Annotated in this window: 99 protein-coding genes, 1 pseudogene and 1 riboswitch (1 of these 101 running past the window's edge); of the genes and pseudogenes, 51 read left to right on the top strand and 49 right to left on the bottom strand. The window is 62.5% G+C overall.

Going from position 1 to position 114,743, the window contains the following annotated elements; all coding sequences use genetic code 11:
• From hutU to H621_RS0122605, 12 genes are all read left to right on the top strand, one after another.
• A partial coding sequence (gene hutU / locus H621_RS0122550; RefSeq protein ID WP_028945541.1) for a urocanate hydratase occupies nt 1–1,653 on the top strand: 1,653 nt, incomplete at its 5' end.
• Between the two features lie 67 nt (nt 1,654–1,720).
• Entirely contained in the window at nt 1,721–3,253 is a 1,533-nt protein-coding gene (gene hutH / locus H621_RS0122555; protein ID WP_028945542.1) for a histidine ammonia-lyase, read from the top strand.
• A 90-nt stretch (nt 3,254–3,343) separates the two neighbouring features.
• A complete protein-coding gene (locus H621_RS0122560; protein ID WP_028945543.1) occupies nt 3,344–4,756 on the top strand; it encodes an amino acid permease in 1,413 nt (470 codons plus the stop codon).
• A 15-nt stretch (nt 4,757–4,771) separates the two neighbouring features.
• On the top strand, nt 4,772–5,977 hold the full coding sequence (gene hutI, locus H621_RS0122565; RefSeq protein WP_028945544.1) for an imidazolonepropionase: 1,206 nt from the start codon (nt 4,772–4,774) through the stop codon (nt 5,975–5,977).
• A 14-nt stretch (nt 5,978–5,991) separates the two neighbouring features.
• Nucleotides 5,992–6,786, top strand: coding sequence for an N-formylglutamate deformylase (gene hutG, locus H621_RS0122570; RefSeq protein ID WP_028945545.1), 795 nt, complete (start codon nt 5,992–5,994; stop codon nt 6,784–6,786).
• Nucleotides 6,787–6,873: 87 nt separating this feature from the next.
• The gene (gene pip / locus H621_RS0122575) at nt 6,874–7,845 is read left to right on the top strand and encodes a prolyl aminopeptidase (RefSeq protein ID WP_028945546.1); all 972 of its coding nucleotides are present in this window, start codon (nt 6,874–6,876) and stop codon (nt 7,843–7,845) included.
• Nucleotides 7,842–8,279 carry a D-aminoacyl-tRNA deacylase gene (gene dtd, locus H621_RS0122580; RefSeq protein WP_028945547.1) on the top strand — a complete coding sequence of 146 codons (438 nt, stop codon included), beginning with the start codon at nt 7,842–7,844 and terminating at the stop codon, nt 8,277–8,279. Before pip ends, dtd begins: the two co-directional genes overlap by 4 nt.
• 261 nt (nt 8,280–8,540) lie before the next feature.
• Nucleotides 8,541–10,256: a glucan biosynthesis protein G gene (locus H621_RS0122585; RefSeq protein ID WP_084168032.1), complete on the top strand. Its 1,716-nt coding sequence runs from the start codon at nt 8,541–8,543 to the stop codon at nt 10,254–10,256.
• Complete coding sequence (gene mdoH, locus H621_RS0122590; RefSeq protein ID WP_028945549.1) at nt 10,249–12,822, top strand: glucans biosynthesis glucosyltransferase MdoH; 2,574 nt, start codon at nt 10,249–10,251, stop codon at nt 12,820–12,822. Before H621_RS0122585 ends, mdoH begins: the two co-directional genes overlap by 8 nt.
• Nucleotides 12,823–13,014: 192 nt before the next feature.
• Nucleotides 13,015–13,815, top strand: coding sequence for a transporter substrate-binding domain-containing protein (locus H621_RS0122595; protein ID WP_028945550.1), 801 nt, complete (start codon nt 13,015–13,017; stop codon nt 13,813–13,815).
• Nucleotides 13,816–13,893: 78 nt separating this feature from the next.
• Nucleotides 13,894–14,856 (top strand): amino acid ABC transporter permease, encoded by a 963-nt coding sequence (locus H621_RS0122600; RefSeq protein ID WP_028945551.1) that lies wholly within the window; start codon nt 13,894–13,896, stop codon nt 14,854–14,856.
• On the top strand, nt 14,849–15,583 hold the full coding sequence (locus H621_RS0122605; RefSeq protein ID WP_028945552.1) for an amino acid ABC transporter ATP-binding protein: 735 nt from the start codon (nt 14,849–14,851) through the stop codon (nt 15,581–15,583). The genes H621_RS0122600 and H621_RS0122605 overlap by 8 nt, the downstream gene beginning before the upstream one ends.
• A gap of 59 nt (nt 15,584–15,642) precedes the next feature.
• On the opposite strand, the gene H621_RS29320 is transcribed toward H621_RS0122605, so the two are convergent.
• From H621_RS29320 to ubiE, 11 genes and pseudogenes are all read right to left on the bottom strand, one after another.
• Nucleotides 15,643–16,515, bottom strand: coding sequence for a methyl-accepting chemotaxis protein (locus H621_RS29320; RefSeq protein WP_425337439.1), 873 nt, complete (start codon nt 16,513–16,515; stop codon nt 15,643–15,645).
• Nucleotides 16,498–17,610: pseudogene (locus H621_RS29325) on the bottom strand (methyl-accepting chemotaxis protein); the annotation flags it as partial. The gene H621_RS29320 and the pseudogene H621_RS29325, both read right to left, overlap by 18 nt.
• Before the next feature lie 28 nt (nt 17,611–17,638).
• Entirely contained in the window at nt 17,639–18,346 is a 708-nt protein-coding gene (locus tag H621_RS0122615) for a 16S rRNA (uracil(1498)-N(3))-methyltransferase (protein ID WP_028945554.1), read from the bottom strand.
• On the bottom strand, nt 18,343–19,134 hold the full coding sequence (gene tatC, locus H621_RS0122620; RefSeq protein WP_028945555.1) for a twin-arginine translocase subunit TatC: 792 nt from the start codon (nt 19,132–19,134) through the stop codon (nt 18,343–18,345). Before tatC ends, H621_RS0122615 begins: the two co-directional genes overlap by 4 nt.
• Nucleotides 19,131–19,511: a Sec-independent protein translocase protein TatB gene (gene tatB / locus H621_RS0122625; protein ID WP_028945556.1), complete on the bottom strand. Its 381-nt coding sequence runs from the start codon at nt 19,509–19,511 to the stop codon at nt 19,131–19,133. Before tatB ends, tatC begins: the two co-directional genes overlap by 4 nt.
• A 3-nt stretch (nt 19,512–19,514) precedes the next feature.
• On the bottom strand, nt 19,515–19,790 hold the full coding sequence (locus H621_RS0122630) for a twin-arginine translocase TatA/TatE family subunit (protein ID WP_028945557.1): 276 nt from the start codon (nt 19,788–19,790) through the stop codon (nt 19,515–19,517).
• Nucleotides 19,791–19,815: 25 nt separating this feature from the next.
• Complete coding sequence (locus tag H621_RS0122635; RefSeq protein ID WP_028945558.1) at nt 19,816–20,151, bottom strand: phosphoribosyl-ATP diphosphatase; 336 nt, start codon at nt 20,149–20,151, stop codon at nt 19,816–19,818.
• Between the two features lies 1 nt (nt 20,152).
• Nucleotides 20,153–20,545 (bottom strand): phosphoribosyl-AMP cyclohydrolase, encoded by a 393-nt coding sequence (gene hisI, locus H621_RS0122640; RefSeq protein ID WP_028945559.1) that lies wholly within the window; start codon nt 20,543–20,545, stop codon nt 20,153–20,155.
• 72 nt (nt 20,546–20,617) lie between these two features.
• Nucleotides 20,618–22,225: a ubiquinone biosynthesis regulatory protein kinase UbiB gene (gene ubiB / locus H621_RS0122645; RefSeq protein WP_028945560.1), complete on the bottom strand. Its 1,608-nt coding sequence runs from the start codon at nt 22,223–22,225 to the stop codon at nt 20,618–20,620.
• On the bottom strand, nt 22,222–22,845 hold the full coding sequence (locus H621_RS0122650; protein ID WP_028945561.1) for a ubiquinone biosynthesis accessory factor UbiJ: 624 nt from the start codon (nt 22,843–22,845) through the stop codon (nt 22,222–22,224). Before H621_RS0122650 ends, ubiB begins: the two co-directional genes overlap by 4 nt.
• The gene (gene ubiE, locus H621_RS0122655) at nt 22,845–23,615 is read right to left on the bottom strand and encodes a bifunctional demethylmenaquinone methyltransferase/2-methoxy-6-polyprenyl-1,4-benzoquinol methylase UbiE (RefSeq protein WP_028945562.1); all 771 of its coding nucleotides are present in this window, start codon (nt 23,613–23,615) and stop codon (nt 22,845–22,847) included. Before ubiE ends, H621_RS0122650 begins: the two co-directional genes overlap by 1 nt.
• A gap of 125 nt (nt 23,616–23,740) precedes the next feature.
• Here ubiE and H621_RS0122660 point away from each other — a divergent pair, with 125 nt between their 5' ends.
• From H621_RS0122660 to H621_RS0122670, 3 genes are all read left to right on the top strand, one after another.
• Complete coding sequence (locus H621_RS0122660; protein ID WP_028945563.1) at nt 23,741–24,016, top strand: polyhydroxyalkanoic acid system family protein; 276 nt, start codon at nt 23,741–23,743, stop codon at nt 24,014–24,016.
• 214 nt (nt 24,017–24,230) lie between these two features.
• Complete coding sequence (locus tag H621_RS0122665; RefSeq protein ID WP_028945564.1) at nt 24,231–24,650, top strand: phasin family protein; 420 nt, start codon at nt 24,231–24,233, stop codon at nt 24,648–24,650.
• A 10-nt stretch (nt 24,651–24,660) separates the two neighbouring features.
• Nucleotides 24,661–25,392: a phasin family protein gene (locus tag H621_RS0122670; protein WP_028945565.1), complete on the top strand. Its 732-nt coding sequence runs from the start codon at nt 24,661–24,663 to the stop codon at nt 25,390–25,392.
• A 73-nt stretch (nt 25,393–25,465) separates the two neighbouring features.
• On the opposite strand, the gene H621_RS0122675 is transcribed toward H621_RS0122670, so the two are convergent.
• From H621_RS0122675 to gshB, 14 genes are all read right to left on the bottom strand, one after another.
• Nucleotides 25,466–26,080 (bottom strand): TetR/AcrR family transcriptional regulator, encoded by a 615-nt coding sequence (locus H621_RS0122675; protein ID WP_028945566.1) that lies wholly within the window; start codon nt 26,078–26,080, stop codon nt 25,466–25,468.
• A 13-nt stretch (nt 26,081–26,093) separates the two neighbouring features.
• Nucleotides 26,094–27,776: a class II poly(R)-hydroxyalkanoic acid synthase gene (gene phaC, locus H621_RS0122680; protein WP_028945567.1), complete on the bottom strand. Its 1,683-nt coding sequence runs from the start codon at nt 27,774–27,776 to the stop codon at nt 26,094–26,096.
• 116 nt (nt 27,777–27,892) lie between these two features.
• Complete coding sequence (gene phaZ / locus H621_RS0122685; protein ID WP_028945568.1) at nt 27,893–28,741, bottom strand: poly(3-hydroxyalkanoate) depolymerase; 849 nt, start codon at nt 28,739–28,741, stop codon at nt 27,893–27,895.
• A gap of 62 nt (nt 28,742–28,803) precedes the next feature.
• The gene (gene phaC, locus H621_RS0122690) at nt 28,804–30,483 is read right to left on the bottom strand and encodes a class II poly(R)-hydroxyalkanoic acid synthase (protein ID WP_028945569.1); all 1,680 of its coding nucleotides are present in this window, start codon (nt 30,481–30,483) and stop codon (nt 28,804–28,806) included.
• A gap of 349 nt (nt 30,484–30,832) precedes the next feature.
• Nucleotides 30,833–31,210 (bottom strand): gamma-butyrobetaine hydroxylase family protein, encoded by a 378-nt coding sequence (locus tag H621_RS0122695; RefSeq protein WP_028945570.1) that lies wholly within the window; start codon nt 31,208–31,210, stop codon nt 30,833–30,835.
• A 114-nt stretch (nt 31,211–31,324) separates the two neighbouring features.
• Complete coding sequence (hslU, locus tag H621_RS0122700) at nt 31,325–32,662, bottom strand: ATP-dependent protease ATPase subunit HslU (RefSeq protein WP_028945571.1); 1,338 nt, start codon at nt 32,660–32,662, stop codon at nt 31,325–31,327.
• 77 nt (nt 32,663–32,739) lie between these two features.
• Complete coding sequence (hslV, locus tag H621_RS0122705) at nt 32,740–33,270, bottom strand: ATP-dependent protease subunit HslV (protein ID WP_028945572.1); 531 nt, start codon at nt 33,268–33,270, stop codon at nt 32,740–32,742.
• Between the two features lie 212 nt (nt 33,271–33,482).
• Nucleotides 33,483–34,754: a dihydroorotase gene (locus H621_RS0122710; RefSeq protein WP_028945573.1), complete on the bottom strand. Its 1,272-nt coding sequence runs from the start codon at nt 34,752–34,754 to the stop codon at nt 33,483–33,485.
• Entirely contained in the window at nt 34,751–35,755 is a 1,005-nt protein-coding gene (locus H621_RS0122715) for an aspartate carbamoyltransferase catalytic subunit (RefSeq protein ID WP_028945574.1), read from the bottom strand. Before H621_RS0122715 ends, H621_RS0122710 begins: the two co-directional genes overlap by 4 nt.
• A 12-nt stretch (nt 35,756–35,767) precedes the next feature.
• The gene (gene pyrR, locus H621_RS0122720) at nt 35,768–36,286 is read right to left on the bottom strand and encodes a bifunctional pyr operon transcriptional regulator/uracil phosphoribosyltransferase PyrR (protein ID WP_028945575.1); all 519 of its coding nucleotides are present in this window, start codon (nt 36,284–36,286) and stop codon (nt 35,768–35,770) included.
• Between the two features lie 60 nt (nt 36,287–36,346).
• Nucleotides 36,347–36,781 (bottom strand): Holliday junction resolvase RuvX, encoded by a 435-nt coding sequence (gene ruvX / locus H621_RS0122725; RefSeq protein ID WP_028945576.1) that lies wholly within the window; start codon nt 36,779–36,781, stop codon nt 36,347–36,349.
• The gene (locus H621_RS0122730) at nt 36,781–37,350 is read right to left on the bottom strand and encodes a YqgE/AlgH family protein (protein ID WP_028945577.1); all 570 of its coding nucleotides are present in this window, start codon (nt 37,348–37,350) and stop codon (nt 36,781–36,783) included. Before H621_RS0122730 ends, ruvX begins: the two co-directional genes overlap by 1 nt.
• A 53-nt stretch (nt 37,351–37,403) precedes the next feature.
• Entirely contained in the window at nt 37,404–38,309 is a 906-nt protein-coding gene (locus tag H621_RS0122735; protein WP_028945578.1) for an energy transducer TonB, read from the bottom strand.
• A gap of 109 nt (nt 38,310–38,418) precedes the next feature.
• A complete protein-coding gene (gshB, locus tag H621_RS0122740) occupies nt 38,419–39,372 on the bottom strand; it encodes a glutathione synthase (RefSeq protein WP_028945579.1) in 954 nt (317 codons plus the stop codon).
• 294 nt (nt 39,373–39,666) lie between these two features.
• Here gshB and pilG point away from each other — a divergent pair, with 294 nt between their 5' ends.
• From pilG to trhA, 7 genes are read left to right on the top strand one after another with little or no spacing between them, the layout of a single operon-like run.
• Nucleotides 39,667–40,077 (top strand): twitching motility response regulator PilG, encoded by a 411-nt coding sequence (gene pilG, locus H621_RS0122745; RefSeq protein ID WP_028945580.1) that lies wholly within the window; start codon nt 39,667–39,669, stop codon nt 40,075–40,077.
• 45 nt (nt 40,078–40,122) lie between these two features.
• Complete coding sequence (pilH, locus tag H621_RS0122750) at nt 40,123–40,488, top strand: twitching motility response regulator PilH (RefSeq protein ID WP_028945581.1); 366 nt, start codon at nt 40,123–40,125, stop codon at nt 40,486–40,488.
• Nucleotides 40,485–41,039 (top strand): chemotaxis protein CheW, encoded by a 555-nt coding sequence (locus H621_RS0122755; RefSeq protein WP_028945582.1) that lies wholly within the window; start codon nt 40,485–40,487, stop codon nt 41,037–41,039. Before pilH ends, H621_RS0122755 begins: the two co-directional genes overlap by 4 nt.
• Before the next feature lie 15 nt (nt 41,040–41,054).
• Complete coding sequence (locus H621_RS0122760; protein WP_028945583.1) at nt 41,055–43,100, top strand: methyl-accepting chemotaxis protein; 2,046 nt, start codon at nt 41,055–41,057, stop codon at nt 43,098–43,100.
• 34 nt (nt 43,101–43,134) lie between these two features.
• On the top strand, nt 43,135–48,441 hold the full coding sequence (locus H621_RS0122765) for an Hpt domain-containing protein (RefSeq protein WP_028945584.1): 5,307 nt from the start codon (nt 43,135–43,137) through the stop codon (nt 48,439–48,441).
• Entirely contained in the window at nt 48,434–48,901 is a 468-nt protein-coding gene (locus tag H621_RS0122770; RefSeq protein WP_028945585.1) for a chemotaxis protein CheW, read from the top strand. The genes H621_RS0122765 and H621_RS0122770 overlap by 8 nt, the downstream gene beginning before the upstream one ends.
• Before the next feature lie 55 nt (nt 48,902–48,956).
• The gene (gene trhA / locus H621_RS0122775; protein WP_028945586.1) at nt 48,957–49,574 is read left to right on the top strand and encodes a PAQR family membrane homeostasis protein TrhA; all 618 of its coding nucleotides are present in this window, start codon (nt 48,957–48,959) and stop codon (nt 49,572–49,574) included.
• Here the strand turns inward: trhA and H621_RS0122780 are convergent.
• Together H621_RS0122780 and H621_RS0122785 are read right to left on the bottom strand one after the other, a co-directional pair.
• Entirely contained in the window at nt 49,571–50,290 is a 720-nt protein-coding gene (locus tag H621_RS0122780; protein WP_028945587.1) for a 16S rRNA (uracil(1498)-N(3))-methyltransferase, read from the bottom strand. The genes trhA and H621_RS0122780 overlap by 4 nt on opposite strands.
• A gap of 63 nt (nt 50,291–50,353) precedes the next feature.
• Nucleotides 50,354–51,760, bottom strand: coding sequence for an adenosylmethionine--8-amino-7-oxononanoate transaminase (locus tag H621_RS0122785; protein WP_028945588.1), 1,407 nt, complete (start codon nt 51,758–51,760; stop codon nt 50,354–50,356).
• 191 nt (nt 51,761–51,951) lie between these two features.
• Between H621_RS0122785 and H621_RS0122790 the strand changes: the two genes are divergently transcribed.
• The 3 genes from H621_RS0122790 (at nt 51,952) to H621_RS0122800 (ending at nt 55,135) form a co-directional block, all read left to right on the top strand.
• Nucleotides 51,952–53,745 (top strand): FAD-dependent oxidoreductase, encoded by a 1,794-nt coding sequence (locus tag H621_RS0122790; protein ID WP_028945589.1) that lies wholly within the window; start codon nt 51,952–51,954, stop codon nt 53,743–53,745.
• A gap of 229 nt (nt 53,746–53,974) precedes the next feature.
• Nucleotides 53,975–54,526, top strand: coding sequence for a cytochrome b (locus tag H621_RS0122795; protein ID WP_028945590.1), 552 nt, complete (start codon nt 53,975–53,977; stop codon nt 54,524–54,526).
• Nucleotides 54,527–54,559: 33 nt separating this feature from the next.
• Nucleotides 54,560–55,135: a YceI family protein gene (locus H621_RS0122800; protein WP_028945591.1), complete on the top strand. Its 576-nt coding sequence runs from the start codon at nt 54,560–54,562 to the stop codon at nt 55,133–55,135.
• Nucleotides 55,136–55,202: 67 nt separating this feature from the next.
• Here the strand turns inward: H621_RS0122800 and rhlE2 are convergent, their stop codons facing one another.
• The 5 genes from rhlE2 to ahcY all read right to left on the bottom strand — a co-directional run bounded on the left by rhlE2 (nt 55,203) and on the right by ahcY (nt 61,701).
• Nucleotides 55,203–57,095 (bottom strand): RNA helicase RhlE2, encoded by a 1,893-nt coding sequence (gene rhlE2, locus H621_RS0122805; RefSeq protein WP_028945592.1) that lies wholly within the window; start codon nt 57,093–57,095, stop codon nt 55,203–55,205.
• 224 nt (nt 57,096–57,319) lie between these two features.
• Entirely contained in the window at nt 57,320–58,105 is a 786-nt protein-coding gene (locus tag H621_RS0122810; protein WP_028945593.1) for a substrate-binding periplasmic protein, read from the bottom strand.
• 65 nt (nt 58,106–58,170) lie between these two features.
• Nucleotides 58,171–59,247 carry a hypothetical protein gene (locus H621_RS0122815; protein ID WP_028945594.1) on the bottom strand — a complete coding sequence of 359 codons (1,077 nt, stop codon included), beginning with the start codon at nt 59,245–59,247 and terminating at the stop codon, nt 58,171–58,173.
• A 104-nt stretch (nt 59,248–59,351) separates the two neighbouring features.
• On the bottom strand, nt 59,352–60,197 hold the full coding sequence (gene metF, locus H621_RS0122820; RefSeq protein WP_028945595.1) for a methylenetetrahydrofolate reductase [NAD(P)H]: 846 nt from the start codon (nt 60,195–60,197) through the stop codon (nt 59,352–59,354).
• Between the two features lie 94 nt (nt 60,198–60,291).
• Nucleotides 60,292–61,701 carry an adenosylhomocysteinase gene (gene ahcY / locus H621_RS0122825; RefSeq protein ID WP_028945596.1) on the bottom strand — a complete coding sequence of 470 codons (1,410 nt, stop codon included), beginning with the start codon at nt 61,699–61,701 and terminating at the stop codon, nt 60,292–60,294.
• A 21-nt stretch (nt 61,702–61,722) separates the two neighbouring features.
• Nucleotides 61,723–61,828: riboswitch (S-adenosyl-L-homocysteine riboswitch) on the bottom strand.
• A 183-nt stretch (nt 61,829–62,011) separates the two neighbouring features.
• Between ahcY and H621_RS0122835 the strand changes: the two genes are divergently transcribed.
• On the top strand, nt 62,012–62,410 hold the full coding sequence (locus H621_RS0122835) for an acyl-CoA thioesterase (protein ID WP_028945598.1): 399 nt from the start codon (nt 62,012–62,014) through the stop codon (nt 62,408–62,410).
• 46 nt (nt 62,411–62,456) lie between these two features.
• Here the strand turns inward: H621_RS0122835 and H621_RS0122840 are convergent, their stop codons facing one another.
• Nucleotides 62,457–63,692: a cation:proton antiporter gene (locus H621_RS0122840; RefSeq protein WP_028945599.1), complete on the bottom strand. Its 1,236-nt coding sequence runs from the start codon at nt 63,690–63,692 to the stop codon at nt 62,457–62,459.
• 222 nt (nt 63,693–63,914) lie between these two features.
• Between H621_RS0122840 and H621_RS0122845 the strand changes: the two genes are divergently transcribed.
• Complete coding sequence (locus H621_RS0122845; protein ID WP_028945600.1) at nt 63,915–64,748, top strand: EamA family transporter; 834 nt, start codon at nt 63,915–63,917, stop codon at nt 64,746–64,748.
• A 25-nt stretch (nt 64,749–64,773) separates the two neighbouring features.
• Nucleotides 64,774–65,160, top strand: a complete 387-nt coding sequence (locus H621_RS0122850) for an MAPEG family protein (protein ID WP_028945601.1) — start codon at nt 64,774–64,776, stop codon at nt 65,158–65,160.
• 57 nt (nt 65,161–65,217) lie between these two features.
• On the opposite strand, the gene mltA is transcribed toward H621_RS0122850, so the two are convergent.
• The gene (mltA, locus tag H621_RS0122855) at nt 65,218–66,369 is read right to left on the bottom strand and encodes a murein transglycosylase A (RefSeq protein WP_028945602.1); all 1,152 of its coding nucleotides are present in this window, start codon (nt 66,367–66,369) and stop codon (nt 65,218–65,220) included.
• 127 nt (nt 66,370–66,496) lie between these two features.
• On the opposite strand from mltA, the gene H621_RS0122860 reads away from it, so the two are divergent.
• Nucleotides 66,497–66,946 (top strand): c-type cytochrome, encoded by a 450-nt coding sequence (locus H621_RS0122860; protein ID WP_028945603.1) that lies wholly within the window; start codon nt 66,497–66,499, stop codon nt 66,944–66,946.
• A gap of 67 nt (nt 66,947–67,013) precedes the next feature.
• Here H621_RS0122860 and H621_RS0122865 read toward each other — a convergent pair whose 3' ends face one another.
• The 4 genes from H621_RS0122865 to H621_RS0122880 form a co-directional block, all read right to left on the bottom strand.
• On the bottom strand, nt 67,014–67,409 hold the full coding sequence (locus H621_RS0122865; protein ID WP_028945604.1) for a DUF1090 domain-containing protein: 396 nt from the start codon (nt 67,407–67,409) through the stop codon (nt 67,014–67,016).
• A 58-nt stretch (nt 67,410–67,467) separates the two neighbouring features.
• Nucleotides 67,468–69,147, bottom strand: coding sequence for an NAD-dependent DNA ligase LigB (gene ligB, locus H621_RS0122870; RefSeq protein ID WP_028945605.1), 1,680 nt, complete (start codon nt 69,145–69,147; stop codon nt 67,468–67,470).
• Nucleotides 69,148–69,320: 173 nt separating this feature from the next.
• Complete coding sequence (gene metK, locus H621_RS0122875) at nt 69,321–70,511, bottom strand: methionine adenosyltransferase (RefSeq protein ID WP_028945606.1); 1,191 nt, start codon at nt 70,509–70,511, stop codon at nt 69,321–69,323.
• A gap of 19 nt (nt 70,512–70,530) precedes the next feature.
• On the bottom strand, nt 70,531–71,526 hold the full coding sequence (locus H621_RS0122880) for an ArsR/SmtB family transcription factor (RefSeq protein ID WP_028945607.1): 996 nt from the start codon (nt 71,524–71,526) through the stop codon (nt 70,531–70,533).
• A 257-nt stretch (nt 71,527–71,783) separates the two neighbouring features.
• Here H621_RS0122880 and tkt point away from each other — a divergent pair, with 257 nt between their 5' ends.
• From tkt to H621_RS0122925, 9 genes are all read left to right on the top strand, one after another.
• On the top strand, nt 71,784–73,781 hold the full coding sequence (tkt, locus tag H621_RS0122885; protein WP_028945608.1) for a transketolase: 1,998 nt from the start codon (nt 71,784–71,786) through the stop codon (nt 73,779–73,781).
• A gap of 103 nt (nt 73,782–73,884) precedes the next feature.
• The gene (epd, locus tag H621_RS0122890) at nt 73,885–74,952 is read left to right on the top strand and encodes an erythrose-4-phosphate dehydrogenase (RefSeq protein ID WP_028945609.1); all 1,068 of its coding nucleotides are present in this window, start codon (nt 73,885–73,887) and stop codon (nt 74,950–74,952) included.
• A gap of 12 nt (nt 74,953–74,964) precedes the next feature.
• Complete coding sequence (locus H621_RS0122895; RefSeq protein ID WP_028945610.1) at nt 74,965–76,128, top strand: phosphoglycerate kinase; 1,164 nt, start codon at nt 74,965–74,967, stop codon at nt 76,126–76,128.
• Nucleotides 76,128–76,379, top strand: coding sequence for a hypothetical protein (locus H621_RS0122900; RefSeq protein WP_028945611.1), 252 nt, complete (start codon nt 76,128–76,130; stop codon nt 76,377–76,379). Before H621_RS0122895 ends, H621_RS0122900 begins: the two co-directional genes overlap by 1 nt.
• Before the next feature lie 51 nt (nt 76,380–76,430).
• Entirely contained in the window at nt 76,431–76,757 is a 327-nt protein-coding gene (locus H621_RS0122905; RefSeq protein ID WP_028945612.1) for an MliC family protein, read from the top strand.
• Between the two features lie 100 nt (nt 76,758–76,857).
• Nucleotides 76,858–77,922, top strand: a complete 1,065-nt coding sequence (fba, locus tag H621_RS0122910) for a class II fructose-bisphosphate aldolase (RefSeq protein ID WP_028945613.1) — start codon at nt 76,858–76,860, stop codon at nt 77,920–77,922.
• A gap of 214 nt (nt 77,923–78,136) precedes the next feature.
• Nucleotides 78,137–80,248 carry a putative bifunctional diguanylate cyclase/phosphodiesterase gene (locus H621_RS0122915; RefSeq protein WP_028945614.1) on the top strand — a complete coding sequence of 704 codons (2,112 nt, stop codon included), beginning with the start codon at nt 78,137–78,139 and terminating at the stop codon, nt 80,246–80,248.
• Nucleotides 80,249–80,293: 45 nt separating this feature from the next.
• Entirely contained in the window at nt 80,294–80,794 is a 501-nt protein-coding gene (locus H621_RS0122920; protein ID WP_028945615.1) for a M48 metallopeptidase family protein, read from the top strand.
• Nucleotides 80,795–80,811: 17 nt separating this feature from the next.
• Nucleotides 80,812–81,108, top strand: coding sequence for a winged helix-turn-helix domain-containing protein (locus H621_RS0122925; protein WP_028945616.1), 297 nt, complete (start codon nt 80,812–80,814; stop codon nt 81,106–81,108).
• Nucleotides 81,109–81,167: 59 nt separating this feature from the next.
• On the opposite strand, the gene H621_RS0122930 is transcribed toward H621_RS0122925, so the two are convergent.
• Nucleotides 81,168–81,620: a GNAT family N-acetyltransferase gene (locus tag H621_RS0122930; protein WP_028945617.1), complete on the bottom strand. Its 453-nt coding sequence runs from the start codon at nt 81,618–81,620 to the stop codon at nt 81,168–81,170.
• A 240-nt stretch (nt 81,621–81,860) separates the two neighbouring features.
• Here H621_RS0122930 and H621_RS0122935 point away from each other — a divergent pair, with 240 nt between their 5' ends.
• The gene (locus tag H621_RS0122935) at nt 81,861–82,598 is read left to right on the top strand and encodes a substrate-binding periplasmic protein (protein ID WP_028945618.1); all 738 of its coding nucleotides are present in this window, start codon (nt 81,861–81,863) and stop codon (nt 82,596–82,598) included.
• Here the strand turns inward: H621_RS0122935 and yccS are convergent, their stop codons facing one another.
• The 8 genes from yccS to putA all read right to left on the bottom strand — a co-directional run bounded on the left by yccS (nt 82,599) and on the right by putA (nt 97,834).
• Complete coding sequence (yccS, locus tag H621_RS0122940) at nt 82,599–84,779, bottom strand: YccS family putative transporter (protein ID WP_028945619.1); 2,181 nt, start codon at nt 84,777–84,779, stop codon at nt 82,599–82,601.
• A gap of 118 nt (nt 84,780–84,897) precedes the next feature.
• Complete coding sequence (locus tag H621_RS0122945) at nt 84,898–86,079, bottom strand: BaiN/RdsA family NAD(P)/FAD-dependent oxidoreductase (RefSeq protein ID WP_028945620.1); 1,182 nt, start codon at nt 86,077–86,079, stop codon at nt 84,898–84,900.
• A gap of 79 nt (nt 86,080–86,158) precedes the next feature.
• On the bottom strand, nt 86,159–87,496 hold the full coding sequence (gene dbpA, locus H621_RS0122950; protein WP_245219125.1) for an ATP-dependent RNA helicase DbpA: 1,338 nt from the start codon (nt 87,494–87,496) through the stop codon (nt 86,159–86,161).
• A 105-nt stretch (nt 87,497–87,601) separates the two neighbouring features.
• On the bottom strand, nt 87,602–89,029 hold the full coding sequence (gene mdtD / locus H621_RS0122955) for a multidrug transporter subunit MdtD (RefSeq protein ID WP_028945622.1): 1,428 nt from the start codon (nt 89,027–89,029) through the stop codon (nt 87,602–87,604).
• A 72-nt stretch (nt 89,030–89,101) separates the two neighbouring features.
• Nucleotides 89,102–90,433: a TldD/PmbA family protein gene (locus H621_RS0122960; protein ID WP_028945623.1), complete on the bottom strand. Its 1,332-nt coding sequence runs from the start codon at nt 90,431–90,433 to the stop codon at nt 89,102–89,104.
• A complete protein-coding gene (locus tag H621_RS0122965; RefSeq protein ID WP_028945624.1) occupies nt 90,433–91,875 on the bottom strand; it encodes a TldD/PmbA family protein in 1,443 nt (480 codons plus the stop codon). The genes H621_RS0122960 and H621_RS0122965 overlap by 1 nt, the downstream gene beginning before the upstream one ends.
• A 31-nt stretch (nt 91,876–91,906) precedes the next feature.
• The gene (locus tag H621_RS0122970; protein ID WP_028945625.1) at nt 91,907–93,709 is read right to left on the bottom strand and encodes an acyl-CoA dehydrogenase; all 1,803 of its coding nucleotides are present in this window, start codon (nt 93,707–93,709) and stop codon (nt 91,907–91,909) included.
• Nucleotides 93,710–93,880: 171 nt separating this feature from the next.
• A complete protein-coding gene (gene putA / locus H621_RS0122975) occupies nt 93,881–97,834 on the bottom strand; it encodes a trifunctional transcriptional regulator/proline dehydrogenase/L-glutamate gamma-semialdehyde dehydrogenase (RefSeq protein ID WP_028945626.1) in 3,954 nt (1,317 codons plus the stop codon).
• A gap of 353 nt (nt 97,835–98,187) precedes the next feature.
• Here putA and putP point away from each other — a divergent pair, with 353 nt between their 5' ends.
• From putP to H621_RS0123020, 9 genes are all read left to right on the top strand, one after another.
• Nucleotides 98,188–99,672 carry a sodium/proline symporter PutP gene (putP, locus tag H621_RS0122980; RefSeq protein WP_028945627.1) on the top strand — a complete coding sequence of 495 codons (1,485 nt, stop codon included), beginning with the start codon at nt 98,188–98,190 and terminating at the stop codon, nt 99,670–99,672.
• 125 nt (nt 99,673–99,797) lie between these two features.
• Nucleotides 99,798–100,634, top strand: a complete 837-nt coding sequence (locus H621_RS0122985; protein WP_028945628.1) for a 23S rRNA (adenine(2030)-N(6))-methyltransferase RlmJ — start codon at nt 99,798–99,800, stop codon at nt 100,632–100,634.
• 159 nt (nt 100,635–100,793) lie between these two features.
• Nucleotides 100,794–102,551, top strand: coding sequence for a carbamoyltransferase family protein (locus H621_RS0122990; protein WP_028945629.1), 1,758 nt, complete (start codon nt 100,794–100,796; stop codon nt 102,549–102,551).
• Nucleotides 102,535–103,665, top strand: coding sequence for a glycosyltransferase (locus tag H621_RS0122995; protein WP_028945630.1), 1,131 nt, complete (start codon nt 102,535–102,537; stop codon nt 103,663–103,665). Before H621_RS0122990 ends, H621_RS0122995 begins: the two co-directional genes overlap by 17 nt.
• Nucleotides 103,665–104,561 (top strand): antimicrobial resistance protein Mig-14, encoded by an 897-nt coding sequence (locus tag H621_RS0123000; RefSeq protein ID WP_028945631.1) that lies wholly within the window; start codon nt 103,665–103,667, stop codon nt 104,559–104,561. The genes H621_RS0122995 and H621_RS0123000 overlap by 1 nt, the downstream gene beginning before the upstream one ends.
• Nucleotides 104,558–105,958 (top strand): PIG-L deacetylase family protein, encoded by a 1,401-nt coding sequence (locus tag H621_RS0123005; protein WP_028945632.1) that lies wholly within the window; start codon nt 104,558–104,560, stop codon nt 105,956–105,958. The genes H621_RS0123000 and H621_RS0123005 overlap by 4 nt, the downstream gene beginning before the upstream one ends.
• A 48-nt stretch (nt 105,959–106,006) precedes the next feature.
• Nucleotides 106,007–106,963 carry a glycosyltransferase family protein gene (locus tag H621_RS0123010; protein WP_028945633.1) on the top strand — a complete coding sequence of 319 codons (957 nt, stop codon included), beginning with the start codon at nt 106,007–106,009 and terminating at the stop codon, nt 106,961–106,963.
• 60 nt (nt 106,964–107,023) lie between these two features.
• Nucleotides 107,024–107,797, top strand: a complete 774-nt coding sequence (locus H621_RS0123015) for a glycosyltransferase family 2 protein (RefSeq protein WP_028945634.1) — start codon at nt 107,024–107,026, stop codon at nt 107,795–107,797.
• 48 nt (nt 107,798–107,845) lie between these two features.
• A complete protein-coding gene (locus H621_RS0123020) occupies nt 107,846–108,940 on the top strand; it encodes a glycosyltransferase family 4 protein (RefSeq protein ID WP_028945635.1) in 1,095 nt (364 codons plus the stop codon).
• Between the two features lie 3 nt (nt 108,941–108,943).
• Here the strand turns inward: H621_RS0123020 and H621_RS0123025 are convergent, their stop codons facing one another.
• The gene (locus H621_RS0123025) at nt 108,944–109,546 is read right to left on the bottom strand and encodes a BUD32 family EKC/KEOPS complex subunit (RefSeq protein ID WP_028945636.1); all 603 of its coding nucleotides are present in this window, start codon (nt 109,544–109,546) and stop codon (nt 108,944–108,946) included.
• Between the two features lie 96 nt (nt 109,547–109,642).
• Here H621_RS0123025 and H621_RS0123030 point away from each other — a divergent pair, with 96 nt between their 5' ends.
• From H621_RS0123030 to hldE, 3 genes are all read left to right on the top strand, one after another.
• Nucleotides 109,643–110,818 (top strand): O-antigen ligase family protein, encoded by a 1,176-nt coding sequence (locus H621_RS0123030; protein ID WP_028945637.1) that lies wholly within the window; start codon nt 109,643–109,645, stop codon nt 110,816–110,818.
• A gap of 15 nt (nt 110,819–110,833) precedes the next feature.
• Complete coding sequence (gene msbA, locus H621_RS0123035; RefSeq protein ID WP_028945638.1) at nt 110,834–112,648, top strand: lipid A export permease/ATP-binding protein MsbA; 1,815 nt, start codon at nt 110,834–110,836, stop codon at nt 112,646–112,648.
• Nucleotides 112,649–112,779: 131 nt separating this feature from the next.
• Nucleotides 112,780–114,201, top strand: coding sequence for a bifunctional D-glycero-beta-D-manno-heptose-7-phosphate kinase/D-glycero-beta-D-manno-heptose 1-phosphate adenylyltransferase HldE (gene hldE / locus H621_RS0123040; RefSeq protein ID WP_028945639.1), 1,422 nt, complete (start codon nt 112,780–112,782; stop codon nt 114,199–114,201).
• A 62-nt stretch (nt 114,202–114,263) separates the two neighbouring features.
• On the opposite strand, the gene H621_RS0123045 is transcribed toward hldE, so the two are convergent.
• Nucleotides 114,264–114,743: the 3' portion of a hypothetical protein gene (locus H621_RS0123045; protein ID WP_028945640.1), read on the bottom strand. It continues 483 nt past the right edge of the window; only the last 480 of its 963 coding nucleotides appear in the window; its start codon lies off the right edge, out of view — the gene reads right to left on this strand; the stop codon is at nt 114,264–114,266.

Here is a 114,743-nt window from a genome sequence, read left to right on the forward strand (position 1 = left end):
CGTGACGTCGAAATCCGCGCAGCCCGCGGCAACAAGCTCACCGCCAAAAGCTGGCTGACTGAAGCCCCGCTGCGCATGCTGATGAACAACCTCGACCCGGAAGTGGCAGAGAACCCCAAGGAGCTGGTGGTTTATGGCGGCATCGGCCGCGCTGCACGCAACTGGGAGTGCTACGACAAGATCGTCGAGAGCCTCACCAACCTGAACGACGACGAAACCCTGCTGGTGCAGTCGGGCAAGCCGGTCGGCGTGTTCAAGACCCACAGCAACGCCCCGCGCGTGCTGATCGCCAACTCCAACCTGGTGCCGCACTGGGCCAACTGGGAACACTTCAACGAACTGGATGCCAAGGGCCTGGCCATGTACGGCCAGATGACCGCCGGCAGCTGGATCTACATCGGCAGCCAGGGCATCGTCCAGGGCACCTACGAAACCTTCGTCGAAGCCGGTCGCCAGCACTACAACGGCAGCCTCAAGGGCAAGTGGGTACTGACCGCAGGCCTGGGCGGCATGGGCGGTGCCCAGCCACTGGCCGCGACCCTGGCCGGTGCCTGCTCGCTGAACATCGAATGCCAGCAGAGCCGCATCGACTTCCGCCTGAGCAGCCGCTATGTCGACGAGCAAGCCAAGGACCTGGACGACGCCCTGGCCCGTATCGCCAAGTACACCGCCGAAGGCAAGGCCATCTCCATCGCCCTGCTGGGCAACGCCGCCGAAATCCTGCCGGAACTGGTCAAGCGTGGCGTGCGTCCCGACATGGTCACCGACCAGACCAGCGCCCACGACCCACTGAACGGCTACCTGCCAGCCGGCTGGACCTGGGAACAGTACCGCGACCGCGCCCAGACCGACCCGGCTGCCGTGGTCAAGGCTGCCAAGCAATCGATGGCCGTACACGTCCAGGCCATGCTCGATTTCCAGAAGCAGGGCATCCCGACCTTCGACTATGGCAACAACATTCGCCAGATGGCCAAGGAAGAAGGCGTCAGCAATGCCTTTGACTTCCCGGGTTTCGTACCGGCCTACATCCGTCCGCTGTTCTGCCGCGGTATCGGTCCGTTCCGCTGGGCGGCACTGTCGGGCAACGCTGAAGACATCTACAAGACCGACGCCAAGGTCAAGGAACTGATCGCCGACGACGCCCACCTGCACAACTGGCTGGACATGGCGCGCGAGCGCATCAGCTTCCAGGGACTGCCGGCACGTATCTGCTGGGTTGGCCTGGGCCTGCGCGCCAAACTGGGCCTGGCCTTCAACGAAATGGTCCGCAGCGGCGAGCTGTCGGCGCCGATCGTCATCGGCCGCGACCACCTGGACTCGGGCTCGGTGTCCAGCCCCAACCGCGAGACCGAGTCGATGCAGGATGGCTCCGACGCCGTCTCCGACTGGCCACTGCTCAACGCCCTGCTCAATACCGCCAGCGGCGCGACCTGGGTTTCGCTGCACCACGGTGGCGGCGTCGGCATGGGCTTCTCCCAGCACTCGGGCATGGTGATCGTCTGCGACGGTACCGATGAAGCGGCCGAGCGTATCGCTCGCGTACTGCACAACGACCCGGCCACCGGCGTCATGCGTCACGCCGATGCCGGCTACCAGATCGCCATCGACTGCGCCAAGGAACAAGGCTTGAACCTGCCGATGATCACAGGCTGATCTTCGCCAATTGGTTGATACTGATATCTATGCAGGCGAATACGCCTCACGAGTACGGAGCATTAACGTGACTGAATTGACCCTGAAGCCCGGCACCCTGACCCTGGCTCAGCTGCGTGCGATCTACAAGCAGCCGGTAAAACTCAAGCTGGATGCCAGCGCCGATCAGCAGATCGATGCCAGCGTCGCTTGTGTCGAGCAGATCCTGGCGGAAAACCGCACCGCCTACGGCATCAACACCGGGTTCGGCCTGCTGGCCTCGACCCGCATCGCCAGCCACGACCTGGAAAACCTGCAGCGCTCGCTGGTGCTGTCCCACGCCGCTGGTGTAGGCGCGCCAATCGATGACGCCCTGGTGCGCCTGATCATGGTGCTCAAGGTCAACAGCCTGAGCCGTGGTTTCTCCGGCATCCGTCGCAAGGTCATCGATGCGCTGATCGCCCTGATCAACGCCGAGGTGTACCCGCACATCCCATTGAAAGGTTCGGTAGGCGCATCCGGCGACCTGGCGCCACTGGCGCACATGTCGCTGGTGCTGCTCGGCGAAGGCAAGGCCCGCCACAACGGCCAGTGGCTGCCGGCCACCGAAGCCCTTGCGGTTGCCGGCCTTGAGCCGCTGACCCTGGCGGCCAAGGAAGGTCTGGCCCTGCTCAACGGCACCCAGGCGTCCACCGCCTTTGCCCTGCGCGGCCTGTTCGAAGGTGAAGACCTGTTCGCCGCCGCCATGTCGGTCGGTGCCCTGACGGTTGAAGCAGTATTGGGTTCGCGCTCGCCGTTCGATGCCCGTATCCATGAGGCCCGTGGCCAGCGCGGCCAGATCGACGCCGCCGCCTGCTACCGCGACCTGCTCGGTGACGGCAGCGAAGTCTCGGCTTCGCACCAGAACTGCGGCAAGGTGCAGGACCCGTACTCCCTGCGCTGCCAACCACAAGTCATGGGTGCCTGCCTGACCCAGTTCCGTCAGGCAGCCGAAGTGCTGGTGGTCGAGGCCAACGCCGTATCCGACAACCCGCTGGTATTTGCCAAAGAAGGTGATGTGATCTCCGGCGGCAACTTCCACGCCGAGCCTGTGGCCATGGCGGCTGACAACATGGCCTTGGCCATTGCCGAGATCGGTTCGCTCAGCGAGCGCCGCATCTCGCTGATGATGGACAAGCACATGTCCCAGTTGCCGCCGTTCCTGGTGGCCAATGGTGGCGTCAACTCGGGCTTCATGATCGCCCAGGTGACCGCTGCTGCACTGGCCAGCGAGAACAAGGCCCTGGCCCACCCGCACAGCGTCGACAGCCTGCCGACCTCGGCCAACCAGGAAGACCACGTGTCGATGGCCCCGGCTGCCGGCAAGCGCCTGTGGGAAATGAGCGACAACGTGCGCGGCATTCTGGCCGTGGAGTGGCTGGCTGCCTGCCAGGGCCTGGACCTGCGCGAAGGCCTGAAAACCTCGCAAAAGCTCGAACAAGCCCGCCAGACCCTGCGCAGCAAGGTCGCCTACTACGAGAAAGACCGCTTCTTCGCCCCGGACATCGAGGCGGCAATCGCCCTGTTGGCCGAAGGTCACCTGACCGGCCTGCTGCCGGCCAAGGTCCTGCCTAGCCTGTGAACCTCGGGCTGGCCATCGTGCCAGCCACCTGCCGCACGGACCTTCATCGGTCCGTGCCGCTTTTCGCCTACAACAAAAACAGGACGCGAAATGCACACTCAAGCACAAGGACTCACGCGCGGATTGAACGCGCGTCATATTCGCTTCATGGCATTGGGATCGGCGATCGGAACCGGTCTGTTCTACGGTTCTGCCTCGGCCATCCAGATGGCCGGCCCGGCCGTATTGCTGGCCTATCTGATTGGGGGCGCCGCGGTCTTCATGGTCATGCGCGCGCTGGGTGAAATGGCCGTACACAACCCGGTGTCCGGCTCTTTCGGCCAGTACGCCAACACCTACCTGGGGCCGATGTCCGGGTTCATCCTGGGGTGGACCTACGCCTTTGAAATGATCATCGTCTGCCTGGCCGACGTCACGGCGTTCGGCATCTATATGGGCTTCTGGTTTCCGGAGGTGGCCCGCTGGATCTGGGTGCTGGGCATTGTCTTCCTGATCGGCGGCCTGAACCTGTGCAACGTCAAGGTGTTTGGCGAGATGGAATTCTGGCTGTCCTTGCTCAAGGTCGGTGCCATCGTTGCAATGATCCTGGCCGGTTTCGGCATCATGGCGTTCGGGCTGAGCAATGCCGATGCCGGAAACGTGGTGGGCGTCAGTAACCTGTTCGAGCATGGCGGTTTCATGCCCAATGGCATCGGCGGCCTGATCGCCTCGTTTGCCGTGGTGATGTTCGCCTTCGGCGGCATCGAAATCATCGGCATCACCGCCGGCGAGGCCAAGGATCCGCAGCGCGTCATCCCCAAGGCGATCAACGCCGTGCCGCTGCGCATCCTGCTGTTCTACATCCTCACCTTGTTCGTGCTGATGTGCCTGTACCCATGGCCACAGATCGGCAGCCAGGGCAGCCCGTTCGTGCAGATCTTCAGCAACCTGGGCATCGGCTCGGCGGCGACTGTGCTGAACATCGTGGTGATTTCGGCAGCGGTATCGGCCATCAACAGTGACATCTTCGGTGCCGGTCGGATGATGTACGGCCTGGCACAGCAAGGCCATGCACCCAAAGGCTTCGCCAAGATTTCCCGTCACGGCGTACCGTGGATGACCGTGATGGTCATGGGCGCCGCCCTGCTCGGGGGTGTGGTGCTCAACTACTTGATCCCGGAAAACGTGTTCCTGCTGATTGCCTCGATCGCCACCTTTGCTACTGTCTGGGTCTGGCTGATGATTCTGGTGACCCAGGTTGCCATGCGCCGCAGCATGAGCCGTGAAGAGGTGGCCCAGCTCAAGTTCCCGGTGCCGTTCTGGCCATACGGGCCGGCAGCGGCAATTGCCTTCATGCTGTTCGTGTTCGGCGTGCTCGGTTACTTCCCTGATACTCAGGCAGCGTTGCTGGTGGGCGTGGTCTGGGTGCTGTTCCTGGTCGCTTCCTACCTGCTGTGGTGCAAGCCGCGGGCAGCCAAGGGCGAATTGCCGCTGGCCCAGGATCCTTCTCAATCTCACCGCTAACAACGGAGACACTCCATGAAAACCCTCTGGCAGCACTGCCATGTGGCGAGCATGGCCCAAGGCAGCTATTCGATCATCGAGGATGCGGCGATAGTCACCAGCGCCGGCCACATCGAGTGGATCGGCCCGCGCCAGGCGCTACCGGCCATTACCGCTGACAGAACCGTGGACCTGGGCGGTGCCTGGGTCACGCCGGGGCTGATCGACTGCCACACCCACGCGGTGTTCGGTGGCAATCGCAGCGGCGAGTTCGAGCAGCGCCTCCAAGGCGTGAGCTACGCTGAGATCGCCGCCCAGGGCGGCGGCATTGCCAGCACCGTGCGGGCTACCCGCGCAGCCAGCGAAGATGAGCTGTTCGCCAGTGCCCGCCAGCGGGTGCAGGCGCTGATGCGCGATGGCGTGACCACCCTTGAGGTGAAGTCTGGCTACGGCCTGGACCTGGCCAACGAGCGCAAGATGCTCAAGGTGGCCCGTCGCCTGGGCGAGGAGCTGCCGGTTACCGTGCGCAGCACCTGCCTGGCCGCCCATGCCTTGCCGGCTGAGTACAAGGATCGCGCCGACGACTACATCACCCACATCTGCGACGAAATGCTCCCCGCCCTGGCTGCCGAAGGGCTGGTCGATGCCGTGGATGCGTTCTGCGAGTACCTGGCCTTTTCCCCGGCCCAGGTCGAGCGGGTGTTCATCACGGCCCATGCGCTGAAACTGCCGGTCAAGCTGCACGCCGAGCAACTGTCGTCGCTGGCGGGCTCGAGCCTGGCCGCGCGATACCAGGCGTTGTCGGCCGATCACCTGGAGTTCATGACCGAAGACGATGCCATCGCCATGGCTGCGTCGGGGACCGTGGCGGTGTTGCTGCCCGGCGCCTTCTACTTCTTGCGTGAAACCCAGCTGCCGCCCATGGATGCCTTGCGCACGCACGGGGTGAAAATCGCCATCGCCAGCGACCTCAACCCGGGTACCTCACCAGGGCTGTCGTTGCGACTGATGCTCAACATGGCCTGCACGCTGTTCCGTATGACCCCGGAAGAAGCCCTGGCCGGTGTTACTCTGCATGCCGCCACGGCCCTGGGCCTGGGCCATAGCCATGGCTCGCTGGAAGTCGGCAAGGTGGCTGACTTTGTCGCCTGGCAGATCGAGCGCCCGGCAGACCTGTCGTACTGGCTGGGCGGCGACCTGCCCAAGCGGGTGGTGCGCCGGGGCCATGAAATTTTCAACTGATTGAAGGAGGGCCTATGGACAAGGTACTGAGTTTTCACCAGGGCAGCCTGCCGCTGCTGATCAGCATGCCCCATGCCGGTTTGCGCCTGACCCCCGTGGTTAAAGCCGGGCTGGTGGCGCAGGCGCAAAGCCTGCCGGACACCGACTGGTACATTCCGCAGTTGTACGACTTTGCCCGTGAACTGGGCGCCAGCGTGGTGGCGGCCGAGTACTCGCGCTTTGTCATCGACCTGAACCGCCCGGACGATGACAAACCCTTGTACGCCGGCGCCACCACCGGGCTGTACCCGGCCACCCTGTTCGAAGGCGAGCCGCTGTTCGAGGCGGGCAAGGAGCCGTCGGCCGAAGAGCGGGCCGAGTACCTGGAAGGCATCTGGCGTCCTTATCACAACACCATCCGCAGTGAACTGGATCGCCTGAAAAAGCAGTTCGGTTACGCACTGCTGTGGGATGCCCACTCGATCCGTTCGCATATCCCGCATCTGTTCGACGGCAAGTTGCCGGACTTCAACCTGGGCACCTTCAACGGCGCCAGTTGTGCTCCGCAGCTGGCCGAGCGCCTGCAAGCGGTTTGCGCCAGGGCCGACCAGTACAGCCACGTGCTCAATGGTCGTTTCAAGGGTGGGCATATCACCCGTCACTATGGCGACCCGGCCAACAACATCCATGCGGTGCAGCTGGAACTGGCGCAGAGCACCTACATGGAAGAGGTCGAACCGTTCAAGTACCGCGAAGACCTGGCCCAGCCGACCCAGGTGGTATTGAAGCAGTTGCTGGAGACTATGCTGGCCTGGGGCAAGGCCCACTAGCGCTGTAGGCGCAGTGGTGATGATGCTCAAAGCGCAATTCGGGTTTATGATGCCCAACGGCAGAATAATTCCCACACGGAGTGCGTAATGCAGACCTTGTACCCGCAGATCAAACCCTACGCCCGGCACGATCTGGCCGTGGAAGCACCGCATGTGCTGTATGTCGACGAGAGCGGTTCGCCGGAAGGTCTGCCGGTGTTGTTCATCCACGGTGGCCCGGGTGCAGGCTGCGATGCCCAGAGCCGCTGCTACTTCGACCCCAACCTGTACCGGATCATCACCTTCGATCAGCGTGGCTGTGGTCGCTCGACCCCCCATGCCAGTCTGGAAAACAACACCACCTGGCACCTGGTCGAAGACATCGAGCGCATCCGCAAGCACCTGGGCATCGACAAGTGGGTGCTGTTCGGCGGCTCCTGGGGTTCGACCCTGGCCCTGGCCTACGCCCAGACCCACCCCGAGCGCGTTCACGGGCTGATTCTGCGCGGCATCTTCCTGTGCCGCCCGCAAGAGATCGAGTGGTTCTACCAGGCAGGCGCCAGCCGCCTGTTCCCGGACTATTGGCAGGACTACATTGCCCCGATCCCGGCCGAAGAGCGTGATGACCTGGTCAAGGCCTTCCACAAGCGCCTGACCGGCAACGACCAGATCGCCCAGATGCACGCCGCCAAGGCGTGGTCCACCTGGGAAGGGCGCACCGCTACCCTGCGGCCCAACCCGCTGGTGGTCGATCGCTTCTCCGAGCCCCAGCGCGCGCTGTCGATCGCTCGCATCGAGTGTCATTACTTCACCAACAATGCCTTTCTCGAACCCGACCAGCTGATCCGCGACATGCCGAAGATCGCCCACCTGCCGGCGGTGATCGTGCATGGCCGCTACGACGTGATCTGCCCGCTGGACAACGCCTGGGAGCTGCATCAGGCCTGGCCCAACAGCGAACTCAAGGTGATTCGCGACGCCGGCCACGCTGCGTCCGAGCCGGGCATCACCGATGCCCTGGTACGTGCTGCCGACCAGATGGCCCGGCGTCTGCTCGATCTGCCATTGGAAGAAGCATGAAGGGTTTGCTGCAACGCGTGCGTGGCGCGCGGGTCGATGTAGAAGGGCAAACCGTCGGGGCAATCGACCAGGGCCTGCTGGTGCTGGTGGCGGTCGAACCCGGCGACACCCCGGCCCACGCCGACAAGCTGTTGCACAAGCTGCTCAACTACCGGGTATTCAGCGACCCGCAAGGCAAGATGAACCTGTCGCTCAAGGACATCGGCGGCGGTCTGCTGCTGGTGTCGCAGTTCACCCTGGCCGCCGACACCCAGAGCGGGCTGCGGCCCAGCTTCTCGACCGCCGCGCCACCGGCACTGGGGGCCGAGTTGTTCGACTACCTGCTGGCCCAGGCCAGGCTCAAACATGAAACGGTTGCCAGTGGCCAATTTGGTGCAGACATGCAAGTGCATCTGGTCAATGATGGCCCCGTAACATTTATGTTACAAATCTGATGGCAAAAAACCCCTGTTTGTAGGAAAACAAGGGGTTTTGTGGCAGAAATAGTTTGTTTGGCCTGATGCGTTGTAACGCAGCCTGCTGGATAATCGCGCGCTATTGGGCCTGCGTTCGTGGGTTCGTTTCACTCTGACTTGAGACTGTCTGGAACCGTTTGGGGAATCATTGCGCCCTTTCGGAGTCCGAACAGTGCTCGCCAACCTGGCATTTGTCGCTGGCCGTTGGTTCTTTAGATCTGTTTTCGGCGAGGGTTGCTCGTGATTGTAAGTCCCTGTAATGCACCAAGAACTCCTGGCAATCGGCTGCGCAAGGCCCTGCTGGCGGGCGCTACGCTGGTAGGCCTGTTCAGCGCCGGCCAGCTCTGGGCGTTCAACCTTGACGATGTCGCGGCCAAGGCGAAGGATCTTGCCGGACAGAAATATGAGGCTCCAAAAAGCAATCTGCCGGCCGTGTTCCGTGACATGAAATACGGCGACTACCAGCAGATCCGCTTCCTGAATGAGAAAGCCGAATGGGCGAATGAGAAAACCCCGTTCAAGCTGTCGTTCTATCACCAGGGCATGCACTTCGACACGCCGGTGAAAATCAACGAAGTCACGGCTACCACGGTCAACGAGATCAAGTACGACCCGAGCCGCTTCGATTTCGGTACTGTGCAGTTCGATCCAAAGGCCACCGAGAACCTGGGCTATGCCGGTTTCCGTGTCCTGTATCCGATCAACAAGGCCGACAAGCAGGATGAGATCATGACCCTGCTTGGCGCCAGCTACTTCCGCGTGGTCGGCAAGGGCCATGTGTATGGTCTGTCTGCCCGTGGCCTGGCCATCGACACCGCGCTGCCGTCCGGCGAAGAATTCCCGCGCTTTACCGAGTTCTGGGTCGAGCGCCCGAAGCCTGCCGACAAGCACCTGGTGATCTACGCGCTGCTCGACTCGCCGCGTTCCACCGGCGCCTACCGCCTGACCCTGCGTCCGGGCAGCGACACCATCGTCGACGTCAAGTCCAAGGTGTTCCTGCGTGACCACGTCAGCCGTCTGGGCATTGCCCCGCTGACCAGCATGTTCCTGTTCGGCGGCAACCAGCCATCCAAGGTGCTGAACTACCGTCCGGCCCTGCATGACTCCGAAGGCCTGTCGATCCACGCCGGTAACGGCGAGTGGTTGTGGCGCCCGCTGAACAACCCGAAACACCTGGCCGTGAGCAATTTCAGCGTCGAGAACCCGCGTGGTTTCGGCCTGCTGCAGCGCCAGCGTGAATTCAGCCAGTTCGAAGACCTGGACGACAACTATCAGAAGCGCCCAAGCGCCTGGATCGAGCCGGTGGGCGACTGGGGCAAGGGTACCGTCGATCTGGTCGAGATCCCGACCGCCGACGAAACCAACGACAACATCGTTGCGTTCTGGAGCCCGGAAAAACTGCCGGAGCCAGGCACCCCGTTCGAATACGCCTACCGCCTGCACTGGACCATCGACGAGTCCGCGTTCCACTCGCCGAACCTGAGCTGGGTCAAGCAGACCCTGCGTTCCACCGGTGACGTCAAGCAATCCAACCTGATTCGCCAGCCAGACGGCAGCGTTGCCTTCCTGGTCGACTTCGAAGGCCCGGTATTGGCTAAACTGCCGGAAGACACCGCTGTGCGCAGTCAAGTCAGTGTTGGCGACAACGCCGAGCTGGTCGAGAACAACCTGCGCTACAACCCGGAAATCAAAGGCTGGCGCCTGACCCTGCGGTTGAAGGTCAAGGATCCGAGCAAGTCGGTTGAAATGCGCGCGGCGCTGCTGCGTGACGTTCCGGTCGAGCCGGCCAAGCCCGCTAAAACCGCCAAGCAGGAAAAAGCTGCGGCCAAGCATGCCAAGGCCGAGAAGCCTGCCGAGCAACCTGCCGCCGACGCGGCGCCTACCACCGGGACACCGGCCACCACCGAACAGGTGTTGACCGAGACCTGGAGCTACCAGTTGCCTGCCGATGAGTAACTCTCAAGCACGGCCAGAATCGCTTGGCGAATACCTGGCCCATCTACCACTGAGCGACGAGCAGCGGGCAGAACTTGCCAGCTGCAACTCGTTCAGCGAGCTGCACCAGCGTTTGTCTTCGCAGCCAGCTGTCCGTGATGCCGACGCCGTGCAGGCGTCGGTGGGCAGCCGCCTGACCCTGACCAGCGCCGCTGAAATGGAAGAGGCCGAGATGCTCGGCCTCGACGCCAGCGGTCGCGTGTGCCTGAAGGCCACGCCGCCGATCAAGCGTACCCGGGTGATTCCCGAGCCATGGCGGACCAACATCCTGATCCGCGCCTGGCGTCGCCTGACCGGGCGTACCAACGCCCCGGCGCCGGCCAAGCGCGAGCTGCCCAAGGCACGCTGGCGCTGGGTCGGTTCCATGCGCCGCTACATCCTGCTGACGCTGATGCTCGGCCAGACCATTGTCGCCGGCTGGTACATGAAGGGCATCCTGCCGTACCAGGGCTGGTCGTTCGTCGATCTTGACGAAGTCATGCACCAGCCGCTGCTGCAAACGGCGACCCAGGTCTGGCCGTATGCGCTGCAGACCAGCATCCTGATCTTGTTCGGTATCCTGTTCTGCTGGGTCTCGGCCGGTTTCTGGACCGCGTTGATGGGCTTCCTCGAGTTGCTGACCGGCCGCGACAAGTACCGCATTTCCGGCAGCAGTGCCGGTAACGAGCCGATCGAGGCGGGTGCGCGTACCGCCATCGTCATGCCGATCTGCAACGAAGATGTACCACGGGTATTCGCTGGCCTGCGTGCGACCTTCGAATCGGTGGCGGCCACGGGCGACCTGGACCGCTTCGACTTCTTCGTCCTCAGCGATACCAACGACACCGACATTGCCGTGGCCGAGCAACAGGCCTGGCTTGAAGTCTGCCGCGAGTCCAAGGGCTTCGGGCGGATCTTTTACCGTCGCCGCCGTCGCCGGGTCAAACGCAAGAGCGGTAACCTCGACGACTTCTGCCGTCGCTGGGGCAGCGACTACCGCTACATGGTGGTGCTCGACGCCGACAGCGTCATGAGCGGCGAATGCCTGACCAGCCTGGTGCGGTTGATGGAAGCCAACCCGGACGCCGGTATCATCCAGACCGCGCCGAAGGCTTCGGGCATGGACACCCTGTATGCGCGCATGCAGCAGTTCGCCACCCGCGTCTATGGCCCGCTGTTCACCGCCGGCCTGCACTTCTGGCAGCTCGGTGAGTCGCACTACTGGGGCCACAACGCGATCATCCGCATGAAGCCCTTCATCGAGCACTGCGCCCTGGCGCCGTTGCCGGGTAAAGGTGCATTCGCCGGCGCCATCCTGTCCCATGACTTCGTTGAAGCTGCGCTGATGCGCCGTGCCGGCTGGGGCGTGTGGATTGCCTACGACCTGCCGGGCAGCTATGAAGAGTTGCCGCCGAACCTGCTCGACGAGCTCAAGCGTGACCGGCGCTGGTGCCACGGCAACCTGATGAACTTCCGCCTGTTCCTGGTCAAGGGCATGCATCCGGTACACCGCGCGGTGTTCCTCACTGGGGTGATGTCGTACCTGTCGGCGCCGCTGTGGTTCTTCTTCCTGGTGCTGTCGACGGCCTTGCTGGCGACCAATACCCTGATGGAGCCGCAGTACTTCCTCGAGCCACGGCAGCTCTATCCGCTGTGGCCGCAATGGCACCCTGAGAAGGCCATCGCGCTGTTCTCCACTACCATCGTGCTGCTGTTCCTGCCCAAGCTGCTCAGCGTCATCCTGATCTGGGCCAAGGGTGCGAAAGAGTTTGGCGGGCGCTTCAAGGTCACCCTGTCGATGCTGCTGGAGATGCTCTTCTCCATGTTGCTGGCACCGGTGCGGATGATCTTCCACACCCGTTTCGTGCTCGCCGCGTTCCTGGGGTGGGCTGCGACCTGGAACTCGCCGCAGCGTGACGACGACTCAACGCCGTGGAGCGAAGCGGTACGCCGTCATGGCCCGCAAACCCTGCTGGGTGTGGCTTGGGCGCTGCTGGTGGCGTGGCTGAACCCGAGCTTCCTGTGGTGGCTGGTGCCGATCGTAGGTTCGCTGATGCTGTCGATCCCGGTCTCGGTGATCTCCAGCCGCGTACACCTGGGCCTGCGTGCCAAGGACGAAAGCCTGTTCCTGATCCCCGAGGAATACGCCACGCCCCACGAGCTGCTGGCCACCGACCAGTACACCCACGAGAACCGCTGGCACGCCATGCACGACGGTTTCGTCCGTGCCGTGGTCGACCCGCAGCAGAACGCCCTGGCCTGCGCCCTGGCGACTGCGCGTCATGGTGTCGCAGCGCCGATCGAATCGCTGCGCGCCGAGCGCATCGAAAAAGCGCTGGACCTGGGGCCGACCGGCCTGGACGGCAACACCCGCCTGGCCCTGCTCAGCGACCCGGTCGCCCTGGCTCGCCTGCACAATCGCGTGTGGGATGAGAAGCACGAGCCGTGGTTGAGCGTGTGGCGTCAGTCGATCGCCAACGATCCGCACTCGCCGTTGCTGCCGCTGCATCCAGAGCCGGTGGCACAGCCTTCGATGGCCAGCGCCTGATTCATCGCGGTGCAAGCCCGCTCCCACAGCCACTGTGGGAGCGGGCTTGCACCGCGATGATCTCCCCCCTTTTTCCGATACCCACAACGCTGTCCATGCGTTAGCATCCCCTCCGAATATCTCGCACCGTCCTGTAGGACGATTCGCGCTAAAAATAAAATTCGAGCTTTCTTGCTGGGGGATCTGGTGATGTTGAAAAAGTATCTGTCGATGCTGCTGGTCGGCGTCACGGCGCTGGTTGCGGTCAATGCCGCCCAGGCAGCCGGGGCTATTGATGATGCAGTCAAGCGTGGCACCCTGCGTGCAGGCATGGACCCTACCTACATGCCGTTCCAGATGACCAACAAGCGCGGCGAGATCGTCGGCTTCGAAGTCGATATCCTCAAAGCCATGGCCAAGTCCATGGGCGTCAAGCTGGAGATGGTCTCCACGTCCTACGACGGTATTATCCCGGCCCTGATGACCGACAAGTTCGACATCATCAGCAGCGGCATGACCCTGACCCAGGAACGCAACCTGAAGCTGAACTTCAGTGAACCCTTCATCGTGGTCGGCCAGACCCTGCTGATCCGCAAGGAACTGGCGGGCGAGATCAAATCCTACAAGGATTTGAACAACGAGAAATACCGCCTGACCTCCAAGCTCGGCACCACTGGTGAAATGGTCGCCAAGAAGCTGATCGGCAAGGCCAAGTACCACGGCTACGACAACGAGCAGGAAGCGGTGATGGATGTGGTCAACGGCAAGGCCGATGCCTTCGTCTACGACGCACCGTATAACGTGGTTGCCGTGAACAAGGCCGGTGCCGGCAAGCTGCTATTCCTGGACAAGCCGTTCACCTTCGAACCCCTGGCCTTCGGCCTGAAGAAGGGCGACTACGACAGCCTGAACTTCATCAACAACTTCCTGCACCAGATCAAGCACGACGGTACCTACGATCGAATCCACGACAAGTGGTTCAAGGACACCGCCTGGCTCAAGGACATGGAATAAGGCCACGGCGCAGCGCCTGGCTTGAAACCCGACGCGCAGGCTGGCCCTGCGCGTTCGCTTTTACGGAAGTACCCTTACGTGATCAAACACAAAAAATCCCAGTGGCCCTGGCACGGGCTCACCGCGCTGGTCCTGGTTGGCCTGGCGCTGAGCCTGTACTACGCGACCTCGATGATCTCCTACGAGTGGAGCTGGAACCGGGTGCCGCAATACTTCGCCTACGAGGCCGAAGTTGCCCAGCGGGCCCCCGAAAACGGCACCATCGAGTCGATTACCCCTCAAGGCACAATGGCCACCGTCACCGTGCGTGACGAGAGCGGTGCCGAGCAGGTATTCGAGGTCGAACAGGCCAGTGTGCAGCTGTCGCGTGGCGATGATGTCAGCGAAGGCGACCTGATCGGCGTCACCCATCACTGGGCCGCCGGACCCTTGGCCTGGGGCCTGTGGACCACCATCTGGATCTCGGTAGCCTCTGGCGTACTGGGCCTGGTGATCGGCCTGTTCGCCGGCCTGTGCCGGTTGTCGAGCAACCCGACCCTGCGTGACCTGTCCACGGTCTACGTCGAGCTGGTGCGCGGCACACCCCTGCTGGTGCAGATCTTCATTTTCTACTTCTTCATCGGTACGGTGCTGAACCTGTCCCGGGAGTTTGCCGGGGTGGCGGCGCTGGCGCTGTTCACCGGAGCCTATGTGGCCGAGATTGTCCGTGCCGGCGTGCAGTCGATTGCCAAGGGGCAGGGCGAAGCAGCCCGTTCCCTGGGCTTGAGCGCAAGCCAGTCGATGCGCCATGTGGTATTGCCACAAGCCTTCAAGCGCGTGCTGCCGCCGCTGGCCGGGCAGTTCATCAGCCTGGTCAAGGACACCTCGCTGGTGTCGGTGATTGCCATTACCGAACTGACCAAGAGCGGGCGCGAAGCGATCACCACCTCGTTCTCGACCTTCGAGATCTGGTTCTGCGTGGCCGGGTTGTACCTGTTGATCAACCTGCCGCTGTCGCACATGGCCAGCCGGCTCGAGCGGAGGCTTGCGCAAAGTGATTGAAGTCCGTGATCTGGTAAAAGTCTTCGATACCCGTGGCCAGGTGGTGCGCGCGGTCGATCATGTCAGTACCGATGTAGCCAAGGGCGAAGTGCTGGTGGTGCTGGGGCCGTCGGGGTCGGGCAAGTCGACGTTCTTGCGCTGCCTGAACGGTCTGGAGTCCTTCGACGAGGGCACCGTGGCCATCGACGGCCTGCAACTGGCCGACCCCAGGACTGACGTCAACGCCTACCGCCGCGAAGTCGGCATGGTGTTCCAGCACTTCAACCTGTTCCCGCACATGACCGTGCTGGAGAACCTGTGCCTGGCGCAGAAGGTGGTGCGCAAGCGTGGCAAGGCCGAGCGCGAGGCCAAGGCCCGGGCACTGCTGGAGAAGGTCGGGATCGCCCAGAAGGCCAACGAGTACCCATCGCGGTTGTCCGGCGGGCAGCAGCAGCGGGTGGCGATTGCCCGCGCCCTGGCGATGGACCCGAAGGTCATGCTGTTCGATGAACCGACTTCGGCGCTGGACCCGGAAATGGTCGGCGAAGTGCTGGATGTGATGAAGACCCTGGCCCTGGAAGGCATGACCATGGTCTGCGTGACCCACGAAATGGGCTTTGCCCGGGAAGTGGCGGATCGGGTGTTGTTCTTCGACCACGGCAAGCTGCTGGAGGACTCGCCACCCGAGCAGTTCTTTACTTCGCCCAAAGACCTGCGGGCGCAGGCCTTCTTGCGTCAGGTCCTTTAGAACCTTCGCGGGGCAAGCACGCTCCTGGCTGTAGGCGCGGGCTTGCCCCGCGAAACGGTTTACAGCTGGAAGCGCCCGACCAGCATCTGCAAGTGATTCCCCAGCCGCGCCAGTTCCACACTGGAGGCCGCCGTTTCTTCACTGGCCGCTGACGTCTGATCCGACACATCCCGCACGTTCATCACGCTACGGTTGATCTCCTCAGCCACGGCGCTCTGCTGCTCGGCCGCCGCCGCAATCTGCTGGTTCATCGCCTGGATCGCCGACACCGTGCGGGTGATGGTCTCCAGTGACGTGCCGGCGCGGCGGGTCAGTTCGACGCTGCTGTCGGTCAGGCTGCGGCTGGCGTCCATTACCGTGGCCACTTGCTGGGTACCGTTCTGCAAGCCGGCGATCAGTTGCTCGATTTCTTCAGTGGACTGCTGGGTGCGCTGGGCCAGGCTGCGTACTTCGTCGGCGACCACGGCAAAGCCGCGTCCGGCTTCACCGGCGCGCGCTGCTTCGATAGCGGCGTTGAGGGCCAGCAGGTTGGTTTGCTGGGCCACCGACTTGATCACATCGAGCACGCTGCCGATCTTGTCGCTTTCGGCCTTGAGCTGGCCCATGGCTTCGCTGGAGTGGTTCACTTCCCGGGCCAGGTGTTCGATCTGGGCGATGGCTTCGCCCACCACCCGATCCCCTTCGCGTGCCTGCTGGTCGGCCACCACGGCTGCCTCGGAGGCTTCCTCGGCGTTACGTGCGACCTCATGCACGGTGGCGGCCATTTCGTTCATGGCGGTGGCCACTTGGTCGGTCTCGACCTTTTGATTGTTGACCCCGGCGCTGGTCTGCTCGGTCACTGCCGAGAGCTCTTCGGCAGCGCTGGCGATCTGGGTGACGCCGTCACCGATGCCGCCAATCAGCTCGCGCAGGCTGACAGTCATGCGCTGCATGCTGCGTTGCAGCTGGCCCAGTTCGTCGCGACGCTCGACGTTGAGGTCCTGGCGCAGGTCGCCGCTGGCGATGCGGTCGGCGGCATTCAAGGTCTGGCGCAGGGGAATGACGATCTGGCGGGTGATGGCCCAGGCGGCCAGCAGGCTGAACAGCAGGGCCAGCACGGTGGCCAGGGTCAGCATGGACTTGGCGTGCTGCGATTCTTCATCGCGTACCTGGGTCAGGGCAATGGTCAGTTGCTTGCTCTGGTCGATCAGGGTCTGGCCCAGGCCGGCCATGTGTTGCGTCGCTTGCTCGTTGGCGCCCTGGGCAACGCCGAACTGGACGACGGCTGCGCGGTAGCTGTCCAGGGAGCGTGCGGCTTGCTGGAAGCTGCTGGTGAAGTTGGCGGGCAGTACTTCGGCCAGGGTTCGCAGTTGGGCAGTGGCCTGGTCGATGGACTCGAGTGCTGCCTGCTGGAATTCTGCCTTGGCGCTGTAGGTGTAGCCACGCACCTGGAAGCGCGCCTGCAGCAGCAGCTTGCTCGCATCGACAACGCTGTTGAACAGGTTCAGGTCGCTGCCACCGAGCAGTTGTTGTTCGACTTCGGTAATGAGCTTCACGGCCTGGTCGGCGCTGCTGCTCATCACCTGGCGGCTGGCTTCGCGCTGCCTTGCCGCCTCTTGAGCCTGTTGCAGGGCCTGGCGATACGCTCGCACCGCCTGGTTCTGCTGCTCGATGTGCTGTTTGTCCCGGGGGCGGGTGATGCGCTGGTCAATTTGCTGCAACTGGCGTTCAAGGCTGGTGAGCGTGTTGTCGAGGGTTTGGGCCGAGGCCTCGTCGCCCCGCAATTGGTAGCCCTGACGTGCGATGCGCAGGTCCAGGGTAGCTTCCAGCACCTGGGAGATGCCACCCAGGGTGTCGCCCCGTTGGGTCACGCCACTGATGCCCTGCCAGCCGGTCAGGGTAATGCTCAGGGTGAGCAGCAGCACCAGGCCGAAGCCGATGCCGAGTTTACGATTGACGCTCACGTTACCCAGGTTTTGGGCTAACCAACGGTACATGGTGGGACTCCATTGCGATCGGCAGAGGCGATTTATTGTTCTGGTGCCCATGCATCGGCGCCGGATCGCAAAACTGAAGTCAGAACAGACGAGCGAGCAGGGCGGTAACCGCCGTCTCCACGCGCAGGATGCGCTCGCCCAGTTGCACCGGGGCAAGGCCTGCCTTGCCCAGGAGGTCGATCTCGTAGGGGATCCAGCCGCCTTCCGGGCCGATGGCCAGGGTCACCGGCTCGTCAAGGCCACGCGGGCAGGGGGGGTAGGGACCAGGATGGCCGACCAGGCCGAGGGTGCCCGCGGCGATGGCCGGCAGGCGGTCTTCGACGAACGGCTTGAAACGTTTCTCGACGATGATCTCGGGGAGAATGGTGTCGCGGGTCTGTTCCAGGCCCAGGATCAATTGCTCGCGAATCGCTTCGGGCTCCAGAAACGGTGTTTGCCAAAAACTTTTTTCGACCCGGTAGCTGTTGACCAGGATCACCGTGGGCACACCCATGGTGGCGACGGTCTGGAACACCCGGCGCAGCATCTTCGGGCGCGGCAGGGCCAGTACCAGGGTCAGCGGCAGCTTGGCCGGCGGTTCGCGGTCGAAGCTGACCGAGAGCTCCGCTTCGTGACCTTCCAGGCGCAACACCCGGGCTTCACCCATCAATCCGCCGATGCGTCCAACGCGCAGGCTGTCGCCCACCGCCACGCGGTGGATTTCCTGCATGTGGGTAAAGCGCCGGTCGGCCAGGACGACGCGGTCAGCCGCGATGAAGTCGGCCTCCTCGAGGAGCAACAGGTTCACGGCTGGGTCGCTGGCGGCTGGTCGTTGTGGTCGTCGGCTGCGTCATCCTGTGGCGCGCTGCGCTTGCGGATCAACGAGCCAAACAGAATGCCGATCTCGAACAGCAACCACATGGGCACCGCGAGCAGGGTCTGGGAGAAGATGTCCGGCGGGGTCAGGACCATGCCGACCACGAAGCAGCCGATGATCACATAGGGGCGGATCTTCTTCAGGTACTTCACGTCGACCACGCCGATCCACACCAGCAGCACCACGGCCACGGGGATCTCGAAGGCGACGCCGAAGGCGAAGAACAGGGTCATGACGAAGTCCAGGTAACTGGCAATGTCCGTCATCATCGACACCCCTTCAGGGGTGGCACTGGCAAAGAACCCGAAGATCAGCGGGAACACCAGGAAGTAGGCGAAGGCCATCCCGGCGTAGAACAGGAAAATGCTCGAGACCAGCAGCGGAATGGCGATGCGCTTTTCGTGGCGGTACAGGCCCGGGGCGATGAAGCCCCAGATCTGCTGCAGGATCAGCGGGATGGCGAGGAACAGCGAGACGATCATGGTCAGTTTGAACGGCGTCAGGAACGGCGAGGCCACGTCGGTGGCGATCATCGTTGCATTGGCCGGCAAGTGCGCGCGCAAGGGCGCTGAGACCAGGGTGTAGATCTGCTGCGCGAAGGAGAACAGCCCGGCGAAGATCAGGAAGATGGCCGCGACGCAGCGCAGCAGGCGTGTACGCAGCTCGGTGAGGTGCGAAACCAGCGGCATCGGCTGGTCGTTGTCCGGAATATCGCTCATGGGGCTCGCGGGGGCTGTGTCGGTTCGGTGGTCACGCTGGCGGCTGGCGTGGTGTCGCTGCTGGCCGGGGTCGGCGCGGCGGCGGTCTCGCTGCTGGCTGCCGGGGCTACCGGCGGCTGTGGGCTCACGCTCTGCGGGTTGAGGATCTTGCGCGCTTCTTGCTCCATGGAAAGGATGTGCTCGTTGTGCAGCTGGCGACGGATGTCATCGGCGCCGATTTCACGCTCCACCTCCTGCTTGATCGCATTGAAGCTGCGCTTGAGGCGGCCGATCCACAAACCGGCGGTACGCGCGGCACCCGGCAGGCGCTCGGGGCCGAGTACCAGCAGGGCCACCAGGCCCACGAGCAGAAGTTCGCCGAAGCTGATCCCGAACATTGATCAATCTTTCCTGATGGGCTCTTCGACTTTGTGCGCCTGGCCGTCGATGGTCTGCGGCTGGTTCAGCGGCGAGGCCTGGGGCTGGACGGGCTGTGCCGGTTGCACCGGCGGCGGGGTCGATTCGGCAGGCTTGGACTCTTCTTCGTTCATGGCCTTGCGAAAGCCCTTGATCGATTCGCCCAGGTCACTGCCCAGGTTCTTCAGCTTCTTGGTGCCGAACACCAGTACCACCACGACCAGCAGGACAACCCAGTGTTTCCAGTCAAAAATACCCATGGTGCAATCCCTCGAGATAATTCAGTTAGGCCGAAGGCTGGCGCGCGGCCTTTTCGGCGTGCCCGGACAGGCCGAAGCGGCGGTCCAGCTCGTCCAGCACCGCCTGCGGGTGCTGGCCCAGTGCGGCGAGCATGACCAGGCTATGGAACCACAGATCGGCGGTCTCGTAGATGACATCGCTGTAATCTCCGCTGTGGGCGGCATCCTTGGCAGCGATGATGGTCTCGACCGACTCTTCGCCGAGCTTTTCCAGAATCTTGTTCAGGCCCTTGTGATACAGGCTGGCGACGTAGGAGCTGTCGGGTTCGGCGCCTTTGCGCGACTCCAGTACTTCAGCCAGGCGGGTCAGGGTGTCGCTCATGTCAGTGTCCTGCGCTGTAGATGGCATGGGGATCCTTGAGGACCGGGTCGACAGTTTTCCACTCACCATTTTCGTACACACGGTAGAAGCAGCTCTCGCGACCGGTATGGCAGGCGATATGCCCCAGTTGCTCGACCATCAGGATGATCACGTCGGCGTCGCAGTCCAGGCGCATTTCGTGCAGCTTTTGCACATGGCCGGACTCTTCGCCCTTGCGCCACAGTTTGCCACGGGAACGCGACCAGTAGATGGCGCGCTGCTCGGTGGCGGTCAGGCTCAATGCTTCGCGGTTCATCCAGGCCATCATCAGCACGCGCCCGGTCTTGTGGTCCTGGGCAATGGCCGGTACCAGGCCATCGCTGTTCCAGTTGATCTCGTCCAGCCAGTCTTTCATGTTCGACTCCAAATCAGGGCCTGATCCTTTGCCAGGCCCTGGCGCTAGTGTGCCAGCCGCAGGCGCGGCTGGCTATCGACGCACTATCAGGTAGAGGCCTGCAGCGAGCATCAGCCAGGCCGGCCAGGCTGCCGGGGCGCTGAGGCTCACGGCGCCGGCGGCCAGGGTTGCGCCGCCGGCGAGCAGGCCGGCACCGAGCAGGCGCAAGGCCCAGCCATCGCCCTTCTGCTGCCAGGGGCTGGGTGGGTCGGCCAGGTGCGGCTGCGACATGCGTTCGAGCAAGTCGCGGGTCATGCCGGCCAGGTGCGGAATCTGTTCGACCTGGCCGTGCAGGTTCTGCAGCAGGGTCTTGGGACTGACGCGCTCGCGCATCCAGCGTTCCAGGAATGGCTGGGCAGTGCTCCACAGGTCCAGGTCGGGGTACAGCTGGCGCCCCAGGCCTTCGATATTGAGCAGGGTTTTTTGCAGCAGCACCAGTTGCGGCTGGACTTCCATGTTGAAGCGCCGCGCGGTCTGGAACAGGCGCATCAGCACTTGGCCGAAGGAGATGTCCTTGAGCGGCTTCTCGAAGATCGGCTCGCACACGGTGCGGATCGCCGCCTCGAATTCGTTGAGCTTGGTATGGGCCGGCACCCAGCCCGAGTCGATGTGCAACTGGGCCACGCGACGGTAGTCGCGCTTGAAGAAGGCGAACAGGTTGCGGGCGAGGTAGTCCTGGTCTTCGGGGGTCAGGCTGCCGACGATGCCGCAGTCGATGGCAATGTACTGCGGGCTCCACGGCTTCACGGTGCTGACAAAGATGTTGCCCGGGTGCATGTCGGCATGGAAGAAGCTGTCGCGGAACACCTGGGTGAAGAAGATTTCGACACCCCGTTCGGCAAGCATCTTCATGTCGGTGCGCTGGTCGGCCAGGGTGGCCAGGTCGGTGACCTGGATGCCGTAGATGCGCTCCATCACCAGCACCTTGGGGCGGCACCAGTCCCAGTAGACCTGGGGCACGTACATCATCTCCGAGCCTTCGAAGTTGCGTTTTAGCTGGCTGGCGTTAGCTGCCTCGCGCAGCAGGTCGAGCTCGTCGTAGATGGTTTTCTCGTAGTCGTTGACCACCTCTACCGGGTGCAGCAAGCGGGCGTCGGCCGAGACGCGCTCGGCACCGCGGGCGATCAGGAACAGCCAGGCCAGGTCTTGGGCGATGACCGGTTTGAGGCCCGGGCGCACCACTTTGACCACCACCTCTTCGCCGCTCTTGAGCTTGGCCGCGTGTACCTGGGCTACCGAGGCCGAGGCCAGTGGCTCGACGTCGAAACGGCTGAACACTTCGCTGATCTTCGCGCCGAGCTGCTCTTCGATCAGGGCCACGGCCTTTTGTGGGTCGAAGGGCGGCACCCGGTCCTGCAGCAGCATCAGCTCATCGGCGATGTCTTCGGGCAGCAGGTCGCGGCGGGTCGAAAGCAATTGGCCGAACTTGATGAAGATCGGCCCCAGGTCCTGCAGTGCCAGGCGCAGGCGAGCACCGCGGCTGAGCTCCAGGGTCTTGCGGGGAAACCAGCGCCAGGGCATCAGGTGCCGCAGGGCCATCAGCCACCAGGGCAACGGCAGTTCGAACAGCAAGTCATCGAGACGGTAGCGGATGACCACGCTCTGGATGCGCAACAGACGGCGGACGGCAAGCAGCTTCATGCGTTATCGCTGGTATCAAGGGATCGGGCAAGGCGCTCGATGCGCGCCTCGAGGCGTTCAATATCGACTTTGAGCGTGTCGAGTTCGCTGAAGCGGGCTTCGGCTTCACGCTGGCCCACCAGGGTTCGGGCTTCTTCGGCCAGGTACTCCGAGAGGTTCTGGTTCAAGTTGGCCAGGCCCTGGCGCGTCCAGCTGGCGCGGCTGCGCAGGTGGCCACTGAGCAATTGCGTGGCGACCGGGCCGAGCCAGCGCGAGACTTCGTATTCCCAGTCCAGGTCCAGGTCCTGCAGCACCGCGACCAGATCCAGTAGCACTGCGCTGTCGCCTTCAAGTTCTACCTGCGGGCTGTGCAGCACTGCCGGTTTGTCCTGGCTGAGGGCCAGGCGAGCCAGGCTGCTGGCCGGGGCACGCAGGGTGCAGTCGGCTTCAATCTCCCAGTGGGCGGCAAGCATCAGGCCGTCTTCACCGGGCAGGATGAACAGTTGCAGCGCTGGCTGGCGACAGTCGATGGCAATCACTTTGCCATTGAGCGCCGCCAGGCGCGGCAACGCCGTGCTGTCCAGACGCAGGACACGGTTGAGGCCGTGTTCGACGCTGGCGAGAAGACCGGCCAGGAGCATCAGGGCTTGATGCCCCGGTGCAGGGCAACGATGCCGCTGGTCATGTTGTGGTAGGTGACGCGGTCGAAACCGGCCTCGACCATCATGGCCTTGAGGGTTTCCTGATCGGGGTGCATGCGGATCGATTCGGCCAGGTAGCGGTAGCTTTCCGAGTCGTTGGTGATCAGCTTGCCGGCCAGGGGCATGAAGGCGAACGAGTAGGCGTCGTAGACCTTGGACATCAGCTTGTTGGTCGGCTTGGAGAACTCCAGCACCAACAGGCGGCCACCGGGCTTGAGCACGCGCAGCATCGAACGGATGGCGTCTTCCTTGTGGGTGACATTACGCAGGCCGAAAGCGATGGTGACGCAGTCGAAATGGTTGTCGGGGAACGGCAGCTTTTCAGCGTCGGCCTGGACGAACTCGATATTGCCGGCCACGCCGCGGTCGAGCAGGCGGTCACGACCGACCTTGAGCATCGACTCGTTGATGTCGGCCAGCACCACCTGGCCGGTGGGGCCGACCAGTTGCGAAAACTTGGCGGCCAGGTCACCCGTGCCACCGGCGATGTCCAGTACCCGGTTGCCGCTGCGCACACCGGACAGCTCGATGGTGAAGCGCTTCCACAGGCGGTGCATACCACCGGAAAGCACATCGTTCATCAGGTCGTACTTGGCTGCTACAGAATGGAAAACCTCAGCGACCTTCTCCGCTTTCTGGCTTTCCGGCACGTTCTGATAGCCGAAATGGGTGACGGGTTCGGCGTTGTCGCCTTTGCGCTGATCGTTCATATCGCTTCACCGGAAAAAATTACTGGCCATTCTAGGGCGTACGGTCGGATTTGTCTTGGCGGGGTGTGTCGCAGGTGGGGGGCGGGCATAATAGACAGTATGCCTCTGAACCCAGGATTGAATGAATGACCCAGATCAGCGTTGAACGCAAACACAGCCTGGGCCGCCAAGCGGCTCGCGAAAAGGCCCAGGCCCTGGTCGACAAACTGGCCCGCGAATACGACCTCACCGCCCGCTGGGACGGCGACCGGGTCGAGGTCAAGCGCAGCGGCGCCAACGGCAGCGTGCAGATCGGCGAAGACAGCATCAAGGTCGAGCTCAAGCTGGGCATGATGCTGTCGATGATGAGCGGGGCCATCAAGAGCGAGATCGAGCGGGCCCTGGACAAGGCGCTCGCCTAGTGGCTCAAGAGGGGAGCTTCACGCTGCAAGTGGTGCAGTGAAGGGAGGGGGCGAAGGTATCCACGATCACCGCTGCCCTTTCTTGTCGTGTGAAGCTTATGGCTTGCAGCTGCCCTTATTAGTGTGTGGTTTCTAATTTTTCTCCCTACCTTATGCTCAAGCCCAACTTCCATGGGCAGTTCCTCCATATCTATTCGAGCGTGAGGTGCAGAGCATGGCCAAAGTGATCCTGAAGAAAAAAGACGACGCCCAGCGTACGCTGGGTGAGGTGCGCGGCTACGCGCGCAAGATTTGGCTGGCAGGCCTGGGCGCTTATGTCCGGGTGGGTCAGGAAGGTGCCGACTACCTGAAAGAATTGGTCAAGGCCGGCGAAACCGTCGAGAAACGCAGCAAGAAACGTATCGACCACGAGCTCGATGCAGCCAATAGCCAGATCGATTCGGTCAAGGGCGAGATCTCCAGTGTGAAGGGCAAGGTCGAGGTCCAGCTCGATAAAATCGAAAAGGCTTTCGACACACGGGTTGCCAGCGCCTTGAATCGCATCGGCATACCGTCTAAACATGACGTGGAGGCACTTTCTGCCAAGCTCGATGAGCTGACGGCATTGCTCGAACGTGTCGCGCGCAAACAATAAGGAGATCGGGATGGCTGGCAAGAAGAATAGCGATAAAGAAAGCAGCTCCTGGGTCGGGGGGATCGAGAAGTATTCCCGCAAGATCTGGCTGGCTGGTTTGGGTATCTACTCCAAGATCGACCAGGACGGCAACAAGCTGTTCGAGTCCCTGGTCAAGGACGGTGAGAAAGCTGAAAAACAGGCCAAGGGCTCCGTTGACTCGGCCAAGGCTTCGGCCAAGTCGGCCACCTCTCGGGTGGGTGATGTGAAAGACCGCGCGCTGGGCAAGTGGAGCGAGCTCGAAGAGGCTTTCGACAAGCGCCTGAACAGTGCCATTTCGCGACTGGGTGTGCCGAGCCGCAATGAGGTCAAGGCGCTGCACCAGCAGGTCGACACGCTGACCAAGCAGATCGAGAAACTGACCGGTGCCTCGGTCAAGTCGGCTTCCAGCAAGCCTGCGGCCACCAAGACTGCGGCCAAGCCACTGGCCAAGGCTGCGCCGAAAGCGGCAGCCAAGCCTGCAGCGGCCAAGCCGGCTGCCAAACCTGCAGCCAAGCCGGCAGCAGCCAAAGCGGCAGCCAAACCGGCCGCGGCGAAAAAGCCAGCGGTGAAGAAAGCACCGGCCAAGCCAGCAGTGGCCAAGCCGGCAGCGCCGGCGGCCAGTGCGGCGCCTGCACCGAGTGCTGTACCTGCTGCTTCGGCACCGGCAGCGCCGTCGGCACCTGCGCCATCGGCTTCGGTGAGTCCGATCAACCCGTCCTGATCACGGGTGTTTCAATCGCGGGGCAAGCCCGCTCCCACAGCGGTTTGTGGGAGCGGCTTGCCCCGCGATGCTTTCAGCCGTCCAGATAGCGCAAGGCAATCTGCTCCGCTGCATGCCTGGAGCCGGTTTCAAGGTGCGGCGCCACCAGCATCATCACCTGGTACACCACCACCCCCACTTCACCCTCACGGGCCAGCACTCGCTGGTAGTCGAGGGAGAACAGCAACGTCAGGGTGATCTGCTCCACCAGTTGCCCCAGGGCCCGAGTATCACTGGTCACTTGCCCCTGGGCCTTGAGGCTGGCGAGCAGGGCAGCCAGGGTGCGCTTGAGGGCGTTGAGCAGGTTGCGCATGCCACGAGCCAGCTTGGGCAGGCGGCCGGTCAGGTTCGACAGGTCCTGGAACAGGAAGCGGTACTGGGCCATGCGCTCGACGATCAGGTGCAGAAACAGCCAGTAGTCCTCGGCATCCAGACGCACTTCAAGCGGCGGGTCGAGCAGCGGTGTCAGCTCGTCTTCAAAACGTTCGAACAAGCCCAGTACCAACGGCTCCTTGCCGTGGAAGTGGTAGTACAGGTTGCCCGGGCTGATGCCCATTTCGTTGGCAATCTCGAGTGTCGAGACATTCGGTTCGCCCTGCTGGTTGAACAGCTGCAGGGCACATTCCAGAATACGGTCGCGGGTTTTCATCCGTTCTACTTGTTCAGCGCGCCTGCACGTAAGTGCCAGGGGCGGGGTCCATGGGAGGGTAGTTCTGGTTGCCCAGGGTGAGCAGGGTTTCGCGCTGGGCACCTGAACGGGCCTGAATCCACTCCAGCCACTGTGGCCACCAACTGCCGTCGATCTGCTTGGCGTCGTAGAACCAGGCCCTTGGGTCGCTGCTCAGGCGTGGGTTGTCGACGTAATGCGCCTTGGGATTGCCCGGTGGGTTGAGGATGCTCTGCACATGGCCGCTGTTGGCCAGGATGAAGCGCTTGTCGCCCCCCAGCAGCAGGGTCGAGCGATAGACCGCATCCCACGGGGTAATGTGGTCGTTGCTGCCGGCCACACTGAAGCTGTCGACATTGACCTTCTGCAGGTCGATGGGAGTGCCGCAGACCTCGAGGCCTGCCGCGTGGGTCAGGGGGTTGTGCTTGAAAAAATCCAGCAGGTCGCCGTGCAAGGCCGCCGGCAGGCGGGTGTTGTCGTTGTTCCAGTAGAGGATGTCGAAGGCTGGAGGCGCCTTGCCCAGCAGGTAGTTGTTGACGAAGTAATTCCAGATCAGGTCATTGGGGCGCATCCAGGCGAAAACCTTGGCGATCTCCCGACCATCGAGCACGCCTTGCTGGTAGGAGCGGCGCTTGGCGGCCTCCAGCGTCTGCTCGTCGGCGAACAGGCTGGCCGGGCTGTCGATCTGGCTGTCGAGCAGGCTGACCAGGTAAGTGGCGCTGCTGATCCGACGCAACTGGCGCTTGGCCTGCAAGTGACCCTGCAGCGCTGCCATGGTCAGGCCACCGGCACAGGCACCCATCAGGTTGACCTCGCGGCTTCCGGTAATCGCCCGGCATACATTCATGGCTTCCTCCAGCGCCTCGACATAACTCGACAGGCCCCACTCGCGATGACGCGGGTCGGGGTTGCGCCAGCTGACCATGAAGGTCTGCAGGCCGTTCTTGAGCATGTACTGGACGAAGCTGTTGGCCGGGCTCAGGTCGAAGATGTAGAACTTGTTGATCTGTGGCGGTACCACCAGCACGGGGCGGGCGTACTGGGTTTCGCTCATCGGCTTGTACTGGATAAGCTCCAGCAGCTCGTTGCGAAACACCACTGCCCCGGGGGTGGTGGCCAGGTTTCTGCCGACTTCAAAGGCATCGGGGTTGACCTGGCGCGGCAAGCCGTCGTTATGGCGAAGGTCGTCGATGAGGTGGTGAACTCCGCGTACCAGGCTCAGGCCGCCGGAATTGAGCAGCTCCTTGACCGCCGCCGGATTGAGCAGGGAGTTGCTTGGCGCCATCGCATCGTTGAGCAAGGCGAAGAGAAAGTGCGCCCGGGCGCGGTCATCGGCGTCCAGCTGGCTTTCGTCGATCCACTGGCGGGTCTGCTTCTGCCAGGCAAGGTAGGCCTGCAGGCCACGGCTGTAAAAGGGATTGAGGCTCCAGGCAGGGTCCTTGAAGCGGTTGTCACGCGGGTTGGGCTGGTGAGGGGTATCACCGAGCAGTACCCGGCCCAGCTGGCTGCCCAGGGCGAGCACATGCTTGGCCGTGTGCAGGGGGTGCCGCAGGCTGTGACGGCTGACATTGCGCAGTGTTGAAATCAGGTCGCGGCCACGCAGGCCGCTGATCGCACTCTGCACGTTCATGTAAGTGGCGGGGACCGGTACCGACCCCTTCGCGGGCTTGTCTTTCATCAGGCAACACTCCGTCGTCAGGCCATCAACAAATAGATCAATGCAAAAGCGGCACCAACCTCATGCCGCGCAGCGGGCCACCTGGCATCCTGCCGCGGGCTCGGGTTCGTTGCGTCTCAGCTGGGGGCGGGCCGAGGGTGCATGACGGCGCGTTGGCGCTCTTGCTGGAGGAACTTCATGATGATCGGGGCCACGGCTTCGGCCCGGGTGATCAGGAACAAATGACCATCGTCGATTATGTGTAGCTGGGCATTGGGAATACGCCAGGCCAACAGGCGCATATTGATCAGTGGAATCAGCGGATCGTCGTCGCCGGCCAGTACCAGGGTGGGCTGCTGGATCTTGTGCAGCCAGTGGATGCTGGTCCAGCCGAGCCCGGCAAACAGCTGCCAGTAGTAGCCGAGCTTGCCCGAGGAACGCACCTTGGCAGCATGGGCTGTGGCCAGGTCAGGGTCGCGGCGGAAGGCGCCGCCATAGATCTGCGGTGCGATGCGGATGACATGCGAAGGCTGGATGTAGCGCCGCGGGCTTGCCATCAACCACAGCACCTTGGGCTTGCCCGGCACCATTACCGCGCCGGCGGCGGTAGCGGCGAGCACCAGCTTCTTGCAGCGCTCGGGATAGTCGTGGGCGAACTGCTGGGCCAGGGCCCCGCCCCAGGACACACCGATGGCGTTGACCTGGCCGTAGTTCAGGTAATCGAGCATGCGGGCGGTGAGCCGGGCCAGTCCGGGAAAACGGTAAGGATGCCGGGGTGTGGACGAGCCGCCCACCCCGGGGACGTCGAAAGCAATGACCTCCAGGTCCGGGTCCAGGGCCTGGATAAACGGGAACACCAGTTCCAGGTTGGCGCCGATGCCATTGAAGATCAGCAAGGGCGTCAAATGCGGCTTGCCGGGGCGAACCGCGGTGCGGATGGTCTGGCCATCCAGGTCGACGGTTCTGAATATATACGGTTGCGGCATGCGCGAAGCCCTGTGGTGGGTGAGGCGCCGTGGCCTGGCGGTGGCCACGGCGGTCGGAGGTATCAGCGCTCGTGCACGTAGGTACCCGGTGCTGCTTCGGCGGATGGATGGGCCCGGTTGCCCAGGCGCGTCGGTGCCTTCTTCAGCTCGCCGGAACGCTCGGTCAGCCAGTTCTGCCAGTGCAGCCACCAGGAGTCGGTGTGCTTGTGGGCATTCTCCTGCCATTCAACGACACACGCCGGCCGGTCACTGCTGGTCATGTAGCGTGCCTTGGGGTTGCCAGGCGGGTTGAGGATGCTCTGGATATGCCCGCTGTTGGACAGCACGAATTCAACGTTGCCACCAAACAGCTGGGCTGACCGGTAGCAGGCCTGCCAGGGGGTGATGTGGTCGGTGGTGCCGGCCAGGCTGTAGATGTCAGAGGTGACTTTCTTCAGGTCGATCGGCGTTCCGCACACTTCCAGTGCATCGGCACGGGTCAGTGGATTACTTTTGAACATTTCGATCAGGTCGCCATGGAAGGCGGCGGGCAGGCGGGTGGTGTCGTTGTTCCAGAACAGGATGTCGAACACGGGAGGCTCGTTGCCGAGCAGGTAGTTGTTGACCCAATAGTTCCAGATCAGGTCGTTGGGTCGCATCCAGGCGAACACCTTGGCCATGTCGCGGCCTTCAAGCACGCCGGCCTGGTAGGACTGGCGCTTGGCGGACTCGAGCGTCTGCTCGTCGACGAACAGGGCCACCTGGTTGTCGAGGGTGGTGTCGAGCACGCTGACCAACAGGGTCAGCGCATTGACCTTGGTTTCGCCCAGTGCCGCATAGTGGCCCAGCAGCGCTGTGCAGGTGATGCCGCCGGAGCAGGCACCGAGCATGTTCAGGTCTTTGCTGCCGGTGATCGCCAGGATCACGTCGACCGCTTCCTTGAGGGCATCGATATAGGTCGACAGACCCCATTCGCGCTGGGCCTTGGTCGGGTTGCGCCAGCTGACGATGAAGGTCTGCACGTTGGAGCGCAGGCAGAAGCGTGCCAGGCTCTTCTCGGGGCTGAGGTCGAAGACGTAGAACTTGTTGATCTGTGGCGGGACCACCAGCAGCGGCCGGGCCAGGACCTGCTCGGTGATGGGACGGTACTGGATCAGTTCCAGCACGTCGTTGCGAAACACCACCGCACCTTCGCTGGTGCCCAGGTTCTTGCCAACCTCGAAGGCGTCCATGTTCACCTGGCTGGGCATGCCGCCATTGTTGACCATGTCCTTGGCCAGGTTCGACAGGCCGTCGAGCAGGCTCTTGCCACCGGTTTCGAAGAAGCGTTTGACCGCTGCGGGGTTGGCTGCCGTGTTGGTCGGCGCCATGGCTTCGGTCATCAGGTTGATGACGAAATGGCCGCGGCTGATGTCCTGGTCGGACAGGTTGCTGGTGTCGATCCAGTCGTGCAGCTCCTTGCGCCAGGCCAGGTACGTTTGCAGGTAGCGGCGATACAGCGGGTTCTGGCTCCAGGCCGGATCGTTGAAGCGACGGTCGTCGTTCTCCGGTTGCAGGCCCGACTTGCCGAAGATCACATCCTTGAGTTCCATGCCGAAATGCGCGACATGCTTGGCACTGTGCAGCGGTTGACGAATGGCCTGACGCAGCACCATTCGAGCAGAAGTCAGCAAATCCTTGCGGCGCAAGCCGATTACCGGGTTCAGACCCAGGGTATTTTCCGAGGCTTGGCGCTGCAGGTCATCGTTGTTCTTGTTACTCATCTACGACGCTCCGTTGTCCTGAGACGAGTACCGGCCTGCTGTGCGCGTTACACAGACGAGTGCCCGGTACTGCTGCTCGGGTGACCAGTGATAACGAACTGCGGTCCTGCGGCCGGATGCAAACGACGATGAGCCCTGCGGGTTTTTTCTGCGTGAGAAGACTGCCTGCTTTCGCTCGCGACCTCTGCATTCCAGCCCGACCCTGCTTCACATTCAATGCAGGGAACTTGCCAGATCCATTGGTTACCCGACTTTTGGGTGATGCGCAAGACGGCCATTCATTGGCCGTTGAGCAGGCATTCAAGCAGATAGAATTAGAAAATGCGCTCTAAACCCTGGAGGGCCCGGACTAGAGCATCAGCTTGACGATCGACTCGGACGGGTCGCGGGATTTTCCGGCTTTTGCCAGGTCGTCGAGGTACTCGGCCCAGAGCTGTTCCTGACGCAGGCACAGCTGTTCCAGGTACTCCCAGGTGAACAGGCCGCTGTCGTGGCCGTCATCGAAGGTCAGTTTCAGTGCGTACTGGCCAGCCGGTTCGATTTGCGAAAGACCAACGTTGATCTTGCCGAATTGCAGGATGGGATTGCCGTGGCCCTGGACCTCGGCGGAGGGAGAGTGAACCCGCAGGAACTCGGCGGGCAGGTGATACACCTCATCAGGCCCGTAGGTCAGCGACAGGGTCTTGGAGGCTTTGTGCAGGTTGATACCGGTAGGAAGTCTGGGCATGAGGGGAAACACTCTTGGGCTATGAGCTGCACGCTACAAGCTGCGAGAGAGAGCGTCCAGCGCTCTGCAACTTGCAACTTGCAGCTTGCAGCTTGCAGCTTACCGCTTGCAGCTTTAGAGAATATAGCGCGAGAGGTCTTCGTTCTGCGCCAGTTCGCCCAGGTGGCTGTTGACGTACTCGGCGTCGATGCGGATCGGCGCTTCGTTGTGAGCGCTGGCCAGGTCGCCGGCGCTGAACGACACCTCTTCAAGCAGGCGCTCGAGCAGAGTGTGCAGGCGACGGGCTCCGATGTTCTCGGTCTTCTCGTTGACCTGCCAGGCGATCTCGGCCAGGCGCTTGATACCTTCGGCAGCGAACTCGATGTTCAGGCCTTCGGTCTTGAGCAACTCACGGTATTGCTCGGTGAGTGAGGCGTGCGGCTCGCTGAGAATGCGCTCGAAATCTTCCGGGGTCAGGGCCTTGAGTTCGACACGGATCGGCAGACGGCCTTGCAGCTCGGGTACCAGGTCGCTTGGCTTGCTCAGGTGGAACGCACCGGAGGCGATGAACAGGATGTGGTCGGTCTTGACCATGCCCAACTTGGTGTTCACGGTGCAGCCTTCGATCAGTGGCAGCAGGTCGCGTTGTACACCTTCGCGGGAGACGTCAGCGCCGCCGACGTTGCCGCGCTTGGCCACCTTGTCGATCTCGTCGATGAACACGATGCCGTGCTGCTCGACCGCTTCCAGGGCCTTGGCCTTGAGCTCTTCTTCATTGACCAGGCGGCTGGCTTCTTCGTCGCGTACCAGCTTGAGCGCTTCCTTGACCTTGAGCTTGCGGCTCTTGCGCTTGCCCTTGCCCATGTTGGCGAACAGGTTCTGCAGCTGGTTGGTCATCTCTTCCATGCCCGGTGGCGCGGAAATATCGACGCCCATGGACTCGGCCACTTCGATCTCGATTTCCTTGTCGTCCAGTTGGCCTTCGCGCAGGCGCTTGCGGAACAGCTGGCGAGTGTTGGAGTCCTGGGTGTTGACCTGGTCTTCGTTGAAACCGGTGCGCGCCGGTGGCAGCAGGGCATCGAGGATGCGGTCTTCGGCGGCGTCTTCGGCGCGGTGGCCCACGCGGATGATTTCCTGCTCGCGCAGCATCTTGATGGCGGCATCGGCCAGATCACGAATGATCGACTCGACATCACGGCCAACGTAACCGACTTCGGTGAACTTTGTCGCTTCGACCTTGATGAACGGGGCGTTTGCCAGCTTGGCCAGGCGACGGGCGATTTCGGTCTTGCCGACACCGGTCGGGCCGATCATCAGGATGTTCTTGGGCGTGACCTCGACGCGCAGCTCGGCAGGGAGCTGCATGCGGCGCCAGCGGTTGCGCAGGGCAATGGCAACGGCGCGCTTGGCGTCGTCCTGGCCGATGATGTGGCGGTTGAGTTCGTGGACGATCTCGCGGGGGGTCATGGACATGGTTGTGATGGTCCTTGGGCTCGATGAATCAGCGTGGAAAAGCCCGGCCACCGGGGCCGGGCGCCATAACAGCTGAGTTACTCGGCCAGGTCCTGCTCCTCGATGGTCAGGTTGTGGTTGGTGAACACACAGATGTCACCGGCGATGTTCAGTGCGGTTTCAGCGATTTCACGGGCCGAGAGGTCGGTCTTCTGCAGCAGGGCGCGGGCAGCGGCCTGGGCGTAGGCACCGCCGGAGCCCATGGCGATCAGGCCGTCTTCGGGCTCGACCACGTCACCGTTGCCGGTGATGATCAGCGAAGCGTCCTTGTTGGCGACCGCGAGCATGGCTTCCAGGCGGCTCAGGGAACGGTCGGTACGCCATTCCTTGGCCAGCTCTACAGCGGCACGGATCAGGTGGCCCTGGTGTTTTTCCAGCTGGCCTTCAAAACGCTCGAACAGGGTGAATGCGTCGGCGGTGGCACCGGCGAAACCGGCGATGACCTGGCCGTGATACAGGCGACGGACTTTCTTGGCGTTGCCTTTCATCACGGTGTTGCCGAGAGAAACCTGGCCGTCGCCGCCCATGACGACTTTGCCGTGGCGGCGAACTGAAACGATGGTGGTCAAGGGAGAGTCTCCACGCAGCGGGGCGAAAATGCCTGATGCAGACTCATATGGGGGTGCAGGGAAGAATTTCAACCTTGCGGGATGAGTGGTTGTGCAAACTGCAGGTGAAGGACGGCAGGAGCGGATTCATCCGCGAAGGACTGCGCAGCAGTCCCCAGAAGCAGGGCCGCGCTGCGACCCTTTGCGGATGAATCCGCTCCCACACTTCAGGCTCAGGCCTCGTGGCTGATATGCCCGTCAACCAGGGTGTAGCGCACCGCCCCGGGTAGGCAGTGTCCGATGAATGGGCAGTTGTCGCCCTTGGAACGCCATTGTTCGCCGGCAACGGTGGAGGCTTTCGGGTCGAACAGCACCAGGTCTGCCGCACCGCCAGCCTTGAGCTGGCCTGCAGGCAGGCGCAACGCCTCGGCGGGGCCGCTGGACAGGCGCGCCAGCAGTGTCGGCAAGTCGAGCAGGCCGTCTTCGACCAGGGTCATGGCCAGCGGCAGCAGCAATTCGACGCTGCTGATGCCTGGCTCGGTAGCGCCGAAGGGGGCCAGCTTGGCATCGCGCTCATGAGGCTGGTGGTGACTGGAGATCGCCTGGATCACCCCGGACTTGACCGCTTCGCGCAGGCCGTCACGGTCGGCATGAGTGCGCAGCGGCGGTTGCACGTGGTAGAGGCTGGAAAAGTCACGCAGCGCTTCGTCGGTGAGAATCAACTGGTACAGGGCCACGTCGGCGGTGACCGGCAGCCCCAGTTCCTGGGCCTGGGCGATCAGCCGGGCGCCACGGGCGCTGGTCAGCTGGCTGAAGTGCGCACGCACGCCGGTTTGTTCCACCAGCAGCAGGTTGCGCGCCAGGGCCACGGTCTCGGCGGTTTCCGGGATGCCCGGCAGGCCGAGGAAGCTGGCCATGGCACCTTCGTGGGCCAGGCCGCCCTGGGCCAGGTCGCGGTCCTGGGAGTGGAAGATCACCGTCAGGTCGAAGGTGGCGGCATATTCCAGGGCGCGGGCCAGGGTACGGTTGTTGGCAAACGCATTCAGGCCATTGCCGAAGGCTACGCAGCCGGCATCGCGCAGGGCGATCAGCTCGGCCAGTTGCTCGCCTTCCAGGCCTTTGCTCAGGGCGCCGATCGGGAAGACCTTGCTGTGACCGGCCTCACGGGCGCGGTCGAGGATCAGTTCGGCCACGGCCGAGGTGTCGAGGACCGGCTTGGTCTGTGGCGGGCAGCACAGGCTGGTGACGCCACCGGCAGCTGCGGCGCGGGTCTCGCTGGCAATGCTGCCTTTGCGGCTGTAGCCCGGCTCGCGCAGGGCGACATTGAGGTCGACCAGCCCGGGCGCGGCGATCAGGCCCGTGGCGTCGATGCTGCGAGCCGGGGTGAAGCCGGCCGGCGCTGCACCCAGGGCAACAATTTTGCCGGCATCGATGTGCAGGTCGGTGACCTGGTCCAGGCCGCTGGTGGGATCAATGACCCGGGCGCCGAGAATACTGAGGGTCACTGGGCGTTCTCCTGCTCGAATTGACGTTGGGCAGTCTGCCCGCTCATGGCCATGGACAGCACCGCCATGCGCACCGCAATGCCGTAGGTGACCTGATTGAGGATCACCGAATGGGCGCCGTCGGCCACTGCCGATTCGATTTCCACGCCACGGTTGATCGGCCCCGGGTGCATGACGATGGCATCGGGCTTGGCACCCGCCAGGCGCGCGGTGGTCAGGCCGAACAGGCGGTAGAACTCACCTTCGCTGGGCAGCAGGCCACCGGCCATGCGCTCACGCTGCAGGCGCAGCATGATCACCACGTCGACGTCCTTGAGGCCCTGCTCGAGGTCGGTGTAGACCTTCACGCCGTACTGTTCGATACCGATTGGCAGCAGGGTTTTCGGACCGATCACACGGATGTCCGGGCAACCGAGGGTCTTCAGGGCGAGCATGTTCGAGCGTGCAACGCGCGAGTGCAGGATGTCGCCGACGATGGCCACCGAGAGGTTCTCGAAGCTGCCCTTGTGCCGACGAATGGTCAGCATGTCGAGCATGCCCTGGGTCGGATGGGCGTGGCGGCCGTCGCCGCCGTTGATGATCGCCACCTCCGGGCAGACGTGCTCGGCGATGAAGTGCGCGGCACCGGAATCGCCATGGCGCACGACGAACATGTCGGCGGCCATGGCTTCAAGGTTGCGCAGGGTGTCGAACAGGGTTTCGCCCTTGCTGGTCGAGGAGGTCGACACATTCAGGGTGATCACGTCGGCCGACAGCCGCTGGGCCGCCAGTTCGAAGGTGGTGCGGGTGCGAGTGGAGTTCTCGAAGAACACGTTGCATACGGTCTTGCCGCGCAGCAACGGGACTTTCTTGACGGCCCGGGCGCCGACTTCAAGGAACGAGTCGGCGGTGTCGAGGATTTCGGTCAGCAGTTCGCGGGGCAAACCGTCGAGCGAGAGAAAGTGGCGCAGCTGGCCCTGATCATTGAGCTGCAGCGGGCGCTTGGCGTCGATTGGCGTCATCGCGAGGGACTCTTAAAGTGCGGAAGCGGAGGCGAGGTCCTGGCGCTCGAGGGCGAGCGGTGCGGGTCCGGTCAATTTTACCCGTTCATGGGCGGCCAGCGACAGGGTGGCACCGACCACATTTGGCCGGATCGGCAATTCGCCGGCATCCAGGTCGAGCAGGCAGACCAGGGTGACGCTGGCCGGGCGGCCGTAGTCGAACAGTTCGTTGAGGGCGGCGCGTATGGTCCGACCGCTCATCAGCACGTCGTCCACCAGGACCAGGTGCTGGCCTTCGATCTCGAACGGCAGGTCCGAGGGACGCACCTGGGGGTGCAGGCCATTCTGGCTGAAGTCGTCGCGGTAGAAGGACACGTCCAGGGTGCCGAGGGCGGCATCGTTGCCCAGTTCTTCGAGCAGCGCCTGGGCAACCCAGATGCCCCCGGTACGGATGCCGATGAAGCGTGGCTCGGTAATGTTGCGACGGGCCAGATGGGCACGAAGATCGACGGCCATCTGCCGGATCAGTTCGGCGGGATTGGGTAGGCTCATGCTTGCTCCTCAAGAGGCCGGGAGCATAGCGCTGGCCCGGCTTGAATCCGATGATCTGGGTCAGGACTGCCCGGTATTGGCCTCCAGCCAGCCTTGCAACAGCAGGGCGGCGGCAATGGCGTCCACTGGGTTGTCGCGGTAACTGCCGCGCTGGCCACCACGGGCCATGCGCTCGCCCTTGGCTTCAAAGGTGGTCAGGCGTTCGTCGTGGGTATGCACGGGCAGGTTGAAGCGGCCGTTCAGGCGTCGGGCGAACTTCTCGGCGCGTTCGCTCATTTCGCTGGGAGTGCCGTCCATGTTCAGGGGCAGGCCGACCACCAGGGCGTCGGGTTTCCACTCCTTGATCAGCTTTTCCACCTGGGTCCAGTCGGGCGTGCCGTTCTGGGCCTTGAGGGTACACAGTTCGCGGGCCTGGCCGGTGATCACCTGGCCGACGGCGACACCGATCTGGCGGCTGCCGTAGTCGAAGCCCAGCAGTAGGCGTACTTCGCTCATCAGGCGTGCCCCGCCTGGCTGGTGAGCAGGCTCAGGTTGATCCCAAGGCTTGCGGCGGCGGCAGCCAGGCGCTGCTCGCAGGCCATGCCGAAGATGATCTCGGGATCGAACGGGCAGTTCAGCCAGGCGTTGTTGGCCAGCTCCGCTTCCAGTTGCCCGGCTTCCCAGCCGGCATAGCCGAGGGTGATCAGGCTTTGCTGGGGGCCGAAGCCGTCGGCAATGGCAAACAGGATGTCCTGGGAGGTGGACAGCGACATGCCATCCAGCTCAATGGTGGCCTGAAACGCTTTGTCCGAGGTGTGCAGCACGAAGCCGCGGTCGGTTTGCACCGGGCCGCCGATGTAGATCGGTATCTGCATGCAGTCGGCTGGCGGCTCGACATCGGGACGCAGTTGCTCAAGGATATCGGCCAGGTTCAGGTCTTGCGGCCGATTGACCACCAGCCCCATGGCGCCATTGGCGTTGTGCTCGACGATGTAGGTCAAGGTGTGCGCGAAGTTCGGGTCGGCCATGTGCGGCATGGCGATCAGGAACTGGTGCTTGAGGTAACTCGGGCTGAGGTTTTTCATGGTTGATAGTGTGGCGTTGGGGCGCCGGACTGACAAGCCCGCTCCTGCAGGTATCAGTTGCTCGACAGGCGGTCGCCGCGGGCGAAGCGCCAGGTGCGGATGATTTCCAGGCGGTCGATATCGGCCAGGTCGCCGGTGAACGGTGCGAAAGGAGCAGCCAGGCGCACGATACGCTGGGCCGCTTGGTCCAGCAGTGGCTGGCCGGACGACTCCAGCACCAGCACTTCATACAGCGAGCCGTCGCGGTTGATCGAGACCATCAACCGAAGACTGCCGTAGATCTGCTGCCGACGGGCCTCGTCGGGGTAGTTGAGGTTGCCGATACGCTCGACTTTCTTGCGCCACTCGTCCTTGTACCAGGCGCCTTTGTCACGCATGGTCGAGGCAGCATTGAGGCGGTGGATGCGCGGGCGCTTGGCGTACAGCTGTTGTTCCTGGGACAGCTCGGCTTCGAGGCTGGCGATCTGGCTGGAGAGCTGCGAGCTGTCGAAATCAGGCGTGGCGGCCTTGGGTTTGGGCTGTGGCTTGACCTCTTTGGGCCGGGTCTCGACTTTTTGCGGCTTGGGTGCCTGGGTGGTGACTACTGCCTTTGGCGGTGCCGGTTGGGGTTTGACTTCAGGCTTGGCGGCCGGTGGTGGCGTCACCTTGTTGATCTTGCTGTCCTGGAATGGCGCGATCTCAGTAGTCTTGGGCACCGCTTTCTTGTCCAGGGTGCCACTGCCTTGCTGGTTGTCCTGGGCCAGGTAATCGGCCTTCTCGGGGGCTTTTTCGCTCTTGAAGGTGGCCAGGGTGATTTCCATGGTCCGGCGGATCTCCTCAGGCTTGGCGAAGGAAAAGCCAAGGCCCAGGATCAGCGCCAGGTGAATCAGGGCCGCCAGGAACAAGGTAAAGCCGAGCCGATCCGCCGGGCGAACACGGGGCGGGACAAAGTCGGCAGGGATGTCAGCAGGCAGCGTCATCGGGTATCCAGCAGCCGCAAGGCCGGGGGCGAGCCGGCAAAGCAGGGCGCTTCAGGTCAAAATCGACCGGCATGATACCCCACTCTGCACGGTTGCTTCGCGTCGGCTGTCAGCGCGCTTTGAGCTTGCGATCAATGGCGTCCATCAACTGCACGCCGATTCGGGTACCAAAGGCGTTGTCGATTTCGCGGATGCAGGTCGGGCTGGTGACATTGATCTCGGTCAGGTGCTCGCCGATCACGTCCAGGCCGACAAACAGCAGGCCTTTTTCCCGCAGGGTCGGGCCGATCTGTTCGGCGATCCAGCGGTCACGGTCGGTCAGCGGGCGGGCTTCGCCACGACCGCCGGCGGCCAGGTTGCCACGGGTCTCGCCGCTGGCCGGGATGCGTGCGAGGCAGTACGGAACCGGCTCGCCATCGATCATCAGGATGCGCTTGTCACCGTCCTTGATGGCTGGCAGGTAGGCTTGTGCCATGATCTGCTGGGTGCCGTGAAGGGTGAGGGTCTCGAGGATCACCGACAGGTTCGGGTCGCCCGGGCGATGACGGAAGATCGAGGCGCCGCCCATGCCGTCCAGTGGCTTGAGGATGACGTCGCCATGCTGGGCGGCAAACTCACGCAGAATGTCGGCGCGACGGCTGACCAGGGTGGGCGGTGTGCACTGCGGGAACAGGGTGGCAAAGAGTTTCTCGTTGCAGTCGCGCAGGCTCTGCGGGCGGTTGACCACCAGCACGCCAGCGGCCTCGGCCTGCTCCAGCAGGTAGGTGCTGTAGACGAACTCCATGTCGAAGGGCGGATCCTTGCGCATCAGGATCACGTCCAGCTCGCTCAGGGGGCTGTCTTGCTCGTCTTCAAGCTCGAACCAGTGCTCGGGATCGGCGAATACCTTCAGGGGGCGCATCCGTGCCCGGGCAGCACCTTCGCCTTGGTAGAGGTCTTTCTGCTCCATATAGAACAGCGACCAGCCGCGCTCCTGGGCGGCAAGCAGCATGGCCAGCGAGCTGTCCTTTTTATAGGAAATGCGCGCAATGGGGTCCATGACAATCCCGAGGCGAACGCTCATGGGCTATATCCTCTAAAGCGGCGCGGGGCCGCGTTGGCTCAAATGAAAAGTGGCGTCAGGGTGGCGCTCGCTGCGCTGGCGGTCAAGGGAAAAACGCAGACCGGACGGCACGGTGACGGGCCGATGGAATGCACCCCCAGAGTGTGCTAAAAAGGCCTGGCACGTGGCCTGCACGGCCGTCTACAGCTGCAAGCCATCAGCCACAAGTAAAAGCACGCCACGTATGCCCTGCTTTTCTTGCCGTTGGAAACTTATAGCTTGCCGCCCATAGCGAGCAGCGATGGTAGAGCAATTATGGAACAGTCCGGTGCGGCACTGAAGGTGATGGTGATCGATGACTCAAAGACGATTCGCCGAACCGCCCAGATGTTGCTCAGTGAAGCAGGGTGCGAGGTCATCACGGCCACCGACGGGTTCGACGCCCTGGCCAAGATTGTCGACCAGCATCCGCAGATCATTTTCGTCGACGTGCTGATGCCGCGTCTGGATGGCTACCAGACCTGCGCCCTGATCAAACACAACAGCGTCTTCAAGGACACGCCGGTGATTCTGCTGTCGTCCCGCGACGGCCTGTTCGACAAGGCCAGGGGCCGCGTGGTCGGCTCCGATCAATTTTTGACCAAGCCTTTCAGCAAGGAAGAACTGCTGGATGCAATCCGCGCGCATGTGCCCGGGTTCGCCGCAGAAGAACAACACGCACCCTGACGCCGCGCCCCGGCAGCGGCGTCCTTTCCTTTGATGGGGAACAGCATGGCTCGAGTTCTGATCGTCGATGATTCGCCGACTGAAATGTACAAACTCACCGGAATGCTTGAAAAGCACGGGCATCAGGTGCTGAAAGCCGAGAACGGCGCCGACGGCGTGGCCCTGGCGCGCCAGGAAAAGCCCGATGCGGTGCTGATGGATATCGTCATGCCCGGCATGAACGGATTCCAGGCCACCCGCCAGCTGAGCAAGGATGCCGATACCGCGCACATCCCGGTGATCATCGTCACCACCAAGGACCAGGAAACCGACAAGGTCTGGGGAGCCCGCCAGGGCGCCAAGGACTACCTGACCAAGCCTGTGGATGAGGACACCCTGATCCAGAAGCTCAATGGCGTGCTCAAAGGTTGACCACGCAGCCCACGGGCGAGTCGCTGACGGCCTTCGAGCTGCTGCTGGACATCGACCGGCGTTGCCGGCTGCTGGCGGCCGACTTGCCCTTGCAGGAAACCCGGCTGCAAAGCTGGAGCGGGATTGGTTTCCGTATTGCCGACCAGTGGTTCGTGGCGCCCATGGGCGAGGTCGCCGAAGTGCTGCACGAGCCTCATCTGAGCCGTATTCCCGGGGTCAAGCCCTGGGTGAGCGGAGTGGCCAACCTGCGCGGCCGCCTGCTACCGGTGATGGACCTGTGCGGCTTTTTCGGCCTTGGGCTGTCGGCACCGCGCAAGCAGCGTCGGGTGCTGGTGCTCGATCATGACGAGCTGTTCGCCGGGCTGTTGGTCGATGAAGTCCTGGGGCTGCAGCACTTTCCCCTGCACAGCCTGGAGCTTTCACCGCCCACGCCCTTGCTCGATGGCGCGGCACCTTTTGTGCAGGGTCATTTCCAGCGCCAGCGCTGCTGGGCCATCTTCAGCCCGTTGGCCCTGGCCCAGGCGCCGGGTTTTCTCGACGTGGCGTTGTAAAGGAATGCCTGATTCGTGACCACTACCAAGTCGTCTACTTCGACCCAAGGCTCACGCAGCAGCGCCCGGATTGCGGCGCTGTTCGTCGTTCTGATCCTGTCGATCATCCTGCTGTTCGCCAACTTCGCCTACCTCAACACCCAGGCCAATTACGACAAGCAGTACATCGGCCATGCCGGTGAGCTGCGGGTGTTGTCCCAGCGTATTGCCAAGAACGCTACCGAGGCTGCGGCTGGCAAGTCTCGCGCGTTTCGGTTGCTGAGCGAGGCGCGCAACGATTTCGAGCAGCGCTGGGGCTACCTGAAAAAAGGCGATGCGGCCACCGGTCTGCCAGCCGCACCGCCAGCGGTGCGCAACGAAATGGATGCAGTGCTGCGCGACTGGGAAGGCCTGCGCAAGAACACCGATACCATTCTGGCCAGCGAGCAGACTGTGCTGTCGTTGCACCAGGTGGCCGCGACCCTGGCCGAGACGGTGCCGCAGTTGCAGATCGAATATGAAAAAGTCGTGGAGATCCTGCTACAGAGCGGGGCGCCGGCCAGCCAGGTCGCGGTGGCCCAGCGCCAGTCGCTGCTGGCCGAACGTATCCTCGGCTCGGTCAATACGGTGTTGGCCGGGGATGACACTGCCGTGCAGGCGGCCGACGCCTTTGGCCGCGACGCCAGCCGCTTCGGCCAGGTGCTGGACGGCATGCTCGGTGGCAACCAGACCTTGCAGATCACCCGCGTCCAGGACCCCGATGCCCGGGCACGGCTGGCCGAAATTGCCGAGCTGTTCCAGTTCGTCGCAGGCTCGGTGGATGAAATTCTCGAAACCTCGCCGGAACTGTTCCGGGTGCGTGAGGCCGCCGGCAGCATCTTCAACCAGTCGCAGACCCTGCTCGATGAGGCATCGCGCCTGGCCAACGGTTTTGAGAACCTGGCCAGCGGCCGCACCCTGGATACGGTCGGCGGCTATGTGCTGGGCCTGCTGGCGCTGGCCTCGATCATCCTTATCGGCCTGGTGATGGTCCGCGAAACCCACCGGCAGTTGCGCGAAACGGCGGAAAAGAACGAACGCAACCAGCAGGCGATCATGCGCCTGCTCGATGAGATTGAAGACCTGGCCGACGGCGACCTGACCGTCACCGTGTCGGTGACCGAAGACTTCACCGGGGCTATCGCCGATTCGATCAATTACTCCATCGACCAGTTGCGTGACCTGGTCGCGACCATCAACCTCAGTGCCGAGGAAGTGGCCGCGGCCGTACAGGACACCCAGAACACCGCGCACCAACTGGCCAAGGCCTCGGAGCACCAGGCCGAGCAGATCAGCGAGGCATCGGTTGCCGTAGGTGACATGGCCGAGTCCATCGACCGCGTATCCACCCATGCCTATGAGTCGGCCAAGGTGGCCGAGCGTTCGGTGGCCATTGCCAACAAAGGCAACGAAGTGGTGCATAACACCATCCACGGCATGGACAACATCCGCGAGCAGATCCAGGACACCGCCAAGCGGATCAAGCGCCTGGGCGAGTCGTCACAGGAAATCGGCGATATCGTCAGCCTGATCGACGACATTGCCGACCAGACCAACATCCTTGCCCTCAACGCGGCAATCCAGGCCTCGCTGGCAGGGGAAGCCGGCCGCGGCTTTGCCGTAGTAGCCGACGAAGTTCAGCGTCTGGCCGAACGCTCGTCGTCGGCCACCCGCCAGATCGAGGCACTGGTGCGCACCATCCAGGCCGATACCAACGAAGCGGTCATTTCCATGGAGCAGACCACGGCTGAAGTGGTACGCGGTGCGCGCCTGGCGCAGGATGCGGGCGTGGCCCTGGCAGAGATCGAAGGGGTATCGCAGACCCTGGCCGAACTGATCCACAGCATCTCCGACGCCGCCCAGCTGCAGACCTCATCGGCTGGGCAGATCTCGCATACGATGGCTGTGATCCAGCAGATCACCTCACAGACGTCGGCAGGCTCCAGCGCGACGGCCGAAAGCATTGGCGACCTGGCCCGCATGGCCAGCGAAATGCGTCGCTCGGTGTCCGGCTTCACGCTGCCACCGACGCCGCCACGTTGAGCGCGCGCCAGTGAGCATGGCAACGGGAGCAGATATGGCTGAGCTGCATGACACGGTAGCCCTCGCCTGGGTCAAGGGCGCCATCAGTGACTGCCTGGCCCAGGCGCGCCTGGCACTGGAACAGTTTTCCGCCGAGGGCGGGGATGAAGACGCCCTGGCCGGATTTGTCGACAACCTGCACCAGGTGCGCGGTTGCCTGGTGATGCTGGAGCTGAGCGGCGCCGCGCTGCTGGCCGAAGAGCTGGAGCAGCTGGGGTGGGCGCTGCGGGCCAAGCGCGTTGGTCAGCGAGGCGAAGCGCTGGGCGCGCTGTTTCGCGGCCTTGAGCAATTACCGTTGTACCTCGACCGCCTGCGCAGTGCCCGGCGCGATCTGCCGCTGGTGGTACTGCCAGTGCTCAACCAGCTGCGCGCGGAGCGCGGGGTCGAGCCTCTGGGGCAGGGCAGCCTGTTGACGACAGCGCCAGCACCGGCTGAAGATCTGGCCAATCTCGACCTGTCCCTGAGTGCCTTGCGCGAGCGTTTGCACGCAGGCTCCGACCGCGACGCCATGCGTTCGGTGGTGGCGGCGTTGTGTGAGGACCTGATGCGGGTCAAGGAACGCCTGGACCTGTTTGTGCGCAGCGATCGCCAGCGCCTGGATGACCTGCAGCCGTTGCTCTCGCCGCTGCGGCAAATTGCCGACACGCTGGCGGTGCTGGGCTTCGGCCAACCACGGCGGGTCATTATCGACCAGGTGCTGGTGTTGCAGAGCCTGGCCCAGGGCCAGCGCGCGCCGGATGACGCGGTGCTGATGGATGTCGCCGGAGCGTTGCTGTATGTCGAGGCGACGCTGGCCGGCATGGTGGGGCCCCTGGAGCATCACCCCAGCCAGACCTCGCTGCCGGGCACCGACCTGGCCGAGATTCGTCAGTTGGTGCTAGAGGAAGCCAACGCGGTGCTGCAGCAGGTCAAGGACCAGATCGGTGACTCGCTGGAGGCCGGCTGGCAGCCCCATCGGATGCAACCCTTGCCCGGTTTGCTGCAGCAGGTACGTGGCGCCCTGGCCATGCTGATGTTGCCGCGACCAGCGGCCTTGATGGGGCGCTGTGGCGACTATGCCCAGGCCAATTTGCTTGGCACCGCTGCACCGGACACCACAGCCCTGGCGCACCTGGCCGACGCCCTGAGTGCCTGTGAGTGTTACCTGCAGTGGCTGATTGCCGACCCGCAGGCCAACCCCTGGTATTTTCTCGAGGCTGCCCAGGCAAGCCTCGCTGCGTTGGGTTATGCGCCTGAGCCGGTGCCGGCGGTGGAAGCCCACGTGCCGGCTATTGAGGAGCCGGCAGTCGATGAAGAACTGCGCGAGGTGTTCCTGGAGGAGGCCGAAGAGCTGTTGCCGCAACTCAATGCGCAATGGGCGCGCTGGCAGGCCAATCCGGCCGAGCGCGATGCGTTGGTAGAACTGCGCCGCGGACTTCACACCCTCAAGGGCAGTGGCCGCATGGTGCGGGCTCAGGGGTTGGCCGAGCTGGCCTGGGCGGCCGAGCATTTTCTCAACCGGGTGCTGGAAGGTCGCGTGGAAATTGGTGCCGCGCCCCTGGCTGGCTTGCAACAGGTACTGGATCTGATCCCCGGACTGCTGGCGGCCTTTGCCAAGGGCCAGTCGCAAGCTGCAAAAGACATCGAGCAACTGGCATTGCGCCTGCATGCACTGGCGATGAATGACGCGCCCCATGAGGCGGCTGGCAACGAGTCGATTGACCCTCAGTTGCTGGAGATCTTCCGCAACGAGGCCCAGGGGCATCTGGCGAGCCTCGACAGCTTTCTCGAACTGGCCGAACAGCATTTGCCGCAGCCGGTCAGCGATACATTGCAGCGCGCCCTGCATACCCTCAAGGGCAGTGCCGCCATGGCCGGTGTCGCGTCCATCGCCGAACTGGCCGGGGCCCTCGATCTGCTGGCGCGGGAGTTCAAGGCCCACCAACTGGCTTTCGACCTTGAGGAAATCTACCTGCTGGAAAGCGCCGAGCCGCTGTTGAAACGCGGACTTGAGCAACTGACCAGCGCACCGCTGGCTCCAATAGTCGGCGCATCGACCCTGATCGAAGAAATCCACCAGTTGGTCGAGGCGCGCTTGCAGGCGCTGCTGGAGGCTCCGAGCCATGGCGTGCGGATCAAGCGCGACCCACAGTTGATCGCCAGCTTCCTGGCCCAGGGCATGGATATCCTGCTGGATGCCGAGTCGCTGTTGCTGCGCTGGCAGGAACACCCGGGTGAGCGCCAGGAACTCACCGCGCTGCTCGATGAGTTGACCACCCTGGGCCAGAGTGCTCACCTGGCCAACCTGTGGCAGGTGGATGACCTGTGCGAGGCGCTGCTGGACCTGTACGGTGCGGTCGAGGAAAGCAGCCTGGCTGTCAGCGGGCACTTCTTCGAGGAGGCGCAGCATGCCCATGAGGCGCTGATCGACATGCTCGACCAGATCGCCGCAGGCCAGGAGGTAGACCCGCGGCCGGAACGTCTGAAGGCCCTGCGTGAGCTGCTTGACGAGGCATTGGCACCCGATGCCACGGGTTTGATCAGCACCCGCAATGGCCAGGCAAACATCGCCGAACTGGGTGCCGCCACGGCAGCCCTGGACGCGGAACCTGCCATGGTCGAGCTGTTTCTCGAAGAAGCCTGCGATGTGCTTGAAAGCGCTGACCAGGCGTTGGCCCGTTGTTTGGCCGAGCCCGACAATGTGTCGGCCCTGTCGTCGCTGCAGCGCGATCTGCAAACCCTCAAGGTCGGGGCGCAGATGGCCGCCATAGGCGGGGTTGAAGTACTGGCCCGGGAGCTGGAGCTGCTCTACGAGGGGCTGGTCGATCGCCGTTTCAGTCTGACCCCTGAGTTGGGCGATCTGCTCAGGCGCAGCCACGCCCAGCTGGCCCAGGTACTTGCCGCGCTGCAGCAAGGGCAGGCGCCTGCAGCCGCCGTCGAGTTGCTGGCGGCGCTGCGTGAGTTTCGCCATGAGGCGCCACCGGCCGTGGTGGCGGACAAACCTGCCGACCCGGTGCAGGAGGCGGGCGACAAGGAGTTGCTGGAGATCTTCCTTGAAGAGAGTTTCGATATCGTCGAAAGCTCGGGTGCAGCTTTGCTGCGCTGGCAGGCCGAGCCACGCAATGGCGTCGAGGTGGAGAATCTGTTGCGCGACCTGCATACCCTCAAGGGCGGTGCGCGCATGGTCGAGATTGCGCCGATAGGCGACTTGGCCCATGAACTGGAGTTTCTTTACGAACTGCTGGCCGCCGGGCAGTTGCAGCCCAGTGCAGCGTTGTTCAGCCTGTTGCAGAACTGCCATGACCGCCTGGCGCATATGCTCGATGCCGTACGCCTGCACCAGCCGCTGCATGCCGCCACGGCACTGATCGACTACATTCGCAATTTCAGCAGCGCCGCCCTGGCCGATACCGCAGCCCAGCATTCCAACCCGGATGCAGCACCGGTGGAATTGCCGGTGGCTGCACCTGAGCGTGGGCCGGTGGACATGGTCAAGGTGGCATCGGAGCTGCTCGATGACCTGGGTAACCTGGCCGGTGAGCATTCGATCATTCGCGGGCGTATCGAACAGCAGGTCAATGATGCCCAGGTAGCGTTGAACGAAATGGAAACCACCCTGGAGCGCATGCGCGATCAATTGCGCCGCCTGGATACCGAAACCCAGGGGCGGATTCTCAGTCGCCAGCAAGCTGATGGCGACAACCAGGCCTACGACGACTTCGATCCGCTGGAAATGGACCGTCACTCGCAGTTGCAGCAACTGTCCAGGGCGCTGTTCGAATCGGCGTCCGACCTGCTCGATCTCAAGGAAACCCTGACGGTACGGGCTCAGGATGCCCACAGCCTGTTGCAACAACAGGCGCGGGTGAACAGCGAGCTGCAGGAAGGCCTGATGCGCACGCGCATGGTGCCGTTCGAGCGCCTGGTGCCACGCTTGCAGCGGGTCGTGCGGCAGGTGGCCAGCGAGCTGGGCAAACAAGTCGAGCTGGTGGTGGGCAATGCCGAGGGCGAGATGGACCGCAGCGTGCTGGAGCGCATGGTGGCGCCGCTTGAACATATGCTGCGCAATGCCGTCGACCATGGCCTGGAGGCCCGCGATGTGCGTCTGGCGGCGGGTAAACCGGAGCAGGGGCTGATTTCGCTGAACTTGCTGCATGAAGGCGCCGACATCGTCATCGAAATGACCGACGACGGTGCGGGCGTGCCGCTGGAGGCGGTACGGCGCAAGGCGATCAAGCGCGGCTTGCTCGACCCAGTGGCGGTGCTCAGTGATCACGAGATCATGCAGTTCATTCTGCAACCGGGCTTCTCCACGGCGGAGAAGATCACCCAGATATCCGGACGCGGCCTTGGCATGGACGTGGTGCATGAAGAGGTCAAGCATCTGGGCGGCTCGATGGTGATCGAGTCCAATCCGGGCAAGGGGGCACGCTTTTTGATTCGTCTGCCATTCACCGTCTCGGTCAACCGGGCGTTGATGGTGCAGTTTGGCGACGAGCAATATGCCGTACCGCTCAACACCATCGAAGGCATCGTCAGGGTGCCGCCTGCGGAGCTGGAGGCCTGTTACCAGCTCGAGTCGCCCCATTACGAATATGCCGGGCATCGCTACGCGCTTCATTATCTGGGTGAGCTGCTGCAAGGGGCGGTGCAACCGCGCCTGCTTGGCCAGAGCCTGCCACTGCCGGTGCTGCTGGTGCATTCCCAAGAGCAGCAGTTCGCCATCCAGGTCGACAGCCTGGCCGCCAGTCGCGAAATTGTGGTCAAAAGCCTGGGGCCGCAGTTTGCCGGTGTCCAGGGCTTGTCCGGGGCGACTTTGCTGGGTGATGGCCGGGTGGTGCTGATTCTGGACTTGCTGGGACAGTTGCGCGGTCTGCAGCAGCGACAGTTCCAGCAAGCGGGCAGCAATGCCAGCCTTCGCCGCCAGCAGATCGAGCGGGCGCCGAAGCGGCCGTTGCTGGTGATGGTGGTCGATGACTCGGTGACGGTACGCAAGGTCACGGGGCGCCTGCTGGAGCGCCACGGCATGAACGTGCTGACGGCCAAGGACGGTGTCGATGCCATGGCGCTGCTGCAGGAGCACCGTCCCGACATTCTCCTGCTGGACATCGAGATGCCGCGTATGGACGGCTTCGAGGTCGCCACCCAGATACGCCATGACCCGGAGCTCCAGGACCTGCCGATCATCATGATCACGTCGCGGACCGGGCAGAAGCACCGCGACCGGGCCATGTCCATCGGCGTCAACGACTACCTGGGCAAGCCTTATCAAGAATCGGTGCTGCTGCAGAGCATCGCCCTGTGGAGTCGCCGCCATGCTTGAACAATCGGTACGTAACGGCCGCCGCACGAGCTTGACTGGGCTGCTGTTGGCCCTCGGCGATCGCTGCCTGGTGTTGCCCAACGTCGCGGTGGCCGAATTGATCGGTTACCAGGTTGGCACCCCAGCCGAGCAACAACCGGCGTGGATGCTCGGCTGGATCGACTGGCGCAACCAGCGCTTGCCGTTGCTCAGTTTCGAGGCCGCGTGCGGGGGCTCGGTGAAGGTCGGCGAGCGGGCACGGATTGTGGTGCTCAATGCCTTGGGCAGCAGCCGCCAGCGTTTTATCGCCTTGCTGGTGCAGGGTATTCCGCGTTCCTGCAAGCTCGACAGCCAACTCAACTATGTCGATGTGCCGCTGGCGCCACTGGAGCTGGCGGCGGTGCAGGTCGGCGATCAGGTCGCCAAAGTGCCGGACCTTCCAGCACTGGAACGCTTGCTGGAGGACGCAGGGCTGGTTTGAAACATTTGCCTGTGTAGGATGGGAAGTCAGTCCGTTGTCTGGAGGACCCTGTTGCATGTATCACGGTGAACGTTTCAACGCCTGGACGCATTTGGTCGGCGCGGTGCTGGCCTGTATCGGCGCCATCTGGTTGCTGGTGGTGGCAAGCCTCCAGGGCGACCCCTGGAAGATTGTCAGCCTGGCGATCTATGGCTTCACGCTGCTGCTGCTCTACAGCATCTCTACGGTCTATCACAGCGTGCGCGGCCGAGCCAAAGTGGTGATGCGCAAGCTTGACCACCTATCGATTTATTTGTTGATTGCCGGTAGTTACACACCGTTCTGCCTGGTCAGCCTGCGCGGCCCCTGGGGCTGGAGCCTGTTCGGCGTGGTCTGGGGGCTGGCGCTGATCGGCATGTTGCAGGAGATCAAGCCGCGCTCCGAAGCCCGGGTGCTGTCGATCATCATCTATGCAGTGATGGGCTGGATCGTGCTGGTGGCGGTCAAGCCGCTGCTTGCGAGCCTGGGGGCAGCGGGTTTTGCCTGGCTGGCCGCCGGTGGCGCGTTCTACACCATCGGCATCATTTTTTTCGCCTATGACAGCCGCTTTCGCCACTGGCACGGCATCTGGCACCTGTTTGTCATTGCCGGCAGCCTGCTGCACTTCATCGCCGTATTCTTCTACGTGCTCTAGAAGTCGCCCCACAACTGCTGAGCGACAGCCAGGGCCACCACCGGTGCGGTTTCGGTGCGCAGCACCCGTGGGCCAAGGCGGGCGGCCTGAAAACCTGCGGCCTTGGCCTGGTCCACTTCGGCGTCGCTCAGGCCGCCTTCGGGGCCGATCAAGAATGCCAGGCTGTCGGGCTTCTGGTGGCTGACCAGCGGCTCGGCCACTGGGTGCAGCACCAGCTTGAGCTGTTCATCGCACGCCTTGAGCCAGTCGGCCAGCAGCACGGGCGGGTTGATCTGCGGCACGCTGGAACGGCCGCACTGCTCGCAGGCGCTGATGGCCACCTGGCGCCAGTGGGCCAAGCGCTTGTCGGCACGCTCGTCCTTGAGGCGCACTTCACAGCGCTCGCTGACGATCGGGGTAATGACGTTGGCACCCAGCTCGGTGGCTTTCTGGATAGCCCAGTCCATGCGCTCGCCCCGGGAAAGGCCCTGGCCCAGGTGAACCTTGAGGCTGGAGTCGGGCTGGCCGGCAACCGCTTGGTCGAGGCTCACGCGCACGGTTTTCTTGCCGACTTCCAGCAACTGGCCCAGGTATTCCTGGCCACTGCCGTCGAACAGCTGCACGGCAGCGCCGCTGGCCATGCGCAGTACACGGCCAATGTAGTGGGCCTGGGCTTCTGGCAGGTCGTGCTCGCCGAGGCTCAGGGGGGCATCAATGAAGAAGCGGGACAGTCTCATCTGCACACTCTGAATGAATAGGGGCTGTGTAGGCGTCATCGCCGGCGAGGCCGGCGCAGTTGACTAGCCCGGGTCGCGGAAGTCGGGGTGGAAATCGGCCGGTACCGCCACGCTGACACTGCTGCGGGTGGCGATGTCGATGCCTTCGCTGGCCACCTCGGCGAGGAAGTCGATCTGCTCGGGTGTGATCACGTAAGGCGGCAGGAAGTACACCACGCTACCCAGTGGGCGCAGCAGGGCGCCGCGGGTCAGGGCGTGCTCGAAGACCTTGAGGCCGCGACGCTCTTGCCAGGGGTAAGCCGTCTTGCTGGCCTTGTCCTGGACCATCTCGATGGCCAGGGCCATACCGGTCTGGCGCACTTCGGCGACATGGGGGTGATCGACCAGGTGCGCGGTGGCCGTGGCCATGCGGGCCGACAAGGCCTTGTTCTGCTCGATGACGTTGTCTTGCTCGAAGATATCCAGGGTCGCCAAGGCAGCGGCGCAGGCCAGCGGGTTGCCGGTATAGCTGTGCGAATGGAGGAAGGCGCGCAGGGTCGGGTAGTCGTCGTAGAACGCGCTGTATACCTCGTTGGTGGTCAGGCAGGCAGCCAGCGGCAGGTAGCCGCCGGTCAGGGCCTTGGACAGGCAGAGGAAGTCGGGACGGATGCCGGCCTGCTCACACGCGAACATCGTGCCGGTGCGGCCGAATCCCACGGCGATTTCGTCATGGATCAAGTGGACGCCGTAGCGATCACAGGCCTGGCGCAGCAGCTTGAGGTACACCGGATGGTACATGCGCATGCCGCCGGCGCCCTGGATCAGCGGTTCTACGATCACTGCGGCGACCGTGGCATGGTGCTCGGCCAGGGTCTGCTCCATGACGGCGAACATGTTGCGCGAGTGTTCTTCCCAGCTCTTGCCTTCCGGGCGCAGGTAGCAGTCCGGGCTTGGCACCTTGAGGGTATCGAGCAGCAAGGCCTTGTAGGTTTCGGTGAACAGCGGTACATCGCCGACCGACATCGCGGCGATGGTTTCGCCGTGGTAGCTGTTGCTCAGGGTGACGAAGCGCTTTTTCTCCGGCTGGCCTTTGTTCAGCCAGTAGTGAAAGCTCATTTTCAGCGCGACTTCAATGCACGATGAGCCATTATCGGCGTAGAAGCACCGGTCCAGGCCGTCGGGCGTCAACTTGACCAGGCGCTCGGACAGCTCGATCACCGGCTGGTGGCTGAAGCCTGCGAGGATCACGTGTTCCAGCTGATCGACCTGATCCTTGATGCGTTGGTTGATGCGCGGGTTGGCATGGCCGAACACGTTGACCCACCAGGAGCTGACAGCGTCCAGGTAGCGCTTGCCTTCAAAGTCTTCCAGCCACACGCCTTCGCCGCGCTTGATCGGGATCAGGGGCAGGTGTTCGTGGTCTTTCATCTGGGTGCAGGGATGCCACAGGACCTTCAGGTCACGTTCCATCCACTGTTGGTTGAGGCCCATTTCGATTCTCCTGGCGACGACGGCGCGAACATGCGCCGCAAGCCTATGCAAAGCGTCGAGCGAGAACAACCCGTGGCGTGCAATCAGGCTGTTGGCGTTGCTGGCGGGGACCCTTGGCCTGGCGTATCCTTCAGCTACTCTTTCCAGGGGGATTCCCCCCCACATTCTGCTTTGATCCGGAGTTCGCCAAAATGTCTGCTGGTTGGCTGCGCGCGTGTGCGCTGGTAATGATAGGACTGTTCAGTGGCGCCGCGCTGGCCAAGGACAAAACCCCGACGGCCATTGTCGTCGGCGGTGGGCTGGCCGGCCTTACGGCGGCCTATGAACTGCAGGGCAAAGGCTGGCAGGTCACCTTGCTTGAAGCCAAGTCGGGCATGGGCGGGCGCTCGGGCCTGGCCACCAGCGAGTGGATCGGCAACAGCAAGGCCCAGCCGATCCTCAACCAGTACTTGGACAGCTTCAAGATCACCACGCTGCCGGCGCCGGAATTCGTGCGTATACCGGGCTACCTGATCGACGGCGAGTATTACACCGCCACTGACCTGGCGACCAAGCAGCCGGCCACGGCCGAAGCGCTCAAACGCTACGAAAAGACCTTGGATGACCTGGCGCGCTCGATCGACGACCCGCAGAACCCGGCAGCCAACAGCACGCTGTTCGCCCTCGACCAACTGAACGTGTCGACCTGGCTGGACAAGCTGCAGTTGCCGACCACCGCTCGCCAACTGATCAACCAGCAGATCCGCACCCGCTACGACGAGCCATCGCGCTTGTCACTGCTCTATTTCGCCCAGCAGACCCGCGTCTACCGTGGCGTCGGCGACCGTGACCTGCGTGCTGCACGCCTGCCGGGTGGCAGCCCGGTGCTTGCCCAGGCTTTCGTCAAGCAGCTCAAGACCATCAAGACCAGCTCGCCGGTCAGCGCCATTATCCAGGATAAGGACGGCGTCACCGTCAAGGTCGGCAGCGTCGGTTACCAGGCCGACTATGTCGTGTTGGCGGTACCGCTGCGTGCCCTGGCGAAAATCCAGATGACCCCGGGCCTGGACAGTCAACACCTGGCGGCGCTCAAGGGCACCAACTACGGCTGGCGCGACCAACTGCTGCTCAAGTTCAAGACCCCGGTCTGGGAGCCCCGTGCCCGTATGTCTGGCGAGATCTTCAGCAACGCCGGTCTCGGCATGCTCTGGATCGAGCCTGCGCTCAAGGGCGGCGCCAACGTTGTGATCAACCTGTCGGGTGACAACGCCCGCTTGCTGCAAGCCTTTGGTGACAAGCAGATGGTCGATCAGGTGCTGATCCGCCTGCATGCGTTTTATCCACAGGCCCGTGGTTCCTTCACTGGCTACGAAGTACGCCGCTACAGCACCGACGCTGGCATGGGCGGTGCTTATCTGGCTTACGGCCCAGGTCAGATCAGCAAGTACTGGCGCCTGTGGGAGCGCCCGGTGCAGCGTGTAACCTTCGCCGGTGAACACACCGACGCCCTATACCCAGGCACCCTGGAAGGCGCCCTGCGCAGTGGCCAGCGCGCTGCCAGCCAGGTCCAGGACCTGGCGGCAGGCAAGTCCTTCGACCCAGTCAAGGCGGCAACCGTTGCCGGTGCTGCTGGCGCTGCAGCTGCAGCGAGCAAGGGCAATTTCTTCACCAATATGTTCGGTGGTTCGTCCGACAAACCGGCCAAGTCGACCGAGCCTGCCAGGCAGGAAGAGGCCAAGCCAGGGTTGTTCAAGCGTATGTTCGGGGGTGACGAGAAGCCGGTTGAAAAGCCTGCTGCCAAGCCGGTCGAACCTGCTGCCGCACCCGCTGTGGCACCGGCCGCGCCAGTCGCCCCGGTGGCCAAGCAGGAGCCGGTCAAGGCGGCGCCTGCCAAGGCTGTGCCGGTAAAAAAACCGGTAGCCAAGGCTGAGCAAAGCAAAAAGACGGCTGCCAAGCCGGCACCGGTCAAGAAGCCAGTGGCCAATACCCAGGCCAAGGCGCAATAAGCGACAGTCTTTATCGCGGGGCAAGCCCGCTCCTACAGGTTTTGTGTGCACTGGTAGGAGCGGGCTTGCCCCGCGAACTCTTCATACCTTCCCCCACAGTTAATGTTTCCTTAATTGCGTTGTTACAGAGTACTCATCGTTTTTCTCGATATTTCAAAGCAAAATTTTCCGCTTTAATTCGATATTTAACGCGTTAGTCTGTGCACAGTTCTTACAGGGAAACACGGCAATGCAACTGCGAAATTCGCCTTCTCGTTACGGCTTTGTCAGCATCTTCATGCACTGGGGTGTTGCACTGGCAGTCTTTGGACTGTTCGGACTGGGCCTGTGGATGATGGGGCTGGACTACTACAGCCCATGGCGCAAAGACGCCCCCGACCTGCACAAGAGCATTGGTCTTGTGCTGCTGGCAGTGATGCTGCTTCGCGTGCTGTGGCGTTTCGTCAGCCCGCCGCCGCCAGCCTTGCCCAATCACGGCAAATTGACCCGTTTCGCCTCCAAGGCCGGGCATGGTCTGCTGTACCTCGGTTTGTTCGCCGTGATGATCGCCGGCTACATGATCTCGACTGCCGATGGCGTGGGTATCCTGGTCTTCGGCCTGTTCGAAGTGCCTGCAGTGGTCAGTAACTTGCCTGACCAGGCTGATGTTGCTGGCGAGATTCACTTTTACCTGGCCTGGGGCCTGGTGATTTTTGCCGGCCTGCATGGCCTGGCAGCCCTGAAACATCACTTTATCGACCGTGACGCGACCCTCAAGCGCATGCTGGGCCGCAAAGCTTGATGTTCAACCTCAACTCCAAAAGGATATAGACGCATGTTGAAAAAGACTTTTGCCGCTCTGGCGCTCGGTACCGCACTGCTCTCGGCTGGCCAGGCCATGGCGGCAGACTACAAGATCGACAAGGAAGGCCAGCATGCCTTCGTTGACTGGAAAATCAGCCACCTGGGCTACAGCTTCATCCACGGTACCTTCCGCGACTTCGACGGTACCTTCAGCTGGGATTCGGCCAAGCCTGCCGACAGCAAGATCGCTGTCGACCTGAAAACCGCCAGCCTGTGGTCCAACCACGCCGAGCGTGACAAGCACATCGCCAGTGCTGACTTCCTCGACGTGAAGAAGTACCCAGAAGCCAAGTTCGTTTCCACCAGCGTCAAGCCGACCGGCGACAAGACTGCTGACGTGACCGGCGACCTGACCATGCATGGCGTGACCAAGCCTGTGACCTTCAAGGCTGTGTTCAACGGCGAAGGCAAGGATCCATGGGGCGGTGAGCGCGCAGGCTTCAACGCCAAGACCACGCTCAATCTGAACGATTTCGGCATCAAGGGCCCGGGCGCGACTTCGCAGACTTTGGACCTGGATATCTCGATCGAAGGCGTTAAGAAGTAATACCGCTCTACGCAGAAACAAGAACGCCGCCCCTAGGGGCGGCGTTCTTGTTTCTGCTTTTGCTGGATCAGCGATTGCGTGTCAGCAAAGCAGGTTTCTCGCCACGTGGGCGGCTTGGCAATTGCTCAAGCTGCTCGGCAGTCGGGAAACGGTCGACCTTCGACTCTTTGTGCATGATCTTCGGTTGCGGCTGGCCTTCACGCGGATTGCGTACGGCCGGCTCGCCCGAGGAGCTGTCACTGGTCGGACGACGATTGCGACCGCCGCCACCGTCACGGCGCTGCTGGCCGCCGGTGCCGTTACGTGCGCCACCGCGCTTTTCGCCGTTGGCCGAGCCGCCCGTACCGGCGCCGCTGCGTGGGCCACTGTTGCGGCCGGTGCCGCCACCGTTGCTGCGTGGTTGACCTGTGCCGGCACCGGCCTGGGCAGGTGCCCCCGGACGACGGTTGCGACCCTGGCCGCCCTTGTTCTGGTAAGGGCTGACGTAGTCGGCGCGATTTCCGAAATTGTCCACTTCGTCATCCAGGAACTCTTCTGGATCACGGTTGGCCGGTACTGACGGTACACCCGGTTGTGCGGACTGGGACTGGCGTGGCTTCTTGTCGCGCGGTTTGCGGTCCTGGCGGCCACCGGCAGATTTCTCCGCGGTTTTTTCCTTGTCCTTCTCGCGGCCTTTTTCCTTGCCTTGATCCTTGCCCTTGTCCTTGCGACCACCGTTGTTGGCATTGCTGCCATCGGCGCGCTGGCCACGGCCGCCGCGCGGATTGTTCTGCGGACGCTCGCGCACTTCAGGTTTTTCGGCTTCAACCTTGGAGGCATCGAAGCCCATCAGGTCACCGTCCTGGATCTTCTGGCGGGTGACGCGCTCGATGCTCTTGAGCAGCTTTTCTTCGTCCGGGGCGACCAGCGAGATCGCCTCGCCGGAGCGACCGGCACGGCCAGTACGGCCGATGCGGTGGACGTAGTCTTCTTCGACGTTGGGCAGTTCGAAGTTGACCACATGCGGCAGCTGGTCGATGTCCAGGCCACGGGCTGCGATGTCAGTGGCGACCATGATGCGCACGGTGCCGGCCTTGAAGTCGGCCAAGGCCTTGGTGCGTGCGTTCTGGCTCTTGTTGCCGTGGATGGCAGCGGCGGTCAGGCCGTGTTTTTCCAGGTACTCGGCCAGGCGGTTGGCGCCGTGCTTGGTGCGGGTGAACACCAGCACCTGTTCCCAGGCACCCATGGTGATCAAGTGGGCCAGCAAGGCGCGCTTGTGGCTGGCCGGCAGGCGGTACACACGCTGTTCGATGCGCTCGACCGTAGTGTTCGGTGGCGTGACTTCGATGCGCTCAGGGTTATGCAGCAGCTTGTCGGCAAGGTCAGTGATGTCTTTGGAGAAGGTCGCCGAGAACAGCAGGTTCTGGCGCTTGGCCGGCAACCGTGCGAGGACTTTCTTCACATCGTGGATAAAGCCCATGTCGAGCATGCGGTCGGCTTCGTCCAGGACCAGGATTTCGACGTGGGACAAGTCGACGCTACCCTGGCCGGCGAGGTCCAGCAGGCGGCCTGGGCAGGCGACCAGTACGTCGACACCGCGGGACATGGCCTGAACCTGTGGGTTCATGCCGACGCCGCCGAAGATGCAGGCACTGACGAAGTTCAGGTCGCGGGCATAGACTTTGAAGCTGTCATGTACCTGGGCGGCCAGTTCACGCGTGGGCGTCAGTACCAGAACACGTGGCTGGCGCGGGCCATGACGCTGGGATTTGTCTGGGTGACCACCTGGGAACAGGCGTTCGAGAATCGGCAAGGCGAAACCACCGGTTTTACCAGTACCTGTCTGGGCGGCGACCATCAGGTCGCGACCTTGCAACACGGCGGGAATGGCCCGCTGTTGCACCGGAGTGGGCTGGGTATAGCCCGCTGCCTCGATGGCGCGGACTAGAGCCTCGGAGAGACCGAGGGAAGCAAAGGACATGAGTAATCCTGTTCTTAGTGGGGGCTAAGCCCGATGGGATAATCTTGCCTGGCGCGACGGGCATCGGGTGATGCTATCGCGTCCGGTCCAGCAGGGTCTTCAATGCGCATCCGGAGTGTGGCGGGCGGGCTCTTGGCCGCGCTGTCCTGCCGGTCGGGATGCCTTTTGCAAGACCGAGCGTCCGGGCGTAAGCCTGGCGGGAAGGCCCGAGTATAACAGAGCAATCAGGGCGTGCTGTGTTCCTGCTGCTCAACGGCCGTCCGAAAGCCGTCTCCGGCACCGGCATAACGGGCATTCAGGGCAGCATAGGCGGGTTCACGCTTGAAGCGGCGCAACTCGGCGGCGAAGCGCTGAACCAGTAGATCCATGCCGACATTGCGGCGCACGGCCAGGTACTGGCTCTGACGGCTGACCACCAGTGGCAGCTCGCTGATCTCCTGCTTCAGCCCCATATTGTTGATCATATAGCGCCCGACACGCCGGTCGGTGATCAGCAGATCGATGCGGCCACGCTGCAGTTTGCCGAAGTTGGCTTCATGGGTGGGGGCAGGTTCGCGGGTGAACAGCGGCGATTCGCTGAATGCCGAGGCGTAGGTGTAGCCGGGAGAGGTGCCCACCGTCAGACCGCGCAGGTCTTCAAGACTTTTGATCGCGTGGGGACGGGCGTTGGCGTAGAACAGTACGAATTCGACGTCCGACAGCGGTTCACTGGGGTAATACAGCTGACTGTCGCGCTGTTCAGTCTGGAATATATCCAGAACACCATCAGCCAGGCCTTGCTCGACCATGGCCAGACAGCGCTTCCAGGGCAGGAACTGCCACTCCACTTCCACGCCAAGGCGCTTGAAGACCTCGGCGGTGACCTCGTAGTCGATGCCTTTGGCCTGACCATTCTCCAGGTACACATAGGGTGCCCAGGGTTCGGTGACGATACGCAGTTTCTCGCCATGGGCCAGGGCACTCAGGCAAGTGAGGAGCAATGCAGTCAGGAGGCGGGCGAAATCGGGCATGGCTGGAGATTACGACGTGTACACGGCTATGGCTAGTAGACGTGAGCAATGCTCCAGCCCAGGCGTCAGTGATGTGATCGCCTTAACAGGGATTCGCGGACCGTGCCGTGCTTTTGACCCAGGCTCAGGCGCATGCCGGGGTGTTCCAGCCACTGCCGAAGTTTTTTCTGGCACAGGGGGTGGCGGGCACTGGCGTTTTCCAGGGCTTTGTCCCACCAGGCGGGTGCGCAGGCACGGTCGAATTCATTGGGGTAGTCGTAGCAGCCGTACATCAGCTCACGCAGGAACTGGCGCTGCTCGGCGGGCAAGGTCAGGCTCAGCGCCTTGTAGCCCAGGCGTTGCAGGGCAGGGGGCTTGGGTAGTTGAGCGTTGACCCGTGCCACGTCCTCAAGGGCCTGGCAACTTAGCGGGGCATGCTGGTGCTTGGCCAGCCAGGCCTGGACCTTGGCCCGGAACAATTGCTTGCGGCTCCAGTAGTGGTGGATCAGGTCGGTACACTGGTTGACGTGCATCCGGCGATAGGCCGCAACCGACAGGCAGAACTCCTCCAGGGTGTAGGCCCCGTTGGCATGGGGGTAGTACGTGTCCATCAGGGCGATGGACTGATCAAGCAGGCTGGCGTCCTCCTGCATCAGGCCGATCACGCCGGAGTTGAGCAACGGCAGGTTGCGGTCGGCCAGCCCGCGTGCTTCAAGCATCGGCGCGAGGCTTTGAAACAACGGGCATTGGGGGTCGTCGCCGTAATTGGCGCCAATGGCGTTGCACAGCAGGGTGCCTGGCTGAATGCGGCGAAACAGCTCCATGGGCGACTGATGAAAGAAAGTGTCGGTGTCGATCAGCACGGCTTTGGGGTAGCTGGCCAGCACCTGGCGCAGGACCACATGCTTGCTTCGAAAGTGATAGCCGTAGGGTTGGTTCCAGGCTTCGCGGGTTGTGTCATCCAGGGTGTGGACGGTTACCGGCAGGTGCTGGTAAGGCTCGGGGCGGTCACTGTAGACCTGGATGTCCAGGGCTTCATCAGGCGTTTTTCGCAAGTTGGCCAGGGCGCTGACGATGCTGAACTGTGCTTCTTGATGATAGGTGTGCGGCCCGAAGACCAGGTAGACGAGTTGCGGGCGGGCTGAGGCGTGGCCGTGGGTCATGAATGCGCGTAAATCCGTAGGGCAAGAATGCGGAAAAGGCCTTAGCGTAAGCCAAGACCTTTTCAGCAATCTGCAGCAATTGTTACCAACGGTTTACGGAGCGATCAGCGGGGCAACTTGAGGTTGTTCCAGATCGCCAGGCTAGGCTCGGCCTGGTTCAGCGTATAGAAGTGAAGGCCCGGTGCGCCGCCTTGCAGCAGTTGTTCGCACATGCGGGTGATCACCTCTTCACCGAAGGCCTGGATGCTCTTGACGTCATCGCCGTAGGCTTCCAGTTGCTTGCGGATCCAGCGTGGAATTTCGGCGCCGCAGGCGTCGGAAAAACGTGCCAGCTTGCTGTAGTTGGTGATTGGCATGATCCCTGGTACCACAGGAATATTCACGCCCAGTTGCTGCACGCGTTCGACGAAGTAGAAGTAGCTGTCGGCGTTGAAGAAGTACTGGGTGATGGCACTGTTGGCGCCGGCATTGGCCTTGCGCACGAAGTTGTTCAGGTCATCTTCGAAGTTGCGCGCCTGGGGGTGCATCTCGGGGTAGGCAGCGACTTCGATATGGAAGTGGTCACCACTTTCCTGGCGGATGAACTCGACCAGCTCGTTGGCGTACCGCAGTTCGCCACTGGCCATGCCCATGCCCGAAGGCAGGTCGCCGCGCAGGGCGACGATGCGCTGGATGCCGGCAGCCTTGTACTGGGTCAGTAGGCCGCGCAGGTCGTCCTTGCTGTCACCGACACACGACAGGTGTGGTGCGGCCGGTACTTTCACTTCGCTTTCCAGCTGCAGCACGGTGTTGAGGGTGCGGTCGCGGGTCGAGCCACCGGCACCGTAGGTGCAGGAGAAGAAATCGGGGTTGTAGCTGGCCAACTGGCGGGCAGTGGCGAGCAGCTTTTCATGGCCAGCATCGGTCTTGGTCGGGAAGAACTCGAAGCTGTAACGACGCTCTTGGGACATGGTGGAATCCTGGTAAACCGATCAAGCAGGCCAGCGTCAGCTGGCATACAGAAAAAAGCCGGTGACGCTTTGCAGCGACACCGGCCTTGGCCCATCAGTAGCGGTAGGCGTGTGGCTTGAACGGCCCTTCAACAGTGACGCCGATGTACTCGGCCTGTTGAGGGGTCAGTTGGGTCACTACGCCGCCGAAGCCGCGGACCATTTCCAGGGCCACTTCTTCGTCGAGTTTCTTCGGCAGTACTTCAACGGTCAGGCGCTCGGCTTTCTGAGCGGCTGGCAGGTCGGCGTACTTCTGGCCGAACAGGAAGATCTGTGCCAGCACCTGGTTGGCGAACGAGCCATCCATGATGCGGCTTGGGTGGCCAGTGGCATTGCCCAGGTTCACCAGGCGACCTTCGGCCAGCAGGATCAGGTAGTCGTCGTTCTGTGGGTCGAAGCTGCCAGCGCCGGTACGGTGGATCTTGTGTACCTGTGGCTTGACCTCTTCCCAGGCCCAGTTCTTGCGCATGAAAGCGGTGTCGATTTCATTGTCGAAGTGGCCGATGTTGCACACGACGGCGCGCTTTTTCAGGGCCTTGAGCATGTTGGCGTCGCAGACGTTGACGTTACCGGTGGTGGTGACGATCAGGTCGATCTTGCCCAGCAAGGCCTTGTCGATGCTCGCTTCGGTGCCGGTGTTGATACCGTCGATGAACGGCGAAACCAGCTCGAAACCGTCCATGCAGGCCTGCATGGCGCAGATCGGATCGACTTCGGTCACCTTGACGATCATGCCTTCCTGGCGCAGCGACTGGGCCGAGCCCTTGCCGACGTCGCCGTAGCCGATGACCAGGGCTTGCTTGCCCGACAGCAGGTGATCGGTACCGCGCTTGATCGCATCGTTCAGGCTATGACGGCAGCCGTACTTGTTGTCGTTCTTGCTCTTGGTGACCGAGTCGTTGACGTTGATGGCCGGGATTTTCAGCTCGCCCTTGGCCAGCATGTCCAGCAGGCGGTGAACGCCGGTGGTGGTTTCTTCGGTAACGCCGTGGACGCGGTCGAGAACGGCCGGGTACTTCTTGTGCAGCAGCTCGGTGAGGTCGCCGCCGTCGTCCAGGATCATGTTGGCATCCCATGGCTGGCCATCCTTGAGGATGGTCTGCTCAAGGCACCACTCGTACTCTTCTTCGGTCTCGCCTTTCCAGGCGAATACCGGAATGCCGGCAGCGGCGATGGAGGCAGCGGCCTGGTCCTGAGTGGAGAAAATGTTGCAGGACGACCAGCGCACTTCGGCACCCAGGGCAACCAGGGTTTCGATCAGCACGGCGGTCTGAATGGTCATGTGGATGCAGCCGAGGATCTTGGCACCCTTGAGCGGTTGCTCTTGCAGGTACTTGCGGCGCAGGCCCATCAGTGCCGGCATTTCCGATTCAGCGATGATGGTTTCGCGACGGCCCCAGGCAGCCAGGGAGATGTCGGCGACTTTGAAATCGGTAAAACCTGCAGGCGTGATTACAGCGCTCATTGAGAGCCTCCATTCGTAGTGTGCGAATGGGCGCCGTTGTGCGTTTAGTGTCGCCAGGCAAGGCCTGGCCAGACAACGCCCCATCCGAGCCTGACAGGTTGAACCTGCTGCAGCGCCCCTCGGACAGGTGGCGGGAACGGTATCAAGTGCAGATGACCGTTTTTCAAGCGAGGGCGATTATAGCCGTGCCAACGCAACTGCCCAAGGTTTTCTGTCGATTAATCGAGACCATAGTCGATGTTAAATGGAGGCATGTGGCCGGCTCTGCCATCATTACCTCCAACGATTGGCAAGACGGTCAGGAGTAGATATGAATTTTCACACCCGCAAGTGGGTCAAGCCCGAAGACCTCAACCCCAACGGTACCCTGTTCGGCGGCAGCCTGCTGCGCTGGATCGACGAAGAGGCGGCGATCTACGCGATCGTGCAGCTGGGCAACCAGCGAGTGGTGACCAAGTACATCTCGGAAATCAACTTCGTCAGCGCCTCGCGCCAGGGCGACATTATCGAGTTGGGCATTACGGCCACCGAGTTCGGCCGCACCTCCATCACCCTCCAGTGCGAAGTGCGCAACAAGATCACCCGCAAGAGCATCCTGACGGTTGATCGCATGGTCTTCGTCAACCTGGGTGAGGATGGTCTGCCGGCGGCCCATGGGCGGACCGAGATCAAGTACATCAAGGACCAGTTCGATACGACGGTGGAATGAGAACAGCATCGCGGGGCAAGTCTGGACTTGCCCCGCGAAAAGCCCCTCAAGGCCGCTCGGTCACCCCACGCACCACCCGGCCGATCGTCAGCCCCTGCAACAGGATCGACGACAGCACCACGATGTAGGTGATGCTCAACAGCAGGTCACGCTCGGTACCGCTGGGCAGCGACAGCGCCAGCGCCACCGAAACCCCGCCTCGCAATCCACCCCAGGTCAGTACTCGCACGGTGCCGCGCGGCACATTGCGCCAGCGGCGCAGCATGACAATGGCCGGGGCCACGGTCAGCAGGCGGGACAGCAGGATCGCCACGGCCAATACACCAGCGGCCGCCAGGTGCATCCAGGAGAACGGCAGCAGCAACAGCTCCAGGCCGATCAAGGCGAACAGCAGGGCGTTGAGCATATCGTCGATCAGTTCCCAGAAACCGTCCAGGTAACGACGGGTCATTTCGTTCATCGCCAGGTTGCGTCCCAGGTTGCCGATGATCAGGCCTGCCACCACCATCGCGATGGGCGCCGACACATGCAGCTCGTAGGCCATGGCCGAACCGCCGATGACCAGGGCCAGGGCCAGCATGACCTCGACCTGGTACTGCTCGATGCCCTTGATCATGCGGTAGGTGATATAGCCGATCAGGCCGCCGAACAGCGCACCGCCAATGGCTTCGCGGACGAACAGGATGGCGGTTTCGCTGACCGTCGGCGTCTCGCCCAGTTGGGCAATGCCCAGCAGCACGGTAAACACCACCACCGCCGTACCGTCATTGAACAGCGACTCGCCAACAATCGTGGTTTTCAACGGTTTGGAGGCGTTTGCGGTACGCAAGGCACCGAGCACCGCAATGGGATCGGTGGGTGAGATCAAGGCGCCGAACAGCAGGCAGTAGAGCAGGCTGATGTGCCAACCGAACAGGGCGAAGATCCAGTGGGCGAGGTAGCCGATGACCACGGTGGCGATCAGTACGCCTACGGTGGCCAGCAGCCCGATCGGCCAACGGTAGCTGCGCAGGTCGGCGAGGTTGACGTGCAGGGCGCCGGCAAACAGCAGGAACGACAGCATCCAGTGCATAAGCAGGTCGTTGAAATCGATCTGGCTCATCAGGCCTTGCACCCGCTCTTCCAGCCCCGGGTAGCCGATGACACTCAAGCCTTGGAGCAGCAGGGAAAACAGCAGGGCAGTGACCATGACGCCAATGGTGGGCGGCAGGCCGATAAAGCGGTAATTCAGGTAGGTGAGGAGGGTGGTCAAGCAAATAAACGCAGCAACGAGCTCAAGCATTCGGGGTCCTGTAGTGGCTTTCAATTCGGCACCCGAGTCCATCGGGCAGTGCTTGGATGGCTTGCCGTTGGCTTGGGGACACAGTTTTTGACTGCATGCGTTGACCGCGATCGCTGGGTTTCGTTTCCCTGGCAAGCAATTGTGCGCGACGCCAGGCGGGGTGAAATGCTTAGATAGCGCCTGGCCATTGATGACCCGACCTGCACTGCCAAGGACCTACGCGTGTTAGCCACTTCACTGGTACTGGTTGCTGCTTTGCTGCATGCAACCTGGAACACCCTGATCAAATTCAGCGGCGAGCGTTTGCTGGTGATCGCCAGCATGGATGTCGTGGCGCTGGTGTTCGCTGTGGCGATGGTCGCCTTCGTGCAGGTTCCACCGGCTGAGGTCTGGCCGTGGCTGTTGGCTTCGGCGTTGTTCGAGCAACTTTATCGATTTCTGTTGATCCAGGCCTATCGGGTCGGTGACCTGGGGCTGGTCTATCCCCTGATGCGTGGCCTGTCGCCGCTGGTGGTGCTGGGGCTGACGTTGACCTTTGCCGGCGAGACGCTGAGCAACCAGCAGATCCTCGGCATCCTGCTGATCCCCTGTGGTATGGCCTGCCTGCTCTGGCAGGGCGGTGGAGGTGATCGCCTGCCTTGGTCGATGCTGCCGGTCGTGGCCCTGATCGGGCTGTGCATCGGGTGCTACACCTGGTTCGACGGCCAGGCGATTCGCCTCTGGTCGCAGCCGCTGGACTATCTTGTGTGGTTGACGCTGCTCAGTGCCTGGCCCTTCCCGTTGCTGGCCGGTGTCGCCCGGCGTGCGCCCTTTGTACTGTTTTGGCGGTTGCAGTGGCGGCTGGGGCTGGCAGTGGGAATCTGCGTGCTGCTCAGCTATGCGTTGGTGCTCTGGGCCATGCAGTTGGGTTCGGTAGCCGAGGCGGCGGCGTTGCGCGAGGTCAGTGTGATTCTGGTGGTGCTGTTCGGAATGCGCTACCTCAAAGAACCTTTTGGCGGTCCCAGGCTCTTAGCCTGTGCCCTGGTGCTGATCGGCATGCTGATCATGAAACTCTGATGTTCCAACCGACAAGGACTTAGCCATGACCGTTGCTTTCTGGTGTGTATTGATTGCGTTGTTTCTGCCGATCCTGTGTACCAGCATCGCCAAGCTCAGCAGCGGGCGCTTCAACCTGCGCCACAACCACGACCCGCGGGCTTTCCAGGAGACGCTCGAAGGTTTGCCGCGTCGGGCCCATGCGGCACAGTTGAACAGCTTCGAAGCGTTCCCGGCCTTTGCCGCTGCGGTGATCATCGCCGACATCGTCGGCAATGCCGAGCAAGTGACCCAGGACGTGCTGGCGGTGGTGTACATCACCAGCCGCCTGCTCTACATCATCTGCTACCTGGCTGACTGGGCAGCGTTGCGTTCGCTGGTGTGGTTTGCCGGGGTGGCGTTGATCGTGTCGTTCTTTGTCGTGTCAGTGTGAATGCAATCGCGGGGCAGGTCCGCTCAGTGGCAGCGGGCCTGCCCCGCAATTGGCGCGTCACAACGTCTTTGGCACCTCAGGCAGTGCAGCCCCTTTTGGCCAGAGCAGCCAGATCTGCCCCTGCTGCTTCATGTTGCCTGCCAGCTCACCCGCTTCGGCGCCGGTACCCCAGAACAGGTCTGCCCGCACTTCGCCAGTGATTGCGCCGCCGGTGTCCTGGGCTGCGACCGGGCGAACCACCGGGGCGCCATCGGGGCGAGTGGTGGAGAGCCACAGCAGGCTGCCCAGGGGAATTACCTTGCGGTCGATGGCCACGCTGTAGCCCGCGGTCAATGGCACGTTGAGCGAACCGCGCGGGCCTTCATTGCTGTCCGGACGAGTACTGAAGAACACGTAGCTGGGGTTGCTCGCCAGCAGTTCCGGGACACGCGTCGGGTTGGCCTGGGCCCAGCCATGAATGGCGCCCATGCTCACTTCTTCTTTTTTCAACTGCCCCTGTTCGACCAGCCAGCGCCCGATCGGGCGATAGGGGTGGCCATTCTGGTCGGCATAGCCAACGCGCAACTGGCGACCGCTTTCCAGTTGAATCCGCCCGGAGCCCTGGATCTGCAGGAACTGCAGGTCCATGGGGTTGGTCAGCCAGGCCAGTACCGGTGCTGGCACGCCTTGCTGGTTGATTATCTCGGCGGTGTCGTAGGGCTTGAGGGTGCGTCCCTCGATGCGGCCACGCAGGCGCTTGCCCTTGAGCTCGGGATAGACACTGTCCAGGGCGACCACGATCATGTCGTCGGGGACGCCGTAGACCGGCACATGGGCTGTGTCGGTCTGGGTCAGGCTGCCGGGGTACACCGGTTCGTAGTAGCCGGTGATCAGGCCGTTGGCACTGTTTTCACCCGAACGCATGCTGTAGACATCCAGCTGGCTTTGAAGAAAGGTGCGTACCTGGCCACTGTCGGCGGGCACGGCGGCCGCGGCTGCACAGGTGCTGGCCCAGATGGCATCGCGCTTGAGGCGTTCGCAGGCGCTGCGCCAGGCTTCGAAGCCGGCCAGCAGGTCAGGGTCGCTGACTTGGGGCAGGTCTTTCCAGGTCTGGCTCACATAGGTGGCAACGGCATGGGGCTTGGGCTTTTCCGGGCCGCCGCCGTTGCAGCCGGCGAGCAGCGCCAGTGCCGAAAGCGTCAAAGCCAGAGGGCGCAGGTGAGATTTCATGTACAGCGTTCCTTGGCGGATTACCTGGGGTTCAGCGCCCCTGGCAACCCCTAGAGTTAATAAGGGTATTGGTCTTTGCTGGCGAGGCGAGGATACTGGCCGCTTTTTTCCGTGAGCCGAAATTACCATGATGCTCAAGCGACTCTCTGTTGTGCTGCTGGCCTGTCTCACTCTGACCGCCTGTGGCGGCGTTGATCCCAACTCGCCGCTGGGTCAGCGTAAAACCATCTTCAAGCAAATGCTCAAGACCAGTGAGGACCTGGGCGGCATGCTGCGTGGGCGCCTGGCGTTCGACGGGCAGAAGTTCGCCGATGGCGCGGTCAAGCTCGATGCCTTGAGCCGTGAGCCGTGGAAGCACTTCCCGCAAGTGCGCGAAGAAGACGAGACCAGTGCCCGGCCTGAGGTCTGGCAGCAACAGGCGCGCTTCCAGGACCTGGCTCAGCAGATGGAAGCCAGCACTGCCGAGCTGGTGGCGGTGACACGCGCCCAGCCACTGCAGGCGGCCGAGCTGGCAGCGCCAATGAACAAGGTCGAGGCGGCGTGCAAAGCCTGTCATACCGAGTTTCGCAATCATTGAAAACGCCATCGCGGGGCAAGCCCGCTCCTACCGATAGGAGCGGGCTTGCCCCGCGATGTGGTGTGTCTTACTTCTCGAGTTCATCCAGCGCTTGCTGCAGCTCTTTCTTGGACTCGGCCAGCTTGTCCTTGCGCTTGTTGATTTTCTCGGCGTCACCTTTTTTCATGGCCTTGTCCAGGTCCTTGGTGCGCTGGGTCACTTCATGGCGGGCGTCGAGCACTTTTTGCTCGCGCTCCTTGCGCAGGCCGGCATCGGTGCAGTGTTCGGTCACTTCGCTCAAGGCTTTTTCCAGGCCGGCCTGCTGGTCTTTGTTGCCATGGGCGCGAGCCTGTTCGATTTGTTCGCTGATGGCCTGACGCTTGGCTGCGCAACCGGTCAACCCTGGTTGTTCTTCGGCAGCCAGCAGCGGTGAGGCGAGCAGACCACAGGCAGTGAACAGGGCGAGAGGTGATAGCAGTTTCATAGGGGCTCCGTGTGAGGCGGGACAGCAGAATTCATGATGCTGCCCTGATCCGGGAAATTTAGAAACCCTCGATTGCATGTCGGTGCAATTGTTCGGCCATCATTTGTACGTCGGGGGAACGGAAAAACGCCAGCAGTTGGGCGCTACGGCCACGGCCGATACCGGGTTCTTCCAGCCATTGTGCGGCGTCGCGGCGGGCAAGTTCTGCCCAGGGGCCCTTGAGTGCAAGTGCGCTGGGGGCCGGAATTCCAAGGGCCCGTAGCCAGCGATCGAAAGGTTGTTGGCGGGTTTGCTGAAATGTAAAGAGAAGTTGCTGGCGGCTGCGCTCGGCCAGGCCGGACACCTGCTGCAGGTCGTCTTCCGTGATTTCAAGCCAGTCAGTCAGGTTCCGGACCAGGCCACTGTCGACCAGTCGGGCCCAGGTCCCGGGCCCTACGCCTTTCATGGCCAGCCCTTGTTTTCCACTCAGCCAATCCAGGCGAGCCACGAACTGCCCGCGGCAGGAGTCACTGGGCTGCCAGCAACTGAGCGCATGGTGGTTGGCGGGGTCCGGTACTTCGATGGCCGCACGCTGCACTGTGCGGTGTACAACGTCATCGAGGCGCGGAATGGTCAGCCCAGCCAGGCTGACCGCTACCTGGTCACCCGGGCGGATGTCCAGTTGCTGCCATTGCTGGAGGGAGCCGGTGCTCACCTGGCGGATCTGTCGATCATCCAGTTGTACCGGTTTGATCTGCAAAACCGGCGTGATGCGGCCAGTCCGGCCGATGTTGAACTGCACTGCCCTAACCTGGGCCAGGGCCTGGGCAAAGGGATATTTCCAGGCGGCGACCCAGTACGGCTCGCGGGCTTGCCAGCGCTTGCCATCTGGGCGTTGGCCCTGGCGCAGCACAACACCGTCGCTGGCAAACGGAAGTGGGGTGCGGTACCAGTGCTCCCGCCATCGTGCTGCTTCGTCCATACCCTGGATGGGCACGCTGTAGTGCTCGGTGTCGGTGAAACCCAGGACGCTCAACCCGGCAAGCCGCTGTTGCTGGCTCGCGGGTCCTTGGGGCCATGCCCAGACGAACAGGCCGATGGCAGCGCCTTGCTGCTCATCGAGCTGCTTGCGTGCGAGTAGCCCCGCGACATTGCCACGGGCGTTGCGGCTACCGGCGTCGGCCTGAACGTGGGCGTCCAGGCGCCAATAGAGCTCGCCTTGAAGTACCAGGTCCACGGGGCGCGGCAGTTGGCGATTGACGGAGCTGAGCATCGGGATGTGACGGCTCCAGTCGTGCCCGTCCCGTCCATCGCCACGGCTGGTCAAAGACACCAGTTGGCCGGCCTGATACACCAGGGTGACCGCAACACCGTCGACCTTGGGTTGAATCCACAGGTCGTGCTTGCCCTGCATCCACGCCGCGACCGCCTGCTCGTCCGGCAGCTTTGCCAGGCCGGTATGGGCGATGGGATGAGGAACCGGGCCGTTGGCTGCCTGTAGCGGGTTGTCGGTGACGGTCCTGGCCGCCGGGAAGCACGAACGCCAATGTACGAGCTGAGTGCGGCTCTGGTCGTAGAGCTCGTCAGCTACCAGCGATACGCCCTTTCCATGGTAGTGGTCATCCCAGTTGGCGAGGGTGTGCTGCAGGTTCTGAATCTCGGCCTGGGCCTGGGCGGCGGGCCATTGAGGGCACGTCTGGGCGTGTGTGCAGGTGAGCCAGGGCAGCAGCAGTAGTGAGAGCAGCAGTTTGTGGAACATGGCGAGCGTCCTTGCTCTGCGGGGTGAACTCACAGACTAGGATGGCTTTTTGAGGGAGAGGGCAGAGCATTGTTAGGGGGTGTGTAGGGAGACAGCAGGGCAAGCTCGCGGCTGCGCCAGGCACAAAAAAGCCCCGGCCGGTTGCCCGGCAGGGGCTGTTCATGACCTGTTACTTACAAACCGGCAGCGGCGCGCAGGGCGTCGACGCGGTCGGTGCGTTCCCAGGTGAAGGTGGTGAAGGTGTCGTCGCCGACTGTCTTCTGCTGTGGGATGCGACCGAAGTGGCCGTAGGCAGCGGTTTCCTGGTACATCGGGTGCAGCAGGTCGAGCATGGTGGTGATGGCGTATGGACGCAGGTCGAAGCACTCGCGCACCAGCTGGATGATCTTGTCGTCGGCGATCTTGCCGGTGCCGAAGGTGTTCAGCGAGATCGAAGTAGGCTGAGCCACGCCAATGGCGTAGGACACCTGGATCTCGCAACGCTCGGCAAGGCCGGCGGCCACGATGTTCTTGGCCACGTAGCGACCGGCGTAGGCTGCCGAACGGTCGACCTTGGACGGGTCCTTGCCGGAGAACGCGCCACCGCCGTGACGGGCCATGCCGCCATAGCTGTCGACGATGATCTTGCGACCGGTCAGGCCGCAGTCGCCCACCGGGCCACCGATGATGAACTGGCCGGTCGGGTTGATGTGGAACTGGGTGTCCTTGTGCAGCAGTTCGGCAGGCAGGGTGTGCTTGACGATCAGCTCCATGACCGCTTCCTGGAGGTCTTTCTGCGAGACTTCAGGGTTGTGCTGGGTCGACAGGACCACGGCGTCGATGCCGACGACCTTGCCGCCGTCATAGCGGCAGGTAACCTGGGACTTGGCATCCGGGCGCAGCCACGGCAGCAGGCCGGACTTGCGTGCTTCGGCCTGGCGCTCGACCAGGCGGTGCGAGAAGCAGATCGGCGCGGGCATCAACACGTCGGTTTCGTTGCTGGCATAGCCGAACATCAGACCCTGGTCGCCAGCGCCCTGGTCTTCCGGCTTGCTGCGGTCAACGCCCTGGGCAATGTCTACCGACTGCTTGCCGATGATGTTCATTACGGCGCAGGTGGCGCCGTCAAAGCCGACGTCGGAGCTGTTGTAGCCGATGTCGACGATGACTTTACGCACGATCTCTTCCAGGTCTACCCAGGCTGAGGTGGTCACTTCGCCAGCGATGATCGCTACACCTGTTTTTACCAGGGTCTCGCAGGCGACACGGGCGAATTTGTCCTGGGTGATGATGGCGTCCAGCACTGCATCCGAAATCTGGTCGGCGATTTTGTCCGGATGCCCTTCAGATACGGACTCGGAGGTGAAAAGGGAGTATTCGCTCATCTCGACGGGTTCCTAAAATTTACCGATGGTGAGTGTCGCCAGCCGGTCGCTGAAAATGGCGGACCTGGATCTGGAAACCATTACGTAAGCCCACATAGAGGCTGTCCCCGGGAGCCAGTCCCGCAGCGCTGGCCCAACGGACCAGGTCGTCCTGCTCGAAGCCCAGCCAGATATCGCCGCAGGCCTCTCTGGCCCAGCTCTGGTCGTGGCTGCACAACTCTGTTACCAACAGGCTTCCGCCTGGCTTCACACGGTTGGCCAGCTGCCGCAGGGCTTCGGCCGGGGCGCTGAAATGGTGCAGGACCATGTTCAGCACTACGCAGTCGGCGTCCACATCCGTTGCACTGAGTGCATCGGCCAACTGCAGGTTCACATTCGCCAGACCTTCTCGCTCACAGACCTGGCGGGCCAGGTCGAGCATGGTCGGGCTGTTGTCCAGTGCCGTGACCCGGGCAAAGCGCCGGGCCAGCTCTGGAAGAAATTCTCCATCGCCAGGGCCCACTTCAAGGGCGCCGGCGTCGGGTCCAAAGCTCAAGTTGTCGAGCAGCGCCAACAGGCTTTCGCGGTACTGGGGAAGTCCCGCGATCAGATCCTGCTGGGCGCGGAATTTTTCTTCGACGCGCTGGAAAAAGTCCTGGCTGGTGGCCGCGCGCCGTTGCTGGACCTGGCCGATGCGCGCCTGGACATCGTCCGGCAGGGCCAGGCCATCGACTTCCTCCAGCAAGGCCGCATGCAGCTTGCCGCCCAGGCGCAGGGCATCGGGCAAGGCACGGCGATAAAAGATCGCGTTGCCTTCGCGCCGCGTCGCCACCAGTGCCGCCTGGGATAGCACCTTGAGGTGGTGGCTCATTCCCGACTGACCGATGGCGAAGATCTGCGCCAGCTCCAGTACCCCGAACGAATCGTTGGCCAGTGCGCGCAAGACGTTCAGGCGCAACGGGTCGCCACTGGCCTTGCACAGGGCGGCCAGCTCGTCGCTTTGTTCAGGGTGGATTGACGGCAAACGAAGATTCATGGGGCGGCAGTCTAGTCAGGGTGCCCCGGCGTCGCAAGCGCAATATCAAAAAGTTTTGATATTGAGCGATAGGCGGGGCAATTCGTCGCAGCAGAGTCGACCGAATCCGCTGTTTGGCCGGGCTATCGCCTAAATCTGCACTCAAACACAGGAAAATCATGCTGCATCGACCATCCGTCATTGCCCCCGGACGCATGCCTGGGCGAAAATAACCGCCTTTTTTCGTTTCGTAACTTTCAACCCCCAGGAGATAAGCGATGCCCAGCCGTCGTGAACGTGCCAACGCCATTCGAGCACTCAGCATGGATGCCGTGCAGAAGGCCAACAGCGGTCACCCCGGTGCCCCCATGGGCATGGCGGATATCGCCGAAGTTCTTTGGCGCGACTATCTGAAGCACAGCCCGAGCAACCCGGACTTCGCTGACCGTGACCGCTTCGTGCTGTCCAACGGCCACGGCTCGATGCTGATCTATTCGCTGCTGCACCTGACCGGCTACGACCTGTCGATCGATGACCTGAAGGCTTTCCGCCAGCTGCACAGCCGCACCCCGGGCCACCCGGAGTTCGGCTACACCGCAGGCGTCGAGACCACCACCGGTCCGCTCGGCCAGGGCCTGGCCAACGCCGTGGGTTTTGCCATCGCTGAAAAAGTCCTGGGCGCCCAGTTCAACCGCGAAGGCCACAACGTCGTCGATCACCACACTTATGTGTTCCTGGGTGATGGTTGCATGATGGAAGGCATCTCCCACGAAGTCGCTTCCCTGGCCGGTACCCTGGGCCTGGGCAAGCTGATCGCCTTCTACGATGACAACGGCATCTCCATCGACGGCGAAGTCGAAGGCTGGTTCACCGACGACACGCCGAAGCGTTTCGAAGCCTACAACTGGCAGGTGATCCGCAATGTCGACGGCCATGACGCCGACGAAATCAAGACCGCCATCGAGACCGCCCGCAAGAGCGAGCAGCCGACCCTGATCTGCTGCAAGACCATCATCGGCTTCGGCTCGCCGAACAAGCAGGGCAAGGAAGATTGCCACGGCGCGCCACTGGGCAATGACGAAATCGCCTTGGCCCGCAAAGAGCTGAACTGGAACCACGGTCCGTTCGAGATCCCGGCTGACATCTACGCCGAGTGGGATGCCAAGGAAGCCGGCAAGGCCGTTGAAGCCGAGTGGGACCAGCGTTTCGCGGCCTACGCCGCTGCCTTCCCTGAACTGGCCAGCGAGCTGAAGCGTCGCCTGAGTGGCGAACTGCCGGTTGATTTCTCCGAGAAGGCTGCGGCCTACATCGCTGACGTTGCGGCCAAGGGCGAAACCATCGCCAGCCGTAAAGCCAGCCAGAACACCCTGAACGCCTTCGGTCCTCTGCTGCCAGAGTTCCTCGGTGGTTCGGCTGACCTGGCCGGTTCCAACCTGACCCTGTGGAAAGGCTGCAAGGGCGTCAGCGCTGAAGATGCCAGCGGCAACTACATGTTCTACGGCGTGCGTGAATTCGGCATGACCGCAATCATGAACGGTGTTGCCCTGCACGGCGGCCTGGTGCCTTACGGTGCGACCTTCCTGATGTTCATGGAATACGCCCGCAACGCTGTGCGCATGTCGGCCCTGATGAAGCAGCGCGTGATTCACGTCTACACCCACGACTCTATCGGTCTGGGCGAAGACGGCCCGACTCACCAGCCGATCGAGCAGCTGACCAGCCTGCGCAGCACCCCGAACCTGGACACCTGGCGCCCAGCCGACGCCGTTGAATCGGCGGTGTCGTGGAAGCACGCCCTGGAGCGCAAGGACGGCCCTTCGGCGCTGATCTTCTCGCGTCAGAACCTGCAGCACCAAACCCGTGACGCCGGCCAGATCGCTGACATCAGCCGTGGCGGCTACGTGCTGAAAGACTGCGCAGGCGAGCCTGAGCTGATCCTGATCGCCACCGGTTCCGAAGTGGGCCTGGCCGTTCAGGCCTTTGACAAGCTGACCGAGCAGGGCCGCAAGGTCCGTGTTGTATCGATGCCATGCACCAGCGTCTTCGATGCCCAGGATGCTGCCTACAAACAGTCGGTCCTGCCGCTGCAGGTCGGTGCGCGTATCGCTATCGAAGCGGCCCATGCCGACTTCTGGTACAAGTACGTCGGCCTCGAAGGCCGCGTGATCGGCATGACCACCTACGGCGAGTCGGCCCCTGCGGCCGCCTTGTTCGAAGAGTTCGGTTTCACCCTGGAAAACATCCTGGGTACTGCTGAAGAGCTGCTGGAAGACTGATCGATAGAGTTGGATTCATCGCGGGGCAAGCACGCTCCTACAGGACTGTAGGAGCGTGCTTGCCCCGCGATTGCAGATAACGCTTCTGTTCCGTGAGCATCCCATGCCCCAAACGCGTCCTTACAAAGTTGCACTCAACGGCTATGGCCGTATTGGTCGTTGCGTCTTGCGCGCACTCTTTGAACGGGGGGCGAAGGCGGGCTTCGAGATCGTCGCGCTGAACGACCTGGCCGATCAGGCCAGTATCGAATACCTGACACGCTTCGACTCCACCCACGGGCGTTTTCCCGGCGAGGTGAAGGTCGACGGCGATTGTCTGCATATCCATGGCGACTGCGTGAAGGTTTTGCGCAGTGCCACCCCGGAAGGGATCGACTGGGCAGCACTGGATGTCGATCTGGTACTGGAGTGTTCCGGTGCCTACAACACCCGTGCCGATGGCCAGCGTTTTCTTGAAGCCGGCGCGCCGCGGGTGCTGTTTTCCCAGCCGATGGCCAGCGAGGCGGACGTCGATGCGACGGTCGTCTACGGCATCAACCAGGACTGCCTCAAAGGCAATGAACTGCTGGTCTCCAACGCTTCCTGCACCACCAACTGCGGCGTGCCGCTGCTGCGGGTACTGGACCGGGCGTTCGGCCTTGAATACGTGTCGATTACCACGATCCACTCGGCAATGAACGACCAGCCGGTGATCGACGCTTATCACCATGAAGACCTGCGCCGCACCCGCTCGGCGTTCCAGTCGGTGATTCCGGTGTCCACCGGACTTGCGCGCGGCATCGAGCGGTTGTTGCCGGAACTTGCCGGGCGAATTCAGGCCAAAGCCGTACGTGTGCCGACCGTCAACGTGTCGTGCCTGGACATCACCCTGCAGACCGCCCGCGATACCACTGCGGCAGAGGTCAACCAGGTGCTGCGCGATGCGGCCCTGAGCGGCCCGCTGAAGGGACTCCTGGCCTACACCGAGTTACCGCACGCCAGTTGTGATTTCAACCATGACCCACATTCGGCCATTGTCGATGCCAGCCAGACCCGCGTTTCCGGCCCCCGGCTGGTCAACCTGCTGGCCTGGTTCGATAACGAATGGGGTTTTGCCAACCGTATGCTCGACGTTGCCGAACATTACCTGCACGTCGTCAATCAAACCCGCTCCACTAGCAAACATCCCTGAAGGACCGCATTCATGACCGTGTTGAAGATGACCGACCTCGATCTGCAAGGTAAGCGCGTACTGATCCGCGAAGACCTCAACGTGCCTGTGAAGGACGGTGTGGTTGCCAGCGATGCGCGTATCCTCGCTTCGCTGCCGACCATCAAGCTGGCCCTGGAAAAGGGTGCGGCCGTGATGGTCTGCTCGCACCTGGGCCGTCCGACCGAAGGCGAGTTCTCGGCCGAGAACAGCCTCAAGCCGGTAGCCGATTACCTGAGCAAGGCCCTGGGCCGTGAAGTACCCCTGGTTGCCGACTACCTCGACGGTGTCCAGGTCCAGGCCGGTGACCTCGTGTTGTTCGAAAACGTGCGCTTCAACAAGGGTGAGAAAAAGAACGCCGACGAGCTGGCGCAAAAATACGCAGCCCTGTGCGACGTGTTCGTGATGGACGCCTTCGGTACTGCCCACCGTGCCGAGGGCTCGACCCACGGCGTGGCCAAGTTCGCCAAGGTGGCGGCTGCTGGCCCGCTGCTGGCCGCCGAGCTGGACGCCCTGGGCAAGGCCCTCAAGGCCCCGGCCAAGCCGATGGCTGCCATCGTTGCCGGCTCCAAGGTGTCGACCAAGCTGGACGTGCTCAACAGCCTGAGCCAGGTCTGCGACCTGCTGATCGTCGGTGGCGGCATCGCCAACACCTTCCTGGCCGCTGCCGGTCACCCAGTGGGCAAGTCGCTGTACGAACCTGACCTGATCGACACCGCCAAGGCCATCGCCGCCAAGGTCAACGTCCCGCTGCCGGTGGATGTGGTGGTTGCCAAGGAATTCGCTGAAAGCGCCGCTGCTACCGTCAAGCTGGTTGCCGACGTTGCCGACGACGACATGATTCTCGACATCGGTCCGCAGACCGCGGCCAACTTCGCCGAGCTGCTGAAGTCGTCCAAGACCATTCTGTGGAATGGTCCGGTTGGTGTCTTCGAGTTCGACCAGTTCGGTAACGGCACCAAGGTACTGGCCAAGGCCATCGCGGAAAGCGCCGCGTTCTCCATCGCCGGTGGTGGCGATACCCTGGCCGCCATCGACAAATATGGCGTTGCCGAGCAAATCTCCTACATTTCTACCGGTGGCGGTGCGTTCCTCGAGTTCGTCGAGGGCAAGGTCCTGCCAGCGGTGGAAGTACTGGAACAACGGGCCAAGGCCTGATTTGCTCAGCGCCTGGCAAAGGGAGCGACCTGATGGTCAAGCGATTGCCTGTGTTTGTCCTGGTCGGATTGCTGGGCGCCTGCTCCAGCAATCCGGCGCCTGAGGCCGATCAGCCCGATGCGCCGAAAGGTGGCTGCTATCAGTCTGAATGGCAGGCGGAGACCGCTCCAGTGATCAACAAGCGACTCGGCCCGGATGGCCTTGAGAAGTACGACGACGAGCACCAGCGCCGAGCCCAGGGTTGCCCTTGATCGGTTGATGGCAACCTACCGGCCTGTTTGTGGTCTGCTAGAGGATATTGGATGAAAGGTGTCGTGGCCCTGTTGGCCTTGGCAGTACTCGGTGGATGTGCAAGCTTCACGCCGAAGGAGACACCCTCGGACAACTGGACCCGATGGGTTTGCGACAGCAAGGCTGAAGTGCTCTGGCGCTTTGCCGACAGCAGTCAACAGAGCCTGGACGTGCGTCTGGGCGGCGGTGATCAGGTCTACCGGCTCAAGGCCGAGCCAGGCGCTTCCGGTTCGCTGTACAGCGATGGTGTGCTGGCGTTCCACAGCAAGGGTGACGAAGGCCTGGTGTACTGGGCTGCCACCAACGATTTGATAGGGCGGGGCTGCAAGGCGCCGTGACTGGCCGGGCTGCCTGGAGGCGGCCCACACTACTTGAATAGCAACCGCCACTGCGGCAGGCTTGCACGAAAAACGACGCTTGTCGGGAGAGAGATACACAATGGCACTCATTAGCATGCGCCAGATGCTGGACCACGCCGCCGAATTCGGCTACGGCGTTCCGGCTTTCAACGTCAACAACCTCGAGCAGATGCGCGCCATCATGGAAGCCGCCGACAAGACCGACTCTCCGGTGATTGTCCAGGCCTCGGCCGGTGCCCGCAAATATGCGGGTGCCCCGTTCCTGCGCCACCTGATCCTGGCCGCGATCGAAGAATTCCCCCATATCCCGGTGTGCATGCACCAGGACCACGGTACCAGCCCTGACGTGTGCCAGCGGTCGATCCAGCTGGGCTTCAGCTCGGTGATGATGGACGGCTCGCTCGGCGAAGACGGCAAGACCCCTACCGACTACGAGTACAACGTCCGTGTCACTCAGCAGACCGTTGCCATGGCGCACGCCTGCGGCGTTTCGGTTGAAGGCGAGCTGGGCTGCCTGGGCTCGCTGGAAACCGGCATGGCCGGTGAAGAAGACGGTATCGGTGCCGAAGGTATCCTGGATCACAGCCAGATGCTGACCGATCCGGAAGAAGCTGCCGACTTCGTCAAGAAGACCCAGGTCGATGCGCTGGCCATCGCCATCGGCACCAGCCACGGTGCCTACAAGTTCACCAAGCCACCGACCGGTGACGTGCTGGCGATCGACCGTATCAAAGAGATTCACAAGCGCATCCCCAACACCCACCTGGTGATGCACGGTTCTTCCTCGGTTCCGCAGGAATGGCTGGCGATCATCAACCAGTACGGCGGCGACATCAAGGAAACCTACGGCGTGCCGGTCGAAGAAATCGTCGAAGGCATCAAGCACGGTGTGCGCAAGGTCAACATCGACACCGACCTGCGCCTGGCTTCCACGGGTGCCATGCGTCGCCTGATGGCGCAGAATCCGAGCGAGTTCGACCCGCGCAAGTTCTTCGGCGCCACCGTAACGGCCATGCGTGATGTCTGCATCGCCCGTTACGAAGCGTTCGGTACTGCCGGCAATGCTTCCAAGATCAAGCCGATCTCCCTGGAAGGCATGTTCCAGCGCTACCTCAAGGGCGAGCTGGCGGCCAAGGTCAATTAAGACCTGACCGTGTAAAAAACCCGCAGTGATGCGGGTTTTTTTATGCCTGGCGCCAATGTAGAGGCAGGTATGGCCTGATCGGACAGACCGTTAGTCGGCTAACGAGAGTTTCCGTGGGTAGTGGCAAGGTGATAACTTCAGATTTAAGGCAGCGAGGTCTAGAGTTAGGCTCGGACTTCAACCGAAGTACGACCTGTGCCACAAGAGAAGCAGCATGGATTGCGCGCAACCTCCGTCACATGAAAACGGCTCAGTACTGCTGGTCGTTGATGACTACCCGGAAAACCTGGTCAGCATGCGCGCCTTGCTGGCGCGTCAGGACTGGCAGGTACTGACTGCGAACTCGGGGACCGAAGCCCTGAGTGCGCTGCTCGAGCACGAAGTGGACCTGGTGCTGCTGGATGTGCAGATGCCAGGCATGGATGGATTCGAGGTCGCCCGTCTTATGCGCGGCAGCCAGCGTACGCGGCTGACGCCGATCATTTTCCTCACCGCCAATGAGCAGTCCCAGGCCGCCGTGCTCAAGGGCTATGCCAGTGGTGCGGTGGATTACCTGTTCAAACCCTTCGACCCGCAGATTCTCAAGCCCAAGGTTCAGGCGTTGCTTGAACAGCAGCGCAACAGGCGTTCATTGCAGCGCTTGAGCCGCGACCTGGAAACCGAACGCGCTTTCAATGCCTCGGTGCTGGAAAATGCGGCCGAGGGCATTCTGGTGGTAGCCGATGACGGCTTAATCTGCTTTGCCAACCCAGCGATTTCCCGGCTGCTCGATGCGCCGGTTGAACGTTTGCAGGGCACTGATCTTCTGGCATATGTACAGTCGCCGGGGGCGACGGTGTGGGCCGAATCGCCGTTCTATCAAACCTATCTGGACCGGGAAATTTTTCGCGTTCACGATGCTGTGCTGCGTACTGCGGGCGGACATCCGCTGCCGGTGGCGCTGTCGTGCGCGCCACTTCCGGGCGAGCGGCGGGCCATGGTGGTAACGGTGCTGGACATGTCGGTGGTGCGCAGCCTGCATCAGCAACTGGAGTATCAGGCTGTGACCGACCCGTTGACGGGGCTGCTCAATCGGCGCGGCTTCTACCAGGCCGCCGAGAGTGCATTGGTACGCAATGAGCGCTCGGACAAGTCACAGGCCTTGCTGTACCTGGACCTGGATGGCTTCAAGCGAATCAACGACTCCCTTGGTCATGAAGCCGGTGACCGTGTTCTGCGGTGGGTGGCCGAGCAGTTCAAGGACTGCCTGGGCACCCGCGCGATACTCGCACGCATGGGCGGTGACGAGTTCACCGCGTTGCTCGATGCGCTGGACTGTCCCGAACAGGCTGCACGCTTTGCCGAAAAATTGATCGAACGTGTGTCCATCTGCCAGGACATCGACGGGCTGGAGGTGACGCTGGGGGTCAGTATCGGTATCGCCACCTACCCGGATTGCGGGCTCGGCCTCGATGGCTTGCTGCGTGCGGCCGATGCGGCGATGTATGCAGCCAAGCAGTCCGGGCGCCAGCAGTATCGTTACTACGATCATGACCTCAATGGCCGGGCGCGCTCACGGCTGATGCTCGAAGACAGCGTGCGCGATGCGATCGAGCACAGGGATTTCAGCTTGGTCTATCAGCCTCAGGTTGCCTTCGCCGATGGCCGCTTGCGCGGTTTCGAGGCCTTGTTGCGCTGGCGCCATCCCAGTGTCGGGGATGTGCCGCCGGGTTTGTTCATTCCCTTGCTCGAGGAGGCCCGGCTGATCAATCGTCTGGCCAGTTGGATCTACCAGCAAGGCGCGTCGCAACGTCGGGCCTGGAGCGAGTGTTGTGGTCCGGACGTGGTGCTGAGCATGAGCCTGAGCAGGGTGCAGTTTGCCATGCCCAATCTGGTTGAGGAGCTGGCGCGGGTGATTGTCAGTCACGCGCTTGTACCGGCTCAGCTGGAGGTCGAAGTCGCCGAGACGTCGCTGATGTACAACCGCGATGAAGCCTTCAAGCAGCTGCACAAACTACGCGAGTTGGGCGTGCATATTGCCCTGGACGACTTCGGCGCAGGTGATTGCTCGTTGAAGCTGTTGCGTGACCTGCCCATTGATACGCTCAAGTTCGATCGCCATTTGGTGGCGAAACTGCCGGGCTCTGTGGTCGATGGCGCCCTGGTCCGCAGTGTGATCGAGCTCTGCCAGCAGTTTGGGATCAGCACCATCGCCGAAGGAGTCGAGACCTGCGAGCAGGCTCGCTGGCTCCGCGCCAACGGTTGCGAGTTCGCCCAGGGCTTCCTGGTGGCGCACCCCATGACGGCCGCCGATGCGAGTGAGTTCCCGGGCTTTTTTGACTGGTGACTGCTGTAGTTGGGTAAACTGCTTTTTTTCGCCTGCTTTCGCCTCATGACCGCGCTCAAATACCTGCAAGCCTATCCCCCCGCCCTGCAAGATCAGGTCCGACAATTGATCGCCAGCAATCGCCTGGGGGATTACCTGCAGCAACGCTACCCGGAGCGTCATGCCGTGCAGAGCGACAAGGCACTGTACAGTTACGCCCAAGGGCTGAAGCAGGAGTACCTGCGCAACGCCCCCAACCTGGACAAGGTCCTGTTCGACAATCGCCTGGACTTGACCCACCGGGCGCTGGGGCTGCATACGGCGGTGTCCCGAGTGCAAGGGGGCAAGCTCAAGGCAAAGAAGGAAATCCGCATTGCCTCTTTGTTCAAGGAGGCGGCGCCGCAATTTCTGAAGATGATCGTGGTGCATGAACTGGCCCACTTGAAGGAAAGCGATCACAACAAGGCGTTTTATCAACTCTGTGAACACATGCTGCCGGGCTACCATCAACTGGAGTTCGACTTGCGTGTCTACCTGACCTACCGCGAGCTGCCTGGCAACGGGTAAGCCGCAAGGACCTGCCAATGGACGTGAGCAAGACCAAGACCAGCTTCTACCGCCGCCTGTACGTCGCCTGGCTGATCGACAGCCAGACGGCCAGCAGCGTGCCTGCGTTGATGGAGGCAACCGGCATGCCCCGACGTACCGCCCAGGACACCATCGCCGCGCTGGCTGACCTGGATATTGTCTGTGAGTTCGAGCAGCAGGAAGGCGCGCGCAATCACGCCGGGCATTACCGGATTCGTGATTGGGGGGCGATCGACAAGCAGTGGATCATCCAGCACCTGCGGGGGATTCGCGAGGTGCTTGGGTATCCTTGAAGGCCCATCGAGGAGCAAGTTCGCGCCTGCTGCAGGAGCGGGCTTGCCCCGCGATGCGTTCAGCCGCGACGCATACCGATATGCGGTATGTCGTCTTCCAGGTACTCCTCACCCACCACCACAAAGCCATAACGCCCGTAGTAGTCTTGCAGGTGCGCCTGGGCAGACAGATACACCGGCACGCCCGGCCAGTGCTTTTCGGCCTGTTCGAGGGCCTCTTCCATCAGTTCATGCCCCAGCCCCCGGCCGCGTGCCGATGGCGCAGTCACCACGCGACCGATCACTACGTCACCGCCCTGGGACTGTGGGTCGAGCAAGCGCAAGTAGCACTGCAGCGTGTCATTTTCCCAACCCATCAAGTGGCAGGTGTCGCCGTCCAGGTCCTGGCCATCGACGTCCTGGTAGGCGCACTTCTGCTCTACAACGAAGACTTGGGTGCGTAGTTGCAGAATGGCATAGAGTTGTTCCTTGCCAAGGTCGCTGTGATGTTTGCAGATCCAGTCGATGGACATAAGTAGCTCTCAAGCAGTTGATTGCCTTGATCATGGCAGATGAAAGGAGCAACGACGAGGCTCAAAGTGCGCGACCCCGACTCAAGGTGTGACGCAGCTCAAAATAGAGGCAGATTGATATCATTGCGCGCTGCGCCAGGTTTCATCTTTGTGTAACCTGCGCACACTTGCGGACACCGGAAACGCTCAAGCAGTTGCTATCAACGGCGTGTAACGACACGCCTGCTAAGGGATTTGAGCATGCCTACACTGCTTCGAGCCTTGGGTTTTCTGGGGTTGCTGCTGGCGTTCAATGCCGCGCATGCGGAAAAACTACGTCTGGTCGCAGACAGTTGGCCCCCTTTCACCGATGCCAGCAAACCCGGTGGGGGCCTGGCTACGGTGATTGTCACCACCGCCTTGCAGCGTGCAGGCTATGACAGTGAGTTCGAGCAGGTGCCCTGGGCGCGGGCGCTGCTTGGAATAGGTGAGGGACGATACGACGTACTGATCAACGCCTGGCTCAATGAAAGCCGCACCCACATCGGACAGTTCTCCGCCAGCTACCTGACCAACCATGTTCGCGTGCTCAAGCAGAAGGGCGATGACTTTCGCTTCAACGTCTTGAGCGACCTCTATCCCTATCCCATCGCCATTGTCCGCGACTATGCGTACTCGCCCGAGTTCGATGCCGACAGCCAGTTGCAGAAGATACCGGTACGCAATTTTTCAGTGGCGGTACGCATGCTGGCTGCAGGCAGGGTGGGACTGACTCTTGAAGACGAGTACGTCGCCCGCTACTTTCTGCAGCGTGAATCTCGCTGGGTTCGTGATAGTGTCGAGCTCGTCGACAAGCCTTTGGCCGAGAATACCCTGCATATTCTGGTCAGCCTCAAGACCCCGGGCCATGAAAAGATCGTCGCCGACTTCAATCGCGCCATCGCCCAGATGAAGGCCGATGGCAGCTACGCACGCTTGCTTGAGTATCATGGCTTCTGATCAGGCCTCGGCATCCTTGATCAAATGGGCGGCGAGGGTGCGCAAGGGGCCCAGCTGGCGACAGATCAGGGCCAGTTGCGTCTGCACCAGGCGCTGGTTTTCCTCCATATCCTCGGGCATCTGCTCGAGCGCATTGGCCAGGGCTTCTTCGTCATCACTGTGGATGGCCACCGGCAACTTGCTGGCCAGGCCTTCGGCAATTTCGTCCAGGCTCTTGGCCAGGCTGGCACCAGCACCATCGATCAACTGCTCGTGAACGTCGGCCGGCAAGGTGGTTTCACGGTGCGCGCCCAGGCCCGAGAGATAGCTGAGCAAGGTGTGCGAGAGCACCAGGAAGCGAAAGCCGACATCCGCTTCCTTACGAAAATGCCCCGGCTCCATGAGCATGTTGGCCAGGGTGGTCGACAGCGCGGCATCGGCGTTGTGGGCGTTGCGCCGAGCCAAGCGGTAGGCCAGGTCATCACGCTTGCCCTGGGCGTACTGCTGCATGATCTGGCGCAGGTAGGTGCTGTTGCAGCTCAAGGTGTTGGCCAGCACCTTGTTCAGGCGCCGGCCCTGCCAGTCGGGCAGGAACAGGAACACCGCCAGGATTGCGATCAGGCTGCCCACCAGGGTATCGAACAGGCGCGGCAGGAACAGCCCGTAGCCGTCGCCAATCTGGTTGAAGCAGAACAGCACCATCAGGGTAATTGCTGCCGTGGCCAAGGTGTAGCGAGTGGTGCGGTTGACGAAGAACACCACCCCGGCTGCCACCGCGAACAGTGACTGGATGATCGGGCTCGGGAACAGGTCGAACAGCGCCCAGCCGACCGTCAGGCCGATGCCGGTACCGATGATCCGCTGCACCAGCTTGCGCCGCGTCGCACCGTAGTTGGGCTGGCAGACGAAAAGGGTGGTGAGGATGATCCAGTAGCCCTGGGTGGGGTGGATCAGGTGCACCATGCCATAGCCGATCGACAATGCCAGGGGCAGGCGCAGGGCATGGCGAAACAGCAAGGAGGTCGGTGTCATCTGCTGGCGCAGACGGTTCCAGACATCCGCCAGGCTGTGCGGTGAACGGTCGAGCAGGCTGCTGTCGCTGGCGTCGGCGAGGTTGTCCGGATTGCTCGCATCGCTGAGCAGACGATCCAGGGTTGTCAGGTTGGCGGCCAGGGCGCGCAGCGAACGCAGCAGCCCGCGCCAGGCCGGGTTGCTCTGGATGCGCAGGTGTTCCAGGGACGCATTGAGGTCTTCCAGCGCCTGGGCAAAGCCGGTGTCGTAGATGAACGGCTGGCGTAGCTGGATCGACTCGGACAACTGCTGGCAGGCCACACCTTGTTGGCGTAGCAGGCGCTGGCAGCGGAACAGCACATCACTGTGGAAGAAGGCTTCGGTCAGGGCGTTGTAGGGGTAGTGCGAGGAGCTGGCGCGTTCGTGGATGTCCTGGGCCAGGAAGTACAGCTTCAGGTAGCGGCTGACCTTGGAGCCCGGGCGGCCGTTGCCGACCCGGTGCAGGATGATCTCCTTGGCGGCGTTGAGTGCGGCCACGACCCGACCGTTTTGCTGGGCCAGCTCCAGGCGCCGGGCCTCGACGTCCAGTTGGCGGATCGGTTCGAACAGCGTGGCCTTGAGCTTGAGGTAGCGCCCCAGCTCGCGAAACAACCGCGCCAGGCTCTGCTGCACCGGCTGGTTGGAGAACAGCGCCTGCCACAGCACCGACAGCAATCCGTACCAGGCGGCGCCGGCCACCAGCAGCAGCGGCTCGTGCCAGAAATCGGTGACTTCGCCACCACGCTGGTCGACGCCGATCATGGTGTAGACAGAGAGAATCAGCGTGGCCGAGGCGATCGCGCCATAGCGTTCACCCAGTGCGCCGAGCATGGTCAGGGCAAAACTGGCCAGGGCCAGGGCGCAGACGAAAATGATCGGATACGGGAACAGCAGCTCCACCGACAACGCCGCGACGGTAAAGCACACCAGGGTCACGGCCAGGGCATTGAGGCGTCCTTGCCAACTGTCGTCGGTCTCGGCCAGGGCGCTGGCGATAATGCCCAGGAACAGCGGAATCAGCAGGCTCATCTCGTCCTGGTACCAGCACAGCAACATGCTGCCGGTGAGGGCGATCAGAACACGGATGGCATAGCTGAATTTGTCCAGGGCCCAGAGGCGGCGCAACGATTGGCTGAGCGAGGAGGATGACATGTCGGGTCGGCAGGCCTTGAGCGATGATCGAAATTGAGCCAGTCAGATGGCAGTGGTGTTGCCACCGTCACCTGACCAGCAAAATTTGTTCCTTGATGCGCTGATTCTACCGCGAAGGTTAGACGAACTGCGCAGCCGCGTACGCCGAGGCCCAGGCCCACTGGAAGTTGAAGCCGCCGAGGTGACCGCTGACATCGAGCACTTCGCCGATAAAGTACAGGCCCGGACTTTTCAGCGACTCCATGGTCTTGGATGACACTTCGCGGGTATCGACGCCACCCAGGGTCACCTCGGCAGTGCGGTAGCCCTCGGTGCCGGCCGGCACCACCTGCCAGGCCGCCAGCTTGTCGCTGACCTGGGCGAGCTCCGCCGGGGTGTATTGCTTCATCGGCTTGGAGACGAACCAGTGCTCGGCGAGCAAGTTGGCCATCTTCTTGGTAAAGATTTCGCCAAGCAGGGTCTTGAGCTCGGTATTGGGTCGCTCGCTCTGTTGCTGTTGCAGCCAGCTCAGCGCGTCGTGCTCGGGTAGCAGGTTGATCTCGACGCTGTCACCGGTTTCCCAGAACGAGGAGATCTGCAGGATCGCCGGCCCGCTCAGCCCGCGGTGGGTGAACAGCAGGTTTTCACGGAAGCTGGTGCCATTGCAGCTGGTCACGCAGTCCACCGAGGTGCCGGACAGCTCGGTGCAGATCGCCTTGAGCTGCGGCTCGGTGATGGTGAAGGGCACAAGGCCGGCGCGGGTAGGCAGCAGGCTATGGCCGAACTGGCGGGCGACCTGATAGCCGAAACCGGTAGCGCCCAGGGTCGGGATCGACAACCCGCCGGTGGCGATCACCAGCGATTGGCACTGGAACTGACCGGCGCTGGTTTCGAGCAGGTAGCCGCCGTCGACCTTCTCGACCTGGTCGATGCGAGTGTCCATGCGCAGTTCGGCGCCGGCATTGCTGCATTCGGCCAGGAGCATGTCGAGGATGTCGCTGGATTTGTTATCGCAGAACAGTTGGCCGAGCTTCTTCTCGTGATAGGGCACGGCGTGCTTGCCGACCATCTCGATGAAGTCCCATTGGGTGTAGCGGGCCAGGGCCGACTTGCAGAAGTGCGGGTTCTGCGAGAGGAAGTTGGCAGGTTCGGTGTACATGTTGGTGAAGTTGCAGCGGCCACCGCCGGACATCAGGATCTTCTTGCCTGGCTTGTTGGCGTGGTCGAGCAGCAGCACCTGGCGGCCGTGGCGGGCGGCAGTCAGGGCACACATCAGGCCGGCGGCGCCTGCGCCAATGATGATTACTTCGGTGGAACGCACTGCTGATTCCTCAAGAATTTTGGGTGAAGCGATCGCGGGGCAAGTCGAGATGTCTCGACTTGCCCCGCGACGAAGGTTTTCAAACGATCCGCACCCGCAGCGAACGGCCCTTGATCTTGCCGCTGTTCAGGCGCGCCAGCGCCTGCTTGGCCACCGTACGTTCCACCGCCACAAAGGCCTGGAAGTCAAAAATCGCGATCTTGCCAACCTGGGTACCCGGCAAGCCGGCGTCACCGGTCAGGGCACCGAGGATATCGCCCGGACGCAGCTTGTCTTTACGGCCGGCGGCAATGCACAGGGTGCTCATGGTCGGCAGCAGCGGAGCGCCGCCCTGGGCCTTGAGGCTGTCGAGTTGTTCCCAGCGCAGCGGCGCTTTCTGCATCGCTTCGATGGCCTGGGCGCGATGGCCTTCGGCTGGGGCGACGAGGCTGACGGCCAGGCCTTTTTCACCGGCGCGGCCGGTACGGCCTACACGGTGTACGTGGATCTCGGCGTCGCGGGCCAGCTCGACGTTGATGACCATGTCCAGGGCATCGATGTCCAGGCCGCGGGCGGCGACGTCAGTGGCTACCAGTACCGACAGGCTGCGGTTGGCGAAAAGGGTCAGGACCTGGTCACGGTCGCGCTGCTCCAGGTCGCCATGCAGGGCCTGGGCCGAGATGCCCTTGGCCTGCAGGTGCTCGACCAGCTCCTGGCACTGCTGCTTGGTGAAGCAGAACGCCACGCAGGACTGCGGGCGGAAGTGCCCCAGCACTTTGCTCACTGCTTCCATGCGCTGCTCGGGGGCGATTTCGTAGAAACGCTGTTCGATCTGGCTGTCGGCGTGCAGGGCTTCGACCTTCACGGTCTGCGGGTCGCGCATGAAGCTCGAGGCCAGTTGCTTGATACCGGACGGATAAGTGGCCGAGAACAGCAGGGTCTGACGGCGCTTGGGGGTTTGCCCGATGATGTCGGCGATGGCGTCGTAGAAGCCCATGTCGAGCATGCGGTCGGCTTCGTCGAGAATCAGCGTGTTGAGGCCATCGAGCACCAGGGTGCCCTTGCTCAGGTGTTGCTGCACGCGGCCCGGGGTGCCGACGATGATGTGCGCACCGTGCTCCAGCGAGGCGATCTGCGGGCCCAGCGAAACGCCGCCGCACAGGGTCAGGATCTTGATGTTGTCTTCGGCGCGGGCCAGGCGGCGCAGCTCCTTGGCGACCTGGTCGGCCAGCTCGCGCGTGGGGCACAGCACCAGGGCCTGGCAGCCGAAGTAGCGCGGGTTGATCGGGTTGAGCAGGCCGATGCCAAAGGCGGCGGTCTTGCCGCTACCGGTCTTGGCCTGGGCGATCAGGTCCATGCCCTTGAGGATTACCGGCAGGCTCTGGGCCTGGATCGGGGTCATCTGGGCGTAGCCGAGGGCGTCCAGGTTGGCCAGCATGGCGGCGGACAGCGGCAAAGTGGCGAAGGCGGTGGCAATGGTGGTCACGAGGCGGGCCTGCAAAACAAAATGTCGCGCAGTGTACCAGCCTCATGGCCTTTCGCCCTAAGGCTCGATCTCCGGTTCCGGACGAGGGGCACGCCTTCCGTCCGCCTTGGACAGTTGCATGAAGATTGCTGCTGCCAGCATGGCCATCAGGCCGATGGTCAGGAAAGTGAGCTGGAAAGCGCCCAGTGTGCTGTCTACGCCCTCGGCACTGCCCGCGGCGCTGAAGCCTCCCAGCAGTGCGCCGGCGCAGGCGACACCCAGGCTCAGAGACAACTGCGCCACCACCGACAGCAGGCTGTTGCCGCTGCTGGCGCTGGCATCGTCCAGGTCGATCAGGGTGACGGTGTTCATCGCCGTGAACTGCATGGAGTTGACCGCACCGAGCAAGCCCAACTGGAACAGCAGCAGCCCATAGGGCGTCTGCTCATCCACCAGGCCCAGGCTGGCCAGCAGCAGGCCGAGGAGCAGGGTATTGCCGGTGAGGATGGTTCGGTAGCCAAAGCGCTCGATCAGCGGGCGGGCGATGGATTTGGCCAGCATGGCCGCCGCCGCCAGGGGGATCATGCTCATCCCGGCCTGGGCCGGCGAATAGCCCAGGGCCACCTGCAGCAGCAATGGCACCAGGAATGGCAGGGCACCACTGCCCAGGCGGGCGAACAGGTTGCCCAGGATGCCGACGGAGAAGGTCCGGGTGCGAAACAGCCGGGGCGAGAACAGCGGGTTGTCGATGCTGCCTGCGCGCAGCCAGTAGGCTGCCAGGCACGCCATGCCGGCAAACAGCAGCAGCATTACCCGCAGGTGCGGCAAGTGCAGTTCGCCCAGGCCCTCCATGGCGATCGTGATCAACACCATGGCCGCGCCGAACAGCACGAAACCGACGCCGTCGAAGCGCGTGCGCTCACTGCCGCGCAGGTCGGGGATGAAACGCCACACGGCATAGCAGCCTATGGCGCCGACCGGCAGATTGAGCAGGAAGATCCAATGCCAGCTGAGAATCTCCACCAACCAGCCGCCCATGGTCGGGCCCAGCAAAGGACCGAGAAGGCCGGGAATGGTGATGAAGCTCATGATCCGCACCAGCTCCGAACGGGGGTAGGCGCGCAGCACCACCAGGCGCCCGACCGGCAGCATCAAGGCGCCGCCCAGGCCTTGGACTACCCGCGCCGCCACCAGCATGCTCAGGGTTTCAGACAGGGCGCACAGCAGCGAGCCGAGGCTGAACAGCAGGATCGCACCGAAAAAGATCCGCTTGGTGCCGAAACGGTCGGCAATCCAGCCCGAGGCGGGGATTAGCAAGGCCACGGTGAGCATGTAGGCAATGATTACCGACTGCATGCGCAGCGGGTCTTCAGCCAAGTCCCTGGCCATGGCCGGCAGGGCGGTGTTGAGGATGGTGCCGTCCAGGGACTGCATGAAGAAGGCGATGGCTACCACCCACGGAATCCAGCGAGCGGTGACGGGGTCGAGCGGGACACGGCTGGGCATGGCTGATCCTTCAGGACTGTAGCGCGGGTCAAGACCACTCCTGCGCTCGGAGCGGGCTTGACCCGCGATCTATTACAACGTCAATGTCAGGCGCTTGACCACGGCCCCCGGCAAATGGCTCGAACTGGTCTGGCGCTGGCCATAGGTACTGGTCGACAGAATCAGCTCCCGCTCCTGGGTCAGCGCCTCAAGTTGCGAACCCAACAAACTGTAGACGCTGTCGTCGAAGCGCATGGTGCTGACCGGCGCCTGGATCTGGCCGTTCTCGACCCAGAAGGTGGCAAAGCGGGTCAGCCCGGTCATGCGGGCGGCCGGCAGGTCGGAGAAGTTCAGGTACCAGAGGTTGCTGATGTACAAGCCGGTGCCCAGGCGCGCGAGGATGTCGCGCTGGTTCAGCTCGCCACCTGCCAGGCTCAGGGCGCAAGGGGACTCATGGCTGTCGGCACCGTTGGCGGCCAGCTCGAACTCGGCGGCGCTGCGGGCGCAGATCAACCGGTCAAGGCCACGGCCCTGCTCTATCAGGCGCAAGTCGCTGCGTGGTGTCCCTTCATCGGAGAAACTCGGGCTCAGCGAACCGCTGACCTGTTCTGCGATGCTGACCATCGGGCTCAGGCGCGCGTCGCCATCGTACAGGCGCTGCAGCGGGCTGTTCTTGGTGGCCAGCGAATGGGAGGAGAAGCCCCCCCAGCACAGCATGCTCATGATTTCGTCCATGGCGGCTGGCGCCAGGTAAGCGCGGTACTCGCCCGGTGCCAGGGTCTTCAGCGGGCGCCCCATGTATTCCAATTGCTCCCGTGCCTGGCGCAGGCGCAGTGAAAAGGCCTCGCTGTCCCACTGCTGGCCGGCGTAGTTGGCCTTGACCGCCTGGCCGTTGCGGTGGAACAGGCTCCAGTCGAAGTTGAAACTGTTGGCCTGGTGCCAGCCGAAGGCCCCGAACGAGCTGGCAAAACCCCGGCAGATCGGTCCAGCGGCATAGATGCCGACCAGATCGAGTTCCCCGGCACCGTGTTCGATCTGCGCCAGTACCTGGGCAATGTCGGGCAGTGCCTGGCCCTGCACGCTATGGCTTTGCCAGGCGCTGGCGTTGAGTTGCAGGTAGGGGTCGGCTTCGAGCAACGGCAATGTCTGGCGCAACTGTTCGATCGCCTGGGCCAGGCGCTGCTGGTCAACGTCGGGGTCGTTGCCCAGGGTGAACTGCAGCTCGCCCTGGCGGCCGTCCTTAATCAGTTTCAGCACGCAACTGGCTTGCTGGACTTCGCCAGCCTGGCGCACTTTGGCATGGTTGAAGCGAATGAACCGGGACTGCTCGGCGCTGTAGCTGAGGGTAAAGTGTTCCGGCGCGCACACTTGCTCTTGCAGGCTCGCCAACAGGCGCTGAAAGCTGTGCAGTGGGGTGGCAGCCATCAGGCGTCTCCTCCGAATACGTCGATCTGGCTGAACACACAGGCGGGTGATGCATGTCCCACCCGCACCACCTGATTGGGTTCGCCCTTGCCGCAGTTGGGTGTTCCCAGAACCTGGAAGGTACTGGCGTCGCCCACGGCGCTGAGATTGCCCCAGAACTGAGCGGAGATCCCCCGGTAGTTCGGGTTCTTGACCACGCCCTTGAGCTCACCGTTCTCGATCAACTGGCCCCATTCGCAGCCGAACTGGAACTTGTTGCGGGAATCATCAATGGACCAGGAGCGGTTGGTGCGCATCAGGATGCCGCGCTCGATGCCACCGACCAGTTGCGCCAGGCTCTGGTCACCCGGCTCGATGTTGAGGTTGGCCATGCGGTCGATCGGCGCGCGGTTCCAGCCGCAGGCACGACTGTTGGCAACGCCGTCCATGCCCGAGCGGAACTGCGACAGCGCGCCACCCAGCGGACGTAGCAGCAAGCCGTCGCGGATCAGGAACTGTTTGTCGGCCGCGGTGCCATCGTCGTCATGGCTGTAGCTGGCCAGCTCTTCGCCGATGGTCGGGTCAAAGGTCACGTTGAGCAATTTCGAGCCGTACTGCAAGGTGCCGAAGTCGCTGGTCTTGACGAAGCTGGTGCCCGCGTAATTGCGCTCGTCACCCAGGATGCGGTCCATTTCCAACGGGTGGCCGATGGACTCGTGGATCTGCAGCATCATCTGGTCGGGCATCAGCAGCAGGTCGCGCACGCCGCTCGGGGTATTGGGCGCGAGCAGCAATTGCAGGGCCTGGTCGGCAACCTTGGCTCCGGCACCCAGCAGGCCGCAACGCTCGATCACATCCATGCCGCCTTGTTGGCCGAAATTCTCCCGACCAAGGCTGCGGCTCTGGCTGTCCTGGCCGTCGAAGGCCGTGGCGCCGAAACCTGGGTAGATGAAGCGCTGGGCCTGACGCTGTTCGGCGCCGGCGGTATTGAGGTAGATCTGCTCGACGGTGTTGATGCCCAGGCTTGCTTGCCAGTTCACCAGGCGGATATCGGCGGGCACACTGGCCGATTCGCGGGCCAGCAAGGCGAAGCAGTCCGCCAGCGAGGCCACGGGTTGTTCAAGGTTGGGGGAGCAGTAGTCGGTGCGCCCGCTGGCGACCGGTTGCTCGCGCAGGTCGAGCAGGGCGCAGCTGGCAATCTGCCGGGCGAGCGCCTCGGCCTGTTCCAGGGCACGTTGCAGGCCTGATTGCGACAGGTCGGCGGTGGCCGCATAGGTTTCGACGCCGTTGACCCGGACCGTCAGCATCGCGCCTTCGTCACGGCTGAAGAATGGCGGTTCGGCAACGTTTTTGCGCACCGACAGGTGCTGCTGGGACTGTTGCACGTGCCGCAAGGAAAAGAATTCGGCAGTGCTGCGCAGAGCGGCGAAGCGCTGGCGCAGCAAAGCGGTCAACTCGAACATGAAGAACCTCCGTGGGTACGGTGGCTCCCCCTCAGAACCACTCGTCGTGCATGCCCTGGCACGTATCGTCGCGAGCTTCGAGCAATGCCAGCTCATTATGGCAGCCCGGCACTTCCCAGGTCAGGAAATAACGAGCGGCCTGCAATTTGCCCTTGTAGAAGTCGCGGTCGGCCGGTTCACCTCGTTCCAGGCCCTGCTCGGCGCGAATCGCTTGTTCCAGCCAGCGCCAACCGATCACGCAGTGACCGAAGGCCTTCAGGTACAGCGCCGAGTTGGCCAGGGCGCTGTTCACCTGGCCTTGAGCCAGATCGCCAAGCAGGCCCAGGGTGACGCTCTGCAGGCGAACCTGCAGTTGCTCAAGGGGCGTGCGCAGGTGATCAAGGCGGGGATACCCTCGCGCTCGTTCGCAGGTGCCGGCAATCAAGCGCACCAATTGCTTGAGGCCGGCACCGCCGTTTTGCGCCAGCTTGCGTCCGAGCAGGTCCAGTGACTGAATGCCATGAGTGCCCTCATGAATGGGGTTCAGGCGGTTGTCGCGGTAATACTGCTCGACCGGGTATTCGCGGGTATAGCCGTGGCCGCCGAGAATCTGGATCGCCAGTTCGTTGGCCTTGAGGCAGAACTCCGATGGCCAGGACTTGACGATCGGGGTCAGCAGGTCGAGCAGCTCGTGGGCTTGCTGGCGTTGGTTCTCGGTTTCGCCGCTCTGGGTGTCATCGAACAGCCGCGCCGCATACAGGCCAAGATCGAAAGCGCCTTCGACATAGGCCTTCTGGGTCAGCAACATGCGTTTCACATCGCTGTGACTGATGATCGGCACGGCGGCGGTAGCTGGGTCCTTGTTGTCCAGAGGGCGGCCCTGGGGGCGTTGGCGGGCGTAGTCCAGCGAGTACAGGTAGCCAGCATAGCCAAGCATGACTGCGCCCATGCCCACGCCGATGCGTGCCTCGTTCATCATCTGGAACATGCATGCCAGGCCCTGGTGCGGCTTGCCCACCAGGTAGCCCACGCATTGGCCATTGTCGCCGAAGTTCAGTGCCGTGGAGGTGGTGCCGCGCCAGCCCATCTTGTGGAACAGCCCGGCCAGCAGCACATCGTTGCGGGGTCCTAGGCTGCCATCGGCATTGACCAGGAATTTGGGCACGATGAACAGCGAAATGCCCTTCACCCCCGGCGGCGCATCCGGCAGTTTGGCCAGGACCATATGCACGATGTTTTCCGACAGCGGGTGGTCGCCCCCGGAGATGAAAATCTTGTTGCCGCGCAGCCGGTAGCTGCCGTCGTCGGAAGGTTCAGCGCGGGTGCGGATATCGGCCAGGGAGGAGCCCGCGTGTGGCTCGGTGAGGGCCATGGTGCCGAAGTAGCGCCCCTCGATCATCGGCTGCAGGAACAGGCGCTTTTGCTCATCGCTGCCAAAGCTCTCGATCAGGTTGGCCGCTCCCATGGTCAGGAACGGGTAGGCCGTGGTTCCGGCGTTGGCAGCCTGAAAATGGGCAAAGCAGGCCTGTGAAAGCAAGGTTGGCAGTTGCATACCGCCGGCCTCGAAGTCGCGGCTGGCATTGAGGAAGCCCGCTTCGAGGAACGCATCGACTGCTGGCTTGACCTCGGGAATCAGCACCGCCACGCCATTTTCATAGCGCGGCTCGTTCTCGTCGCCCTTGCGGTTGTGCGGGGCGAAGTATTTTTCGGCAATGGTGCGCGCCGTGCCCAACGCGGCATCGAAGGTTTCGCGGTTGTGCTCGGCAAAGCGCGGGCGAAGGGTGAGGGCCTCGGCATCCAGCACTTCGTAGAGTTCGAAGGCCAGGTTGCGGGCGCTGAGCAAGGTCTCGGACATGGCGGCATTCCTGAACGGGGATGGGCCGAGTCTAGGCAGGTGCGCACACGATGCACAGGGAAATAGGTGGGGGTGATGGTGGGTTAGAAGGTAAAGCATCGCGGGGCAAGCTCGCTCCTACAGATTGCCCGTAGGAGCGGGCTTGCCCCGCGATGGAGACGACGCGAACGATCAGCCGATGGTCATCAGGCTCGCGTTACCGCCGGCAGCGGCAGTGTTGACGCTCAGCGCACGCTCGATCACCAGACGCTCCAGGGCAATCGAGGTTTCACCCGACGACAGGCCATGCACGCCTACGATGGCGCCGGCACGCTTGGCCACCTGTTCGCACACGGCGCGCAGCTGGTCGGAGTGGCCGTGATGCAGGACCGCGTCGAAGACGACGTCGTCCTTGGTCCAGTCGCCCACCAGCTTGATGCGTGCCTGGACATCCTTCGGCAGTCGGTTGCGCAGGGTCTTGGTCAGCTCACCCTCCGGCCACACAGCCGAGCTGCCCACGGCCAGGACGGCAGCCAGTTGGGTCAGCAGGTCGGCTTCGACCTCGGCCAGGCACAGTACGTGCTCGCGCGGCAGGATGGTGTAGCTGTTGCGCTCGCCAGTCGGGCCGGCCAGCAGACGGCTGATACCGCTCTGCGATTGCTGGGCAAACTGGTCGCACAGGCTGCCCAGGTCGGTCAGCTGGTTGCTGGTGGCCCAGGTCTTGAGTGCTTGCAGTGGCTTGGACATTGCGTCGCGCAGGCGAGTGTCCGGGGTGTTTTCACCGTCGGTACGCTTGAACGACTGCTCGATGGCATCGGCCGGGCGGGTCGACAGCAGGCGGTACAGGTAAAGCGGGCCACCGGCTTTCGGGCCGGTGCCGGACAGGCCCTCGCCACCGAAAGGCTGCACACCCACCACGGCACCGACGATGTTGCGGTTGACGTAGACGTTACCGGCGTTGACGTTGTCGATGACCTTGGCGATGGTTTCGTCGATCCGGGTGTGTACACCCAGGGTCAGGCCGTAACCGGAGTCGTTGATCTGCTCGATCAACTGGTCGAGGTTCTTGCGGTTGTAGCGCACCACGTGCAGGACCGGGCCGAAGATCTCGCGCTGCAGCTCATCGAAACTGTCCAGCTCGATCAGTGTCGGCATCACGAAGGTGCCGCGCTTGATTTCCTCGCCATCGGCGATAGCCACCTGGTACACGGTGCGGCCTTTGTCGCGCATGCCCTGGATGTGCTTCTCGATGCCAGCCTTGGCTTCGGCGTCGATCACCGGGCCAATGTCGACGGCCAGGCGCTCAGGATTGCCCAATCGGCTTTCGGCCATGGCGCCCTTGAGCATTTCGATCACGCGGTCGGCGGAGTCTTCCTGCAGGCACAGCACACGCAGTGCCGAGCAACGCTGGCCGGCGCTGTCGAAGGCCGAGGAGACCACGTCGATGACCACTTGCTCGGTAAGGGCCGAGGAGTCGACGATCATCGCGTTCTGGCCACCGGTCTCGGCGATCAGCGGAATCGGACGACCCTGGGCATCCAGGCGGCCGGCGATGTTGCGCTGAAGCAGGCGAGCCACTTCGGTGGAGCCGGTGAACATCACGCCTTTGACGCGCTCGTCGCCGACCAGACGGGCACCGACGGTTTCGCCGCGCCCTGGCAGCAGTTGCACCACGCCCTCGGGAATGCCGGCTTCGAGCAGCAGGCGCACGGCCTGGGCCGCTACCAGCGGGGTTTGTTCGGCAGGCTTGGCCAGTACCGGGTTGCCTGCGGCCAATGCAGCAGCCACTTGGCCGCTGAAGATGGCCAGCGGGAAGTTCCACGGGCTGATGCAGACCACCGGGCCCAATGGGCGGTGGGCGTCGTTGCTGAAATCGTTGCGCGCCTGCACGGCGTAGTAGCGCAGGAAGTCGACGGCTTCACGGACTTCGGCGATGGCGTTGGCGAAGGTCTTGCCGGCTTCGCGGGCCAGCAGGCCCATCAGCGGCTGGATCTCTGCTTCCATCAGGTCGGCAGCGCGTTCCAGGATGGCCGCGCGCTCGGCGGGCGGGGTGGCCTGCCAGATCGGTGCAGCATTGAGTGCGCATTGGATGGCGTTGTCGACGTCGGCAACCGTCGCTTCTTGTACGTGACCGACCACATCGCGATGGTCGGACGGGTTCAGTACCGGTGCCGCCGCTTCGTCGCTGGCGTCGCAACCGAGCATCGGTGCGGCTTTCCAGTTGTTGTGGGCGGTGGCCAGCAAGGCGCAAGACAGCGACGCCAGGCGGTGTTCGTTGGCCATGTCGATACCGGCGGAGTTGGCGCGCTCGGTACCGTACAGGTCACGCGGCAGCGGAATGCGCGGGTGCGGCAGGCCGAAGCTGCCTTCCTGGGTTGCCATGCGCTCGATGGTCGCAACCGGGTCGGCGACCAGTTCCTGGATCGAGATCGACTGGTCGGCAATGCGGTTGACGAACGAGGTGTTGGCGCCATTTTCCAGCAGGCGGCGAACCAGGTAGGCCAGCAGCGTTTCATGGGTGCCGACGGGCGCGTACACGCGGCACGGACGGTTCAGCTTACCGTCGGCAACCTTGCCGACCACTTGCTCGTACAGCGGCTCGCCCATGCCATGCAGGCACTGGAACTCATACTGGCCCGGGTAGTAGTTCTGCCCGGCGATATGGTAGATGGCCGACAGGGTGTGGGCGTTGTGGGTGGCGAACTGCGGGTAGATGACTTCCGGTACCGACAACAGCTTGCGGGCGCAGGCAATGTAGGACACGTCGGTGTACACCTTGCGGGTGTAGACCGGATAGCCTTCCAGGCCTTCGACCTGGGCGCGCTTGATCTCGCTGTCCCAGTAGGCGCCTTTCACCAGGCGGATCATCAGGCGATGACGGCTGCGCCGTGCCAGGTCGATCACGTAGTCGATCACATATGGGCAACGCTTCTGGTAGGCCTGGATCACGAAGCCGATACCGTTCCAGCCGGTCAGCTGCGGTTCAAAGCACAGGCGCTCGAGCAGGTCCAGCGACAGCTCCAGGCGATCGGCTTCTTCGGCATCGATGTTCAGGCCGATGTCATATTGCTTGGCCAGCAGGGTCAGCGACAGCAGACGCGGGTACAGCTCTTCCATCACGCGCTCGTACTGGGCGCGGCTGTAGCGTGGGTGCAGGGCCGACAGCTTGATCGAGATGCCCGGGCCTTCATAGATGCCACGGCCGTGCGAGGCTTTGCCGATCGAGTGGATCGCCTGCTCGTAGGACGCCAGGTATTTCTGCGCATCGTGCTCGGTCAGGGCTGCTTCGCCGAGCATGTCGTAGGAGTAGCGGAAGCCCTTGGCTTCGAACTTGCTGGCATTGGCCAGGGCTTCGGCGATGGTCTCGCCGGTGACGAACTGCTCGCCCATCAGGCGCATGGCCATGTCGACGCCCTTGCGGATCATCGGCTCGCCGCTCTTGCCGATGATGCGGCTGAGCGAAGAGGTAAGGCCGGATTCGTTGTGGGTCGAGACCAGCTTGCCGGTCAGCAGCAGGCCCCAGGTCGCGGCGTTGACGAACAGCGACGGGCTGTTGCCCAGGTGCGGCTGCCAGTTGCCGGTGCTGATCTTGTCGCGGATCAGGGCGTCACGGGTGCCTTTGTCGGGGATACGCAGCAGGGCTTCGGCCAGGCACATCAGTGCCACGCCTTCCTGGGACGACAGGGAGAATTCCTGCAGCAGACCCTGGACGATACCGGCACGGCCACCGGCGCTTTTCTGGTTGCGCAGCTTTTCAGCAATGCCGGCAGCCAGCTTGTTGGTGGCCTCGGCCATGTCAGCCGGCAGGCGTGCCTGCTCCAGGAGCATCGGCACAACTTCCGGTTCCGGACGACGGTAGGCTGCGGTGATGGCCGAGCGCAGGACCGATTGCGGCAGGATGCTTTCGGCGAACTCGAGGAAGCACTGGTGGGCATGATCGCCCGGGACTTCACCGGCTTCGTCGCCGTTGCTGCTGGCCTGACCGTTGAGTTCGGTCAGCGTGGCGCCACCCTCGAGCTTTTCCAGGTAGTTGAAGATTGCCTGTTTAATCAACCAATGCGGCGTGCGGTCGATGGACTGCGCAGCTGCTTTGAGTCGCTCACGGGTCGGGTCGTCGAGTTTGACCCCAAGGGTGGTCGTCGCCATTTCTTATCCTCATTATTGCCACGATGCTGTGGCTAAAGCTGCGCCAAGATTAGCCGTGCGCGATTTTGGGTGCAACCTAGTGCAACCCAAAATGTGTAGGAAAAAAGTGCAACTCGTCAGATGGGTAAAACCACACAGCGAAAATGGCTGTTTCTGGTGCGTTTTGCTTATGAAAATGGCCTTTTTTGCTTCAAAAAGGAGCAAGAATGAGTTTTAGTCTGAAATTTCCGACGAGGTGCAACTTGAATTAAAAAATTGGTTGCACCTACTTTGCGTTGTTGCATAGCATTCACGGCCTGGGTGCAACCTCTTCGAGGCTGTCACTACATAAAAACAAACGCCAGGGCGCAACAATGAGTGTAAGCAATCCAACCTTGATCACGTTCGTGATCTATATCGCGGCAATGGTGCTGATCGGCCTGATGGCCTATCGCTCCACCAACAACCTCTCCGACTACATTCTTGGTGGCCGCAGTCTCGGCAGCGTCGTGACCGCGCTTTCGGCCGGTGCCTCGGACATGAGCGGCTGGCTGTTGATGGGCCTGCCGGGCGCCATCTACATGTCGGGTCTGTCGGAGAGCTGGATCGCCATCGGCCTGATCGTCGGTGCCTACCTGAACTGGCTGTTCGTTGCCGGCCGTCTGCGTGTGCAGACTGAGCACAACGGCGATGCCCTGACGCTGCCGGACTACTTCTCCAGCCGTTTCGAAGACAATAGCGGGCTGCTGCGGATCATCTCTGCCGTAGTGATCCTGGTGTTCTTCACCATCTATTGCGCCTCTGGCATTGTTGCCGGTGCCCGCTTGTTCGAAAGCACCTTCGGCATGTCCTACGAGACTGCGCTGTGGGCCGGTGCCGCCGCAACCATCGCCTACACCTTCATTGGTGGCTTCCTGGCCGTGAGCTGGACCGATACCGTCCAGGCTACGCTGATGATCTTTGCCCTGATCCTGACGCCGATCATCGTGCTGATCGCCACGGGTGGTGTCGACACCACCTTCGCGGCCATCGAGCTCAAGGATGCCTCGAACTTCGACATGCTCAAAGGCACCACCTTCATCGGCATCATTTCGCTGATGGGCTGGGGTCTGGGCTACTTCGGTCAGCCGCACATCCTGGCGCGCTTCATGGCTGCCGATTCGGTCAAGTCGATCGCCAAAGCCCGTCGCATTTCCATGACCTGGATGATCCTCTGCCTGGTCGGTACCTGCGCAGTGGGCTTCTTCGGTATCGCCTACTTCTCCGCGCACCCTGACGTTGCAGGCCCTGTGGCCGAGAACCCTGAGCGTGTGTTCATCGAGCTGGCCAAGCTCCTCTTCAACCCATGGATTGCCGGTGTGCTGCTGTCTGCCATCCTGGCCGCCGTGATGAGTACCCTGAGCTGCCAGCTGCTGGTGTGCTCCAGTGCCCTGACCGAAGACTTCTACAAGGCGTTCCTGCGCAAGGGTGCCTCGCAGATGGAGCTGGTCTGGGTCGGTCGTGCCATGGTGCTGCTGGTTGCCGTGGTCGCCATCCTGATCGCCTCCAATCCGGAGAACCGCGTACTGGGTCTGGTCAGCTACGCCTGGGCCGGCTTCGGTGCTGCCTTCGGTCCGGTTGTACTGATCTCGGTACTGTGGAAAGGCATGACCCGTAACGGTGCCCTGGCCGGTATCCTGGTCGGTGCCATCACCGTGGTGGTGTGGAAGCACTTCTCCATCTGGGGGCTGTACGAAATCATCCCTGGCTTCATCCTGGGTGCCCTGGCGATCTACTTCGTCAGCAAGGCCGGTAGTCCGTCGGCTGCCATGGTTTCGCGCTTCGAAGCTGCAGACAAGGCGTTCAAGGTCGGTCATTGATCGGCACTTGACCCCTTGTAGACAACGGCCCGGCCTCGAAAGAGTCCGGGCCGTTGTCGTTTCGGCCGGCGCTCCTGACGCCGGCTGAATCACAAGGTAAACTGCGCGGTCTTGCAGGAGTTGCCATGAACTATCGTCACGCCTTCCACGCCGGCAACCACGCCGACGTCTTCAAACACCTTGTCTTGACCCGCCTTATTGCGCTTATGGAGCGCAAGGAGCAGCCGTTCGCCTACCTTGATACCCACGCCGGCCTCGGCCTGTATGACCTGCAGGGCGACCAGGCGACGCGCACCGGCGAGTGGGTTGAAGGGATCGGGCGGCTTTGGGGGCGGGATGACCTGCCGGAAGTGACCGCCGACTACCTGCGCATCCTGCGCAAGATGAATCCCGATGGCGAGCTGCGCTACTACCCGGGTTCGCCTGAGCTGGCCCGGCGCCTGGCCCGTCAGCAGGATCGCGTGCTGCTCAACGAGAAGCACCCGGAAGACGGGCGCATGCTCAAGGACAACATGAAGAAGGATCCGCGCGTCGCCGTGCATCTGGGTGAAGGCTGGCATGTGCCACGCGCCTTGCTGCCGGTGCAGGAAAAGCGAGCGGTGATGTTGATTGATCCGCCGTTCGAGCAGGCCGATGAGCTCAAGCGCTGCACTCAGGCGATGAAAGAGACCATTGGCCGCATGCGCCAGACGGTCGCGGCAATCTGGTACCCGATCAAGGATCAGCGCCAGTTGGTGCGTTTCTACCAGGACCTGACCAGTACCGGCGCGCCGAAGCTGCTGCGCGTCGAGTTGTACGTGCATCCGCAGGACAGCCCGCAGGGCCTGAACGGCTCGGGCCTGGCCATTGCCAATCCGCCGTGGGGGCTTGAAGAAGAACTGCGCGCGTTGTTGCCCTGGCTTTCCCAGGTGCTGGCGCAGACCCAGGGCAGTTGGCGGATGGACTGGCTGATCGCTGAATAACTGCTGCAGGAGGGGGCTTGACCCGCGATGCGGTGTAACTGACTGCATGCAATCGCTGGGCAAGCCCGCGCCTAAGCTTTGCGTTATAATCCCGCTCTTTCGTTGCCGCTCGCCCCACGGGGCCAGGGCGCATTTTTACAGATTGAAGAGGCTAGACCCTTGGCATTGACGATTCTTGGCCTGTCCGGCGCCCTTAGCCATGATCCTTCCGCGGCCCTGTACATCGACGGCAAGCTGATTGCCGCCGCTGAAGAAGAGCGCTTCGTGCGCGACAAACATGCAAAGAACCGCATGCCCTACGAATCGGCGAAGTTCTGCCTGGAGCAGGCCGGCATCAAGCCTTCCGACGTTGACGTGGTGGCGATCCCATTCGCCCCGATCAGCCTGTTCGGCAAGGCCCGCTGGCACTACGCCAAGCGTTATTGGTACGCCCCGGATCGCGCCCTTGATGCGATCCTGATGGGCAACCGTCGCTACAAGCGCTACCGCAAGAAGATCGTCTGGTGCCTGGAGCAACTGGGCTTCGACCCCAAGAAGGTCAAGATCGAGCCGGTCGAGCACCACCTGGCTCACGCCTCCAGTGCCTACCACTGCTCGGGCTTCAAGGAAAAAACCGCGATCCTCGGTATCGACGGTAAAGGCGAGTACGCCACTACCTTCTTTGGCTATGGCGAAAACGGCAAGATCCATAAGATCAAGGAATTCTTCGATCCGGACTCCCTCGGTGGCCTGTACGGCGCGATCACCGAATTCCTCGGCTTCGAGATGCTCGATGGCGAGTTCAAGGTCATGGGCATGGCGCCTTATGGCGATGCCAGCAAGTACGATTTCTCGCGCCTGGCCTCTTTCGAGAACGGTGAGCTGGTGATCAACACCGACTACGCCAACGTCATCGGCCTGCGTCGCTACAAAGAGAAGGGCAAGGGCTTCTACTTCTCGCCAAAACTCATCGAGTGGCTGGGTCCAAAGCGCGAAGGCGACATCGCCGACGAGCCGTATATCCATTACGCCGCCAGCATGCAGGCGCTGTTCGAGAAGATCGCCCTGCAGATGATCGACCACTACCTGGGCGACATCCTCAAGGAAACCGGCAAGCTGGCCTTCGCCGGCGGTTGCGCGCTGAACGTCAAGCTCAACCAGAAGATCATTGCCCGTCCTGACCTCAAGGAACTGTTCGTGCAGCCGGCCTCCGGCGACGCCGGTACCGCGGTCGGTGCTGCGGCCTATGTGTCCCACGCCCGTGGCGTGCCGGTCGAGAAGATGGAGCACGTCTACCTCGGCCCTGCGTACTCCAACGAAGACGTGATCGCAGCCTGCGCCCGTCACCCGAGCCAGCCGAAATGGCGCAAGCTCGAGAACATGCCGGAGCAGATCGCCAAGATCATGGTCGACGGCAACCCGGTTGCCTGGTTTCAGGGGCGTATGGAGTTCGGTCCCCGTGCCCTGGGCGGTCGTTCGATCATCGGTTGCCCAAGCGTTGCTGGCGTCGCCGACCGCATCAACCACCAGATCAAGTTCCGCGAGCGCTGGAGGCCTTTCTGCCCGTCGATGCTCGACACCGTCGCCCCGCAGATGATCAAGATCGATCACCCGGCGCCGTTCATGACCTTCACCTTCGAAGTGGCGGAAGAATGGAAGACCCGCGTGCCGGAAGTCGTCCATGAAGACGGCACCTCGCGGGCCCAGGTGCTCAAGCGCGAGTACAACCCGCGCTACTACGACATGATGAAGGCGCTGGAAAACCTGACCGGCAACGGCGTGTCGCTCAACACATCGCTCAACCGTCGCGGCGAGCCGATGATCTGCTCGCCGACCGACGCCCTGAACATGTTCTTCGGCTCGGACCTGCAGTACCTGATCATGGAAGACATCCTGGTAGTCAAGGACGGCGCGAACACTTATGACGTCCAGGGCTGAAAAGCGCGTCCTGCAGTTCTGCCACGGCTATGACGGTCCGTTCCTGGACTGCGCGCGTCAGTACGCCAGCTTGTTCAGCGGCAGCGGTTACAAGGTCACCACGGTGTTCCTGACCGGTGCTGCCGACCCTGAGGTGGCGGCCGGCTGCGCGTCTGACGAAGTGCTGTTCCTTGAGTTCAGCTCCAAGGCCATTCGTGGTCTCAAGCTGGGGGCGATCCGGGCATTGCGCCGGATCGTCGCCACGCGCAACTTCAGTTTCTGCATCGCCCACCGCTTCAAACCTATCTACATCGCCTTGCTCGGCAGCCGTCTGCCGGTCATCGGCGTGCACCATGCATTTGGTGATTACCAGCGCAGCAGCCGGCAATTGTTTGCCAACCTGTTCCGCCAGCGTTTGAGCCTGCTCGGGGTGTCTGATGCGGTGCGCGACGATATGCGCAAGTGCCTGGTCAAGTGGCCTGCCGAGCGTATTCAAACCCTTTACAACCGTATCGACATCCAGGCGCTGCAAGCGATTCAAGTGCCGGTTGACGAGGCCCGTCAGGCTCTTGGGCTGGACCGGCAGGCGTGGATTGTCGGTAACGTCGGTCGCCTGCACCCGGACAAGGACCAGGCCACCCTGCTGCGCGGTTTTGCCCTGGCACTGCCTGGCCTGCCAGCCGGTGCGCGCTTGGCCATTCTGGGCAAGGGGCGCCTGGAGCAGTCGCTCAAGGCTTTGGCGGCCGAACTGGGTATCGCCGGGCAGGTGGATTTTCTTGGTCAGGTACCTGACGCTCGCTGCTACTTCAAGGCGTTCGATGCTTTTGCCCTGAGTTCGGATCACGAGCCGTTCGGCATGGTGCTGCTCGAAGCCATGGTCGCCGGTGTACCGGTGCTGGCCACGGCGTGTGGCGGTGCTCTGGAAGTAGTCGAAGGGATCGGTATTCTGTTCCCGCTTGGCGATGCCGAGCGCCTGGGTCAGGGCCTTCAGCACTTGGCCGTGCTGGACGAGGGTCAGCGCCAGGAGTGTGCCGAACGCATGCTGCAGCGTTTGCATGAGCGTTTTTCCGATAGCGCCGTGCGCGATACTTTCTGGCAACTGCCGCACGTTCGCGCGCTGACTGCGGAGGCTTGATGCTTAATCATATTCAAGGCTGGCGCGAACGCGGCTGGTCCGTGATCGATGCTGCTACTTACGCTCAGGCCTGGCAGCGTTTTGGTGGCAGCGTCGCCACCCACCCCCTGGTGATTGAACAGCTGGCGGAACTGGCGCAGATTCCGGTGCGCTACCTGGGCTGGGAACACAATGGAGAGATCAAGGCAGCGATCCCGACCTGGGGGCGCTACCTTGCCCTGTCCAAGGACGTGCTCAAGCGCCAAGGCAAGAAGGGCCTGTACGACCTGGGCAATGCCGAGCTGATCCTGCCGGCGGCTGCCGATGCACAGGCACCGCTGCGCCACGCCGGGCGTTATTTGTCCGAGCTCAATCAGGGACGTTTTGCCAATCTCAAGCCCCAGGCCGAGCAACTGGCCATGGCGCGTACGCCGGAAGACCTGTCGAAGAAATTTCGCTACAACCAGCGCCGCGAACTGAGGCTGCTGGAAGAAGCGGGTGGCCAGGTACGGCCGGTCACCGACTTCAGCAGCACCGAGCTGGCGGTGATCTATTGCGATCTGTTCATGCGTCGCTGGGATTTTCCAGCAACGGGTGCCGAACGCATGGCCGATGTCATCGAACGCCTGCGGGCGCTGCTGATCGGCTCGGTACTGTTTCTCGACGACGCGCCGATTGCCATTCAACTGGTATACCGCGTCGAGGCGCCGGCGTGGATCAGCGTCGAGTACATCAACGGTGGCGTAGACCCGCACACCAAGGCCTTCAGCCCTGGCAGCGTATTGAGCTTTCTCAATACCCAGGCGGCCTGGGAAGATGCCCGGGCACGCAACAAGCCGCTGCGTTTCTCGTTCGGTCGCGCCGATCGTGAATACAAGGATCGTTGGTGCAACCCCGTGCCGGTGTTTCAGGTGTGAGCCGCAAACAGCAGCTGCTCAAGCAGCACCGGCGTAACAAGCGGCTGGGGCTGCTGGTCGGCCTGGTGCTGCTCGTCGCGCTGGGTGTTTTTGTCCAGTGGTGGTTGCCGCTGCTGCTGTTGCCATTGCTGTGGGTCGCCCACGAGGCCTGGTTTGCCGACCACCTGTTCTACTCGCCTGGCGAAGATTATCAATACGCCTTCCCTGCCGACTGCGTCGCCCAGCCGGTTGAGCTGGTTGACGGTGCTGTACGTCTGCAGTCGCCCCTGGATCTTGCCGGGGATGCAACCCTGGTGTTGCAACTGCGACTGAAGTGCCGTTGGATTGGGCGTTTTCTGGATCCCGCCGTGGTGCTGGGTAATGAAGATTGCCAGACCTTCGAACGTGGCGTCGCCGGGGTGCGTTACCTCAACCTCACAGGCTTGGCCGGTTCGTTGAGCGCCGGCCAATTGCGTTTGCGCGGTCGGCACTGTCGCTTGCCGACTGAAGCGACGCTTTGGCTTGTTCCCACTCAAGACTTGCGCCAGAAGCGGGTCATGGTCATTGCTCCGCATGCCGACGATGCCGAACTTGCGGCCTACGGCTTGTACAGCCAGGCGCAGGAAGCCTGGGTGGTAACGTTGACGGCCGGTGAAATCGAAGCCGAACACTATCAACAGATGGGCCTGGACAAGGCTGAGGCAGCTCGTCTGAAGGGGCGGTTGCGTGCCTGGGACAGTATTGCCGTTCCACGTTGGGCGGGTGTTCCCGAGGCGCGCTGTGTGCAGCTGGGCTATTTCTGCCTGCAGTTGCCGGCAATGCAGGCGTCCCCTGACCAACCGGTTGCCTCGCGCGAAGCCGAGCTTGCCGATACCCGCCTATTCCGCCAGTTCAATCCGATGACATTGCCGGGTGATCAGGACGGTGAGCCGACCTGGAACAACTTGCTCGCGGACTTGCGCGCGTTGTTGCTGCAGGCGCGTCCGCAGGTGTTGGTGATGCCGCACCCGACGCTCGACCCCCACCCAGACCACATCTGCGCCCAGGCGGCAGTGCTTGAAGCCTTGCATGGCCTGGTGTGGCAGCCAGAGATCGTGCTGGGTTACGCCAATCATCTGCACGATAACGACCGCTGGCCCATGGGTGAAAGTGGCACAGGCGTGACTTTGCCGCCACGGCTGGAAGGTGGAGAAAGCTGGGCGCCCTACAGCATGTTGTTGGACCTGCCCACTCAGCGTGACAAGGCCATGGCGCTTGGCATGATGCATGACCTGCAACCGCCGTCTCCGTTCAAGCGTCGACTACGCCGCCTGCTTCAGCGCTGGCTGGCAGGGCGACGTCCTTCGCCCTACGGCGAGAACGAGTTTTTCCGCAAGGCTGTACGTCGACATGAATTGTTCTGGCGCCGTGATCTCTGATCGCGGTGCATGACTGTTAGCGGCCAAGCAAAGGCCGCAAGGAAGACAATGAAAGTTCTATTTCTGGTGCAGAAGGAACAACGGGCAATCCTCGATCGTCTCTACGACGGTGTGGCTGCTCATTGCGAATGCGATCTGCGCTGGCTCAGCAGTGCCGATCAGCGCAACTTGCGCAGTTATTTCCGTCGTGAAGTCGACGTCGAGAAATATGATCGGATCGTTTTTTTTCTGCGCTTCAAGCAAGAGATCCGCCAGGTCGGTTTCATTCGCACGGTGCCCAACCTGGTCATCCTCGAACATGATGCCTACCAGAACTATATCCCTTGCAAGTACACCGGCAAGTTCAGTGCGCATTATCGCCAGCTGCCCTGGGCGCGCGTGATCAGCTCCGGGTACATGGTCAGTGAGCGCCTGCGCCAGGAAGGCTTCGATGCCGAGTTCGTGCCCAAGGGCTACGACCAGCAGTTGCTTGCCGACCAGGGGCGTGAACGGGACATCGAGCTGGCCTTTGTCGGTAGCACCAACAGCGTGGCCTACAGCGGGCGCAAGGCGTTGCTTGACGAATTGGCACAGGTGGAAAACCTGCTGGTGACCCGGACAAAATCCGGTGAAGAGTACTGTGACACACTCAATCGCATACGTTTTTTCGTCAGTGCCGACGTGGGCATGGGCGAGTACATGATCAAGAATTTCGAGGCCATGGCCTGCGGCTGTGTGCTGCTGGCATATGACCAGGGCGCAGAAGAAAATCGCGCCCTGGGTCTGACAGACATGCATAACGTGGTGCTGTATAACAGCATCGCGCAGTTGCAAGAGAAGCTCAATGTGCTGCGCGCCGACCCTGTGCTGGCCGAGGAAATCGGTCGCAACGGTCGTGATCTGGCGGTTGCGCAATTCAGCTTCGCTCAAGTGGGTCGTAGCATCGTTGAGAAAATGCAGCCACCTCTGCGTCCCCGTCCAGCCCTGACCGGCTGGCAGCGTTTGCGTTTGAGACTGGGCCTATGAGCCGGCTGTCCTGCGTCATGGTCTCGAACAACCGAATACAGAAGATGGGGAGGGAATCCGGTGCGATTCAGTGAAGAGAGTGATGTAACCCTGGTGGTTACCAGCTGCGGGCGTTTCGACCTGCTCAAGCTTACGCTGGAGAGTTTCGACCGTTTCAATACTGCGCCGATACGCGAGGTGTTCATTACCGAAGACTCCGGGGATGACGCGGTGCATGGAGCGCTCCCGGAACACTGGAAGCCCCATACCACGGTATTCGTCAACCGCCCCAAGCTCGGTCAGCTGGCCTCGATCGATCTTGCCTACGGGCAAGTGAAGACGCCTTATATCTTCCACTGCGAGGATGACTGGGAATTCTACCGCCCCGGGTTTGTCGAAGACTCCCGGAGCATTCTGGAGGTCAGCCCGCACCTGCTCCAGGTGTGGTTGCGCAGCTATGCCCATGACCTGAAGTTGCACAGTCCGTACATCCACCTGGGTGAGCGACAGTTCATCAATGGAGTGCCTTGCTACCCGCTGTTATCGAGCAAGCCGGAGTGGCAAAGCTTCTCGCTGAACCCGGGTTTGCGCCGGTTGAGCGATTATCAACGCTGCGCGCCATTTGCCGCCTATGCTGGTGAAAAGGCACTGTCAAAGCGTTATGCCGAGTTGAACCTGACCGGGGTGACCCTGGAGGGCGACGCGGTGTTGCATACCGGGTTCGGCTCGCATGTGAGTCTTCCCGAAGAGCGCCGGCGCAAGGATCGACGTCGTCAGCGTGACCGGGTCAAGCTGGCCGTGATTTTGATCGTCGGAATTGCATTAGGAGTGGGGGTTGGCTTTTTTGCGCATTGATTCGGCCTATATGTTTGTTGTCCATTCCGATGCAGGGGGTGCTACCCCGTGAATATCGTCAACATCATGTGGGCCGGCGGCGCACCCTATGTCTCGGTGCACAAGGTGCACCAGCAAATCCTTTCCCAGGCAGGGCCGGATGCGACGATCAGCAGTTGGTTGCTGCAAGGCCAGGGCTCTTGTTGCAGCGCCGGGGAGACGCGCGAATGGCAGCTGTCCCAGCGCCTGCTCAAAGGCCGGCATTTCTGGAAGCTGCTGCATCCCTGGATGCGCGGCCGATTTCGCGAAGCGTTGAAGCAGGCCGGTACCGAGGTCGTATTGCTAGACGGCCTGGGGGTATCCCGGTTGGTGCTGCCGGTGATGCGCCAGTTACCCGAGGTGCGAGCGGCGGTTGTCTTTCATGGCAAGACTCGCTTGCATCGTGGCGATATCAGCCTGCTGCGCAGCTTCGAGCCCTCCCAGGTGACACTGGTGGCCGTCTCCCAGACACTTGCCAGTGCCCTTGAGCAGGATCTCGGTGTGCCTGTGCAGGTACTTCGCTCGGCCCTTGAGCCCACCAGTTTTCGCCAGGCGTTGCTGGATCGGGGGGCGGCCCGGCAGACAATGGGTTTGCCGCTCGATGGCGGGCCGGTACTGGGAGCAGTGGGGCGGCTGGTCGATAGCAAGGGTTTCGACTACTTGCTCGACGCGTTTGCGCTAGCCCGCCAGCAACAGCCAGATCTGCGTCTGGTATTTCTGGGTGAAGGCAACGAACGGGCATTGCTCGAGTCACGCATCAAGGCGCTGGGCCTTGGCGAATTTGTTTCCCTGCAAGGCCACTGCAACAGCCTGGCTCACCTGTATCGGGCATTCGATTGGGTGCTGATACCCTCACGCTCCGAGGGCCTTGGCCTGGTGCTGCAAGAGGCCGTGATGGCGGATGTGCCGGTCTTGTGCAGCGACCTGTCGGTGTTTCACGAGCAGTTGGGCGATGCTGGTCGCTATGCCTCGGTGGGGGATATCGAAGCCTGGGGACGGGCGATCATCGAGAGTGTGGCATCTGATCGTGATCAAGTGGCCCAGGCCCAATACCAGGCACTGGCACCCGAGCAGGTCTGGCAGCGCTTCAGCCAGACCTCCAGCGACCTGCTTCGAACTTCCTGAAATTCAGCCCAGCAGGGCGCGCTCCAGTTCGGCAAGGGGAAACTGCTCTTCAAGCCGCTCACGGGCGATGTAGCGGGCAAAATGCTGCACGTTGCGCCGAATCATGCGACTGGAAAGCGGTGCCCGCATGAAACGCATATCCGCGACATCAATCAGCCCCATCTCCTGGTCAGGGGTTACGACAATGTTGCCCAGGTGCAATGACCGAAAATAGATCCCCGACGTGTGTAGTTTGCGTACCAGTGCCACAAGCTCCGGCAGGCGCTCCTGCCAGCTGAACCCTTCTTTGCGAGACAGTTGGCTCAAGGTTTCACCGGGCAGGGGTTGATACAGTACTGCCGTCATTCCTGGTGCATCCAGCTTGTAGTACTTCAACACCTTTAGTGTAGGAATCCCCCTTTTCTCCAAACGCATCGCGTTGTCGATGAAGCGAACGGAGTAAGGTCGCAGCAGTGCAGATGAAATTAACCGCTTGCGCCTGAACAGCTTGAGGATGTTGCCATCGTTTAGCAGGTACACTTTGGCGCCGTAGCTATCAGCTTCCAGCACCTTGGCACCGAGGATGAGCTGGTTGAAGTCGACCTGGGGTAGCCGGGAACATTGCATGAATAGGCCTTCAACGGGCTAGCGAAAAGACCGGCCATAATGCCGAAAAGTTTACCGATGCACCATGCCGGTGTTGTTCAAACGATGGGGATACGCATGATGTACGCAAGGCGCTGGGCACAGACCTGGCTGGCGATTGGCTTTCTCTGGTTTCTGGTGGCCATTGCCCTGGCACCCAGCAACAAGATCTATCAGCAAGGCCTGGTGGCGTTCCTCTGGCTGCCGACATTGGTGCTGTTGTGGTCGGCGCGTGGGGTGCTGGTCGAGGTCTGGAATGCTCAGCGTGCGTTGTGCGTGTCAGTGATTCTATTGCTGGGATGGTGCGTGTTGAGCCTTGCCTGGGCAAGTACCGACGACGCCGGGCGTGAACTCAAGCGACTCTTGTACATCACGGTATTTCTACTGTTTTTCCCGTTGCTGGGGAGTGTCGGGAGCCCGCGACTGATCCAGCTTCTGCGCTGGGGCAGCATTGGATTGGCGGTCGCGGCCGCTTACTCGATTGTCCACTTCTACAGCCCGCCCTGGCAGCATTGGAGCTACAGGCTCGAAGGTGTCGGCGAAATTTCCCACCCGATCCTGGGCGCCTATGTCATAGGCGTTGCAATGGTTTGCCTGCTGCACTGGCCGCCGCAGCAACGTTGGTTTCAACTGCTGTGGGTAGTGTCAGTGCTTTGCCTGGGCGCGTTTGTGGTGTTGTGTCAAAGCCGGGGGGCTGCATTGGGGTTGTTATTCTGCCTGGTGGCCATGCCGTTGTGGTGCCGTAGTCGCGGGAGTGTATTGATTTCTGCTGCCACCCTCGTTGCCGCAGTGGTGGGGTTTGCGCTGCTGCACACACTGATTCTGGATCGTGGTATGTCCTTCAGGCCGGAAATATTCCGCGCCAGCCTTCAGTTGGTTGCCGAGCACCCTTGGACGGGGCTAGGCCTGGGGAGCTTCTACACTGTTTCGGCAGCAGGGCTGCAGTTCGACCACACCCACAACATGTTCACTCATATCGCCATCGAGCTGGGTATTCCAGGCATGTTGCTGTGGATCGCTGTCTGGCTCTGCGTTTTGCGCGAAAGCTGGCGCGCCCGCTCGACGGATTTCGGCAAGGGCATGATGGGGCTGTGGCTGTTTTCCACCCTGGCCATGCAGTTCGATGCTGCTAGCCTCACTGGAACGCCGCGGGCCGAGTGGTTCATCAGCTGGTTGCCGGTGGGGTTGGCTTTCGCACTGGTGTGGGTGCATGCCCGCCGTCCGGGCTGTGATAAAATTTCCGGTTCAATCTGAACAGCGAGCTCGACGATGGCCGAAACACCGCTAAAGGCGGAGCAGCAGAGCAGCTCCAGCCTGAAAATCTACTTCCGGCTGCTGAGCTATGTGAAACCGTACATCGGCATTTTCATGCTGAGTATCGTCGGTTTCGTGATCTTCGCCTCGACCCAGCCGATGCTGGCCGGGATCCTCAAGTATTTCGTCGATGGCTTGAGCAACCCCCAGGCTGTGCTGTTTCCCACCGTTCCTTACCTCAAGGACCTGCAATTGCTGCAGGCCGTACCGCTGCTGATCGTGCTGATCGCGGCCTGGCAGGGGCTGGGGTCGTTCCTGGGTAACTACTTCCTGGCCAAGGTCTCGCTGGGCCTGGTCCACGACCTGCGGGTCGAGTTGTTCAACAAGCTGTTGGTGCTGCCCAACCGCTATTTCGACAACCACAACTCCGGCCACCTGATCTCCCGAATCACCTTCAACGTCACCATGGTCACCGGCGCGGCTACCGATGCAATCAAGGTAGTGATCCGTGAAGGCCTGACCGTGGTGTTCCTGTTCATCTACCTGCTGTGGATGAACTGGAAGCTGACCCTGGTGATGCTGGCGATCCTGCCGATCATTGCCGTGATGGTGGGGAGCGCAAGCAAGAAATTCCGCAAGCAGAGCAAGAAGATCCAGGTGGCGATGGGTGACGTGACCCATGTGGCTTCCGAAACCATTCAAGGCTACCGCGTGGTGCGCAGCTTTGGCGGCGAAAGCTATGAGCAGAAGCGTTTTGCCGACGCCAGCCAGAGCAACACCGACAAGCAACTGCGCATGACCAAGACGGGGGCCGTATACACCCCGATGCTGCAACTGGTGATCTACACCGCCATGGCCGCCTTGATGTTCCTGGTGCTGTTCCTGCGCGGCGATGCCACTGCGGGTGACCTGGTCGCCTACATCACTGCCGCGGGCCTGCTGCCCAAGCCGATCCGTCAGCTCTCGGAAGTCAGCTCGACCATCCAGAAAGGCCTGGCTGGCGCTGAAAGCATCTTCGAGCAACTGGACGAGGCTCCCGAGGTCGACAATGGTACCGTCGAGCTGGACCGCGTGGTCGGGCGCCTTGAAGTACGCAACCTGAGCTTCACGTACCCCGGTACTGAGCGTCAGGTGCTGTCGGACATCTCCTTCACGGCAGAGCCGGGGCAGATGATTGCCCTGGTGGGGCGTTCAGGTAGCGGCAAGTCGACCCTGGCGGGCCTGATTCCGCGGTTCTATCACCATGACCAAGGGCAGATCCTGCTCGACGGCGTGGAAATCGAGAACTACCGCTTGCGCAACCTGCGCCGCCATGTGGCCCAGGTTACCCAGCATGTCACCCTGTTCAACGATACCGTGGCCAACAACATCGCTTATGGCGACTTGGCCGGCGCGCCGCGCGCTGAAATCGAAGCCGCCGCCGCTGATGCCTATGCCAAGGATTTCGTCGAGCAGTTGCCACAGGGCTTCGATACCCAGGTCGGTGAGAACGGCGTGCTGTTGTCCGGTGGCCAGCGCCAGCGCCTGGCGATTGCCCGGGCGTTGCTCAAGAATGCTCCGCTGTTGATTCTCGACGAGGCCACCTCGGCCCTGGACACCGAATCCGAGCGGCATATCCAGGCGGCCTTGGACCATGTGATGAAAGGCCGTACCACGCTAGTGATCGCCCACCGCCTGTCGACCATCGAGAAGGCCGACATGATCCTGGTCATGGACCAGGGCAAGCTGGTCGAGCGGGGTACCCACGCCGAGCTGCTGGCCGCCAATGGCTATTACGCCAGGCTGCATGCCATGGGCCTGGACGAGCCGGCCAAGGCCGACATCACCTGACCCTGTCTGCGGGGCCCGTCCTGGGCCCCGTTTGCATTTCTGTGGATAGCTGCAGGCAAGGCGGTAAACAAGCCATCCACTTGCCTGTGCTAATATCCTGCCCCTGTTAATTTTGTATATATGGGTTGCCCATGAAGTTGTCCATGCCGCGTTTCGATCAAGCCCCGGTACTGGTGGTGGGCGATGTCATGCTCGACCGCTACTGGCATGGCGGTACCTCACGGATCTCGCCTGAAGCCCCGGTACCGGTGGTCAAGGTCGAGCAGATCGAGGACCGTCCCGGCGGTGCGGCCAACGTCGCCTTGAACATCGCCGCGCTGGGTGCCCCGGCATCTCTGGTCGGGGTCACCGGCCAGGATGAAGCTGCCGACAGCCTGGCCAACAGCCTGCAGGCCGCGGGTGTGCGCTCGATCTTCCAACGCATCGCGCACCAGCCGACCATCGTCAAGTTGCGCGTGATGAGCCGTCACCAGCAATTGCTGCGTATCGACTTCGAAGAGCCCTTCGCCACTGACCCGCTGTCGCTGGGTGCCGAAGTCGACACCCTGCTCGAAGGCGTCAAGGTGCTGGTGTTGTCCGACTATGGCAAAGGCGCCTTGAAAAACCACCAGAGCCTCATCCAGGCGGCGCGGGCCAAGGGAATTCCTGTACTGGCCGACCCCAAGGGCAAGGATTTCTCGATCTACCGTGGCGCCAGCCTGATCACCCCGAACCTCAGCGAGTTTGAAACCATCGTCGGTCGTTGCGCCGACGAAGCTGAGCTGGTGGCCAAGGGCGGTCAGTTGATGCGCGAGCTTGAGCTGGGTGCCTTGTTGGTGACCCGTGGCGAGCACGGCATGACCTTGCTGCGTCCGGAGCATCCGGCGCTGCACCTGCCAGCCCGTGCTCGTGAAGTCTTTGATGTCACCGGTGCCGGTGACACGGTGATTTCCACCCTGGCGGCAGCGATCGCTGCAGGGGAAGACCTGCCTCATGCCGTGGGCCTTGCCAACCTGGCCGCCGGCATCGTGGTGGGCAAGCTGGGTACCGCCGCCATCAGCGCGCCAGAGCTGCGTCGCGCCATTCAGCGCGAGGAAGGTTCGGAACGCGGCGTGCTGAGCCTGGATCAGCTGTTGCTGGCCATCGACGACGCCCGTGCCCATAACGAGAAAATCGTCTTTACCAACGGTTGCTTCGACATCCTCCATGCCGGTCACGTGACCTACCTGGAGCAGGCGCGTGCCCAGGGTGATCGCCTGATTGTTGCGGTCAACGACGATGCGTCGGTCAGCCGCCTCAAAGGCCCGGGCCGTCCGATCAACAGCGTTGACCGGCGCATGGCGGTATTGGCGGGTCTTGGTGCGGTGGACTGGGTTATCAGCTTCCCGGAAGGCACGCCGGAAAACCTGCTCAGCCAGGTCAAGCCGGATGTGCTAGTCAAGGGTGGGGACTACGGGATCGACCAAGTGGTCGGCGCAGACATCGTCAAGGCCTATGGCGGTACCGTGAAGGTGTTGGGGCTGGTTGAGAACAGCTCGACCACTGCGATCGTCGAGAAGATTCGTAAGAACTGATGTATCGCGGGGCAAGCCGGCTCCTACCTGTCCGGTGGGAGCGGGCTTGCCCCGCGATCGTTCTACTTGCGCAACCCCCCCCGCGCCATCTGCAACAACTCCCGAGCCTTACCCGTCAGCCGCCGCAATCCGGAATCCGGCTTGGGTGCCGCCAACCCTTGCTCACGGACCCAATCCTTCCAGCGAATCCGCTCATCCCTCACCAGCCAACCGTCCTGCCGGGCAAAGCTTTCGGCCAGATACAGGCCGCGGGTGCTTGCGGGTACCAGGCGATCCTTCTTCAGGGTGTACAGCTCGGGTCGTGGACGGCCGTCTTCAAGTGGCATGAGGTAAAGGTCAGGACGACTGCGGTTGAGCCGGGCCACCAACTGATCGCCTTCCAGCCGCTCATCGACATGAAACAGGCTCAGGGATTTGGCTTCACGCGGCACTTGCAGACGCAGGTCGTAGATCAACTGAAGTGACGCAGTGGGCAGGTGTACATAGGCGCGCGGGCGTTCGAGCAATTGCAGGTTGGCACAGCGTACTGGCCGTGCGGCGCC

Origin of the sequence: Pseudomonas vranovensis DSM 16006 (assembly GCF_000425805.1) — a bacterium.
Lineage (GTDB): Bacteria > Pseudomonadota > Gammaproteobacteria > Pseudomonadales > Pseudomonadaceae > Aquipseudomonas > Aquipseudomonas vranovensis.

What these genes read in the sequence shown, in the direction of transcription:
- H621_RS0122560 (WP_028945543.1), top strand. Translation starts at nt 3,344, where the DNA reads ATGCACACTCAAGCACAAGGACTCACGCGCGGATTGAACGCGCGTCAT.
- hutI (WP_028945544.1), top strand. Translation starts at nt 4,772, where the DNA reads ATGAAAACCCTCTGGCAGCACTGCCATGTGGCGAGCATGGCCCAAGGC.
- hutG (WP_028945545.1), top strand. Translation starts at nt 5,992, where the DNA reads ATGGACAAGGTACTGAGTTTTCACCAGGGCAGCCTGCCGCTGCTGATC.
- pip (WP_028945546.1), top strand. Translation starts at nt 6,874, where the DNA reads ATGCAGACCTTGTACCCGCAGATCAAACCCTACGCCCGGCACGATCTG.
- dtd (WP_028945547.1), top strand. Translation starts at nt 7,842, where the DNA reads ATGAAGGGTTTGCTGCAACGCGTGCGTGGCGCGCGGGTCGATGTAGAA.
- mdoH (WP_028945549.1), top strand. Translation starts at nt 10,249, where the DNA reads ATGAGTAACTCTCAAGCACGGCCAGAATCGCTTGGCGAATACCTGGCC.
- H621_RS29320 (WP_425337439.1), bottom strand. Translation starts at nt 16,515, where the DNA reads ATGCAGCGCATGACTGTCAGCCTGCGCGAGCTGATTGGCGGCATCGGT.
- tatC (WP_028945555.1), bottom strand. Translation starts at nt 19,134, where the DNA reads ATGAGCGATATTCCGGACAACGACCAGCCGATGCCGCTGGTTTCGCAC.
- tatB (WP_028945556.1), bottom strand. Translation starts at nt 19,511, where the DNA reads ATGTTCGGGATCAGCTTCGGCGAACTTCTGCTCGTGGGCCTGGTGGCC.
- H621_RS0122630 (WP_028945557.1), bottom strand. Translation starts at nt 19,790, where the DNA reads ATGGGTATTTTTGACTGGAAACACTGGGTTGTCCTGCTGGTCGTGGTG.
- H621_RS0122635 (WP_028945558.1), bottom strand. Translation starts at nt 20,151, where the DNA reads ATGAGCGACACCCTGACCCGCCTGGCTGAAGTACTGGAGTCGCGCAAA.
- hisI (WP_028945559.1), bottom strand. Translation starts at nt 20,545, where the DNA reads ATGAAAGACTGGCTGGACGAGATCAACTGGAACAGCGATGGCCTGGTA.
- ubiB (WP_028945560.1), bottom strand. Translation starts at nt 22,225, where the DNA reads ATGAAGCTGCTTGCCGTCCGCCGTCTGTTGCGCATCCAGAGCGTGGTC.
- H621_RS0122650 (WP_028945561.1), bottom strand. Translation starts at nt 22,845, where the DNA reads ATGCTCCTGGCCGGTCTTCTCGCCAGCGTCGAACACGGCCTCAACCGT.
- ubiE (WP_028945562.1), bottom strand. Translation starts at nt 23,615, where the DNA reads ATGAACGATCAGCGCAAAGGCGACAACGCCGAACCCGTCACCCATTTC.
- H621_RS0122660 (WP_028945563.1), top strand. Translation starts at nt 23,741, where the DNA reads ATGACCCAGATCAGCGTTGAACGCAAACACAGCCTGGGCCGCCAAGCG.
- H621_RS0122665 (WP_028945564.1), top strand. Translation starts at nt 24,231, where the DNA reads ATGGCCAAAGTGATCCTGAAGAAAAAAGACGACGCCCAGCGTACGCTG.
- H621_RS0122670 (WP_028945565.1), top strand. Translation starts at nt 24,661, where the DNA reads ATGGCTGGCAAGAAGAATAGCGATAAAGAAAGCAGCTCCTGGGTCGGG.
- H621_RS0122675 (WP_028945566.1), bottom strand. Translation starts at nt 26,080, where the DNA reads ATGAAAACCCGCGACCGTATTCTGGAATGTGCCCTGCAGCTGTTCAAC.
- phaC (WP_028945567.1), bottom strand. Translation starts at nt 27,776, where the DNA reads ATGAAAGACAAGCCCGCGAAGGGGTCGGTACCGGTCCCCGCCACTTAC.
- phaZ (WP_028945568.1), bottom strand. Translation starts at nt 28,741, where the DNA reads ATGCCGCAACCGTATATATTCAGAACCGTCGACCTGGATGGCCAGACC.
- phaC (WP_028945569.1), bottom strand. Translation starts at nt 30,483, where the DNA reads ATGAGTAACAAGAACAACGATGACCTGCAGCGCCAAGCCTCGGAAAAT.
- H621_RS0122695 (WP_028945570.1), bottom strand. Translation starts at nt 31,210, where the DNA reads ATGCCCAGACTTCCTACCGGTATCAACCTGCACAAAGCCTCCAAGACC.
- hslU (WP_028945571.1), bottom strand. Translation starts at nt 32,662, where the DNA reads ATGTCCATGACCCCCCGCGAGATCGTCCACGAACTCAACCGCCACATC.
- H621_RS0122715 (WP_028945574.1), bottom strand. Translation starts at nt 35,755, where the DNA reads ATGACGCCAATCGACGCCAAGCGCCCGCTGCAGCTCAATGATCAGGGC.
- pyrR (WP_028945575.1), bottom strand. Translation starts at nt 36,286, where the DNA reads ATGAGCCTACCCAATCCCGCCGAACTGATCCGGCAGATGGCCGTCGAT.
- ruvX (WP_028945576.1), bottom strand. Translation starts at nt 36,781, where the DNA reads ATGAGCGAAGTACGCCTACTGCTGGGCTTCGACTACGGCAGCCGCCAG.
- H621_RS0122730 (WP_028945577.1), bottom strand. Translation starts at nt 37,350, where the DNA reads ATGAAAAACCTCAGCCCGAGTTACCTCAAGCACCAGTTCCTGATCGCC.
- H621_RS0122735 (WP_028945578.1), bottom strand. Translation starts at nt 38,309, where the DNA reads ATGACGCTGCCTGCTGACATCCCTGCCGACTTTGTCCCGCCCCGTGTT.
- gshB (WP_028945579.1), bottom strand. Translation starts at nt 39,372, where the DNA reads ATGAGCGTTCGCCTCGGGATTGTCATGGACCCCATTGCGCGCATTTCC.
- pilG (WP_028945580.1), top strand. Translation starts at nt 39,667, where the DNA reads ATGGAACAGTCCGGTGCGGCACTGAAGGTGATGGTGATCGATGACTCA.
- pilH (WP_028945581.1), top strand. Translation starts at nt 40,123, where the DNA reads ATGGCTCGAGTTCTGATCGTCGATGATTCGCCGACTGAAATGTACAAA.
- H621_RS0122765 (WP_028945584.1), top strand. Translation starts at nt 43,135, where the DNA reads ATGGCTGAGCTGCATGACACGGTAGCCCTCGCCTGGGTCAAGGGCGCC.
- H621_RS0122770 (WP_028945585.1), top strand. Translation starts at nt 48,434, where the DNA reads ATGCTTGAACAATCGGTACGTAACGGCCGCCGCACGAGCTTGACTGGG.
- trhA (WP_028945586.1), top strand. Translation starts at nt 48,957, where the DNA reads ATGTATCACGGTGAACGTTTCAACGCCTGGACGCATTTGGTCGGCGCG.
- H621_RS0122780 (WP_028945587.1), bottom strand. Translation starts at nt 50,290, where the DNA reads ATGAGACTGTCCCGCTTCTTCATTGATGCCCCCCTGAGCCTCGGCGAG.
- H621_RS0122785 (WP_028945588.1), bottom strand. Translation starts at nt 51,760, where the DNA reads ATGGGCCTCAACCAACAGTGGATGGAACGTGACCTGAAGGTCCTGTGG.
- H621_RS0122790 (WP_028945589.1), top strand. Translation starts at nt 51,952, where the DNA reads ATGTCTGCTGGTTGGCTGCGCGCGTGTGCGCTGGTAATGATAGGACTG.
- H621_RS0122795 (WP_028945590.1), top strand. Translation starts at nt 53,975, where the DNA reads ATGCAACTGCGAAATTCGCCTTCTCGTTACGGCTTTGTCAGCATCTTC.
- H621_RS0122800 (WP_028945591.1), top strand. Translation starts at nt 54,560, where the DNA reads ATGTTGAAAAAGACTTTTGCCGCTCTGGCGCTCGGTACCGCACTGCTC.
- rhlE2 (WP_028945592.1), bottom strand. Translation starts at nt 57,095, where the DNA reads ATGTCCTTTGCTTCCCTCGGTCTCTCCGAGGCTCTAGTCCGCGCCATC.
- H621_RS0122810 (WP_028945593.1), bottom strand. Translation starts at nt 58,105, where the DNA reads ATGCCCGATTTCGCCCGCCTCCTGACTGCATTGCTCCTCACTTGCCTG.
- H621_RS0122815 (WP_028945594.1), bottom strand. Translation starts at nt 59,247, where the DNA reads ATGACCCACGGCCACGCCTCAGCCCGCCCGCAACTCGTCTACCTGGTC.
- metF (WP_028945595.1), bottom strand. Translation starts at nt 60,197, where the DNA reads ATGTCCCAAGAGCGTCGTTACAGCTTCGAGTTCTTCCCGACCAAGACC.
- ahcY (WP_028945596.1), bottom strand. Translation starts at nt 61,701, where the DNA reads ATGAGCGCTGTAATCACGCCTGCAGGTTTTACCGATTTCAAAGTCGCC.
- H621_RS0122835 (WP_028945598.1), top strand. Translation starts at nt 62,012, where the DNA reads ATGAATTTTCACACCCGCAAGTGGGTCAAGCCCGAAGACCTCAACCCC.
- H621_RS0122840 (WP_028945599.1), bottom strand. Translation starts at nt 63,692, where the DNA reads ATGCTTGAGCTCGTTGCTGCGTTTATTTGCTTGACCACCCTCCTCACC.
- H621_RS0122850 (WP_028945601.1), top strand. Translation starts at nt 64,774, where the DNA reads ATGACCGTTGCTTTCTGGTGTGTATTGATTGCGTTGTTTCTGCCGATC.
- mltA (WP_028945602.1), bottom strand. Translation starts at nt 66,369, where the DNA reads ATGAAATCTCACCTGCGCCCTCTGGCTTTGACGCTTTCGGCACTGGCG.
- H621_RS0122860 (WP_028945603.1), top strand. Translation starts at nt 66,497, where the DNA reads ATGATGCTCAAGCGACTCTCTGTTGTGCTGCTGGCCTGTCTCACTCTG.
- H621_RS0122865 (WP_028945604.1), bottom strand. Translation starts at nt 67,409, where the DNA reads ATGAAACTGCTATCACCTCTCGCCCTGTTCACTGCCTGTGGTCTGCTC.
- ligB (WP_028945605.1), bottom strand. Translation starts at nt 69,147, where the DNA reads ATGTTCCACAAACTGCTGCTCTCACTACTGCTGCTGCCCTGGCTCACC.
- metK (WP_028945606.1), bottom strand. Translation starts at nt 70,511, where the DNA reads ATGAGCGAATACTCCCTTTTCACCTCCGAGTCCGTATCTGAAGGGCAT.
- H621_RS0122880 (WP_028945607.1), bottom strand. Translation starts at nt 71,526, where the DNA reads ATGAATCTTCGTTTGCCGTCAATCCACCCTGAACAAAGCGACGAGCTG.
- tkt (WP_028945608.1), top strand. Translation starts at nt 71,784, where the DNA reads ATGCCCAGCCGTCGTGAACGTGCCAACGCCATTCGAGCACTCAGCATG.
- epd (WP_028945609.1), top strand. Translation starts at nt 73,885, where the DNA reads ATGCCCCAAACGCGTCCTTACAAAGTTGCACTCAACGGCTATGGCCGT.
- H621_RS0122895 (WP_028945610.1), top strand. Translation starts at nt 74,965, where the DNA reads ATGACCGTGTTGAAGATGACCGACCTCGATCTGCAAGGTAAGCGCGTA.
- H621_RS0122905 (WP_028945612.1), top strand. Translation starts at nt 76,431, where the DNA reads ATGAAAGGTGTCGTGGCCCTGTTGGCCTTGGCAGTACTCGGTGGATGT.
- fba (WP_028945613.1), top strand. Translation starts at nt 76,858, where the DNA reads ATGGCACTCATTAGCATGCGCCAGATGCTGGACCACGCCGCCGAATTC.
- H621_RS0122915 (WP_028945614.1), top strand. Translation starts at nt 78,137, where the DNA reads ATGGATTGCGCGCAACCTCCGTCACATGAAAACGGCTCAGTACTGCTG.
- H621_RS0122920 (WP_028945615.1), top strand. Translation starts at nt 80,294, where the DNA reads ATGACCGCGCTCAAATACCTGCAAGCCTATCCCCCCGCCCTGCAAGAT.
- H621_RS0122925 (WP_028945616.1), top strand. Translation starts at nt 80,812, where the DNA reads ATGGACGTGAGCAAGACCAAGACCAGCTTCTACCGCCGCCTGTACGTC.
- H621_RS0122930 (WP_028945617.1), bottom strand. Translation starts at nt 81,620, where the DNA reads ATGTCCATCGACTGGATCTGCAAACATCACAGCGACCTTGGCAAGGAA.
- H621_RS0122935 (WP_028945618.1), top strand. Translation starts at nt 81,861, where the DNA reads ATGCCTACACTGCTTCGAGCCTTGGGTTTTCTGGGGTTGCTGCTGGCG.
- yccS (WP_028945619.1), bottom strand. Translation starts at nt 84,779, where the DNA reads ATGTCATCCTCCTCGCTCAGCCAATCGTTGCGCCGCCTCTGGGCCCTG.
- dbpA (WP_245219125.1), bottom strand. Translation starts at nt 87,496, where the DNA reads ATGCTGGCCAACCTGGACGCCCTCGGCTACGCCCAGATGACCCCGATC.
- mdtD (WP_028945622.1), bottom strand. Translation starts at nt 89,029, where the DNA reads ATGCCCAGCCGTGTCCCGCTCGACCCCGTCACCGCTCGCTGGATTCCG.
- H621_RS0122960 (WP_028945623.1), bottom strand. Translation starts at nt 90,433, where the DNA reads ATGGCTGCCACCCCACTGCACAGCTTTCAGCGCCTGTTGGCGAGCCTG.
- H621_RS0122965 (WP_028945624.1), bottom strand. Translation starts at nt 91,875, where the DNA reads ATGTTCGAGTTGACCGCTTTGCTGCGCCAGCGCTTCGCCGCTCTGCGC.
- H621_RS0122970 (WP_028945625.1), bottom strand. Translation starts at nt 93,709, where the DNA reads ATGTCCGAGACCTTGCTCAGCGCCCGCAACCTGGCCTTCGAACTCTAC.
- putA (WP_028945626.1), bottom strand. Translation starts at nt 97,834, where the DNA reads ATGGCGACGACCACCCTTGGGGTCAAACTCGACGACCCGACCCGTGAG.
- putP (WP_028945627.1), top strand. Translation starts at nt 98,188, where the DNA reads ATGAGTGTAAGCAATCCAACCTTGATCACGTTCGTGATCTATATCGCG.
- H621_RS0122985 (WP_028945628.1), top strand. Translation starts at nt 99,798, where the DNA reads ATGAACTATCGTCACGCCTTCCACGCCGGCAACCACGCCGACGTCTTC.
- H621_RS0122995 (WP_028945630.1), top strand. Translation starts at nt 102,535, where the DNA reads ATGACGTCCAGGGCTGAAAAGCGCGTCCTGCAGTTCTGCCACGGCTAT.
- H621_RS0123000 (WP_028945631.1), top strand. Translation starts at nt 103,665, where the DNA reads ATGCTTAATCATATTCAAGGCTGGCGCGAACGCGGCTGGTCCGTGATC.
- H621_RS0123010 (WP_028945633.1), top strand. Translation starts at nt 106,007, where the DNA reads ATGAAAGTTCTATTTCTGGTGCAGAAGGAACAACGGGCAATCCTCGAT.
- H621_RS0123025 (WP_028945636.1), bottom strand. Translation starts at nt 109,546, where the DNA reads ATGCAATGTTCCCGGCTACCCCAGGTCGACTTCAACCAGCTCATCCTC.
- H621_RS0123030 (WP_028945637.1), top strand. Translation starts at nt 109,643, where the DNA reads ATGATGTACGCAAGGCGCTGGGCACAGACCTGGCTGGCGATTGGCTTT.
- msbA (WP_028945638.1), top strand. Translation starts at nt 110,834, where the DNA reads ATGGCCGAAACACCGCTAAAGGCGGAGCAGCAGAGCAGCTCCAGCCTG.
- hldE (WP_028945639.1), top strand. Translation starts at nt 112,780, where the DNA reads ATGAAGTTGTCCATGCCGCGTTTCGATCAAGCCCCGGTACTGGTGGTG.